Source organism: Roseomonas sp. KE2513, from assembly GCF_016107305.1.
Classification (GTDB): domain Bacteria; phylum Pseudomonadota; class Alphaproteobacteria; order Acetobacterales; family Acetobacteraceae; genus Roseomonas.
In genome coordinates this window covers 1-114474 of sequence record NZ_RCVR01000004.1, presented here as the reverse complement: position 1 = coordinate 114474, position 114474 = coordinate 1, and the positions used below count along the sequence as shown (strand labels likewise).

Sequence of the window (114474 nt, the reverse complement as noted above, 5' to 3'; positions counted from 1 at the left end):
AAGAAGCTGCGCTACGGAGTCGAGTTCATGGCCCCTCTCTACAAGGAGAAGCGAGTTTCGGCCTATCTGCACCATTGCAAGCGGTTGCAGGAGAAGCTGGGCGGGCTGAACGACGCCGTGGTCGCCATCTCCCTGGCCGAGCGGCTCGCGCAGCAGAACCCGGCCCTGGCGCCCGTTGTGATGGCGCTACGCTGCTCGGCCGAAGAGCGTCGGGAAGAGGCCCGCCATGACCTTCGGAAGGGATGGCGCGAATTCCGGGATGCGGAGCTGCCGAGGCCGGTCGGGTAGGCAAGCCCGCGACATGCGGGTCGGCAGGCGGATGTACCAGGCGCGGCTGGTGACACAGGACTGACATTCGAATGACTTCAGCCTGTCGTGGATCAGCGGCTAGAGCGCCGCTCGCCCACGAGAGCACCCGCACCGTCCCATGCCTTCCAAACAGCTACGCAATGTCCTGCTTGTCGTCGTCGATCAGTGGCGCGCGGATTTCGTGCCCGCGCTCGGCGCCGGCTTCCTGAAGACACCGAACCTCAACCGGCTCTGCCGCGAGGGCGTGACCTTCCGCAACCACGTTACGAACACCGTTCCCTGCGGCCCCGCGCGCGCAAGCCTGCTGACCGGCCTGTACCTGATGAACCACCGTGCCGTGCAGAACACGGTGCCGCTCGATGCACGGCACAGCAACCTGGCGAAGGAGCTGCGCCGCATCGGCTATGACCCGGCCCTGATCGGCTATACCACCACCACGCCGGACCCGCGCAGCACAGGGCAGCTCGACCCGCGCTTCACCACGCTCGGCGACCTCATGGACGGCTTCCGCGCCGTCGGCGCCTTCGAGCCGAGCATGGACGGGTATTTTGGTTGGCTGGCGCAGAAGGGCTACGTGCTGCCCGAAAACCGCGAGGACATCTGGCTGCCGGAGGGCGAGGACCATCTCCCCGGTGTCACGGCGCGGCCGAGCCGCATTCCCGCCGACCTCTCGGACACCGCCTATTTCACCGAGCGGGCACTGACCTACCTCAAGGGACGCAACGGCAAGCCCTGGTTCCTGCACCTCGGCTACTACCGCCCGCACCCGCCCTTCATCGCGCCCTCACCCTACCACGCGATGTACCGGCCGGACGACATGCCGCCGCTCCGCCGCGCTGCCACTTGGCGGGAGGAAGCGGCGCAGCACCCTTTGGTGGATTTCTATCTTCGCGGCATCAGCCAAGGCTCCTTCTTCCACGGTGCCGGCGGCGCCGCGACGGAGCTGAACCCTGGGGCCGTCGCTCAGATGCGCGCGACATACAGCGGCATGATCTCGGAAGTGGACGCGGCGCTCGGTCAGGTGATCGCGCATCTCGACAAGACGGGGCAGTGGAAGGACACGCTTGTCATCTTCACTTCCGACCATGGGGAGCAACTCGGCGACCACTACCTGCTCGGTAAGGTCGGGTACCACGATGAAAGCTTCCGCATCCCGCTGGTGATCAAGGATCCCGATGCACCAGGGGCGGCTGGCCGCATCGAGGACGCTTTCACCGAGAGCGTGGATGTGATGCCGACAATCCTCGAATGGCTGGGCGGTGAGGCCCCGCGTGCTTGCGACGGCCATTCGCTGCTGCCGCTCGTCGCTGGCAAGAGGCCCGCGAAATGGCGCCAGCATCTGTTCTACGAGTATGACTTCCGCGACGTTTTCTATTCCCGCCCCGAGGATGATCTCGGCCTCTCGATGGATGATTGCTCCCTCTGTGTCGTGCAGGACAAGCGATGGAAGTACGTCCACTTCGCCGCGCTTCCGCCCCTTCTCTTCGACCTGGAGAAGGACCCGCATTGCTTCACCGACCTAGCCGGCGACCCCGCTCAAGCCGCGGTCGTGCGTGACTACGCGCAGCGCGCGCTGTCACACCGCATGTCCCATGCCGAGCGGACGCTAACCCATTTCCGTGCGACCCCCCAAGGCCTCGAGGAACGCGCATCATGATCGCCTCCCGCCGCAACCTGCTTCTCGGGGCCGCCGCTGCGGCCTCGCTACCGCGCTTCGCCATCGCCCAGGCGGATCAGCGACCCTCCATCTCCATCGCCGTGCAGAAGATCTCCAACAGCAACACGCTTGAGGTGCTGCGCGAGCAATCCAACGTCGGCGAACGGATCTTCTTCTCCTCTTTGTGGGAGCCGCTGATTGGCCGCGACTGGCTGAACGAGCTGAAGACGGTGCCGGCTCTGGCGACGAGTTGGCGCCGGATCTCGGACAATGTCGTGGAGCTGACGCTGCGCGACGGCGTGCGCTTCCACAACGGCGACATCATGACGGCCGAGGACGTGGCATTCTCCTTCGGCCGGGAGCGCATGTTCGGCGATACCCAGCCGACGGCGCAGGGCCGAACCATCTCCATCCGCGGCGACATTATCCCTTCCCCCGCGCAGCGCGAGTTGCCGGCGGAGGTGACGGGCGTCGCCCGGCGCTCCTGGCCCGCGCTGGAGCGGGTGGAGGTGGTGGATGCGCGCACCGTGCGCTTCCACAACGCGACACCCGATGTCACGCTGGAGGGACGACTCTCGCGCTTCGGCAGCGAAGTTATCTCCCGCCGCGCCTATCAGGAGGCCGCGGGCTGGTTCGAATGGGCGCGCAAGCCTGTCCTCACCGGACCCTACAAGGTCGTGGAGTTCCGCCCCGACCACTCCCTGACGCTCGTGGCCCATGACGAGTACTGGGGCGGCCGCCCGCCGCTGCGGCAGATCCGCTTCCTCGAGGTGCCGGAGGTGGCGGCGCGCATCAACATGCTCCGCACGGGGGAGGTGCAGTTCGCCTGCGACATCCCTCCTGACCAGATCGACGGGATCGAGCGCGACCGGGCCTACGAGGTGCAGGGCGGCACCATTCTGAACCACCGGCTCACCTGCTTCGACAAGAACCACCCGCAGCTGCGTGACGCCCGCGTGCGCCGGGCCTTCACCCATGCGATCGACCGCAAGGCGATCGTGGACAGCCTCTGGGGCGGCCGCACGGTCGTGCCGCGAGGGTTGCAGTTCGACTACTACGGCGAGATGCTCGTCTCCGACTGGGAGGTGCCGCGCTATGACCCGGCGGAGGCACGGCGGCTGCTGCGTGAGGCCGGCTACCGCGGCGCGCCGATCCCTTATCGCCTGCTGAACAACTACTACACGAACCAGACGCCCACCGCGCAGGTCCTGGTTGAGATGTGGCGGCAAGTGGGGCTGAACGTCTCCATCGACATGAAGGAGAATTGGTCCCAGATCCTCGAGCGGGGCGACACCCGCGCCGTGCGTGACTGGTCCAATTCAGCGCCCTTCAACGATCCTGTCTCCTCGCTTGTCGCGCAGCACGGGCCGAACGGCCAGCAGCAACAGGTGGGCGAGTACAGCAACGACGAGCTGAACCGCCTCTCGGTCGAGCTGGAAACGGGGACGGACCGTGCGCGCCGCAAGGCCGCCTTCCGACGCATGCTGGAGATCGCCGAGCGCGAGGACCCCGCCTATACCGTGCTGCACCAGAACGCGACCTTCACGGCCAAGCGACGGGACATCAGGTGGCGCGCGGCGCCCGCCTTCGCTATGGACTTCCGCCAGGGCAACTGGGGCGGGTGATGGCACGCCTTTCGCGCCGCGCCGCGCTGGCCTCCGCCGGCGCGTCACTCGTTCTGCCACGCTTTGCCATCGCGCAGGCGGACCAGCGACTGTCCGTCACGGTGGCAGTGCAGAAGATCGCCAACAGCAACACGCTGGAGACCCTGCGCGAGCAGTCGAACGTGGGCACCCGCCACGGCGGCTCCTACGGCGAGGCGCTGATCGAGCAGGACTGGCTCGGCGATCTGCGTCTTCAACCCGGCCTTGCCAGTGCCTGGCGCCGCGTAGACGATGGAACCCTGGAGCTGGAGCTGCGCCCCGGCGTGCGCTTTCACGACGGGCGGGAGATGACCGCGGAGGACGTGGTCTTCTCCTTCGGGCCCGAGCGCATGTGGAGGCCAGATCCCACGGCCGCACGCAACCTCTTCGGCAATGTTCCCGGCCGCACGCAGGGCAAGGCCCCACCGCCAGAGGCAGCGGCCATTGCCCGGCGCACCTATCCTGGCTTCGAGCGGATAGAGGTGGTGGACGCGCGCACCGTGCGCTTCGTCAACAAGGTTGCGGATCCAGCGCTGGAGGGGCGCCTCTCGCGCACGACAGGGATGGTTCTCTCGGGCGCGGGGTTCGAGGCTTCATCCTCCTGGCTCGACTGGGCGCGTCGGCCGGTCGGCACCGGCCCCTACAAGGTCGCTGAGTTCCGGCCGGACCAATCGCTGACGCTGGTGGCGCATGACGACCACTGGCGGGGCCGCCCGCCGCTCCGCGGGATCCGCTTCGTGGAGGTGCCGGAGGTCGCGAGCCGTATCAACATGCTCCTCTCGGGCGAGGCCGACTTCGCCTGCGACATCCCGCCCGACCAGATCGGCGCCTTCGAGCGCTCCGCCCGGCACGAGGTGGTTGGCGGGCCGATCATGAACCACCGTATCACGGTCTTCGACAAGAACCACCCGCAACTCCGCGATGCCCGCGTTCGCCGCGCCTTCACCCACGCGATCGACCGAAAAGCGATCGTGGACGCGCTTTGGGCGGGGCAGGCGGCCGTTCCACGCGGCGAGCAGTTCGACTTCTACGGACCCATGCTGATCGCGGATTGGGAGGCGCCGCGGCATGACCCGGCCGAAGCACGCCGCCTGTTGCGGGAGGCCGGCTACAAGGGCGAGCCGATCCCCTACCGCCTGCTGAACAACTACTACACGGCGCAGGTCCCGACAGCGCAGATCCTCGTGGAGGGCTGGCGCGCGGTGGGGCTGAACGTCGTCATCGAGATGAAGGAGAACTTCCCGCAGGTTCTTTCTAACCAGGGTGGCGGGACAGCCACAGGGCGCGGGGTTCGCGACTGGTCGAATTCGGCAGCCTTTAACGATCCCGTCTCCTCCCTGACCAGCGCGCACGGGCCCGAGGGGCAGCAGTGGCAGATCAACGAGTGGCGGAACGAGGAGTTCGGACGCCTCTCGTCCGTGCTGGAGGGCTCCATGTCGCTGGATGAGCGGCGCCATGCCTTCCGTCGCATGCTCGAGATCATCGAGCGCGAGGATCCCGGCTACACGGTGCTGCACCAGACCTTGAACTTTACCGCCAAGCGGCGCGACCTGCCCTGGAAGCCCGGCGCGTCTTTCTTCATGGACTTCTCTGCTCGGAACTGGGCTGCGTGAGGCCGCCGCTGGTTGAGATCACCGGCCTGACGGCCGCCTTCGACGGGGTACCGGCGCTGCGCGGCGTGGACCTCTCCGTCGGGCGCGGCGAGGCCGTTGCGCTGGTGGGGGAATCGGGCTGCGGGAAGTCCGTGACCTGGCTCGCCGCGCTTGGCCTGCTGCCGGGCAAGGCACGTGTCGGCGGCAGCGTGCGGCTGGATGGCGCGGAGATCCTGCACGCGCCACCGGCTACCCTGGACCGGGTGCGCGGCGGGCGGGTCGCCATGATCTTCCAGGATCCGGCCAGCAGCCTCAACCCCGTCCATCGGCTCGGGCGGCAGATCACCGAGGCGCTGGGCCTGCACCGCGGCATGAGCGGCGCCGCCGCACGGGAGGAGGCGCGGCGCCTGCTGGACCGTGTGGGCATGCCCGATGCGCGGCGGCGGCTCGATGCCTATCCGCACGAGCTCTCGGGCGGGCAAAACCAGCGTGTGATGATCGCCATGGCTCTTGCTGGCTCACCCGAGCTGCTGGTGGCGGATGAGCCTACCACGGCGCTCGATGTCACCATCCAGGCGCAGATCCTGGAGCTGCTGGCGGAAATCCGGCGGGATAGCGGCATGGCCCTCGTTCTCATTTCACACGACCTCGGCGTGGTCGCCGAGACCTGCGAGCGCGTCTGCGTCATGTATGCCGGGCGCATCGTGGAGGAGACGGCCGCATCCGACCTCTTCGCCGCACCGGCGCATCCCTATGCCGCAGGGCTGCTCGCCGCGCTGCCGCCCATCGACGGGCCGCGCCGGCCGCTGGCGGCCATTCCCGGTGGCGTGCCGGAGCCCTGGGCCATGCCGCCGGGCTGCCCCTATGCCCCACGCTGCCCGCGCCATGTGGCTGGCTGCGACGTGGCGGTACCGCGGCTTTCCACCGTAGCGCCCGCGCACAGGGCTGCCTGCATCCGGCCGCTGCCCGAGGGCGCCGCGCGGGAGTTGATGAGCGCATGACCGGGGACGAAACCCTTCTGCACGCGCAGGATCTCGTCCGCCGCTACACGATGCGCCGCGGGATGTTCGGCCGGCCGGTGGAGGTGCGGGCGGTGGACGGCGTCTCCCTTACGCTCCGGCGCGGGCAGACGCTGGGATTGGTAGGCGAATCCGGCTGCGGCAAGTCCACCACCGGCCGCATGGTGTTGGGTCTGGAGGTGCCAGATTCCGGTGGCATCGCCTTCGCCAACGAGCGGATGCCGCCACCCGGCACACCGGAATGGCGCCGTCTGCGGGCGCGCATGGCGATGGTCTACCAGGACCCGCTGGGAGCGCTGGACCGGCGCCTCGATATTGGGACGCAAGTGGCAGAGCCGCTGGAGATCCACGGCATCGGGACGCGGGCCGACCGCCCGGGCCGTGTGGAGGCGCTACTCCGGAGCGTCGGGCTGCGGCCGGACCAGGCCCGCCGCTACCCGCACGAGCTCTCCGGCGGGCAACGGCAGCGCGCCGTCCTCGCCCGTGCCCTCGCTACCTCGCCGGACCTGCTCGTCTGCGACGAGCCGATCAGCGCGCTCGACGTCTCCATCCAGGCGCAAGTGATGAACCTGCTGTCCGAAGTGCAGCAGAGAAGCGGCGTCGCCATGCTCTTCATCAGCCACGACCTGCGCGCGGTGCGGCAGATGAGCCACCGGGTGGCCGTGATGTATCTCGGTCGCGTGGTCGAGGAGGGCGAGCCCGACGAGGTGCTGCACTCGCCGGCGCACCCCTATGCTCAAGCGCTGGTCTCCGCCATTCCCCACCCGGGACGGCGCGGCGGGCGCATAGTGCTGCGGGGCGATCCGCCCAACCCGGTCGCACGGCCCGCGGGCTGCGCCTTCCATCCGCGCTGCCCCGTGGCCGCCTCCGTCTGCGCGCGGGAGGTGCCGGCCCTGAAGCGACGCCCGCTCGACGGACGGCTGGTCGCCTGCCATGTGGCGCAGGGCGAAGCCGCGCCCGGTGCTGGGTTGCCGCAGAATGCGATGGAGGCCGCCTGATGCTCCGCTTCCTCGGCCTGCGCGTTTCCCGCGCGCTGCTGACGATGGTGCTGGTGGTCACCTTCGCCTTCGTCGTGCTTCGGCTCTCCGGCGACCCAGCGCTGCTCATCATGTCGGCCGACGCGCCGCCGGAGGCGATCGCCGCCTTCCGCCAGGCCTGGGGGCTGAACGACCCGATCTGGGAGCAGTATCTCCGCTACTTCTCAGCGATCTTCCGCGGCGATCTCGGCCAGTCCATGCGCGACGGGCGGCCCGCGATCGAGCTGGTGGCGGAGCGCATCCCAGCCACCCTCGCGCTGACGCTGCCGGCGCTGGCGATCAAGCTCGGCCTCGGCATTCCCGCCGGGATCTACGCGGCGCTGCATCGCAACTCCTTCGCGGACCGAGCGGTGATGCTGCTCGCGGTGGCCGGCTTCACCGTGCCCTCCTTCGTGCTGGGCCTTGTGCTGGTGCTCGTCTTCGCGGTGCAACTGGGCTGGCTGCCCTCCGGCGGGCAGGAGAGCTGGCGCCACGCGGTTCTGCCTGTCCTCACCCTCGGGATCGGAGGCGCCGCGGTGCTGGCGCGCTTCACCCGCTCCGCCATGCTGGAGGTATTGGGCCAACCCTATATGCGCACGGCGCTCGCCAAGGGCGTGCCTTGGGCGCGGGCGGTCCGCCGGCACGCACTGCCCAATGCGGCGATCCCGACGGTCACCATCGTCGGCTTCATGGTCGGCAGCCTCCTCGCGGGCGCGGTGGTGGTGGAGAGCGTCTTCTCCTGGCCCGGCGTCGGCCGGCTGCTGGTGGTGGCGGTGGCCAACCGGGACCTGGCGGTGGTGCAGTGCATCCTCCTCCTCGTCGCCGCGACGATGGTAAGCGCGAACCTCGTGGTGGACCTTCTCTACGGCGTGCTCGACCCACGCCTCCGCTCGGCGCCCAGGGGGGCGACCGCCTGATGTCCGACATCCCTCTTTCCGCCATGCCCGCGCCGGCGGTCTCGGCCCCTCCCGCGCGGCGGCAGGCCCGCGTGCCGGTGCTCGTGGTCCTGGCGATCCTGTGGCTGGTGCTGATGCTGGTGGTGGCCTTCGCGGCCGACCTTCTCAGCCCCTTTCCCTACACGGCGCTGGATCTGCGCAACCGCCTCTCGCCGCCGGTGGGCATGGGCGGGGTCTGGCTGCACGCGCTTGGCACGGATGAGCTGGGGCGAGACGTGCTGTCGCGCCTGATCACCTCCATCCGGATGAGCCTGCTGATCGCCTTTGGGGCCACCGCCATCTCCGCGGTGCTCGGCGTGACGCTCGGCTTCCTCGCGGCCCATTTCCGAGGGCTTGTGGAGCAGGCGGTGCTGGCTCTGGTGGACTTCCAGGCCTCCATGCCCTTCCTCATCCTCGCGCTGGCCGTGCTGGCCTTTTTTGGCAACGCGCTGCCGCTGTTCATCTGCCTGCTGGGCCTGAACGGGTGGGAGCGCTACGCCCGCATCGCTCGCGGGCTCGCGGTCAGCGCGGGCTCGCAGGGATATGCGGCGGCCGTGACGGGGCTCGGCGCCTCGCCGTGGCGGGTCTATGGCCGGCACGTTCTGCCGAACATCGCCTCCACCCTCATCGTCTCCATGACACTAGCTTTCCCCGAAATCATCCTGCTGGAGAGCGGCCTCTCCTTCCTAGGGCTCGGCGTGCAGCCGCCGATGACCTCGCTGGGCAACATGGTGGGATACGGGCGGGAATACCTGACCCGCGCGCCCTGGATTCTCTTGGCGCCATCTTCGGTGATCGTAATCACGACGCTTTCGGTCAGCCTCCTGGGCGACTGGCTGCGGGACCGGCTGGACCCGACGCTACGCTGAGCGGGGAGGCGCCGCGCCACGTGGGCGCGGCGCCTCCGCCATCTTAGAGCCGGCCACCGTCCCGCACGATGCTCCCGCGGCCCTCGCCGGCGATGGCGAGGTATTGCCGGTAATTTCCATGGCCGGTCGTCAGTACCCGCGCGGTCCGTGGCGCGGCCCAGAGAGGCTGCCCCGGAAGCGGCGCCACGGGCTCAATACCGAGGAGCGACAGCAGCGTCGGCGCCACGTCCGCCAGTCCGACGGGGGAGGGGTCGTCTCCGGGCGCCATGCCGGCGACGGATAGCGCCATGAGGTTGCCCATCTCCCGCCGGTGCAGGCCGCCGTGCATGCCGCCGCCGCGCGGGAAGTCCTTGCCGACGATTGGGCTATAGCCGGGCAGACCGTAGGGATCGGCCTCGGGTCCGCCGCGCATCCCAACCAGCAAGGGCGCAGCGCGCGGGTGGTCAGCATTCACCAGTGCGAGGTCGAAGGTGCCGGGGAAGGGCCCCTCCAGGCCATTGCCGCCGGCCGCCAGCACCGCGCCGCACCATGGCTGCTCCTGCAGCGCAGCCGCGAGGCGTGCCAGCCGCGCCGTGTCCGGCTCGCGAGGCCAGAGCCAGCACATGGTGCCCGCGGCGACGGAGACATCTCTGCCCGGCCGGTCCAGCACAGCCTCCACGCCCAGGGAGGCGAGCTCGGCGACGAGGTCGAAGCGGTCGGTGGTGCCGACATGCCCGTGGTCGGACATGGCGATGACCGCCAGCCGCTCCGCCTCCGGCAGGCGGGAGGCCGCCTCGAGGACGCTCGCAAAGGCGCGGTCAGCCGCGAGCATGGCTTGGCGGGTCTCGGGTGCGTCCAGGCCGCAGTAGTGGAAGGACCAGTCCGGCTCGGTCAGCCACAGCAGCGCGACATCGGGTTGCAACTCCGGCAGCACCACCTCCGCCATGGCGCGGCCCGCGTACTCCACCAACGGAATCTTGTTCGAGGGGGACGCCGGCGGTGCACCGAGGCGCTTTACCACCCTGTCCCAAGCCTCCGGTGTCTCGACGGCGTCCCTGCCGGAGAGGCTGACGATGAAGGATCCGTTCTCCCGCGCCCGCGGATCGAGGAGGTAAGCGCCGCCGGCCGAGCCGCTGTGGACAAGGGCGAAGCGGCGGCCGGCCGCGGCGAGCGAGTCGGCGAAGCGCGGGGTCGCGATGAAGCCGGGGCCGTGCGTCGTGGTGCCGCGGCGCATATCCTCGGCCGAGGACGTATCGAGGAAGCGCCCCTCCCACGCGGCCGGATCGGGAAAGGCGTTGTTGACGATGCCGGCGACCGCCGGGGGCTGGCCCGTGCCGATGGTCGTCGCGCAAACGCGGGTGAGGGAGGGGAAGACCGAGGAGGACTCGTTGTAGCGCCGCGCGCCCTTCAGGAACTCGGCGAGGACGGGCATGCGCTCTGGCGTCGCCATGTCGGGGCGGAGCCCGTCGAAGAGGACGATGAGGATGCGGCTGGCATTGATGGGCGGCAAAGTATGGCTCCGGTGGGGTGGGTCAGGCGCCGGGATCGTGCTTCGCGCAGAAGGCGTCGGCGCTCATGTGGCGGAAGTCGTGCATCGCCTCGCCGAGCCGCTCGTGCGGCCAGTTCCACCAGGCGATGCGGTGAAGGGCGGCGATGATTTCCGGTGAGAAGCGGTAGCGCAGCACGCGGCCGGGCACGCCCACGACGATGGCGAAGTCCGGCACAGCCTTCGACACCACCGCGCCCGCCCCGATGGCGGCACCCGTGCCGATCGTCACGCCGGGCAGGATGATCGCCCCGTGGCCGATCCAGACGTCGTGCCCGAGCGTCACCCGGTGGGAGCGGCGCCAGTCAAAAAAGGCGGCGTTGTCCTCGCCGAGCCCATAGGCGGAGGAGCGGTAGGTGAAGTGGTTCAGAGCGACCCGCTCCAGCGGGTGGTTGCCGGGATTGATCCGGACCCCGGCCGCGATGGAGCAGAAGCGGCCCATCTCCGTGTAGATGATGTCGCTGTCGCGCGCGACGTAACTGTAGTCCCCGAAGACGCTCTCGGCCACGCGGGTTCCGGCGCCCACCTCGCAGAAGCGGCCGAAGCGGCTGTCCCGGACCTGGGCCGTCTGGTGGACCGAGGGCCGCTCGCCGAGCGACTTGTCGGCAGTGTCCGGGTCCGGAAGCAGCAGCCCGGACGCGATTTGCCCCTCTTCAAGCATCGCCGCTGTCCCTTCCTTACTTGGCGTGGCTGGCCGCTGGTCGCGTTCCGCTAGCGGGATAGTCGAACCGGCCTGAGCGCGGGTCCTCTGCGCGCCGGTCCGGGACCGGCCTGCGTCAGTCCGGTGAAGCTTCGAAGACGACCGAGCGTCCGCGGAACAGCGCCGCCCGCTTGATGGACCACGCCACAGATTTGTCATCGAGAGGTCACCACGGATTCATCCGAATGAGTGGTAAGGAGCGCTCCGGACATGATGACGAAGACCTCCTCCCCCTCCGACTGGCGCACCGTGGAGACCTGCCTGACGGCGGAGATCCGCGACGGGCAGCTGAGCCCGGGCCAGCGACTCCCCCCTGAGCCGGCGCTGATGGCGCGCTTTACCGTTGGCCGGCACAGCGTGCGGCGGGCCGTCGCCGCCCTCCAGGCGCGGGGCCTGGTCCAGACGCTGCAGGGGAGCGGGACCTATGTCCGCCCGGCGGCGGTGCTCGATTATCGCCTGTCGGAGCGCACGCGCTTCTCGCGGAACCTTCTCGACCAGGGGCGCGAGCCCTCCGGCCGGTTCCTGCGCGGGGCCGAGCTGCCTGCTCCACCCGAGGTGGCGGAGGCGCTGGGCCTGACGCCCGGCACGCCCGCTCTCAACATCCTCCGCCTCAGCTTCGCCGATGCCGTACCGGTCAATCTCTCGGACGCCTGGTACCCGGCGCAGCGCTTTCCCGGGATGCTGGAGGCCTGGGAAGCGGGGCAGGGGGCCAGCGACGTTCTCGCCGCTCATGGGGTGGAGGACTACCTCCGGCTGCGAAGCACCATCGTGACGCGGCTTCCCAGCGCCGAGGAGGCCTCCTGGCTGGATCAGCCCGCCGAGCACCCGGTGCTGGTGGTGCGCAAGGTGGATGCCGACCTGCGCGGCGTCCCGATCGCCTGTTCCGAAACCATCTGGGCTGGGGAGCGCGTGCAGCTCCTGGTCGACAACGCCCCCTCGCCGGCAGGCGAGGCTCGCGGGCGCGAGGAGAAGACCGATGTGGATCGCTGACCTGCGGATCGTCCTGACCGACCGCGTGATCCCGCGCGGCGCCGTGCGCGTCGAGGACGGGTGCATCGTCGAGGTGATCGAGGTGCCGAGCTTCGGCAATCGCCCCGGCGCGCTGACCCTCATCCCCGGCATCGTCGACCTGCACGGGGACATGATCGAGAAGGAGGTCGAGCCGCGCCCGGACTGCTCCTTCCCGCTGGAAGTGGCCGTCAGCAACCTCGACTCACGCCTCGCCGCCTCGGGCGTCACCACGGCCTTTGCCGGCGTTTCCTTCGCCGAGGGCAAGCGCGGGCTGCGGAGCGAGGAGACGGCCCGTGCCATGGTTGAGGCGGTCGCGGGGATGCGCAGCCACGCCCGCACCGACCTCCGCGTCCACGCGCGCTTCGAGATTACCAATGCACGCGCAGAACCGGTGCTGCGCGACCTTCTCGCCCGCCGGATGGTGGACATGGTCTCGCTGACCGACCACACGCCGGGCCAGGGGCAGTACCGCGACGTGGAGCAGTACGTCGCCTATTCCGCCCGCGCGCACGGCCATGCGCCTGAGGAAGCGGAGGCCCGCGCCCGCGCCCGAATGGCGGTGCCCCCTGCATGGGAGGTGGCGCGCAGCGTGACAGAGCTGGCCCGCGCCCAGGGCCTGCCGATCGCCTCCCACGACGACGACACGCCGGCCAAGGTCGCGCTGATGCGGGACCTCGGCGCCACCATCTCCGAGTTCCCGGTCACGCTGGAGGCGGCACGGGCCGCGCGCGACGCCGGGATGACCACCCTGATGGGGGCGCCGAACGCGCTGCGCGGGCGCTCCATGACCGGCAACATCACGGCAGCCGCCGTGCTCGACGCCGGGCTGCTGGATGCGCTGGCCGCGGATTACCATCAGGGGGCGATGCTGCCGGCCGCGATCGGCTGGGTGCGGGAAGGGCGGCTGCCGCTGCACGCCGCCATCGCCCTGCTGACCGCCAACCCCGCCCGCGCGGCCGGGCTCGGGGACCGCGGCGTCATCGCGCCGGGACGCCGCGCGGATCTCGTGTTGCTGGATGTCTCCGAAGCGCCGGGCGCCCCGCCGCCGCGGGTTCGCGCGGTCTGGCGCGACGGGCGGATGATCCACTCCGACGGATGGACGGGCATGGTCGATGCCGTGGCGGAGGCCGCATGAGCGCGGAATCGAACGACGAACGTCGCCGCGCGGACGACGAACGTCGCCGCTGGATGGGTATCCTCGCCCGGGCCGGCGCCGCGGGGATCGAGGCGCGGCTGGCGGAGACCGCGCCGCTGCCGCCGCACACCCGGTTGCGGGGGCCTGAGACCGGCCTCGTGATGGTGCGCGGCCGCGCCGGCGGTGACGGCGCACCCTTCAACCTCGGAGAGATGACGGTGACGCGCTGCGCCGTGCGCCTCGAGGACGGCACCGTCGGTCACGCCTATCTCGCTGGCCGCGACCGGCGCGGCGCCGAGCTGGCGGCCGCCATGGATGCGGCCCTGCAGGACCCCGTCCGCCGCGCAGCGCTGCTGGCCGCGGTGGTGGAGCCCTTGGCCGCCGAGCAGGCGGAGGCGCGGACCGCGACGGCCCGCAAGGCCGCCGCCACCCGTGTGCGCTTCCTCGCCATGGAGACGACCCGATGAGCGGCCTGCTGCCCGGCTTTGCGGATCCCGTCGCGGACGCGCAGTCCGCTTTCCGCGCCGTGCTGGAGGCGATGGCCCGGCCCGGCCGGGTGCAGCGCCTGCCCAGCCCGCCGGCCCCGCCCGCGCCGCTCTCCCCAGCTGCGGGTGCCGTCCTACTGGCCCTGGCGGATGCCGAGACACCGCTCTGGCTCGATGCTGGCGCGGAGGCGGCCGAATGGGCCGTGTTCCACGCCGGCTGCCCGCTGGTGGAGGACGCTGGCGCCGCCACCTTCGCTCTCGCCACCGGCACGCCGCCCGCGCTCTCGTCCCTCGACCCAGGCACGGACGAGGAGCCGCAGCGCGCGGCGACGCTTATCCTGCAGGTCGCCTCGCTGGCGGAGGGGCGGGGTTGGCGGCTGACCGGGCCCGGCATCGAGCGCGAGCACCGTCTTCAGGTGGAGGGCGCGCCGAACGGCTTCCTCGCGGCATGGGCGGCGAGCCGCGCGCAATTCCCGCTCGGCGTGGACATCATCCTTTGCGCGGGCGACTGCGTGGCTGCCCTGCCGCGCAGCGTCACGATCCGGGAGGGCTGAGCCGATGTATGTCGCAGTTAAAGGCGGCGAGGCGGCCATCGCCAATGCCCATGCTTGGCTGGCCGAGGAGCGGCGCGGCGACACCGGCGTGCCGGAGGTCGGCACCGACGCGATCCGGGAGCAGCTCACCCTCGGCGTGGACCGCGTGATGGCGGAGGGCTCCTGCTACGACCCCGACCTTGCGGCTCTAGCGATCAAGCAGGCGCGCGGCGACCTAATCGAGGCAATCTTCCTTCTCCGTGCCTATCGCACCACGCTGCCGCGCTTCGGCGCCTCCGCGCCGATCGACACGGGGGCAATGACGGTGCGGCGGCGCGTTTCCGCTACCTACAAGGACCTGCCTGGCGGGCAGGTGCTCGGGCCCACCTTCGATTATACTCACCGCCTGCTTGATTTCGCCCTCGCAGCGGAGGGATTGACGCCGCCGGCGGCGGCCGAGACCGACCCCGGCGAGGACGCGGCTCCGCCGCGCGTCACCGGGCTTCTGGCCGCGGAGGGACTAATGGCCGCGGAGGAACCTTCCGATGCGGAACCGGGCGACCTGACGCGCACGCCCGTCACCTTTCCCGCCGGAAGGCCCCTGCGGTTGCAGAACCTGGCGCGTGGGGACGAGGGCTTCCTTCTCTCTATGGCCTATTCCACCCAGCGCGGCTACGGCAACAACCACCCCTTCGTGGGAGAGCTGCGCCAGGGCGACCTTGCCGTGTGCTTCACGCCGCCGGAACTGGGCTTCGAGATCGAGCTCGGGGATCTCCTTGTCACCGAGTGCCAGATGGTGAACCAGTTCCATGGCTCCCGCAGCGAGCCACCGCAGTTCACCAGGGGCTACGGCCTCGTCTTCGGCCGCACGGAGCGACGTGCCATGGCCATGGCGCTGATGGACCGGGCGCTGCGGGCGGCGGAGCTGGGCGAGGACGTGGAAGCACCAGCACAAGATGAGGAATTCGTCCTTTCGCATTCCGACAACGTGGAGGCGACAGGCTTCCTCGAACACCTGAAGCTGCCGCACTACGTCGATTTCCAAAGCGAGCTGGAGTCCGTTCGCGCCATGCGGACCGCGGTGAAGGCGGAACGGCAGCGCGCGCCCGCGGAGGCTGCCGTGCGGCAATCCGAGACCGAGGGAGCCGGCGGATGAGCGGCTACAACTTCGCCTACCTGGATGAGGCGACGAAACGGATGATCCGCCGCGCGCTGCTGAAGGCGGTGGCGGTGCCAGGGCACCAGGTTCCCTTCGGCTCCCGCGAGATGCCGCTGCCCTATGGCTGGGGGACCGGCGGCATCCAGGTGACGGCAAGCGTGATCGGCGCGGATGACACGCTGAAGGTCATAGACCAGGGCGCCGACGACACCACCAATGCCGTCTCCATCCGCCGCTTCTTCGCGCGCGTGGCGCCGGGGCTGCGCACCACCGAGCGCACGGCGGAGGCAACGGTGATCCAGACCCGCCACCGCATCCCCGAGACGCCGCTCCGGGAGGGGCAGGTGCTCGTCTATCAGGTGCCGCAGCCGGAACCGCTTTTCCGCCTGGAGCCGCGGCGGGCGGAGACACGCCGCCTGCACGCGCTGGCGGATTACGGGCTGATGCAGGTGAAGCTCTACGAGGATATTGCGCGCCATGGGCGCGTCGGCTCCTCCTACGACCACCCCGTCATGGTGAACGGGCGCTACCTCATGTCGCCCTCGCCGATCCCCTCTTTCGACAACCCGAAGATGCACCGCTCCGCCGCGCTCCAGCTCTTCGGCGCGGGGCGGGAGCGGCGCCTTTACGCAGTGCCGCCCTATACGGAGGTACGGAGCCTCGACTTCGAGGACCATCCCTTCGTGCCGCTCCGCGCGAACGGCCGCTGCTCCCTCTGCGGCGCGGGGGACAGCTATCTCGACGAGGTGGTGACGGACGACCGGGGAGGGCGGATCTTCGTCTGCTCCGACACCGATTTCTGCACTCAACGGCAGACCATGCGGGAGGCGGCTGAATGAGCGATGGGCCCATTCTCTCGGCACGTGACGTGTCGATTGCCTTCGGCGCCGTACGGGCGGTGGACGGCGTCTCGCTCGACCTCTGGCCGGGCGAGGTTCTCGCCGTTGTCGGCGAGTCGGGTTCGGGCAAGTCGACGCTTCTGCGGCTGCTCGCCGGCGAGGCCCGGCCCGATGCGGGAACCGTGCTCTACCGCGACCCCTCCGGCGCGACGCTGGACGTGCACGGAATGGGCGAGCCCGCGCGGCGGCGCCTGGCGCGCACCGAATGGGGCTTCGTCCACCAGGACCCGCGCGACGGGCTACGACTGGCCGTTTCGGCCGGGGGAAATGTCGGGGAGCGGCTAATGGCCAGCGGGGCCCGCCACTACGGCGACATCCGTACTGAGGCCGCGCGGTGGCTGGAGCGGGTGGAGATCCCGGCGGCCCGGATCGACGACGCGCCACGGCTCTTCTCCGGCGGCATGCGGCAGCGGCTGCAAATCGCGCGCACCCTCGTCACCCGCCCGCGCCTCGTCTTCATGGACGAGCCCACCGGGGGGCTCGACGTTTCCGTGCAGGCCCGGCTGCTCGACATGATCCGCGCGCTGGTGGCCGATCTTGGGATCGCGGTGATCCTCGTAACCCACGACATCGCGGCCGCCCGGCTACTCGCGCACCGGCTCGTGGTGATGCGCCATGGGCGCGTGGTGGAGGAAGGACTGACCGATCGCGTGTTGGACGACCCGAGGCACCCCTATACGCAGCTCCTCGTCTCCTCGGTGCTCGCGGCATGAGCTGGACGCTGAAAGCCGAGGGGCTAGCCAAGGGCTTCACCCTTCATCTGCAGGGCAGCATCGAGATCCCCGTGCTGCGCGATGCGGCGCTGGAGGTTTCCCCGGGCGAGTGCGTGGCGCTTTCCGGTCCATCGGGCGCGGGCAAGTCCACGCTGATGCGGCTGCTGCAGGGGAACTACGGCGCCGACTCGGGCTGCATCCTGCTCCGGCGGCCGGACGGGAGCGTGGCGGACCTGGCGGGTGCCTCGCCGCGCGAGGTGATCGCGCTCCGGCGGGACACGATCGGCCATGTCTCGCAGTTCCTGCGCGTGATTCCCCGAGTTCCAGCGGTAGAGATCGTGGCGGAGCCGCTGGTCGCGCGCGGCATCTCTCGCGAGGAGGCGCGTGCCCGCGCCTCGGCCCTGCTGCACCGCTTGAACCTGCCGGAGCGGCTGCACGCCCTCCCGCCCGCCACCTTCTCTGGCGGGGAGCAGCAGCGCGTGAACCTCGCTCGGGGCTTCGTGGCGGACTTCCCGCTCATGCTGCTCGACGAGCCCACCGCGAGCCTCGACGCGGCCAACCGTGATGTGGTGATCGCCCTCATCGGCGAGGCAAAGGCGCGGGGAGCGGCCCTCGTCGGCATCTTCCATGACGCGGAGGTGCGCGACCGCGTCGCCGACCGGGTCCTAGAGGTGGCGCCGCTGCGGGAGGCAGCGTGACCGGCGTGCTGGTAGCCGTTGTCGGCCCCTCTGGCGCCGGCAAGGACACGCTGATAGAGGCGGCCCGCGCGGCCCTGGCTAGCGACGAGCGCATCACCTTTATCCGCCGCGCCGTAACCCGCCCTGCCGAAGCCGGCGGGGAGGATCACCTTCCGCTCTCGCGCGAGGCCTTCATCGCCGAGCGTGAGGCCGGCGGCTTCGCGCTTTGGTGGGAGGCGCACGGGCTGTTCTACGGCCTGCCGCGCGCCGCGCTGGAAGGGGCCCTGGCATCGGGACGGGTCGCGGTCGCCAACCTCTCGCGGCGGGTGCTGCGTGAGGCGGCGGCGCGCCACCCGCTGCGGGTGCTGGAGATCACGGCCTCGCCCGCCACCCTGGCGAGCCGCCTTGCCGCCAGAGGCCGGGAAAGCGCGGCCGACGTCGCCCGCCGCCTCTCGCGCCAGGTGCCGCTGCCGCTGGGTCTGCCGGTGGAGACTGTGGTGAACGACGGCAGCGTGCAGGCCGGCGCGGAACAGGTGGTCCGGGTGCTCCGGGGCGGCCGGGCCTAGCCGGCCAGCGCCGCGCGAAGCCGGCCAGAGATCGCGTCGATTACGGCAACGGCGACCAGGATCAGCAGCACGATGAAGGAGACGACGCCCCACTCGAGGGTGCGTATCATCTCGGACAGCATCAGCCCGATTCCGCCGGCGCCGACGATACCGATGATGGTGGAGGAGCGCGTGTTACTTTCGAACATGTAGAGCGCGTGGCCGGCCATCACTGGCAGCACGGCCGGCAGCACGCCGAAGCGGATACCAGCGAGCTTGCCGCCGCCCGTGGAGGTGACACCCTCCACCGCCCGGCGGTCAGCAGCCTCGATCGCTTCGGAGAAGAGCTTACCGAAAGTGCCGATATCGCCTGTGGCGATGGCGAGCACGCCGGCGAAAGGGCCGAGGCCGACGACGCTCACCCAGATCAGTGCCCAGATCAGCGCATCGACGCCGCGGATGCTGTCGAGCGTGCGGCGGGAGAGAAAATGCACCAAGCGCCCGGCAGAGGTGTTGCGGGCCGCGAGGAAACTGAGCGGAAAGGCGATGCCCGCCGCGAGCAGCGTGCCGAGGAAGGCAATGGCCAAGGTTTCCGCAAGGCCGCGGAGGATCAGCAGGGCGCGGGAGGTGGTGCCAGGATCCGGCGGGAGCATCAGCCCTAGGAATTGCAGGAGCTGGCCGAAGCCGCCCGCAATGCGGCCGGGCGAGAACTCCAGCCGCCACAGACCGAACACGAGGAGTCCGAGGGCGGCAGCGATGAGCAGGACCGTCCGGATCCGCGCGCCGGTGATGCGGCGGAAGACGTCCGGGTGGCGGCTGGCAAGGCCTGTGCGGTCGGCAAGCGCGGCCTCGCGCAAGGTGAGGACAGGCGACGCGCTCATGCGCCGCGCTCCATGGACCCGATCAGGCCGTGTCGCAGGCGTTCAGTCCCGAGATCGATGATCATGACCGTCACGATGATGAGCAGGAGGATGGCGGCGACGTCGTTGTAGTAGAACTTGCGGATGGCCTCGATCAGGTCCTGGCCGATGCCGCCCGCGCCGACGAAGCCGAGTACCGAGGCCTGACGCACGTTCACCTCGAAGCGGAGCAGGGCGTAGCTCGCGAAGTTGGGCAGCACCTGGGGCAGCGCGGCGAAGCGCACCGTGGCTGCCCAGGAGGCGCCGGCGGCCGCCGCGCCCTCTACCGGCTTCGGGTCGATGTTCTCCACCACCTCGGAGAAGAGCTTGCCGAGTGCGCCCATGCTGTGGATCGCGATGGCGAGGACGCCCGGCACTGGCCCCAGCCCGAAAGCGATGACGAAGATCAGCGCGAAGACGATATCAGGCACAGTGCGGCAGAACTCGAGCAAGCGCCTGGCTGCCCCGCGGGTCCACGGGTTCGGCACCAAGTTCGCGGCCGCGACGAAGGAGAGGAGGAAGCCGCCGATCGCGCCGAGAGCCGTGCCGACATAAGCGATTAGCAAGGTGTCCGCGAGCAGCAGGCCCCATTTCCTCCACCCCCAGAACCACTCTCCAGGGTCGGTCCATACCCGGCCGCCGCCGCCTTCCAGCCTGGTGATGCGGTCGAAGTAGCCGAAGAAGTCACCGAGATGCCGCCAGAGCCTCGCGGGATCGACCTCGGCGACGTGGCCGGCCAGGAGAGTGAGGGCTGCGATCGTGACCGCAAGGACCAGGGCGCGGCGCCGCGACGCCTGGCCGGCGGAACGGTAGCCGTCCAGCAGCTCGGCAAGGCGTGCGTTGGGAAGGGGGGGAAGGGTGGTGGCCAGGGGACCGGCTTTCTCAAGATGGACCGACCGCCCCGGCCGGATGCCGGGGCGGCGGACCCGGGCTGCTAGCCGCGGCGGCGCAGGTTGTCGACGAAGCGGTTCAGCTCGATGATCGGGTCGTAGGCGGTATTGTCCACGGCCATCAGCGGGCCCTGCTTGCCCTCGTAGATCGCATCGAAGGCCTTCTTGTCGGCGGTCGCCAGCTCCAGCACCGCGGTGCGGATGGCGGACTTGAGGTCATCCGGCAGGGCGTTGAGATAGGCCATCGGCGAGTTCACGATCTGGTCAGACTTGAAGACGATGCGGAAGTCCTCGGCCTTCACCATCCCCTTGCGCGCCATGCGGAGAAGGTTGCTCTCCTGCTCGTCATTCCACCAGTTCGCGCACATATCGACCGTGCCCTGGTTTAGCGCGATCACCGCGTTCTCGTGGCTACCCGTGTAGACGACGCGGCCGAAGAACTGTTCCGGCGTGATGTTCATCTTGTTGAGGGCGAAGCGGGGCACGTTGTTGCCGGAGGTGGAGTTGGGATCCACCAATCCGAGGTTCTTGCCGCGCAGGTCTTCGACACGCTGATAAGGGCTGTCCTTCTTCACGTAGAAGACGGAGTAGTAGCCCTTCGTGCCGTCGAGATTCGTCTCGATGGCGAAGGCCGTGATCTGCGAGCCCGTCATCAGCGCGCGAGCGAAGGAGGAGGGGCCGTATGAGGCGATGTGCACGTTGCCCGAGCGCTGCCCCTCGATCACCGCCGCGTAGTCGTTGGCGATGCGCAGCGTCACCTTCGTGCCGAGGCGCCGCGAGAGGTAGTCGATGAATGGGCCGTAGCGTTCCGTCACGCCTGAAGCGTTCTCGGAGGGGATGATCGCGAAGACGAGCTCTGGGTAGCGCGCCGCCCAGGGCGCGGCGCCCTGCGCCCGCAGGACCGAGGGGGCAGCCAGCAGCGCGGCCGTGGCGCCCAGCAGGGCGCGGCGATGGGTGATCATGATGACCTCTTTCTAATTCGGCGGGCAGAGCGCCCGTCAGGTGTCGGCCAGGAAGGGAACCGCGGAGGGACGGACCGGTGCAGATGGGGTCGCATCCATCACCTCCGCGGCCTCCAGGCCGTAGAGTTTGCGAGCCGCATTCGCGTCGAGCGCATCCGGTGGCCCATCGAAGACCAGACGCCCGGCTGAGAGGCCAACAAGCCGGTCGCAGTAGCGTCGCGCGATATCGAGCGAGTGGAGGTTGCAGAGGACGGTGATGCCGTAGTCGCGGTTGATGCGCGCAAGGGCGTCCATGACCAGCCCCGTATTGCGTGGGTCCAGCGAGGCGATCGGCTCGTCCGCGAGGATAATATCAGGTTCCTGCACCAGGGCGCGTGCGATGGCGACGCGCTGCTGCTGGCCGCCGGAGAGATGCTCCGCCCGCTGCGCCGCGAGCTCGGCGATGTCGAAGCGCTCCAGGGCGGAGAGGGCGATGGCACGGTCCTCGTCGGACCACAGGCGCAGGAGCGAGCGGTGCGCGGGCACCTTGTTCAGCCGCCCGACGAGGACATTGGTGAGCACATCCAGCCGCCCCGAGAGGTTGAAGCCCTGGAAGACCATCGCGCATCGCGCCCGCCAGTTCCGCAACGCCCGCCCGCGCAGCGCCGAGACATCGGCGCCATCCCAGAGGATGCGTCCCGCGCTCGGCTCGGCAAGACGGTTGACCATGCGGAGCAGGGTGGACTTGCCCGCCCCGGAACGGCCGATCACCCCAACGAAGGCGCCGCGCGGCACCTCCAGGCACATGTCGTCCACGGCGACGCGGTCGCCGAAGCGCCGGGTCAGTCCTTCAATTACCAACATGGTGGGCGGCTTAGTGAGGGCGACTGACGCGGCGATGACGGAGCGGTGAAGGAATGATGACAGAGGCTGCCGCGGCGGCGCCGCTCAGGCTGGGCCGGACTCCGGACCCGCGACGACGCCCTCGTCGTGCAGCCGTCCAATTGCGGCGGCGGAGAGGCCGAGCACCTCGGCCAGCACGGCGTCGGTATGCTCCCCGAGCTGCGGCGAGGGGGCAGGGGGTCGGCGTCCCTGCGCGCCCCCAAATCTCAGCGGTGCCGCTGGCGTCAGGACTGTGCCGATCTCTGGCTGCGTTACCTCGGCGAAGAGCGGATTCGCCGCAGAGCAGCGCGGGTCCTCACGCACGAGCTGGCCAAAATCTTGGTACGGACCCCAGAGGACACCGCTGCCGGCGAAGGCCGCGGTGACCTCAGCGAGGCTGCGTGCGGCAAACCAGGGCTCCAGCACGGCGGCAATGGCGTGGCGGGCCCGGAAGCGGCCGCCTTCGTCATCGAGGTCTACATCCATCATCGGCCCGATCATGGCGAGCTTCTCCGCGAGGCATGTCGCCTTGCCGATCGCCCGCCATTGGCGGTTGGAGATGGCGCAGAGAAAGGCGCGGCGCCCGTCCGATGTCTCGAAGTCGCGCCCAAAGGCGCCGTAGAGGTCGTTGCCCATGGGCGGGCGGACGGTGCCGTTGACCTGAACCTCCGCGACCAGGCCAAGGTTGGCGACCGAGGCGAGCATGACATCCGAGAGCGCCAGCGTGATCTCCTGGCCCTTGCCGTCGCGCCGCCGCGCCCTCTCGGCGGCGAGGAGACCGGTGCAGAGATAAAGCCCCGCCGCGATGTCCCATGCCGGGAGAACATGGTTGACCGGCGTTGTGTCTGGCCCGGTGGCGATGGGGAAGCCGCTGGCGCAATTGACGGTGTAATCCACTGCGCCTGTGCCGTCGTGATTGCCGGTCAGGCGCAGCATGATGAGGTCCTGCCGCCTGGCACGGAGCGTCTCGTAGTCCATCCATCCGCTGGCGGGGAGGTTGGTGAGGAGGATGCCGGCATCCTCCCCGGGCGAGGCGATCAGCGCCTGGGCGATCTCCCGACCCTCAGGGCGGTTGAGGGCGATCTGCACCGAGCGCTTCGCCTTGTTCAGGCTCGACCAGTAGAGGCTCGCCCCACTTGGCGCGAGCGGCCAACGGCGGTAGTCGATGTTGCCGCCGATCGGGTCGATGCGGATCACTTCGGCGCCGAGTTGCGCAAGGGTCATCCCGCCCAGGGGCGCGGCGATGAAGGCCGAGACCTCGACCACGCGCAGGCCGGACAGGATGGGCGGGGAATCAGCCATGCGTCGGCCTGCCTCTCACTCGGGGATGGGGCCGTTCCGCTCTTTCAGACAGGGCGCGGCGCCGGAGTTTGGCGCAGCCCCTACTGCGGGGACAACAGGCCGGGCGCAACAAGGGTCCGCGGAAGAATGCGACACATGCGCCCCGCCGGCCCTGACCAACAGATTAACGCTGGGCAAGGACGAACCTGAAAGGCTTGGAAAAGTGATGCGACTAGAGTGATCTTTCGGCCTACGGGATGAAAAAAATCCGTGAGACGGCTCATCGCGCCGGGGCCAGGAGAAAGTCCATGCATCGTGGTCTCAGCGGCCTCATCCACGGCCGTGCTTCTGTTGCGCTGCTTCCCGCCCGCGGCGCTGCCGGTCGCCGCGAGTTCCTTGCCCTGGCCGCAACCCTTGCCGGCCCCTCCGTCGCGCGGGCGCAGGACACTGGGGGATACCCGTCGCGGCCGATCCGGGTGGTTGTCGGCTTCGCGGCGGGCGGGCTGGCCGATATCACCGTGCGCGTCATCGGGGAGGCGCTGTCGCAGCGGCTGGGCCAGCAGGTGGTGATCGACAACCGGCCGGGCGGCGCCGGCACGCCCGCCGCCATGGCCGTGGTTCCGGCCGCGCCGGACGGGCACACGCTGGCTATCCTGAGCACCGGCAACGCCATCAACAGGACCCTCTTCCGCCACCTGCCCTACGATCCCGTCACGGATTTCACACCGGTGTCAGGCCTCGCGAATTTCGACCTGCTGCTGCTCGTCGCCGCAAACTCGCGACTGCGCAGCGTGGCGGACGTGCTCGCCGCCAAGCGGGAAGGCTTGGCCATCGGCACGATCAGCCCCGGCAGCACACAGAACCTCGCGGGGGAATGGCTGCGCGTCGCGGCCGGAATGGACGCGACCATCGTCCCCTATCGCACGACGGCGGACGTGCTGACGGCGGTGCAGCGGGACGACGTGCAGATGGGGTTTGAGACCTACGCCACCGCGCGCAGCCTGCTGGATGGCGGACAGCTTCGCGCCGTCGGCAGCACTGGCTCCAGCCGGTCCAGCCTGCTCCCGGATGTGCCGACCCTACGGGAGAGCGGGCTGGCCGATTACGCCGTGGTAGGCTGGAACGCGCTCTTTGCCCCCGCGCGCACGCCGAAGCCAGTCGTCGAACTGCTGAACCGGCACGTGACGGATGTGCTGCAAACGGGGGAGATCCGGAAGCGCCTGCTCGATCTCGGCATCGAGCCCGCGCCGGGCACGGCGGAAGCCTTGGGCGAGCGGCTTCGCCAGGATGTCTCGACATGGGCGAGCGTGATCGAGAAGGCCAATATTCAGCGGCAGTAGAACCCGCTGCGGAGGAGACACTGGGATGAGCGATCTCTCCTTGCGGCGCCGCGCGCTGCTGGGCGCAACCGGCGCGGCGCTGGTCCGCCCGGCGCTGGCGGCGGGCTACCCGGATCGCGCGATCCGGCTTGTGGTGCCGTTCCCGCCGGGCGGGACGGTGGACGTCACCGCCCGGCCCATCGCCGCTGCCGTCTCCGATCTGCTGGGCCAGCCCATCGTCATCGACAACCAGCCCGGTGCGGGCGGCAATGTCGGCACGCAGCGCGTCGCGCGCGCGGCGGCGGATGGCTATACGCTGCTCTTCACCGCGCCCAACCACACGATCAACCCGGGGCTCATGCCCAATGCGGGCTTCGACGCGCAGAAGGACTTCGCGCCGATCTCCCTTTGCGCGCAGATCCCGGAGATCCTTGTCTGCCATAAGGACGCGCCCTTCCGGACTTTCCAGGAATTCGTCGCCTATGCCCGCGCCCACCCGCGTGAGCTGACCTACTCCTCCGCCGGCATCGGCTCGCACCCGCATGTGACGATGGAGCTGCTGCTGCACCGGCTCGGCCTCGACGTGCTGCATGTGCCCTATCGCGGTGCGGCGCCGGCCTTCACGGACCTGGTGGCCGGGCGCGTGCAGCTGAAGCTCGATTCCTACGCCACTTCCGCCGCGCAGATCGAGGCGGGGGCCATTCGCGTGCTGGCGATCGCGAGCGCGCACCGCTCCCCGGCCGCACCTGACGTGCCGACGATCGCGGAGATGGGCCTACCAGGCTTCGAAGGGATTCTCTGGATGGGCTACCTCGCGCCCGCGGGCACGCCGCCGGACGTGGTGAACCGCGTCGCCAAAGCGGTTCAGGACGCAGTGCGCTCGCCCTCCCTAGCGCGCGTCCTCTCCCAACAAGGTGTCGAGGCCGTGGACAGCACACCCGAGGAATTCGCCGCCCGGATCGCGAGGGAGATCCCCCAATGGCGCGACGTCATCCGCGACGCGAACATCCGACCGGAGTAGAAGAATGAGCCCGCCGCTGACGCCCCCGCCGGACCCGAACCCAAAGACGCCGAAGCTGCGCTGCCCACCCGGCTCCGTGGACTGCCAGATCCATCTCTTCGGACCCGCCAGCAAGTACCCTTTCGACCCCGGGAGCAAATACGTTTCCGAGGACATGCTGCCAGAGGAGTCCATCCGCATCCAGGACATCCTCGGGCTGGACCACGCCGTCATCGTGAGCGGCGGGGGGTACGGGATGGACACGCGTCACCTCTGCGACACACTGCGGCGCTTCCCCGATCGCTTCCGCGGCGTGGCGCTGCTGCCCGCGGAGACAGCGATGGCGGAAATGGAGCGACTGCACGGGCTGGGCGTGCGCGGCACCCGATTCGTCAGTCCGCGCCACGGCACGCACCTGCCGCAGATCTCCGAGCGCGTAGGCGCCATGGCAGCCGAGCTGGGCTGGGTGACCCAGTTCTACCCCGGCCAGGGCGAGTTGGAGAGCTTCGCGGAGCGCCTGCTCGCGCTGCCCGGGCGCATCGTTCTCGACCATTTCGCAGCCATTCCAGCGGCGGGGGGAACCGATCAACCGGCCTTCCGGACCTTGCTGCGGATGCTCGACACCGGACGCGTGTGGGTGCGGATATCCGGCCCGATGCGCTGCACGAAAGAGGACTTTCCCTACCCCTCCGTTACGCCGATTGCGCAGGCGCTGGTGGCCCATGCGCCGGAACGGCTGGTCTGGGGTTCGGACTGGCCGCATGTGAACATGGTGGGCCGCGTCATGCCCAATGACGGTGACCTGCTGGACCTCATGCTCGAATGGGTGCCGGATGAGGCGGTGCGCGACCGCATCCTCTCGGAGCAGGCGCGGGCGCTTTACGACTTTCCTTCGCCGAAGGGGGCTGACCGGCCTCAGTCGCTGAAATAGAGTCGGAGCGGGGTTTCGCCGGCGATCTGCTGGCGGACCCGCTCGTCGGGCACCCATTCGGCGAGGGTGGCGACGGCGTCGGCGTAGGTCACGCGGTCCTCAAAGGCAGCGAAGGGCCAGTCGCTTCCCCAGACGAGGCGCTCGCCGCCGGCGACGCGCAGCAGGGCGGCCGCGTAGTCGCGCGCCGCCTCTGGCGAGGGCATGCGGTAGCCTGCCGAGATCTTCACCCAGGTATTGCCGCGCTCGACCGCTGCGAGCATGGCCTTGAAGCCTGGCGAGTTCACGCCTTCGGCGGGGTCCGGGCGCCCGAAATGGTCGATCACGAGCTTCACGCCTGCCTCCTCCACGCCCTCGATCACCGCGGGCAGGTCGTGGCTCTCGGCGAGGACGTGCACGTGCCAGTCTAGGTCCCGCACGCGGCGGAGCAGGCGGCGGTATTCAGGGGATTTCAGGTCGGGTGGGCTGGCGACGTGCCGGTAGAAGATCCGGATGCCAACGATGCCGTCCTCCTTCATCCTCTCCATGCGGTAGAAATCCGCCTCGGGCGGGAGGATGACGGTGCCGCGCAGGCGCTTGTGCCGGCGCGTCGCGCGGATCGTGTAGTCGTTGTACTCGCCGTACATGCTGGCGGCAGCGATGACGCCGAAGGTGACGCCGTGCGCGTCCATGGTCTCGAGAAAACCCTCCGGCGTGGCGTCGAAGGGCGGCTGGTGCCAGGCACTGGCCACGCGCGGCATGTCCGTCGTGTAGAGATGAAAGTGACAGTCGATGATCGGGTGTGTGGTCATGCGGTCGGGCCTTGCCCCTCCCCAGCTTGCGCCGGCGTCCTGGGCGGCGTGGGAGGAATAGACCAGCACCGCCCGCGCTCAGCAAGGCGGCGGGCTTCCGCAGGAACGGTCCGGTGCGCCTCGCCTGGACCGGAATGGCGGATGGGGTGGGATTCGAACCCACGGTGAGGTTGCCCCCACGGCGGTGTGAAGTGGACTGCCGAGACCCAGCAGGCACTCAACAGCCTCTTCCCGAACCGGACTTGCAAGTTTCCAAGCATCCGGCTCTCCAGTACATCTTCGTTCTCAACGTGCTGCAAGATGCGGGTCAGAGAAATCTGATAAGGATTTCCCGTCATACCGGCCTGCATGGATCTCGTCGTGGCATGCCCCACATACCGGGATTTGTTTCCGGTTTAGGTTGGCCATGACCCGATCAAACCCGTGCAAGGGGTTTACCCCACCTTTCCGGATATGTCGCACGTGGTGCATTTCAACGTTGTTGTCTAAGCCGCAGATGCAGCATTTAGCCCCCAGCTTCGTTCGTGTGCGATAATTCGTCTGAACATTCAGAATGTCCAGAGCGTCGGCTCCCGCGTTAACGAGAAAAGCTGTGGTCTTTGCTTTCCAGTCGGTGGGGTACTTCAGGGCAACATACTTTGCTGTCCCGTCAGCCTGATTCACCGTAATGTTCAGCTTTGCTCCATGCTTGGCGAAAACACGCTTCATCGACATCTGGTGCCTGTGAGCAAGGGTCTTAGCAGCGCTGAACTGGAGAATGTATGCGACCCTCCTCAGCCTCGACCGATTTGCGGCAAAGCTGTAGTAGTTCAGGTAGCCGGTTAGAACGGCGTTGTACTCTTCGATTATACGTGCATCCTCTAGCACCGACATAGCCGGTTTCGAGATTGGCACGCCTTCGGGGGTACAGTAGCCCTTGTCAGCCAGGCGGGTCACAAGGCGAGGTACAGGCGCAAACAGGCGCATCACCCCGTTGGTGGTTCTCTTCGTGACGTGCGAGGTAACGTCTCCCCGTGTCCGGGTGTACGTAATAACCCGCGGTGTAGTTGACCCACACTTAATGCGTGTCCCGAGGAAAAACGCCTCCTCGGTTTTCGCATGCCGTATATGGGTCTTTTCCCGACTGAGGGTCAGCTTGAGATCCGTTGCGAGGAAGGTTTCCACCTCGTCCCGGATACTGTTAGCCAACTCCTTTCGTCCCGCCAACCCGATCAACCAGTCATCTGCGTACCTAACGTATTTGACCCGGATAGCCCGCGAATCATCCTTAAACGTTGGTAGGGTAGTTGAGATTTGCTTCAACCGCCGAATTTCGTCCGCGACCAGCTTCTTCTCTTCGGTATCGGCCTTTACCAGCCTCCTCCGAGCCCGACGCAACGCATTAAAGTTCTCCGCGTATTCAGGGCTATATTCCCGTGCAGCGTTCCTCTCGTATTTCCGACGGAGACCTTCTACATACACATCAAGCTCGTGCATGTATATGTTCGCGAGGATGGGAGAGATAATACTGCCTTGGGGAGTCCCTATGACGCTGTTCACCGGGGTTTTGAATTCAAGGTACCCAGCGGTTAGCGCCTTCCAGATCAGGTTCAGGAACCTTTGATCAGAGATTCTCTTTTGAAGAATCTCGATCAGCCGATGATGGTCGATGTTGTCGAAGCAGCCTTTGATATCTCCTTCGATAAACCATGTGGTCCCGTGCCAGTTTGTATCGATGTGCTTCAGCGCTGAATGAGGACCCATTCCCCTGCGGAATCCAAAGCTCAGGTTGCTGAATGAGCTACCGTGAGGGCTGTCGTAGATGCTTTCCAGAATGATGCGGATCGCTTCTTGAACAACCTTTTCCTTGGGCGGTGCGATCCCAAGAGGACGCTTGCCGCCGTTCGGCTTCGGAATTTGGACACGGCGTGCCCTAGAAAATTGGAACGATTCGTTCCGCATCTCAGAGACGATCTTCTCGATGTTGTGCATCGAGAATCCGTCCAGGGTTTGCTTATCCGCACCAGGGGTCATGTTACCCGGGCTGCTTTTGATCCTCTCGTAAGCCACCACATACAAGCCAGGCTTGAACATGAGGCGATAGAGGTCGTGGTTTACCCAGGCTGAGTTCCCGTTTGCCTTACGAAGTGCCTCAAGTCTTCCAAGGACTTTGTCACCCATCTCGGGTGATCCAAGGTCTTCTTGTGGCGTGTGTACCTGTGTTCCTTCCTGTTCGCCGGGCATTACCCCGGCCACATCCACAGAAGGGACCATGGCAGAGGCCATGGAGGAGGGTGTGGGATTCGAACCCACGGAAGCCTCGCAGCTTCGCCCGATTTCAAGTCGGGAGCAATCGACCACTCTGCCAACCCTCCGTCTCCAGTGGACCAGTAATACGAACACTCCGTCACCAGAAGCCCTCTGGCTTCCTCCGCCTCCTTAGTGAGAGGGCGGTTCTAGGGATTGCTCCCCTTAGGTGATCCCCCTGTTAGCGATGGTACGGTCCCCGGACTTAGGTGCCCAACTCATCCCTCGTATCCTCATTCTGAGGCGCACCCTGCTGAGGTCCTTCGTGATGCTTGAAAACCTCATCACGAACAGGCAGGCGGGGGTGACAGTCGCTTTCCCCCTCAGGTCGGTACTCCCGGTGCAAGAGATTTGGGTTCAAGTAGTGTAACCTTCACCATATCCGAGTTAGCTGACCGACTCGGCAGGGGTTCGCGACTACCCCTCGTCGGCCTTTTCACGCCATGCTGGTGTCCCCTTGGCCTTTCGGCCGTAGGTAAGGCGCTGCTTTAGCTACATAGACCTAGTAGCAGTTACTCTCGTAACCTCCGTTCCATCGCCCTCTCGGGGCGCACTTTCAAGACCGCTGCCATAGACCACTCGGCCACCCATCCGGACAGGCGGGCACAGCGCCTGTGCGGCACCGTGCGTGTTGCGGGTTACACCCGTGGCACTGCCATGGAAACCACCCGCGGTAGGCCCAGGCACCGGAGCGAGCCGTTCCGTCGCTTGAACGGCTGTGAAGTTCGCGCGAGGCGGAGGCTTCCGTTGCCCCGGGCGACTGGAAATGGCACCTCTGCCGGCATGAACCGCCCCGGCCGCCGGTCCGTCCTCACCTTTGCCCTCCTGACGCTGGCAAGACCGGCGCTCGCGCAGACAGAGGGGTTCGACAGCTTCCTCGACGGAGTGCGGGCGGAGGCGCGGCGAGCCGGGATCTCGGCGGCGACCCTTCAGCGGGCGCTCGGCAGCGTCCGCCCGGTCGACCGCGTGATCGAGCTCGATCGGCGCCAGCCCGAGAGCAGCCTCACCTGGGAGGCGTACCGGGACCGCATCGTCAGCCAAGTGCGGATCGACAATGGCCGTCGTGCCTATGCCGACAACCGCGCGCTCCTCGACTCGCTGCAGGCCCGCTTCCGCGTGCCCGGCCGGGTCATTGTAGCCATCTGGGGCATGGAGACGAATTACGGCACGAACACCGGCGGCTTCGGCGTGGTGGAGGCCCTGGCGACTCTCGCCTGGGACGGCCGGAGAGCGGCCTATTTCCGAGGCGAGCTGATTTCGGCGCTCCGCATCATCGAGGCTGGGCATGTCACGCCGGAGCGCATGCGGGGCTCCTGGGCCGGTGCCATGGGGCAGCCGCAATTCATGCCGACCAGCTTCGAGCGCCTGGCGGTAGATGCAGACGGCGACGGGCGGAAGGATATCTGGGACAGCCGGGCGGACGCGCTGGGCTCCATCGCCAATTATCTCGCCCGCTCCGGCTGGCAGGAGGAGGAGCGCTGGGGGCGCGAGGTGCGGCTGCCGGAGGGCTTCGACACCGCCACCGCCACGCGGGAGAACGTCCGTCCGCTGCGGGAATGGGCGCGGCAGGGCCTCGCCTTCACCGACGGCACGGCCCTTCCGGCGAGCGACACAGGCGCGGCGGTACTGATCCCCGGGCTGCCGAACGGCGGCACCCAGGCTTTCCTCGTCCTCGCCAACTTCAATGCCATCCGGCGGTATAACCCCTCCAACTTCTACGCGCTGGCGGTCGGGCTGCTCTCGGACCGAGTGGCGTGAGTCGCGGACTGGCGTGCGGGGTACGGCTTCTCCCGCTCATCCTCCTGGCCGGCTGCTGGAGCGCGGAGGCGCCTACGCCGGCAGGAGAGCCGCGCTACGTGGTCGGAGAGGCGTATCAGCTGCGCGGCCGCTGGTATTACCCTCGCGAGGATTTCGGCCTCGTCGAGGCGGGTCTCGCCTCGGTGGCGGCTGACTCACGGCCGGGGCGCCGGACCGCCGATGGGGAGGTGCACGACCCTGCCGCGCTCATGGCAGCCCATCGCACGCTTCAGCTCCCGGCCGTGGTCGCAGTGACCAATCTCGAGAACGGGCGCACGCTTCAAGTGAGGGTGAACGACCGCGGCCCCGCCGAGCCCGGGCGGGTGGTGGAGCTGTCCCGACGCGCAGGCGAACTCCTCGGCATCGCGCCCGGCCGGCCGGCCCAGGTACGGCTGGCGGTGCAGGGCGATGCCTCGCGCGCGTTGGCCGCGGGGCTGCCGGTGCCGGAGGGGCTGCGCCCACGGATCGAGGCGGCGCCGACCGGGGGCGTGGAGCGTGAGACCCTGGCGCCGCCCCCCGGCGCAAGGCAGGCCGAACGGGTGAGAGAGGGCAGGGAACCCGTTCTGGCAGTGTCCGACACGGGGCTGGGAAGGGCGAGCGCGGCCGCGACGCTGCCGGAGCGGGTGGTTCAGGCCTCTCCGGCGCCTGGGCGTCTCTTCGTTGAGGGAAGCAGCTTCTCCAGCCGGGCCGCGGCGCAGCGGCAGGCCGCGCGCCTCGGCGGCGCGCGCATCGAGGCCACCGGCCCGGCGCGGCAACCGGAGTGGCGCGTGCGCCTCGGCCCCTTTCTCGATTCGGCCGAGGCCGACAGGACGCTCGACGGCGCCCTGCGCGCTGGCGTATCGGAGGCGCGGATCACCGTGGACTAGGGGCCGCTGCCTGTGCCTGGATGGCGGCGGGGATTTGGGGGCGTAGAGATGCCGAAGCGTCGGGACATGATCGGGGCGGTCGCCGCCCTCGGTCTTGCCGGGGGAGTGCTGTCCGAGGAGGCGAGGGCCCAGGCTCGACCGCGGCCGGCCCGAGGGCCCGCGCCCCCGCCGCCAGGCAGCCCGGCGAGCACGCCGCTGGGTCCTGTGGACACCGCCGCGCGGCTCGCGCTGATCATCGACGCCGACACGGGCGCGGTGCTGCTCGAGAAGAACGCGGACGAGCGGATGCCGCCCTCCTCCATGTCGAAGCTGATGACGATCTACGTCGTGTTCGACCTGCTGAAGCAGGGCCGGCTGACCATGGAGCAGGAGCTGCCGGTCAGCGAGCGCGCCTGGCGGATGGGCGGCAGCAAGATGTTCGTCCAGCTCGGCACCAGCGTGAAGGTGCAGGACCTCATCCGCGGCGTCATTATCCAATCCGGCAATGACGCCTGCATCGTGCTCGCCGAAGGGATCGCGGGCAGCGAGACGCAGTTCGCGGAGATGCTGAACGATTACGGCCGCAAGCTCGGCCTGACCGCCAGCACCTTCCGCAACGCGACCGGCTGGCCGGACCCAGAGCACCGGATGACCTGCCGGGACCTCTCGATCCTTGCGCGACGGCTGATCAGCGACTTCCCCGACAATTTCCGCATCTATTCGGAGCGGAGTTTCGTCTGGAACAACATCACCCAGGAGAACCGCAACCCACTCCTCGGCCGTGTTGCCGGGGCGGACGGGCTCAAGACCGGGCACACGGACGAGGCGGGCTATGGCCTGACCGGCACGGCCAAGCGGGGCGACCGGCGGCTGATCCTGGTGGTGAACGGATTGTCGAGCATGGCCGCGCGGCGGGAGGAGACCGAGCGCCTGATGGAATGGGCCTTCCGCGAGTTCGAGAACGTGGCCCTCTTCCGCGCCTCGGACACGATCGAGGAGGCGCCGGTCTATCTCGGGGAGCGGCTGAAGGTGCCGCTGGTGGGCGGGCGCGACGTGGTGCTGACCCTGCCGAAGCAGTGGCGCCGCAGCCTGCAGGTGCGGCTGCGCTATGATAGCCCGGTGCCGGCGCCGATCGCGAAGGGGCAGGAGCTGGGCAAGCTCGAGGTTTCGGGCGCGGGGGTGCCGCCTATGTCCGTGCCGCTGCTGGCCGGAGCGGACGTGTCGAAGCTGGGGCTGATTCCGCGCATCCCGGCGGTGCTGGGGCGGCTCGTCAGTGGCGCCTGAGGGCGGCCGCGGACGCTTCATCACGCTGGAGGGCGGCGAGGGGGCGGGCAAGACGACCCTCTCCCGCGCCCTCTCGGCCCTGTTGGCTGAGGAAGGCGTGCCGGTGCTGCGGACCCGCGAACCCGGCGGCGCGCCCGGGGCGGAGGCTGTCCGCGGGCTGATCCTGGGGCAGGGGCCCTGGGATCCGGTGGCCGAGGCCATGCTGCACTTCGCCGCACGCAGGGAGCACGTGGCGCGCACCATCGAGCCCGCGCTGGACGCCGGGATCTGGGTTGTCTGCGACCGCTTCGCCGACAGCACCCTTGCCTATCAGGGTGCGGGGCAGGGGTTGCCGCGGGAGGTATGGGAGCGGCTCTGCGACCTCGCGCTGGGATCGCTGAGGCCGAACCTGACCCTCGTTCTCGACCTTCCGTCGGAGCGGGGCATGGGCAGAGCTCTCCAGCGCGGGGACGCCAACCGCTACGAGCTGCAGGGCGCGGATTTCCATGCCCGGGTGCGCGCGGCCTTCCTCGCGATCGCGGCGGCGGAGCCGGACCGCTGCGCCGTGCTCGACGCTTCCCGCCCGCCTTCGGAGGTTCTGGACGCGGCCCTCGACCTCGCCCTCGCCGCATGAGCCTGCCCCCCGAACCCCGCGCCAACCCGGCCCTTTACGGTCATGACCAGGCGGCCGCGGCCCTGCGCGACGCCGCGCTCTCCGGCCGGATGCATCACGGTTGGCTGCTGGCCGGGCCCGAGGGGGTCGGCAAGGCGACACTCGGCTGGCGTTACGCGCGGTGGGTGCTGGCGGGGATGCCGGGTGGTGCGGCCGTGGGTGAGGCGCCGCTCTACCGCTCACCCTCCGAGCCGATTTTCTCCCGTGTTGCTGCCGGGGCCCATGCGGACCTGCGGGCGCTGGTGCCCGGCACGGGCGAGAAGGGCAAGAAGGTGATGATTCGGGTGGAGGAGGTGCGCGAGCTGACGCGCTTCCTCGCGATGACGCCGGCCGAGGGCGGCTGGCGTGTGGTGGTTATCGAAACTCTGGAGGCGATGAACGAGGCGGCGCAGAACGCCCTTCTCAAGACGCTCGAGGAACCGCCGCCGCGGGCCGTCCTGGTGCTGACCACCTCCGCCCCCGACCGCTTGCTGCCGACAATCCGCAGCCGTGTGCGGCGCCTGGACCTGTTCCCGCTGGAAGCACCGCTGATGGACGAGGTGCTGGGGCGCTGGCTGCCGGAGATGGGGGAGGGGGACCGCGCGGCCCTGGCCCGGCTCTCTGGCGGCAGCCCGGGGCGTGCCCTGGTGCTGGCAGAGGGGGAGGGGCTCGCCATGGCGCGGGAGGTGGAGGGCTTCCTCGCCCGCCTGCCCCGCCCGGACCCTGCGGAGTTGCACGCGCTGGCCGACCGCTTGGCGGCGAAGCGGGACGGCAGCGCCTTCGTCACCTTCTTCGCCCTGCTGCGCGCCAGCCTGGCCGCGGCGCTGCGCGGCGCTGCGCGAGGGCAGGGGGCGCCGCCCTGGCTGGCGGGCCGCGGCCTTGCCGACTGGGCGGGGCTGTGGGACATGCTCGGCCGGCTGGCCGATGAGACCGAGACGCTTAACCTGGACCGCAAGCAGGCCGTGCTGACGGGTCTCTCGCGGCTCTCGACCTGACGGACCAGCCGCTATCGGCGCGGGGTCTTGGCATGAGTGAAAGCGGCACGGCGGGAACACGGGGACGATTCTTCGTCACCACGCCGATCTACTACCTGAACGGCCAGCCCCATATCGGCCATGCCTACACCTCCATTGCGGCCGACGTGCTGGCGCGGTGGAAGCGGCTCAGCGGGCACGACGTCTTCTTCCTGACTGGCACCGACGAGCACGGGCAGAAGGTGGAGCAGGCGGCGGTCGCGGCCGGGCTCTCGCCGCAGGAGTTCACGGACCAGCTGGCCGGCGATTTCCGTTCCATGGCAGAACGGATCGGCATCTCCTTCGACGACTTCATCCGCACGACCGAGGAGCGGCACAAGCGCTCCTGCGCGGCGCTGTGGGAGAAGCTGGCGGCGGGCGGGCACATCTATCTCGGCCATTACGAGGGCTGGTACGCGGTGCGCGATGAGGCCTTCTACGGCCCCGATGAGATTGAGGAGCGCAACGGGCAGAAGGTGGCTATCGCCTCCGGGGCTCCGGTCGAGTGGACGCGCGAGCCCTCGTACTTCTTCCGTCTCTCCAACTGGACCGACCGGCTGCTCGCCTTCTACGAGGCGAACCCGGACTTCATGGCGCCGGCAAGCACGCGGCGGGAGGTGATGTCCTTCGTGAAGGCCGGGCTGCAGGACCTCTCGATCTCCCGCACCTCGTTCAAATGGGGCGTGCCGGTGCCGGGCGACGGGGCTCATGTGATGTATGTCTGGCTGGACGCGCTGACGAACTACATCACCGCTGCCGGCTATCCCGACACCAGTGCGGACCGCTGGGCCTTCTGGCCGGCCGACGTGCACATGGTCGGCAAGGAGATCACGCGATTCCACTGCGTCTACTGGCCAGCCTTCCTGATGGCTGCCGGGCTGGAACCGCCAAGGCGCGTCTATGCTAATGGCTGGCTGACCATCGAGGGGCAGAAGATGTCGAAGTCCCTCGGCAACGGGCTCGACCCGCTGCTGCTGGCGGAGGAATTCGGGCTCGATCCGCTGCGCTACTACCTCCTGCGGGAGGTTCCCTTCGGCAATGACGGCGACTTTTCGCGCCGGGCCGTGATCGGGCGACTGAACAGCGAGCTGGCGAACGACCTCGGCAACCTCGCCCAGCGCAGCCTCTCTCTGATCCAGCGGAACTGCGAGGGGCGGCTGCCCGCGCTGACGGCACCGACCGAGGCGGACCGGGAGCTGCTCGGCCCGCTGGAGGCGCTGCCGCCTGCGGTGGACGAGGCGATCTCGCGCCAGGCTTTCGGCGAGGCGCTGGAGCGGATCTGGACGGTGGTGCGCCTCGGCAATTCCTGGATCGATGCCCAGAAGCCCTGGGCGCTGAAGAAGACCGATCCCATGCGGATGGAGGCGGTGCTGCGCAGCCTGCATACGCTGCTGCGAGGGCTGGCGACGATCCTGCAGCCCTTCATGCCCGGCACCATGGCGGCGATGCTCGACCAGCTGGCGGTGGGGGAGGGGGCCCGCGGCCTGGCGGACCTAGCGACTCCCATGGCCAATGGCACCCTTCTGCCGCCGCCGGTGCCGCTGTTCCGCAAGATCGACGAGGCCGCCTGATGCTTGTCGATAGCCACTGCCACCTCGACTACTTTGGTGAGGAGGAGATCGAGGCGGTCATTGACCGGGCCCGCTTGGCCGGCGTCAGGCGGATGGTGACGATCGGGGTACGTATGAGCCAGGGCGCCGCGGTGAAGGCCTTGGCGGAGCGTTTCCCGGAGGTCTGGGGTACGGTCGGCGTCCATCCCCAGAACGCGGGTGAGGAGCCGATCCCCACCGTGGAGGAGATTGTCGCCCTGGCGGACCATCCGCGAGTGATCGGGATTGGTGAGTCGGGCCTCGATTATTTCTACGACAAAGCCCCGCGCGAGGTGCAGCAGGAGAGTTTCCGACGCCATATCCGCGCCAGCCAGCGCACGGGCCTGCCGCTCGTGATCCACGCGCGCGATGCCGATGACGACATTGCGGCCATCCTGGCGGAAGAGCGCGCATTGGGCGGTGACTTCCCGGCGCTGCTGCACTGCTTCTCCTCTACCCGTGCTCTGGCAGAGCAGGTCGTTGCGGATGGGGGCTATGTCTCGCTCTCCGGCATCCTGACCTTCCCAAAAAGTGAGGAACTCCGCGCCATCGCGGCGGGTCTGCCAGAGGACCGACTGCTGCTGGAGACGGATAGTCCCTATCTGGCACCCGTGCCGCAGCGTGGAAAACGTAACGAGCCGGCGCTTGTGGCCCACACGGCAGCAATGCTGGCGCGGGTCCGGGGGTGGGAGGTCGCACGCACGGCCGAGTTGACCACGTCTAACTTCATGCGCTTGTTCAGCCGATGCCGATAAGGTTCTGATTTTGAAGATAATACTTCTCGGCTGCGGTGGTTCCGGGGGCGTTCCGCTTCTTGGCGGCGATGATGGCCATGGCGCCTGGGGCGCTTGCGACCCGGCCGAGCCTCGCAACCGGAGGACACGATCGAGCATCGTGATCCAGGCGGCTGATGGTCAAACAATTCTCGTGGACGCCGGACCGGACCTGCGCGCCCAACTGCTTGAACACGGCATCGGGCGGATCGATGCCGTGCTGCTGACCCATGCCCATGCGGACCACGTTATGGGCCTGGACGAGTTGCGGATCATCAACCGGATTATGGGGAAAGCGCTGCCGGTTTACGGCACGGCACAAACCCTGTCCGACGTAACCAGTCGTTTCGAATACGCGTTCCGGCCGCCGACACTTGGCTTCTTCCGACCGGCGCTGGAGGCGGTGATCGTGGAGCCTGGACAGGTCGTCCACCTGGCTGGGCTCGACGTGCGGCTCTTCTCGCAGGACCACAAGGTAATGGAGACGCTCGGCCTGAGGATCGGCAGCTTCGGCTATTCGACGGATGTCGTGGAGATGCCGGATGCGGGCTTCGATGCCCTGGCGGGCGTGCAGGACTGGGTAGTGGGCTGCTTCCAGCGCGCGCCACATCCGGTTCATGCGCATGTGGAGAAAGCGATCGACTGGGCGTGCCGGCTGGGAGCCGCGCGAACGGTGCTGACCCATATGGGCCCGGACCTGGACTGGGCCTGGATGCGTCAGTCGCTGCCCGAGGGCGTGGAGCCCGGATACGACGGCATGGTGCTGGAGAGCCCTCAAGATGGCGCATAATTTTTACATAATTCACATTACGCGGCTTGAGGAAGCGCAGGGATGAGCAGGTCTACCCCCGCTGCCGAGCTGCTGCGCCTACTCGGGATTATGGCGCGGCTGCGGGCACCGGATGGCTGCCCCTGGGACCAAGTGCAGGACTTCGCCTCGATCGCCCCCTACACGGTCGAAGAAGGCCATGAAGTCGCTGACGCCATCGCCCGGAAGGATTGGTCGGGGCTGCAGGACGAGTTGGGCGACCTGCTTCTCCAGGTCGTTTATCACGCCCGGATAGCCGAGGAGGCCGGATGGTTCGCCTTCGCCGACGTGGCGAAATCCATCAACGAGAAGATGATCCGCCGTCATCCTCATGTCTTTGGCGAGGACGCCGCGCGGGACGCTGCCCAGCAAACGGCCGCCTGGGAGGTCCAGAAGGCGGCCGAGCGCGCTGCCCGCGCAGAGACGGGCACGTTGGCGGGCGTTTCGGGCAACCTTCCTTCCCTCACCCGCGCGGCCAAGCTCACGCATCGGGCCGCACGGGTCGGCTTCGATTGGCCGGATGCCGAGCAGGTGCTGGACAAGCTTGAGGAGGAAGCCACGGAGCTTCGGGCCGAGCTGCCCGGCGCCGATCCCGCCCGGCTGGCGGACGAGGTTGGCGACCTTCTCTTCGTGGTCGCCAACCTCGCGCGGAAGCTTGATCTTGATCCCGAGGGGTGCCTGCGCGGCGCGAACGCGAAGTTCGAGCGGCGCTTCGGCGCTATCGAGGACGGACTCTCTCGCCAGGGTCGCACCCCGGCGGAGGCTAGCCTGGAGGAAATGGAGACGCTCTGGGCCGCGGCGAAGGCGGCCGAACGCCGCTAGTCCCCAAGCAACGCGCCCCAGGCCGCGTCCCAGGAGGCTTTGTCTGGCGCGCAGATGAGGCCTCCTGCACGGTCCCGCGCGGGGTCGTAGGCGCTGCCGTCGAAATGCGCGGCGTGGCCCCCGGCCTCCTGGTGGACCAGCCAGCCAGGGGCATGGTCCCAGGGCATGAGGCGGTTATAGAGCGAGACGTGGATGTGGCCCCCGGCGAGGAGGCGGTACTCATGGGCGGCGCAGCCGAGCTGCCAAGTCTTCGCCAGTCGCGGTAGCCGGGCAGCGACATGGCTCTTCAAGGGTTCCGCGAGGTAGCCGTAGGAGACGCAGCCGACCATGGCGCCGACGTCGACCGGGAGCGCCACGCTCAGCGGCGTGCTCCGACTGCCATCGGCCGCAGCGAGCCAGGCCCCCTCCCCGCGCGCAGCCATCAGCGTGTCGTCGCCTGTCGGGTCGTGGATCCAGGCGGCCACCACCTCACCGCGCAGGAAGGCCGCGGCCATGCAGCCGAAGAGCGGCATGCCCGCCGCGAAATTCGCGGTGCCGTCCACGGGATCCACCACGAAGGCGAGTTCCTCCGTCGCGAGGCGGTCGGCGAGAACGGGATCGGCCGAGCAGCCCTCCTCCCCCACCACCAGGCATCCGGGGAAGGCCTGGGTAAGCGCCGCGGCAATCGCTCGCTCCGCCAACTCGTCCGCATCCGTCACCATGTCCAGCGGCCCGGTCTTGGTGCGGATATCGGCGGCGGCGAGTCGGCGGAAGCGCGGCATGATCTCCGCGCGCGCCGCCTCCCGCAGGATGGCATCCACGGCCGCGAGGGCCGCGGCGTCGAGGCCCTTCACGCCGGGCCGCGCTGGGCGAAGCGGGCGAGATCCGTGGGCGAGAGGCGGACGGAAAGGCGGATCGCGTCCTCGCCATCGTTACGCTCAATGACCTCGCCGTGCTGGTACAGCCAAGCGAGACCCGCGCCGTCACCGGGCTCGAGCGTGAAGGCCTCGGTGACGTAGCCGGCCGCCACACGCTCATCCAGCATGGTGCGAAGCGGCTCCAGCCCCTCCCCTGTCAGCGCGGATACAGGAACGGAGGAGGCGGTCGCCGGCGGCGGCTCCTCCAGCAGGTCCGTCTTGTTCAGCACCTCGATGACGCGCGCCTCCCAGTCCTCGTCGAGCGGCGCATCCTCGCCCGAGGCAAGGTCGTTCAGGACGCCGACGACGTCGGCGCGCTGGGCGGCGCTGTCCGGATGGGCGATGTCGCGCACGTGCAGGATGACGTCGGCCGCCGCGACCTCCTCCAGCGTGGCGCGGAAGGCCTCCACCAGCTGCGTCGGCAGCTCGGAGATAAAGCCAACCGTGTCCGAGAGGATGACGGTCCGCCCGGACGGCAGGCGGATCGCGCGCATGGTCGGGTCCAGCGTGGCGAAGAGCTGGTCCTGCGCATAGACGCCGGCGCCAGTGAGGGCGTTGAAGAGCGTGGACTTGCCCGCGTTTGTGTAGCCGACGAGCGCAACGATCGGATAGGGCACCTTGCCGCGCTGCTTGCGGTGCAGGCCGCGGGTGCGGCGCACCTGCTCGAGCTCCTTCTTCAGCTTGACGATGCGCTCGTCGATCAGGCGCCGGTCGATCTCGATCTGCGACTCACCGGGACCGCCTAGAAAGCCGAAGCCACCGCGCTGCCGCTCAAGGTGGGTCCAGGACCGAACGAGACGGGTGCGCTGATACGACAGGTGCGCCAGCTCGACCTGCAGCGAGCCCTCCCGCGTGCGGGCGCGCTCGCCGAAGATCTCGAGGATCAGGCCGGTACGATCGATGACCTTGCAGCCCCAGGCGCGCTCAAGGTTGCGCTGCTGCACGGGGCTGAGTGCAGCGTCCACGACCACCACTTGCACGCCGTGCTCAGCCATGGCGGCACGGGCGGCCTCCACCTGCCCCTCGCCGAGCAGGGTGCTCGGGCGACGAGCGCGGAGGGGAAAGATGCCGGTGTGGACGATGGCCACGCCAATCGAGGCGGCCAGACCGACCGCCTCGGCCAATCGGGCCTCGGCAGCCCGGGTGGCGCCCCTTCCATCAGGGATGCCGTGGGGTCTCTCCCACGGCAGGATGACAGCGGCCGGGGTGGGCCCCGCCGGATCAGTCGTGGCTGCCGACAGGGCTCGGCTCGCGGGGCGTGAGGGTCATGGTGGTCTCGCGGACAGGGGCGCCGCCCTGGGTTGGAGCCTGGGCGCCGGCGGAGGAGGCATCGAAGAGCATAATGGGCGCGCCCGGCATTACCGTGCTGATGGCGTGCTTGTAGACGAGCTGTGTGTGCCCGTCCCGGCGCAGGAGCACCGAGAAGTTGTCAAACCAGGTGATGATCCCCTGGAGCTTCACGCCGTTGACGAGGAAGACCGTGACAGGGGTCTTGCTCTTGCGGACATGGTTCAGGAACACGTCCTGAACGTTTTGGGACTTGTCGGCAGCCATGGGCTGATGTCCTTCTTCTCGTGTTCCGCCCGGCTTTGCCGTGGCGGATGAAGGATGCGGTTCTTCTTCACGGCCCGCACTCGTGCGATCCGCCCATCCCGGGCGCGCATCCTCGCCCTCCGGAAGGCCTGTAACTCAGCCCGCGGGGCGGGTGTTGGCAAGCGCGGATAGCGCAATCGTCATCTGCGCTGCGCTCAGGAAGTGGTGCGTCGGTGCGGAGGCCGCCGGACCCCCGTCATGGGCGGCGTCGCCGAGGAGGACGGGCACGCAGCCGGCCCGCCGCGCGGCCTCCATGTCCAGGGAGTTGTCCCCGACATACCAGACGGTCTCGCCGGCCCGGATACCGCAAGCGGCGCAGGCAAGGCGCATTGGCCTGGGATCGGGCTTGTCCGCCACGCCATCGCCGGCGCCGACCAGCGCCCGGAACAGCGGCGACCAACCGAGGCTCGCGGCTTCGGCGCGCAGCAGCGGGCCGGACTTGTTGGAAAGCACCGCAGTAGGGGCGAGTTCGGCCGCCTGCCGGATCAGGGCCTCCGCGCCGTCCATCGGGCGGAGCACCGAGAGGTGAGTCGCGCGCACCGCCGCGTAGAAGATGTCTCGCGCGTGCTCCCAGCGGTCGCCAAAGAGCGCAGGAAAGCTGTCGCGGAGCGAGTGGCGCACGCGAGCGCGCACCTCCTCCAGCGTCCATTCCGGCAGGCCGGCGTCGCTGAGCGCCGCGTTCAGCCCCGCCTGGATGGCGGGCCAGCCGTCCACCAGGGTGTTGTCCCAGTCCCAGACAATGGCACGAGGGCGGATCATGCGGCGCTGTTGCGGGGGCCGCCCTTCACATGGCGGGCGAAGATGTCGAAGAGGCGGCGGGTCACGGGGCCGGGCACCCCCTCCCCCACCGGGTGCCCGTCCACGGCTAGGACAGGCTTCACGAAAGAAGTAGCGGAGGTGATGAAGGCTTCCCGCGCTTCCGCCAGTTCGTCCAGGGAGAAGGGCCGCTCCTCCGCCTGCAGGCCGTGCGCCTTCATCTCGGCGAGCAGCGCGGCGCGGGTGCATCCGGGAAGGATGGACTCACCGAGCGGAGGAATGCGGATGGTGCCCTCGGCATCCACGATCCAGAAGCTCGTCGCGGCACCCTCGGAGACCATGCAAGTCACAGGGTCGTAGAGGATCGCCTCCCCTGCCCCCGCCTCCCGCGCCGCCTGGCGGGCAAGGACGTTGGGCAGGAGGTTCACGCTCTTGATGTCGCGCCTTGCCCATCGGTGGTCGGGCTGCGTGATGGCCGTCATGCTCCAGCCGTCGAGGCTCGACGGATAGGGCGGGATCCGGCGGACGGTGACCACGAGGCTCACCGGCACCGGCACCTTCGGGAAGGCGTGGTCGCGCCGGGCCACACCGCGGCCAACCTGCATGTAAAGCAAGCCTTCCGTCACCCGGTTGCGGCGCGCGACCTCCGCGAGCACAAGCCGGAGAGAGGCCAGCGGCATCGGCAGGCCGAGCTGGATCTGGCCCACGGAGCGCTCCAGCCGCGCGAGGTGCAGGTCGGCATCCACGAAGCGGCCATCGTAGAGATGGACCACCTCGTAGATGCCGTCGCCGAACTGGTAGCCGCGGTCCTCGATGTTCACGCAGGCGTCGCGCTGCGCGACGTAGCGCCCGTTCACATAGGCAATGCGCGACATAAGGACCGTCCGTTCACGAAGGTAGCTTAAAGGTAGCGACTCATGCGACCGCTTTTATCACGAAACGGACGCCCGGTCCTCCGCCTGCACCCCGAGGAACTTGAGCTTACGATGCAGGGCCGAGCGCTCCATCCCCACAAAATTGGCCGTGCGGCTGATGTTCCCGCCGAAGCGCAGGAGCTGAGCCTCGAGATACTGGCGCTCGAAGAGCTCCCGCGCGTCGCGCAGCGGCAGGGTCATGATCTCGCTGGAGCGATCCAGCTTGAGCATGGCGGGGGCGGAGGAACCCACCTCGGGCGGCAGCATCTCTGGCCGGATTGGGTCAGCCGGGCCGCCCGGGGCCATGATCAGCAGCCAGTCCACGAGGTTCCGGAGCTGGCGCACATTGCCCGGCCAGTCATAAGCCTGCATCGCCGCCATGGCGTCCTCGCTGATCTCGCGCGGGGGAACGCCCGAGTTCTCGGCGGATTTTCCCATGAAGTGGCGGGCCAGCGCGGGCACGTCCTCGCGCCGCTCGCGCAGCGCGGGCATGCGGATGGGCACGACGGCGAGGCGATAGAAAAGGTCCTCACGGAACCGGCCGGCGGCGATCTCGGCAGTCAGGTCGCGGTTGGTGGTCGCGGTCACGCGCACGTCCACCTTCACGCGGGTCGCGCCGCCAATGCGCTCGAAGCCTTGCTCCTGCAGCGCGCGGACGATCTTGCCCTGGGTCTCCAGCGGCATGTCCGCGACCTCGTCGAGCAGGAGCGTGCCGCCATGGGCGCGCTCCAGCACGCCGGGGCGGCGGGGCTGGGTCATCGGGTCCGGTCCGCCCTCCACGCCGAAGAGCTCCTCCTCGAAGCGGGAGGGGTTCAGCGTTGCGCAGTTGAGTGCCACGAAGGGCTCGTCCGCCCGGCGGGAGCGGGCATGGATGGCGCGCGCCGCCACCTCCTTGCCCGAACCGGCCGGGCCGGTGATCAGCACGCGCGATCCGGTGGGCGCCACCTTCTCAATGGCGTTGCGGATCTGGGCGATCAGGGAGGAGGTGCCGACCAGCTCCGTCTCAGAGCCGCCACGCAGCTTCAGCTCGCTGTTCTCGCGCTTGAGGCGGGCAGCCTCCAGCGCGCGGGCGACGATCAGCAACAGCCGGTCCGACTTGAAGGGCTTCTCGATGAAGTCGTAGGCGCCCTGCTGGATCGCCTGCACCGCCGTCTCGATCGTGCCGTGGCCCGAGATCATGACCACGGGCACGCGCGGCTCCTCGCGGTGGATCGCCTCCAGGATGCCAAGGCCGTCCAGCCGGGAATTCTGCAACCAGATGTCGAGGATGACGAGGTTGGGTCGCTTCTGGCGGAAGGCCGCCAGCGCCTGGTCGCTGTTCGCGGCCTGCCGGACCTCGTAGCCCTCGTCGGCGAGGACGCCGTCGATCAGGGCCCGGATATCCGGCTCATCGTCCACGATCAGGATGTCATGCGCCATGGCGCAGCATCTCCGTTCCTCTGTCGTGCAATCCTTCGGGCTCCGCCGTTCCGTTCTGGGGCAAGGTGAGCGTCGCACGGGCGCCGCCGTCCGATCCATCCGCGAGCGTCAGCCCGCCTCCATGGTCCTCCATGATCTTCTTCACGATGGCAAGCCCGAGGCCGGTTCCCTTCACCTTATGGGTTACATACGGTTCCGTGAGCCTGTCCCGCTCGGCGTCGCCGGGCAAGCCGATGCCGTTGTCCTCCACCGCGATATGCACCCAGGCGCCGGCGACGGAGACCTCGACCGTCACTCGGCCGCCCGCCTCGCCCTGCGGGCGCATGGCGATCGCGTCGGCCGCGTTCTGGAGAAGGTTCGTCAGGGCCTGGTTCACCAGACGGCGGTCGCAGCGCACGGCCGGCGCGTCATCCGGCATGACGAGGTCGTAATGGATACCTGGATGCGCGTCCCGCTGGAGGACCAGCGCCTCGCGCACGAGGCGTGCCGGATCCTCGGGGCGCATGACCGGGTGGGGCATCCTTGCGAAGGCCGAGAACTCGTCGACCATGCGGCCGATATCGCCCACCTGTCGAACGATCGTGTCCGTGCAGGCGCGGAACGTGTCGGGATCGTCCGAGATCTGCTTCAGGTAGCGGCGCTTCAACCGCTCGGCCGAGAGCTGGATGGGGGTCAGGGGGTTCTTGATCTCGTGTGCAATGCGCCGGGCGACATCCGCCCAGGCAGCGGTGCGCTGGGCCGAAAGCAGGGCGGTGATGTCGTCGAACGTGAGAACATAGCCCGAAAGCCCGCCCGCGTCGAACTCCGCACCAATGCGCGCGAGCAGTGTGCGGCGGCCGGACGGACCGGGCACGGGAATTTCCTCCGTCCGTGCGCGCTCGGGCGTCGCGGCGGCGGCGGCGAGGAAGGCGCGGAACTCTGGCACCACCTCCTCCAGCTTCTCCCCCACGGCGCCGTCCAGGTCGCGGCCGAGCAGCTCGCTCGCCGGCCGGTTCGGCAGGTTGATCCGCCCGTCGGCGTCGAGGCCGATTACCCCGGCCGAGACGCCTGCGAGGACGCCCTCGGTGAAACGCCGGCGGTCATCGAGCTGGCGATAGGCCTCCAACAGCTCGCTGCGCTGCGCGGCCAGCTGGTTCGTCATTCGGTTAAAGGCCCGGGATAGGCTACCAACCTCGTCATCCGCCCGCCCCTCCTCTACGCGGAAGGAGAGGTCGCCTCCCCTCACCCGTTCCGCAGCGTTGATGAGACGAGAGATGGGACGCGCGATCTGGTTTGCCATGACCAGTCCAATGAGAACCGCTGCGAGCAGTACGAGCAGGGTAGCTATCGCGAAGATAAGCACAAACGTGACCTGCAACCCTGATCGGTTGCGGTCGAGCTGGTCATACTCCTGAAAGGCGAGCTCGGTCCGCTGCATGTGCTCGATGATGGAGGGGTCGAGCGGGCGGTTGATCAGCAGCATCAGCCCGGGATCAATGTCGAGCGCGACGAGCCCCCTCACCCGCCCCTCCTCCCCCTCGGAAGCGAGCACAGCGACGTCGCCCTGGCGGGCGATCTCCATCGCCCAGGCCGGCGGCGGGTCGATGACCAGCGAGCTGCCGAGACCGGCACTGGCGATCACCCGCCCGAGCACCGGCTCGAAGACGATCGCCTCCGTCAGCCCGCGGAGCGCGGTATGGGTGGTCAGCACCCGGCTGAAGCCGATGGTGTTGTCCGGCAGTAGCGGCGCCGCACGGTTGAGGTCCGCCGCCATGGCGAGGGCATCGGCCCGGATGGTGTTGCGGTTCTCGTCCAGATACGCGCGGGAGGCGACGAGGCTGGCCTCCAGCGTGTCCCGCACCTTGTCCCCGAACCAAGCCTGAATGCCCAATTCGAAGAAGAAGGCGGCGAAGACCGCGACGAGCAGCGCAGGGACGACGGCAACAACGCCGAAGAGCATCACCAGCCGCACATGCAGGCGCGAGCCCGCGCTGCCCCGCCGCCGCTCCGCCCAGACGCGCACGAGCCGCCCGGCGAGGCTAGCCATCAGCAGCAGGACGACGGCCGCGTTGAAGAAGACAAGGACGGCCGTCTGGGAGGGGCTCGTCGGCCCGAAGGGGTTTCCTCCCGAGAGCACCGCGAAGGAGGCGACACCGAGCAGCAGCGCGCCCATCGCCAGCGCGAGGGTCATCACGCGGCCCAGAAGCATGTCCGCCAGCCGGCGCGCCAGGCCGACCGGTTGCTCCCGCGGGCGGCTCATGCGCCCGCCACGGAAGCGCCGGTCACGAGAGGCCGCGCACCACCGGCAGTTCCAGTTCCCGGATCTTCTTCCGCAAGGTGTTGCGGTTCAGGCCGAGCATGGCGGCGGCCTTGATCTGGTTGCCGCGGGTATTGGCTAGGGCGAGGCGCAGCAGGGGCCGCTCCACCTCGGCCAACACGCGCTCGTAGAGGTCGCGCACAGGCAGCCCATCCCGCTGGGCGCTCATGAAGGTGGCGAGGTGGCGCTCCACCGCCTGCTCCAGCGTCTCGGCGCTGGCAGGGGCCGGGGGCGCCCCGGGGCCGGGCTCGGCCTCGGCCAGTTCGGCCGCCACCGCGTCCTCGCCGATCACCTCCTGCGGGTAGAGCGCCGCGAGGCGCCGCATCAGGTTCTCGAGCTCGCGCGCGTTGCCAGGCCATGGATGAGACTTCAGCCGCTCCACGGCGTCGTTGTCCAGCGACTTGGCGGGCAATCCCGCCTCCCGCGCACGGTCGAGGAAGTGCCGGGCCAGAAGCGGAATATCCTCGGTCCGCTCCCGCAAGGGCGGTAGCCGGATGGGGACGACGTTGAGGCGGTAGAAAAGGTCCTCTCGGAAGAGGCCTTGGCGGATGGACTGCCGCAGGTCGCGGTGGGTGGCGGCGACGATCCGCACATTCGCCTTGATGGGCGTGCGGCCGCCGACGGTGGTGAACTCCCCCTCCTGCAGCACGCGGAGGAGGCGGGTCTGGGCCTCGGCCGGCATGTCACCGATCTCATCGAGGAAGAGCGTGCCGCCAGCAGCCTGCTCGAAGCGCCCCACGCCGCGGGACATGGCGCCGGTGAAGGCACCCCGCTCGTGCCCGAAGAGCTCCGCCTCGATCAGGTCGCGCGGGATGGCCGCCATGTTCACGGCCACGAAGCTGCCGCTGCGCCGGCGGGAGTAGTCGTGGAGTGCCCGAGCAACCAGCTCCTTGCCAGTGCCGGACTCCCCCGTGATCATCACGGTCAGGTCGGTCGTCGTGAGGCGGGCAACTGTCCGGTAGATCTCCTGCATGGCGGCCGAGCGGCCGACGAGCGGCAGCCGCTCCTCCTCCGCATTCTCCGACTCGGGCTCCTGAGCGGCCGGGGCCGCAAGCGCCCGGCCGACGAGGGACAGGAGGTCCTTCAGGTCGAAAGGCTTGGGCAGGTAGTCGAAGGCGCCGCGCTGCGCCGCCTTCAGCGCGGTCGCAAAGGTGGACTGAGCGCTCATCACCACCACGCGCAGCTCCGGCCGTACGCGGCGGATGCGGGGTACGAGGTCGAGGCCGTTCTCGTCGGGCATTACGACATCGGTGATGACGAGATCGCCCTCCCCGTCCTCGACCCAGCGCCAGAGGGTGGCTGCGGAAGAGGTGGCGCGCACGTTGTAGCCAGCCCGGCCGAGCGCCTGGGCGAGCACGGTGCGGATGGCGCGGTCGTCGTCGGCGATCAGGATGGTGCGTTCGGTCATCTACTTCGCTGGCTTGCTCGGGCGGGCTGTGGTGGCGGTGCTGGCGTTCAGGCAGGCTGTCTCAGCCGCGCGCGGACGGGCGGCGCGCTGCTGGCCGGGGGCATGGCCAGGGACAGGCGGAAGGCGGTGCGACCGGGGCGGCTGTCGCAGGCGATCAGCGCGCCGTGGTCGGCCACGAGCTTGGCGACGAGCGCGAGGCCTAGCCCCTGCCCGCCCCGCTTGGTGGTGACGAAGGGCTCGAAGAGGCTCGCGCGGACCTGCTCGTCGATCCCCGGCCCGTTGTCGCGCACGCTGACCTCCAGCGGCAGGTGGACGCGCTCGAGCGAGCCCGGCACCGCGAGGCGCACGCCGTGGCGATAGGCCGTGGAGAGCACGATCTCGCCCTTCAGCGGGTCCACCGCCTCGGCCGCGTTCTTGATGAGGTTCAGCAGAATCTGAACCAGCTGGTCGCGGTTGCCCCAGACCGGCGGGAGCGAGGGATCGTACTCCTCCACGATGCGGATATGCGAGGCGAAGCCGGTCGAGGCGACGCGGCGCACATGGTCCAGCACCTCGTGGATATTCACAGCCTCCTGGACGATCGGGCGCTCGGAGAACATGTCCATCCGCTCCACGAGGTCGCGGATCCGGTCCACCTCGTCCTGGATAAGGAGGCAGAGCTCCCGATCGCCCTCGGAGGCCGCCTGCTCCAGCAACTGCGCCGCCCCCCGGATGCCGGAGAGCGGGTTCTTCACCTCGTGGGCAAGCATCGCCGCCATGGCGCTGGCCCCGCGCGCGGCGCCCCGGAAGTTGAGCTGGCGGTCGAGCTTCTGGGCGGTGGAGCCGTCCTGAAGGGTCAGCAGCACCGCTCCCGGCATCTCCGGAAGGGTGGCGCCGCGAGCCGAGACGCCATCCCGGTAAAGACGGGGCGATTGCAGGGTGAGATCGTGGTCCGAGACCGGTGCATCCGCCGACCGCACCTGACGTACGAGGGCTGGAAGGCGGGAATCCTCCGGCAGGAGGTCGGTCAGCTGCATCTGGCGCAGGCTGGCGGCCGATATGCCCAGGAAGAGTTCCGCCGCCGGGTTGGCGAAGCGGAATCGCTCCTCCGCATCCAGCAGCACCACCGGGACGGGCAGGGCGGAGAGGAGATGCGTGCTGCTGGGCAGCCCGGCGAGCGGATCGACGAGAGAGGTGTCGGGCATGGCGGCTCCCTAGGCGGCCAGGGCGGCGTTGTCGTCTTGGCCGCGGCCGGCATCGCGGTACATGTCGCGCACGCCCTCCACCCCTGCGTCTAGGAGCGGGCGGTAGAAGCCTTCGATGGCCGCCATCGCCTCCTCGACCGTATCGGCGGCATTGATGCGCACTCGGAACTCCGCGCTGCCCGGAAGGCCGCGCGAGTACCAGGCGACATGCTTGCGGGCGAGCCGCAGGCCGGGGTTGCTGCCGTGGTGCGACAGCATGGCCGCGTAATGGGCAAGCAGCGTGGCGTACTGCTCGGCCAGCGGCGGCACCTCCGGCATGGTGCCGGTAGCGAGGTACTCCGCCACGAGGCCGGGCAGCCAGGGGCGTCCATAGGCGCCGCGGCCGATCATCACGCCGTCCGCCCCCGACTGGCGCAGCGCCTCCTCGGCGTCGAGCGGGCCGAGGATGTCGCCGTTGACGATGACGGGAATGGAGACGGCTGCCTTCACCCGGGCAACGAAGGCCCAGTCCGCCGTGCCCGTGTAAAGCATCTGGCGGGTGCGGCCGTGCACGGTAACCATGCGAATCCCGCATTCCTGCGCGATGCGGGCGAGGTTTGGGGCATTGAGGCTCGAATGGTCCCAGCCCATCCTCATCTTGAGGGTGACGGGCACGGGCACGGCGCGAACCGTCGCCTCCAAGATGCGGGCGGCCTTCACCTCGTCCCGCATGAGGGCGCTGCCGGCCTGCTGGCCGACCGCGACCTTCTTCACCGGGCAGCCGAAGTTGATGTCCACCAGGGCGGCGCCGTGATCCACGGCAAGGCGCGCGGCCTCGGCCATCACCTCTGGATCGCAGCCGGCGAGCTGAACGCTGGCCGGACCGCCGAAGCCATCCATCTCCGCCATTTTCAGGGTTTGGCGATTCTCGCGCACCATGGCCTGGCTCGCGATCATCTCGCTGACCACCATCGGCGTGCCGAGCCCCCGCGCGACCTGCCGGAAAGGAAGGTCCGTTACGCCCGACATCGGCGCGAGGATCACGGGGCGATCGATGTGGACATCGCCTAGGACGATCGGGCGCAGCGGCGGCCTGCCCCCACCTTGGGCAGCCTCAACGTGGGATGAAGGTGTCGGCATGGGCAAGTGCCTATCAAACGGGCACGCGCGCGGTCAAGCGGCAATGCCGTGGCAAGTACCAGGGTGGGCCTGGGCGTGAGCAGCGGCTGCGGCTAGGTTCCGCGCCGCTCGGAAGGGGATGGCCGGATGAAGGTGGCGGCGTTGCTGATGGCGGCGGGGCGCGGGGAACGCCTCGGCGGGGCGGAGCCGAAACAGTTCCTGCCCTTGCTGGGCCGGCCAGTGCTGCGCCACGCGGCCGAGGCGTTGCTGCGCGACGGGCTGGTGGACGCGATCCAGCCCGTCTGCGCCGATGCGGAGCGCGTGCGAGTGAACGCCCTGCTGGAAGGGCTTGCCGCCCTGCCCGCTGTCGCCGGCGGCGCCACACGTCAGGCAAGCGTTCGGGCGGGGCTGGAGGCGCTGGAGGCCCGCGCGCCAACCATCGTGCTCGTCCACGACGCTGCACGGCCCGTGGTGCCGGCCGGCACCGTGGCCGCGCTACTGGCCGCCCTCGCGGAGGCCGAGGGTGCGATCCCCGCCCAGCCGGTGGCCGACACGCTGAAGCTGGCCGAGGGCGAGACCGTGCTGCGCACAATGCCCCGCGACGGGCTGTTCCGGGCGCAGACGCCGCAGGCCTTCCGCTTCCCCCTGCTGCTGGCCCTGCACCGCGCCGCGGAGGAGGGCGCGACTGACGACGCCTTCCTGCTGGAGGCCGCAGGCCACGCGGTGCGGCTGGTGCCGGGCTCAGAGAGCAACGTGAAGATCACCCTGCCGGGTGACCTCGAGAGAGTGGAGGCCACCATGACGAGAGATATGCTGCCGCGAGTCGGCACCGGCTTCGACGTGCACCGGCTGGTGGCGGGCCGCCCCCTCTTCCTCTGCGGGGTGGAAGTGCCGCACAGCATGGGGCTCGACGGCCATTCGGACGCGGACGTCGGCCTGCATGCCCTCTGCGACGCGATCTACGGCGCCCTGGCCGAGGGCGATATCGGCCGCCATTTCCCGCCGAGCGAGGCGCAGTGGAAGAACGCGGACAGCGCCGCCTTTCTTCGCCATGCGGCCGGCCGGATTGCGGCACGCGGGGGCGTGCTGGCCAATGCCGACGTGACCCTCATCTGCGAGCGGCCGAAGATTACCCCCCACGCGCCCGCCATGATCACGCGGGTCGCCTCGCTGCTCGGCGTGGACGAGGGGCGCGTTTCGGTGAAGGCGACGACGACCGAGCGGCTGGGCTTCCCCGGGCGCGAAGAGGGCATCGCCGCGCAGGCGGCTGTCAGCCTGCTGGTGCCGGCGTAGCGGGCTCCGGCAGGTCCCGCATCACGGCGGCGCAGGCGGCCACGACCTCGTCGCGCAGTGGCCCGGGGCGCAGGGTGTCCACCAGGGTCGTGAACCAGTGCTCCGGCGGGTTGCGGCCGGCCGCCCGATGCCAGTCGAGGCCGCGCAGCACCGCCTCCGCCACCGGCGGAAGGCGGGGGGGCATGGTGCGTTCGTCCAGCGTGCCCCAGACGGCCGCCCAGCAGCGGGCGACAGTCCAGGGATTGTAGCCCCCTCCCCCCGTGACGATCAGCCGCGGCGCCTCGTCCCGCAGGGCGCGGACAACGGCCATGTGGCTGTTGTTGGAGAGGGAGAGGCGCGCCAGCGGGTCCTCCTCCAGCGCGTCGGCGCCGCATTGGAGCATGACAGCTTGGGGGCGGAGATGCCGCAGGATCGGCAGGATGGCCGCGTGGAGCACGTGGTCCATCTCCGTGTCGTTGAAGCCGACCGGCACGGGAATGTTGCGCGCATGGCCGCCCGCGCGGTCCTCCAGCCGGCCGGTGAAGGGCCAGCGGCCGCCCTCGTGGATTGACAGGGTGAAGACGCGCGGATCCTCACTGAAGGCGAGTTCCACGCCATCCCCGTGATGCGCGTCGATATCGACGTAAAGAATGCTGGTCAGCCCAAGGTCCAGCCATTCCAATAGGCCGAGCACGGGGTCATTGACGTAGCAGAAGCCGCTGGCGCGGTCGGGCAGCGCGTGGTGGGTACCGGCGCCGGGGACGTGGACGACGCCCCCTCCCCGCGTCAGCCGTGCCGCCAGAATGGCTCCGCCCGCGCTGGTAGCGGGGCGGCGGAAAACCTCCCGGTAGACCGGGTTGCCGTGGGCGCCGATATGGTGCCGCTCCCGGATCGTCGGCGAGACGGACTGGTCCTCCTCCGCCTGGCGGAGGGCTGCGACGTAGTCGAGCGTGTGGTAGCGCGTGAGCTGCTCCACCGTCGCCCGCGGACTGTCGAGGTAGCGCCGCGGATCGATCCAGCCGAGTGCGCGCAACAGGTCCAGTGTCGCCGGGACGCGCGGAATGGCCAGCGGGTGCTTCGGCCCGTAGGTGGAGCCGCGATAGATTTCGGAGCCGATGAGGAGCGGGCGCAGGGCCGTCAGCGCAGCCTCTCCAGGATCGAGACGTAGTTGGCGACAGCGGCCCCGCCCATGTTGAAGACGCCGCCGAGCGTCGCGCCCGGCACCTGCATCCCGCCCGCCTCCCCCGCGAGCTGCATCGCCGCGAGCACGTGCATGGAGACGCCGGTGGCGCCGATCGGATGGCCCTTCGACTTCAGCCCGCCAGAGGGATTCACCGGCAGCCGCCCACCTTTGGCCACCATGCCATCCAGCACGGCGCGGGCGCCCTGCCCCTCAGGCACCAGCCCCATCGCCTCGTAGTCGATCAGCTCGGCAATGGTGAAGCAGTCGTGCACCTCGGCGAAGGAGAGGTCGCCGATGCCGATGCCGGCCGAGTCGTAGGCCCTTCGCCACGCCTCCCGCGCACCCTCGAAGCGCGTGATGTCGCGAGCCGAGATCGGCATCAGATCGTTCACCTGCTCCGCCGCCCGGAAGCGGATCGCCTTGCCCATCGCCGCGGCCGTCGCGGCATCGGTGAGGACAAGGGCGGCCGCGCCGTCCGAGACGAGGCTGCAATCGGTGCGCTTGAGCGGGCCGGCCACCACCGGGTTCCGCTCGCTCTCAGTGCGGCAGAACTCGTAGCCAAGGTCCCGGCGCATCTGGGCGTAAGGATTGTCCACCCCGTTGAGATGGTTCTTCGCGGCGATGGCGGCGAGCGCGTCCGACTGGTCGCCATGGCGCTGGAAATAGGCATCCGCGATCCGGGCGAAGACGCCCGCGAAGCCCGCGGGGATATCGCCTTCCTCCTTTCGGTAGGCACAGCCGAGAAGCACATCCCCCACCTGCGCACCGGGGATGGCCGTCATCTTCTCGACCCCGACGACCAGGGTAAAGCGGCCCCGCCCGGCGCCCAGGAAGTCCATTGCGCCGTGGATCGCGGCGGAACCGGTGGCGCAGGCATTCTCGAGACGGGTGGCGGGCTTGAAGCGGAGCTCCGGTAGGGATTGCAAGACGAGCGAGGAGGGAAAATCCTGCTTCTGGAACCCACCGTTAAAGTGGCCGACATAGACGGCGTCCACTTCGGACGGGTCGATCCCCGCATCCTCGATAGCGGCCCGAGCAACGCGGCCGATCAAGGCCTCGGCGTCTGGCGCATCCTCCAGCTTGCCGAAGGGCGTATGGGACCAGCCGACGATGCAGGGCCCATTGGTCGCCGGTGCGGACATGCCACCCTCCTCTCCCAGTTACGCGGAAAGATAGGGTGGCGCTGGCCAGACGAAAATGGCCCGCGGCGGCCGGAGCAGCCGCGCCCGTATCAACCGCGGAAGAGGCTGAGCAGGCCCTGCGGCGACTGGTTGGCGATACCGAGCGCTTGGGTGCCGAGCTGCTGCCTGATCTTCAGGGCCTCAAGCCGGGCGCTCTCCTTCGCGAGGTCCGCATCGATGAGCGAGCCCAGGCCGGTATCAAGCGCGTCCAGCTTCTCCTTGTTGTAGCTCATCTGGGCGTCGAGGTAGTTCGAGTTCGAGCCGAAGGTGTTCAGCGCGGTGTTCACCGACGTCATCTTCGTCACGAAGTCGCCCCCGGCTGCGAGGGCCGAGGCCGCGGCCTCCGCGGTCGTTGGGGCTTCCTCGACAACCAGCGTCTCGGCGCCCGCCACGGCGGTCAGGGTGAAGAGGGTCGCCTGCTCGTTCCGCGTGGTGGCGATATCGCCGCCGCCGGCGTCGGTCGATGTCGTCAGCAGGGTACGCCCGTTATAGGTGGCATCCGAGATGAAGTTCGAGACCTGGGTGCGCAGGGAGGTATACTGCGACTGGTACTGGGTGCGCTGTGAGTCGGACAGCGTGCCGTCCGCCAGCTTCACGAGCACGCCGCGGATCTGCGACATCGACTCAGAGACCTTGTTCAGGCCCGCGAGGGTGGTGTCCAGGATGCCCTTGACGCTGCCCATCTGCTCATTGGCAGAGGTAAGGCCGGCAATGTCAGCGCGGACCGACTGGGCAACGGCAAAGGCCGCGCCATCGTCCTTCGCATCGGCCACACGGTAGCCGGTGGAGACGCGCTTTTGCGTCGCCGCCAGGGACTCGTTTGTCCGGTTCAGCGATTGGAGCGCGACCTGCGCGCCGATGTTCGTATTGACCGAGTTCGTCGCCATCGGGGTCTTCGCTTCGCGTCGGCAGGTTTCCTGCCCTCCCGACGAGGATGAGCCCTGGGGGTGAAGGAAAGGCTAACGAAGTCCGAGTCCACGCGGCCGATCGGCGACCGACCCGCCGGAATCAGAAGGCCCCGGCGCGAGGGCCGGGGCCTTCCATGATCAAGCCGCGAAGTGGCGATCAGTCGCCCTTGTACTGGACGGCCTGGCGGCCGCGCTGGCCGTCGCGCACGTCCAGCGCCACCTTCTGGCCCTGCTGCACGTCGGTCACGCCGGCGCGCTGGAGGACGGAAGAATGGAGGAACACGTCCTGGCCGCCATCGTCCGGGGTCACGAAGCCGAAGCCGCGCACCTGGTCGAACCACTTGACGGTGCCGTTCACGGCATAGGTCGGGCCACCCTCGTCACGGCCGAAGTCGCGGCGCGGCGGACGGTCACCGAAATCGCGACGTGGGGCGCCGAAGCCACCACCACCGCCGGGGGCACCGAAGCCACCACCGCCACCACCAAAGTCACGGCGCGGCGGACGATCGCCGAAGCCGCCACCGCCGAAGTCGCGGCGCGGCGGACGATCGCCGAAGCCACCACCGCCGAAGTCGCGGCGCGGCGGACGATCGCCGAAGCCACCACCGCCACCACCAAAGTCACGGCGCGGCGGACGATCGCCGAAGCCACCACCACCCGCGGCGCCGCCCGGACCGGGCTTCAGCTCCACGATGCGGGTCACCAGACGGCGGCCCTGACGGTCGGTCCCGATCTCACAGACGAGCTTGTCGCCCGTCTCGGCCGACTGGATGCCGGCCTCAGCCATTGCGGATGCGTGGAAAAAAACGTCCTGCCCATCGGGACCAAGCACAAAGCCGAAGCCCTTGCGGCCGTTGTACCACTTCACCTCGGCCTCGACGGGCCCGGTGCCACCCTGCGATTCATTCTCGGGGAACACTGTATCTCTATTTCCGCAAACCAGTCGGCCCGACGGGATGCAGGACCGGTATCGTCATGCTCGCACGGTCCTGCAAGGAATGCTAGGTGAATCGACGAGGGTCGTAAGCCGCGATGTCAATCGGGGGCTTGGCACCCGCCGCCAGGGCCGCCGCCACCTGCCCGCTCCGTGGTCCGCCGACCAGCCCGACATGGCCGTGCCCGAAGGCGAGGATCACATCCGGCGTGGCGCGTGCATGGCCGAGGCAGGGCAGACCATCGGGCATCGAGGGGCGATGACCCATCCACAGGGAGACGCGATCCTCGGGCAGGTCGGCCGGAAGCGATGGGAAGCACCGCTTCAAATGGTCTCGCAGGATGCCGGCACGCGCCCAGTTCGGCGCCGCTTCCAACCCCGCGATCTCTACCTGCCCGGAGACACGGAGCCCGGCGCGGGTGGCGGTGATCGCCATCTTCCCGTCCGAGGGCATGATGGGGATGCGCGGCCCGGTCTCGGCCCCCCGCACGACGGCGTGGTAGCCCCGCTCCGTCTCCAGCGGCACGCGCGAGCCGGCCTGGGCAGCGAGCGCGCGTGATCGGGCGCCGGCGCAGATGACGGCTCGGTCCGCGACGATCTCCCCCTCCCCCGTGGTCACGGCGTAGAGGCGGCCGCGCTCGATCCGGAAGCCGGTGGCAGTCACCCGCCGAAGCGTCGCCCCCTCGGCCTCGGCCTGCGCCACGAGGGCGGCCACGTAGGCGGCGGGATCGGTGCAGTGCCCGGCTTCCTCGAACAGCGCGCCGAAGCCGTAGCGGCGGTCGAGTTCAGGCTGGAGCTGACGCATCTCCTCCGGCCCGATCTCCTTCCAGTCCAGCCCGACCGCGCGGCGGATGCGCCAGCCGAGCGCCTCGGCTTCGTATTCGGCCCGGGAAGGATAGACATACATGAGGCCATCCCGCCGGATCAGCTCGGACACACCAGCGCGCTCGGCCAAGGAGCGATGGAGGGCCGGCCCATCCCGGAGCAGGGTCCGCAGCGCCTCGGCGGTGCGCAGCACCCGCGCCTCGGTGGCGCCCGAGCGGAGATAGGCGAGGAGCCAGGGCAGGACCCGCGGTAGATAGGACCAGCGGATAGCCAGCGGCCCCAGCGGGTCCATCAGGAAGCCCGGCACCTTCCGCCAGAGCCCCGGCGTCGCCGGCGGGATGACCGACATATGCGAGAGCCAGCAGCCATTCCCGTAGGAAGCGGCCTGTTCCCCGCCGGGCGGACCGGGGTCAAGGATGGTGACGCGCAGCCCACGGTCTAGGGCCGAGAGGGCGGTGCAGGCGCCGACGATGCCGGCGCCGATGACCACCAGGTGGTTCCCCGCTCCGGGGCCGCTGCTCGATCCGGCCCCGGCCGGATCAGCCGGCATCGACGATCGCGCGCTTCGCCATGACGGTGACGAGATGAGCGCGATACTCGGCGCTGCCGTGGATATCACCGTTCAGCCCGTCCGCAGACTGGCGGATATTGGCGACCGCCTCCGGCGACCAGGTGACCGCGAGCGCCGCCTCCATCTCCGCCTGGCGGAACACGCCGGGGCCGGCGCCGTTCACCACCACGCGCACACCGGCCGGGCCGCGCGCGACGAAGACGCCGGTCATGACGTAGCGGGAGGCCGGGTTGCGCATCTTGGCGTAGCCGGCCTTCTCGGGGATCGGGAACTCGACCGCCGTCAGCAGCTCGCCCGGCTCGAGGGCCGTGGTGAACATGCCCTGGAAGTAATCATCGGCCGCGATGCGGCGGCGGTCGGTCACAAAGGTGGCGCCGAGGGCCAGCGCCGCCGAGGGATAGTCGGCCGCCGGGTCGTTGTTCGCGAGGCTGCCGCCGATGGTGCCGCGGTTGCGGACCTGCGTGTCGCCAAGATGGCCAGCCATCCAGGCGAGCGCCGGGATCGCGGCCTTCACCGTCGGGTCGTTCTGGATCTCCTGGTGCCGCGTCATTGCGCCAATGACGATCTGGTCGCCCTCCCGCCGGATGCCGCGCAGCTCGGCGATGCCGGAGAGATCGATGAGGGCCGAGGGCTTGTCGAGCCGGTGCTTCAGCGCCGGTAGCAGCGTCTGGCCACCCGAGATCGGGCGCGCCTCGGGGTCAGCCAGCAGGCCCACGGCCTCGGCGACAGTGGTGGGCTTGTGATAGGCGAAGTCGTACATGGCGATCAGACCTCGGCCGGGGCGAGCGCGTCGCGGCGGCCGTGAATGACCTCCTGCGCCGCGGCGATCGCCTTGACGATGTTGTGGTAACCCGTGCAGCGGCAGAGGTTGCCCTCAAGCCCCTCGCGGATCTCGTGCTCGGTCATCCCGTCGGGGTGCTTCTTCACGAGGTCGATGGCGGACATGACCATGCCCGGCGTGCAGAAGCCGCACTGCAGGGCATGGTACTCGCGGAAGGCCTCCTGCATCGGATGCAGCGTGCCGTCTGGCGCAGCCAGGCCCTCAATGGTCGTGACAGAACTTCCCTCGGCCTGCACGGCCAGCATGGTGCAGGACTTCACACTCTCGCCGTCCACATGCACCACGCAGGCGCCGCACTGGCTCGTGTCGCAGCCGACATGGGTTCCCGTGAGGCGCAGCTTCTCCCGCAGCAACTCGACCAGGAGGGTGCGGCCCTCCACCTCGACGCTGTGGCGCTGGCCGTTCACCGTCAGGCTGACATTCGGCATCTTCGGCTCCCGCTCCGGTCCCCAGGGGGGACGCTATTCCCTTGGAGGGTCGCCCGGCACCCGGGATGCGTCAAGCGAGCCGCCCTCTCTCCGCCGCTAATGAAGGGGCGAGACGTCGCGTGCCAAGGGGTTCTGCTCCTCCGGCAGGTCGTGCAGGTGGCAGGCGGCGGTATGGCCGGCGCTGGTGGGCTTGAGCAGGGGCTCGTCCACCCGGCAGCGGTCGAAGACGTAGGGGCAGCGCGTGTGAAAGCGGCAGCCCGTGGGCGGGTTGATCGGGCTGGGCACATCTCCCTTGAGGATGACGCGGGTCCGCGCCGCTCCGGGCTGGGGCACCGGCACCGCCGAGAGCAGCGCCTGGGTATAGGGGTGCTTGGGCGCCGCGAAGAGCGAGCGGCGCGGCGCCACCTCGACGATCTTGCCGAGATACATGACCGCCACCCGGTGCGTCATGTGCTCGACGATTGCGAGGTCGTGGCTGATGAACAGCAGCGCGAGGCCAAGATCCTTCTGCAGGTCCTGCAGGAGGTTGACGATCTGCGCCTTAACCGAGACGTCGAGGGCTGAAACCGCCTCGTCGCAGATGATGAGGTCGGGCTCCGCGGCCAGCGCGCGGGCGATGCCGATGCGCTGGCGCTGGCCGCCCGAGAACTCGTGCGGCCAGCGGCCAATCGCGTCCCGCGGCAGGCGGACCGTGTCCATCAGGGCCGCGAGGCGACGGTCGAGGTCGGCCTTGTCCTTCGCCAGGCCGAAATTACGGATCGGCTCGGCCAGAATGTCGCGCACGCGCATTCGGGGGTTCAGGCTGGAGAAGGGGTCTTGAAACACCACCTGCACGCGGCGCCGCATAGGGCGGAGCTGCGACTGGCGAAGCGTGTCCACCCGCTGCCCATCGAGCACCACCTGTCCCGAGGTGATGTCGAACAGGCGTAGCACGGCCTTGCCAACCGTAGACTTGCCGCAGCCGGATTCGCCCACGAGCGAGAGCGTCTCTCCCTTGGCGATGTCGAAGGAGACGCCGTCCACGGCATACACATGGCCCGTGACGCCCCCGAGCAGGCCACCACGAAGCGGGAAGTGCTTCTTGAGGTCATCGACGCGCAGCAGCGGCGCGGTGTTGGTAAGGCTGGCGCTCATGCCGCGAGGAGTTCCTTCTCGGCGTAGTGGCAGGCGGCGGTGTGGGCAGGGGCCTTCGGCTCCAGCGCCGGGGCCACGGCGCGGCAGAGCTCGGTGACCTTTGGGCAACGGCCGGCGAAGACGCAGCCGTCGATCCGCTGCTTGAGGCTGGGCACGAGGCCGGGGATCTCGGCCAGGCGCTCGGTCGTGCCGTCCAGTGAGGAGCCGAGCTTCGGCACCGCGCCGAGCAGGCCCTGGGTATAGGGGTGCTTGGGGTTGGCAAAGAGGTCACCGACCGGTGCCTCCTCCACCTTGCGGCCGGCATACATGACGATCACGCGCTCCGCGACCTCCGCCACTACGCCGAGGTCGTGGGTGATGAGGACGATAGCCGCGCCGACCCGGTGCTTCAGGTCGCGCATGAGGTCGAGGATCTGCGCCTGGATCGTCACGTCCAGCGCGGTGGTCGGCTCGTCGGCGATAAGGAGCTGCGGGTTGCAGGCCAGCGCCATGGCGATCATCACGCGCTGGCGCATGCCGCCCGAGAGCTGATGGGGGTACTCCTTCACCCGCCGCTCCGGCGCGGGGATGCCGACGAGGCGCAGCATCTCCACCGCTTTCGCCTCCGCCTGCTGGCGGCCGAGGCCCTGGTGCAGGCGCACCGTCTCGCCGATCTGCCGGCCGACCGTCAGCACCGGGTTGAGAGAGGTCATCGGCTCCTGGAAGATCATGCTGACCTCGTTGCCCCGGATGGCGCGCATCTGGGGCTCGGAGAGCTTCGCTAAGTCCTTGCCCTGGAAAAGGATCTCGCCGGCTATCCTGCCGGGGGGCTCAGGAATGAGCCGCAGGATGGACATGGCAGTGACTGACTTGCCGCAGCCGCTCTCACCCACGATGGCGACCGTCTCACCGGCATTGACGTGAAAGGAGAGGCCGTCCACCGCCCGGTTCACGCCATCGGGCGTGCGGAAGTGGGTCTGGAGGTTGCGGACATCGAGGAGGGGTTTCTCGGCCATGCCTCAGACCTTCTTGGCCATGCGGGGATCGAGCCAGTCGCGCAGCCCGTCGCCGAGGAGGTTCACCGCGAGCACGGTGAGGGAGAGGAAGATTGCGGGAAAGAAGACGATATAGGGCTTCACCTGCCAGAGCGCCCTGCCCTCCGCCATGATGTTCCCCCAAGAGGGGATGATGGGCGGCGTGCCCGCGCCGATGAAGGAAAGGATGCTCTCCGCGATCATGGCGCTGGCGCAGATATAGGTGGCCTGCACAGTCAGCGGCGCGAGGGTATTCGGCAGGATGTGGCGGATGATGATCCGGGGCGTCGAGGTGCCCGAGGCCACCGCCGCGTCCACATAGGGCTGTTCCCGGAGCGAGAGCACCACGCCGCGCACGAGGCGGGAGACGCGCGGCACCTCGGCGATGGTGATGGCGAGGATCACGTTGCCCACGCTGCCGCGGGTGAGCGCCATCAGGGCGATCGCCAGCAGGATGGAGGGAATGGACATCAGCCCGTCCATGATCCGCATGATGATCGCGTCCGCCCACCGGACGAAGCCCGAGACGAGACCGATGGCGAGGCCGATCACCGAGGAGAAGAAGGCGACCGCGAAGCCGACGATCAGCGAGACGCGGGCGCCGTAGAGCACTCGGGAATAGACGTCCCGGCCGAGCATGTCCGTCCCGAACCAGTACATCGCGGAAGGCTCGCGCGTGCGACGGGCGGGGGCGAGGGCCGTGGGGTCCACCGTCCAGAGCAGGGGGGCGAGGATCGCCATCAGCAGGATGAGCAGCATCAGGCCGCCGCCAATGGCGATGGTCGGGTTGCGGCGAAGGAAGCCGAGGAAACCCCGACGCTGCTTCACCGGCGGCAGGATGTCGGGCATCGGCGCCGCGGCCGCGACGTCCTCCGGCCGAAGGGCGCCCTGAGGGATCATGCCCTGAGGGATCATGCCCTGGGGGATCGTGGAGGTGCTCAATAGCGGATCCTCGGATCGAACAGGGTGTAGAGAAGGTCGATGACCAGGTTCACCAGCACATAGGTGAAGGAGAAGAGCAGGATCACGCCCTGGATCACCGGGTAGTCGCGGCGGAGGATCGCGTCCACCGTGAGCCGGCCGAGGCCAGGGATGGCGAAGACACTCTCCGTCACCACAGCGCCGCCGATCAGCAGCGCGACGCCGATGCCGATCACGGTCACGATCGGCACCGCCGCGTTCTTGAGCGCGTGCAGGAAGAGGATGCCCGGCTGCGCGACCCCCTTGGCACGGGCTGTGCGGATATAATCCTGCTGCAGCACCTCGAGCATGGTCGCGCGCGTGATGCGGGCAATGAGGGCGATGTAGACGCCGCCCAGCGCGATGGCCGGCAAGATGAGGTTCTGGAACCAGGGCCAGGCGCCGCGGGAAAGCGGCGTATAGCCCTGCACCGGCAGCCAGTCGAGTTCGAGGGCGAAGACATAGGCAAGGAGATAGCCAACGACGAAAACCGGCACGGAGAAGCCGAGCACGGCGAAGCCCATCACCAGCCGGTCAATGATGGTGCCGTTCTTCCAGGCCGCGATGACGCCCATCGGCACCGCGATGCAGACCGCGAGGATGAGAGTGATGACCATGAGCGAGAGCGTCGGCTCGATCCGCTGCTGGATCATCGTGCTGACCGGCAGGTTGGTGAAGATCGAGGTGCCGAGGTCACCGCGCATGATGTTCCAGGCCCATTCCGCGAAGCGCACGAGATAGGGCCGGTCCAGGCCCAGGCTCGCGCGGATGCGCTCGACATCTGCCGGCGTCGCCTGGTCACCTGCGATCACCGCCGCTGGGTCGCCCGGAGAGATATAGAGAAGACTGAACACGAAGAGAGCCACCACCGCCATGACGGGGATGGTGGCGACAATCCGGCGGAGCGTGTAGGCGAGCATCCGGTCCCTTTCAGCTCTTGGAAACGCCCCAGAAGAAAGGCAGTGGCCCCTTTACCACGCCTGACACATTCCGCCTCCAGGCCTGGTAAGAGAGGAAGAAGCCGGTGGGCGCATAGAGGCCGAAGTCCATCGCCTCCTTGTTCAGGCGGTCCATGGCGATCTTCTCGGCGGGGGTGTCGGGGGCGGCGAACCACGCGTCTCGCGCGGCCTCCACGCTGTCGCTCTTCGGCCAGCCGAACCAGGCTGCGTCACCATTCGCGCGGATGGCGGTATAGGCGGCCGGATTGATGCAATCGGCCCCCGCGTGCCAGGTGTGGAAGATGTGCCACCCGCCCTGGGAGGGTGGTGTCTTGAGCGCGCGGCGGGAGCCGACCGTGCCCCAGTCCGTCGCGACGAAATCGACGTTCATGCCCATCTTCTTCAACAGGTCTGCCGAAACGTCGCCGAAAGCCTTGGTGATCGGCTGGTCCTGGGCGACGACGATGGTGATCGGCTCGCCCTTGTAGCCGGCCTCCGCCAGCATCCGCTTGGCGGCGTCGTAGTCGCGCTTGCCCTTGAGGATCTCGCCGCCGGCTTCGCTGTAGATCGGGGTGCCCGGGGTGAAGAAGCTCGGCAAGGTCTTCCAGAGGTTCCGGTCCTCCCCCACCAGGGCCTGCATGTAGTCCTCCTGGCTCATCGCCTGCAGCACGGCGCGGCGGGCGCGCACGTCGTTGAAGGGCGGATGAAGGTGGTTCATGCGGAAGGAGCCGACGTTGCCCAGCGGGTCCGCAATATCCACGACGATGTTGCGATTGCGCTTGAGCGTCGGCACGAGGTCTGTGATGGGATTCTCCCACCAGTCCACCTCTCCGTTCTGCAGCGCGGCGGAGGCGGTGGCCGGGTCGGGCATGATCACCCACTCAATCCGGTCGATCAGCGCGCGCTTGCCGCCCGCCAGCCAGGAGGCGGGCTCGTCGCGCGGCACGTAGTCGGCGAAGCGCTCGAAGACTGCCTTCGCGCCCGGCACCCACTCGTTCCGCACGAAGCGGTAGGGGCCGGAGCCCACATACTCACCGATCTGCTGGAAGGGGTCGGTCTTCGCGATCCGCTCGGGCATGACGAAGGAGCAGGGCGCGTTGTTCTTCGCCAGCGCCAGCAGCATCTTCGGATAGGGCGCCTTGAGGGACCAGCGGAAGGTCCGGTCGTCCACCGCCACCAACTCGTTCTGGATGGACAGGATCATCTGGCCCATCGGGTCGCGCACGGCCCAGCGCTTGAGGCTGGCCACCGCGTCCTTCGCCAGCACCGGCTCGCCATCGTGGAACTTCAGGCCAGAGCGGAGGCGGAAGGTCCAGGTGAGGCCATCGGACGAGGCCTCCTCGCTTTCGACCATCTGGCGCTGCGGCCGGATCTGCTCGTCCACGCCGTAGAGGGTGTCCCAGACGAGGGCGGCGGCATTGCGGACGACGTATTGGGAACCCCAGATGGGGTCGAAATTTGCGAGATTCGCCTGCGGCACGAAACGCAGCGTCCGGGCATTGGTACCCTGGGAGAGGGCCGGGGCCGACACGCCGGCAACACTTGGCAGCAGCGCGCCGAGCCCAGCCCCAGCCTTGAGTAACAGGCGACGATCCATCAGCGACATCCCTATCCGCGGCCGGCCTTCGCCGTGCCAGAAAGCCCCTTGTCGCGCAGCCTGCCGCAGAACGGCGGGTTGCGCCACCTTATCCCCCTTGGCCATGCACGGGCCATGCCAGGCTCATGCCTTGGCGATGTTCCAGAAGACGGTGGCAGGAGCCTTGAAGGCACCCGTCACATTGCGGCGCCAGACGCTCGGCTGCCAGTAGAAGCCCAGCGGGACGTAGGGGAGCACCTCCATCGCCCGCGCGTTCATGGCCGCGCCGAGGCGCTTGCTCTCGGCCTCGTCCGCCGCGTCTAGCCAGGCGGCGCGCAGTTCCTCGATCCGCTCGTCCTGCGGCCAGCCGAACCAGGCATTCGGCCCGTTCGCCCGCAGGAAGAGGTGGATCGTGGGCACGCCAAGGTCGCTGCCGGAGGAGGTGGTGTGCACCACGCTCCAGCCACCCCGCTCCACCGGCTCCCGGCTGGCCCGGCGCTGAATGACGGTGCCCCAGTCAGCCGAGACGACCTCCACGTTCAGCCCGATCCGCGTCATCAGGTCGGCGGTGACGAGCGAGAGGGCGTTGATCTGCGGGTAATCGCTGGGCGTGATGAGCACCACCTTCTCGCCGGCATAGCCGGAGGCGCGCAGCGCGGCCCGCGCCGCCTCGACGTTGCGGGTCCGCAGAATGGCGCTCCCCTCCTCGCTCGCGAGGCTGGTGCCGCAGGTGAAGACCCCCTCGCAGACGCCCCAGCCCCTCGGATCGTCGCCTGCGACGGCGCGGAGATAGTCCTCCTGGTTCACGGCCATGGCCACCGCGCGGCGCACGGCCAGGTTGTTGAAGGGCGCGTGCAGGTGGTTGAAGCGGAGCACGCCATAGGTGCCCTCCAGCAGCCGCTGCTCAATCACGAGGTCCCGCGAGCGCCGGAGCAGCGGCAGGAGGTCGTGCAGCGGGTATTCCCAATAGTCCTGCTCGCCATTCACCATCGCGGAGGCCGCGGTTGCGGGGTCGCTGATGACCGTCCACTCCACGCGATCGAGCCGCGGCACCCGCCCACCCGCGAGCCCGTCCGGCGCCTCCTGGCGCGGCACGTAGCCGTCGAACTTGGCCCAGACGGCGCGCTGGCCGGGGTTCCACTCGCCAGCCAAGAAGCGGAAGGGCCCGGAGCCGGTGGCATCGCGGATCTGCTGGAAAGGGTCCGTCGCCGCGATCCGCTCCGGCATGATGAAGCAGGGGTTCTGGCTCTTGCCCATGGCCAGCGCGAGGAAGGGAAAGGGCTTCTTCAGCCGGAAGCGGAAACGGCGGTCGTCCAACGCCGAGAGCTCGTCCACCTGCGCGTTGAGCGCCTGGCCGAAGGTGTCCCGCGCCATCCAGCGGCGGATGCTCGACACGCAATCCGCCGCGCGCACGGCCTCGTTGTCGTGGAAGCGAAGGCCGGGGCGGAGGGTGAAGGTCCATTCTCGATTGTCATCCCCGACGACCCAGCCCTCCGCCATCTGCGGCCGCGGCACGTTGTTCGCGTCCACCGCGGTGATCTGGTCATAGACGAGATAGGCGTGGTTGCGCGTAACCACGGCCGTCGTCCAAACTGGGTCCAGGCTGGTGAGGTTCGCCTGGGGCACGACGCGCAGTGTGCGCGCGCCCTGCCCTTGCGCGAGGGCGGGCCCGGCGAGCGGGAGCGCGGCGGCCGCCGCCACTCCCTTGAGGGTATCGCGGCGGCGGATCATCGGGCTGCCCTCCTCAGGCGCGCTTGAGGTTCCAGAAGATCGCGAAGCCCGGCACGCGGTCCCTGAGGTCGCGGCGGATTGCAGTCAGCGACTTGTAGGAACCCACGGGGATGTAGGGCAGCTCATCGAGGGCCACCCGCTGCATCTCGCGCGCGATGCGCTTCGACTCCTCGGCGTCGGGCGCGAGGAACCACTCGTCGCGCAATGTCTCCAGCCGCGGCATGTCCGGCCAGCCCGGCCAGGCGCTGGTGCCGTTCCCGCGCAGCGGGAAATGCGCGGAGGGGTCCACGAAGTCGAAAGAGGAGAAGGAGGTGAGGATCATGCTCCACCCGCCCCTCTCCAGCGGCTCGCGGCTCGTGCGGCGCTGCACGGTGGTTCCCCAGTCCGTCAGCACGATGTCCGCGTTGAAGCCGAGCCGGCGGACGAGGTCGGCGCAGACCTGCGTCATGGCGGCGGGGGCGAGGATGTCCGTGGGGCCGACGAGCCGCATGGGCTGATTCGTGTAGCCGGCTTCCCGCAGCAGCGCCTTCGCCCGGTCGAGGCTGCGCGGGCCGGTCAGCGCCTCCATGCCGACGTCGTTCGCCAGCGGCGTGCCCGGCGTGAAAACGCCCGCCGGCTCCCAGAGGCCGGGCTCCGTGCCGACGATCGCCTGCATGAAGTCCGCCTGGTCGATTGCCGGCAGCAGCGCCTGACGCATGCGCTTGTCGTTGAAGGGCGGGTGCAGATGATTGAAGCGAAGGATGCCAGTGAGCGGCAGCGGGTCGATCGCCTCCACCGCGAGGGAACGGTTGCGGCGGATGAGCGTCTGGAGTTCCGGTGGCGGCTGCTCGAACCAGTCGATCTCGCCGTTCTGCAGGGCGGCGGCGGCCGTGGAGGCATCGGTGATGATATGCCACTCGACCCGGTCGAAATGGACGGATTTCGGGCCCGCCGTCAGGCTCGGGGTGCCAACGGGGGTCGGGCTGTAGCTGGGGTTCCGCTCGTAGACCACGAGGCTGCCCGAGTTGAACTCGTCCGCCTTGAAGCGGAAGGGACCACTGCCGACGGTCTCGCGGATCTGCTGGAAGGCGTCGGTTCGGGCGATCCGTTCCGGCATGATGAAGGCCGGGCTGTTGCTGACCTGGGCTAGGGCGGAGAAGAGGAAAGGGAAGGATCGCTTCAGTCGGAATTCCAGCCGCCGGTCATCGAGGGCGGAGAGCCCATCCACGAATTCCGCGAGCTTCTGGCCGGAGGGAGAGCGCTTCATCCAGCGGTTGAGGCTGGCGACCGCATCCGCCGCCCGCACCGGCTCGCCATCATGGAAGCGCGGGCCCTGGCGGAGGGTAATGGTGACGCGGCGGCCGTCATCCTCGACCGTGTGGCCCTCGGCCAGCTGCGGCTGGGGCCGGAACCCGGCATCCATGCCGTAGAGATTGTCGTAGACCATGTACCCGTGGTTGCGGGTGATGTTCGCCGTGGTCCAGATCGGGTCCAGGCTCGTGAGGTTAGCCTGGGGCACCATCTTCAGCACACGCGCGCTGGCCGGCTGCGCCAGCGCGGGCATGGCCGGCGCCAGGACATTCGGTGCCAGGGCGGCCGTGCCGGCTTCCAACAGGTGGCGGCGACTGATCATGCGTGCCCTTTCATGCCGAGAGCCGCATGACAGCAGGGGCGGGGACGCCAAGGCAAGCGCCCCGCCACCCCGTTCAGCTCTTCTGGACACTCCAGAACATCGGGAAGCCCTTCGGCACGCCCGAGATGTTGCGGCGATAGGCGGTGGCCTGGAAGTACTGGCCGAGCGGCAGGTAGGGCACCTCGCGGAACGCCTCCGCCTGCACCTCGCGCGCCACCTTCTTCTGCGCGTCAAGGTCGGGCGCATCGAGCCAGGTGTTCCGCAGATCCTCCATCTTCGGCATGGTCGGCCAGCCGAACCAGGCGCTCTGGCCGGTGCCGCGCAGGGCCTGGCTGACGCCGGGATTGAAGATGTCGAGCCCGGCGAAGAAGGTGAAGAACATGCTCCAGCCGCCCCGCTCCGGCGCCTCGCGCGAGGCGCGGCGCTGCACGACGCTGCCCCAGTCAGTGGAGATGAACTCGACGTTCATGCCACACTTGGTGAGCATGTCGTTGCCGACCTGCGCAAGCGCGTTCAGCGAGGGGAAGTCGGAGGCGGCGATCAGCACCACCTTCTCCCCCTTGTAGCCGGCGGCGGCAAGATCGCGCTTCACCTTCTCATAGTCCCGCGGCGTGCTCAGCGCCTCGAGCCCGGCGTCGCTTGCCATGGGCGTGCCCGGCGGGAAGAAGCCAATGCCGTCCTTCCAGAGCGAGCGGTCAGTGCCGATTACCGCCGTCATATAGTCGCCCTGCACCACCGCCCCGAGCAGGGCGCGGCGGATCGCCGGGTTGTCGAAAGGCGGGTGCAGGTGGTTGAAGCGGGCCAGCGCGCAGAGCCCGGTCGGGTCTGGGATCTCCATCACCACGTTGCGGTTGCGGCGGAGGGTGGGCTGGAGGTCGGCCGTCGGTTGCTCCCACCAGTCCATCTCGCCGTTGGTCAGCGCGTTGGCCGCCGTGGAGGCGTCGGGGATGACCGTCCACTCCACGCGGTCGAGGTTCACGCGCTTGGGGCCGGCGGTCCAGCTCGGCGTGCCCTCGGCGCGCGGCACGTAGTCGGCGAACCGCTCATAGACCACCTTCGCGCCCGCAACGCGCTCGTTGGCCACGTAGCGGAAGGGGCCGCTCCCGATCATTTCGCGCACGGCGGTGTTCGGATCGGTCTGCGCGATGCGCTCCGGCATCATGAAGCACACGGGCGTGCTCGGCTTGCCCAGCGCCGAGAAGAGCAGCGGGAAGGGCTGCTTCAACCGGATCAGGATCGTCCGATCGTCCGGCGCCTCCATGGCGTCGGTGCGGGCGAGCAGCACCTGGCCGAGAGCGTCGCGCGCGGCCCAGCGGCGAATCGAGGCTACGCAGTCGCGCGCCCGTACCGGTTCGCCATCGTGGAACTTCATGCCCGGCCGGAGACGGATCGTGACCCGCCGGCCCTCGTCCTCGACCGTGTGGCCCTCGGCCATCTGCGGCTGCGGCTCGAAGTCCTCGTCAAAGCCGTAGAGCGTATCCCAGACGAGGTAGCCGTGGTGGCGCGTGACATAGGCCGTAGTGATGATCGGATCGAGCACGGTCAGGTCGGACTGCGGAATGAAACGCAGCACGCGCGAACCCGCCGCTTGGGCCAAAGCGGGACGGGAGAGGGCAAAGGGGGATGCGCCGGAAGGCGAGCCGCCGAGGGCTCCGCCCAGCGCCAGGCCGGCGGTGCCGGCAATGAATTGGCGACGATCCGTTGCCATCTGCAGCGTCGTTCCTTTCGCGGGTTTGGCGGGAGGGGAGCCCAGCCACGACCTGGGCGCAAGTCCCCTGCCCACCTCCTGGGGGTATTCTATGCTTCACGCAGGCGGCCGCAGCCGCTAGAGGCGGGCCAATGCAACTCGCCAGGCCCTGGGACCAGCTGCTGCACCCGTCCCACCACGCGCTCGCGACCGAGTTCATCCGCTTCGGCGTGGTGGGCACGGTCGGCTTCGTCGTGGACACGGCCGTGCTATACGCTGCCCTGGCGGCTGGCGCCGGGCTCTACTGGGGCCGGGTTCTCTCCTATGTCGCGGCAGCCACCGGCAATTGGGCACTCAACCGCGCCTGGACCTTCCGCTCGGCCGGGCGGGAAGGGGCGGGCCGGCAATGGGTCATGTTCCTGCTGGTGAACCTGGTGGGCTTCGCGGTGAACTACAGCACCTACGCGCTGCTGGTGGCGAACCTGCCCGTCGTCGCGGCCCATCCGATCCTCGGGGTCGCGGCCGGCTCCGTCGCGGGGCTGGCCGGCAATTTCCTGCTCTCCCGCCGCTTCGTGTTCCGCACGCCATGAGCGCGCCCCGCATCGCCGTCCTCGTTCCGTGCCATAACGAGGAAGTGGCCATCGGCGCCGTGGTCGCCGGCTTTCGCGCCGCCCTGCCGGGGGCGACCGTCTATGTTTACGACAACAACTCGACCGACCGTACCCTGGAGGCCGCCGCCGCCGCCGGGGCCGTGGTTCGGCGCGAGAGGCAGCAGGGCAAGGGCAACGTCGTCCGCCGGATGTTCGCGGATGTGGAGGCCGACGCCTATATCCTGGTGGACGGGGACGGCACTTACGAGCCCGCCGACGCCCCCGCCATGCTCGCCGCCCTTTTCGGGGAGGGGCTGGACATGGTCACGGGGGTGCGCGTGACCGAGGCGGTGGCCGCCTACCGCCGCGGCCACCGGTTGGGCAACCGCGTCCTGACCGGCGTTGTGCGCCACGTCTTCGGCAACCGGGTGACCGACATGCTGTCGGGTTACCGCTGCTTCTCCCGCCGCTTCGTGAAGTCCTTCCCCGCTCTTGCCCACGGCTTCGAGACGGAGACGGAATTCACCGTGCACGCGCTGGAGCTCCGGCTCCCAGTCGGCGAGCTTCAAACCTCCTATCGCGAGCGTCCGGCGGGATCCGCCTCGAAGCTGCGCACTTATTCCGACGGTTACCGAATCCTCCGGATGATCCTCGCCCTTGTGCAACGAGAGCGGCCGCGCTTCTTCTTCGGCGCTGCCTCGGTAGTGCTGGCGCTGCTCTCGCTCGGCCTCTTCCTGCCCGTCCTCGAGACCTTCCTGGAAACTGGCCTCGTGCCACGGATGCCGACCTTCGTGGCTTCCGCTTTCATCATGCTTCTGGCCATATTGTCGGCGGCTTGCGGGCTGATCCTCGACACAGTGACGCGGGGCAGGATCGAGGCGAAGCGGATCGCCTATCTGGCGCAGGAAAGTCCGTTACGGCATGAAACCGGTTCGTTTCGGAATCGTTCAGTTATCGCAAATTAAGGCTTTTGGCTCACACCTTCGTGTGCCGCCATGGTATCCGGGTGATGGCGGCGCCGAACCGCGCTCGCGGTAGAGCCGTTTACGGAGAGACGACACATGGCCCTTCCAGCCCCGCGGGCTGATGCACTGGCCCGTGCATTGGCGACTTGCCGCTCCCAATTCGTCACGGTCGGCATGTTCAGTCTCGTCGTGAACCTGCTGCAGCTCACCGTGTCGCTCTACATGATGCAGGTCTTCGACCGCGTGCTGGCCACCCGGAGCATCGACACACTGCTCTGGCTTACCCTGGTCGCCATCTCGGCAATCGGGCTCCTGGCCCTGCTGGAGGGCACGCGCTCCCAGATCATGCAGCGCATCGCGCTCTGGACCGAGAGCCGCGTCGCGCCCGAGGGCTTCGCCCGGGCGCTGGAGGCGACGCTCCGCAACCGGCCCTATCGGATGGAGGCGCTGCGCGACCTCGGCACCTGCCGGGCCTGGCTTTCGGGCCCGGGGGCGCTGACCCTCTACGACGTGCCCTGGGTGCCGATCTACCTGGGTGTGATCTTCGTGCTGAACCCGCTGCTCGGCTGGATCGCGACCGGCGGCGCCGCCATCCTCTTCGCGCTCGCCCTGGTAACGGAACTGGCCACCGCGGCGCCGCTACGGCAGGCGAACACCGCCGCCATGGTCTCCCAGCGCCGGGCCGACGCCATCGCCCGCAACGCCGAGGCGGCGGATGCCATGGGCATGGTCCCGGCCCTGCTCCGCCTCTGGCGGGAGGGGGTGGCCCAGTCGCTCCCCTTCCAGCAAGCAGCGGCAAACCGGGCGGCGCTGCTCTCCTCTTTCACCAAGTTCGTGCGCCTGGCAGTCCAGATTGCCATCCTCGGCGTCGGCGCCTGGCTGACGCTGCGCCAGCAGATGACCTCGGGCGCGGCCATCGCCGGTTCGATCATCATGGGCCGGGCCCTCGCGCCCGTGGAGCAGCTCATCGGCGGCTGGAAGGGCCTCGTGCAGGCCCGCCAGGCGGTCCGCCGGCTGCGCACCTTCCTCGCGATGCCCCGGCTGCGGCCGGAGGCAGAGCCCCTGCCCGCCCCGACCGGCCGCCTGACCGCCGAGCGCCTCACCTGGGCGCCGCCGGGCCAGGCGACCCCCTTCATCAAGGGCGTGACCTTCAGCCTCGAGCCCGGCGAGAGCCTCGGCATCATCGGCCCCTCGGGCTCCGGCAAGACCACGCTGCTGCGCCTGCTGGCCGGCACGCTGGCCCCGCTGGCCGGGCACTCCCGCCTGGATGGCGCCGACCTCGCCACCTGGCCGCGCGAGGATCTCGGCCGCCATATCGGCTACCTGCCCCAGGACGTGGAGCTGTTCGAGGGCACGGTGTTCCGCAACATCGCCCGCCTGCAGCCCGATGCCCCGCCAGAGGCGGTGCACCGCGCCGCCCGCCTCGCCGGCTGCCACGAGGCGATCCTTCGCCTGCCGCAGGGCTACGAGACGGAGATCGGCGAGACCGCCCTCTCCGGCGGCCAGCGACAGATGGTCGGGCTCGCCCGCGCGCTCTACGGCGATCCCCGCCTCGTCATCCTCGACGAGCCTGACAGCAGCCTCGACGGCGATGCCGAGGCGCGGCTGCTCGAGGGCCTCGCCGGCCTCAAGGCGATCGGTGCCACGGTCGTCCTCGTTAGCCACCGCCCATCCCTCGTGCAGGGCGTCGATAAGGTCCTCGTCATGCGGGACGGCGCGGCCGAGCTCTTCGGCCCGCGCGCCGAGGTGATGAGCCGCCTGGGCGTCCGCGCCGTGCCCAAGACGCGCACCCCCACCCGCCTTCCGGGAGAAGCCGCATGAGCCTCGCGACCATCGACCCGGCGGGCGTCCCCGCCACGATCCCCGCGCCCTATGCGGCCCCGCGGCCGCCGCTGGTGCTGGACATGCCGCGGCCGCAGACCCGCGGGCCCGTGGTGCTCGGGCTGCTGGCGCTGCTCGCCTTTGGCGGCGGGCTGACGGCCTTCTCGGTCCTCGTGCCGCTGAGCGAGGCGGCCATTGCCCCCGGCACGATCAAGGCCGAGGGCAGCCGCCGCAGCATCGCCCATCTGGAGGGCGGGATCGTGCGCGAGATCCTCGTCCACGACGGCGACACGGTGCGCGCCGGCCAGACGCTGCTGCGCCTGGACGACATCCAGGCGGCCACGAACCGCGAGGCGCTGCGCGCCCAGCGCTGGGCCCTGCTGGCCCAGGACAGCCGGATCGCGGCCGAGATCGCCGGCGCCGCGGCCGTCGCCTTCCCGCCCGAGCTGCTGCAGGCCAACGAGCAGCGCGCCCAGGAGGCAATGGACGGCCAGCGCATCCTCTTTGCCACCCGTCAGGCGAGCCTGCGCAGCCAGGTGCAGGTGCTGGAGCAGCGGATCCTGCAGTTCCAGTCCGCCGGCGTCTCGGCGGAGGCGCAGATCTCGAGCCAGCGGCGCCAGCTCGTCCTCCTTCAGCGGGAGGAGGCGGACGTGCAGAACCTCGTTCGCCAGGGCCTGGAACGCATCCCGCGCCTGCTCGGCCTACAGCGCCAGATCGCCTCAGGCGAGGGCGCGATCGCCGACCTCGTCTCGCAGCTCGACCGCTTCAAGGCCCAGGTCTCGGAAGCCCAGGCGCAGATCCGCCAGATCCTCGACCAGCGCCTGCAGGAGGTCTCGACCGATGGCCGCGACGTGCGGGCCCGCCTGAACGACGCCGAGGAGAAGCTGCGCGCGGCCGACGACGTCTCCTCCCGCCGGGAGATCGTCGCTCCCGAGGACGGGACGGTGCTGAACGCCAAGTTCTTCAACCCCGGCGCCGTGGTCCGCCCCGGCGAGCCGGTGATGGAGCTGGTGCCCGCCCGCGACCGGCTGGTCGCCGAAGTGAAGGTGGCGCCCACCGACATCGACATGGTCCATGGCGGCCTGCAGGCCGAGGTGCGCCTGCCCGCCTTCAAGCAGCGCCTCGTCCCCTTCCTGAACGGTGAGGTGACGGTGGTCGCGGGCGACGTAACCGTCGAGGACCGCACCATGCAGGAGTACTACAAGGTGCGCATCTCGATCGACGACGACCAGCTCGCCCGGCTGGACGGCGTGGTGCTCCGCGCGGGCATGCCGGTGGAGGCGCAGATCCAGGTCGGGCAGCGCTCCTTCCTGCGCTATATGATCCAGCCCGTTCTCGACAGCTTCCACCGCGCCTTCCGCGAGCAGTAGGACCACGATGGCCGAGCTACCGACCCTTTTCGCCGACGGCGTGCTGGAGGCCACGGTGCGCCACGGCGTGGCCCGCCTGAAGCTCGCCATCCAGGACGGCAATGGGAAGCCCTCCACCACGGGGCTGCTGGTCGTGCCGCTTGCCCAGCTGCCGGCCTTCGCGGGGTCGATCTCGCGGCTGCTGCGGGAGGTGGAGGCGAAGGCCCGCGACGTGCAGGCTGCCGAGCCGCCCGCCCCGGCGGCGGAGCCCGAGGCGCCGGCAGCCTTCCGGTTCGGGGGCTGATGGGCGCGAAGCTCGGCTGGGCGGGGCTCCTCCTCGCCCTGCTGGTGCCGCGCCTGCCTGCGGCACAGCCGGCCGCGGCCTGGGGGGCGGTGCAGGCGCCGGCACCCGGGCCGGTGCGGATCGTGGGCAGCACCGGGCTGGGCTGCATCCAGGGCGCCGAGGCCCTGCCGCCGGAGGGGCCCGGCTATCAGGCCGTGCGGCTTTCCCGGAACCGCAACTGGGGGCATCCGGCAACCATCCGCGCGGTGCAGACCCTCGCCGCGGGGGCGAGACGGTCGGGACTGCCGGATCTCTGGATCGGCGACATCGGTCAGCCCCGCGGAGGCCCCCTCACCTATGGCCATGCCAGTCATCAGGCGGGGCTCGACGTGGACGTTTGGCTGGATCTCTCGCCCAAGCCCCGCGTGCCCGCCGCCGCGCGGGAGAGCATCCCCGAGACGTCGCTCGTCCTGCCCGACCAGTCGACGGTGGACCCGCGGCTCTTCACCGAGGCGCATGCACAGCTTATCCGTATGGCTGCGGAACTGCCCGGGATCGACCGGGTGCTGGTGAACCACGGCATCAAGCGCAGCCTCTGTGCCGCCCATGGCGGCGCGCCCTGGCTGCGCTTGGTCCGACCGTGGCGCGGTCATGACAGCCACATGCATATCCGCCTGCGCTGCCCGCCGGGCTCGCCGGAATGCACGGACCTGCCGCCGCCGCCCGCCGGTGACGGCTGCGACGCAACCCTTGCCTGGTGGCTGACGCCCGAGGCATGGCAGCCCTTACGCGGGGGCGGCGGCGCCCCGCCGCGGATGCCAGCAGCCTGCTCCGGGATCCTCTCTGCACGTTGATCCGGGCGCGGAGACGTCTATCCCCAGGCGCGGAAAGCGTCGGCCACCCGCCGCATCCCCTCGGGCGCAACGAGGATGACGTCGAAGCGCATGCCGGCCGCGCCGTAGCCTGGGTTCTCCGCGAGCCATGCCTCCGCCGCAGCCATCAGCCGCCCCTGCTGCCGCGGGGAGACCGAGGCCGCCGCGTCCGCGAGTCTCGGCCGCGCCTTCACCTCGACAAAGGCGAGCAGCCCCTCCCGCTCGGCGATCAGGTCCAACTCGCCCAGGCCGGTGCGGACGCGCCGGGCCAGCACGGTCCAGCCGCGCGCCCGTAGTTCAGCGGCGGCCCGCTCCTCGGCGTCGAGGCCGAGGCGCTCCGCGGCGCGCTTAGCCGCCTCCTTGGCTTGAGGGTCCATGCTGCCAGGATAGAACGGAAGAACCCGGAGTCGGCCATGCGCCACGTCATCGCCGTCCTCCTGCTGCTGGCGGCGCCCGCCCTTGCCCAGGCGCCCGAGCCGGCGTCCGCACGGGCGCGCCACCGGATGGTCGCGGCGGCCCATCCGCTGGCCGCGCAGGCGGGGCTGGACGTGTTGCGCCGCGGCGGCGCGGCCGTGGACGCGGCGGTCGCCGTCCAGGCCGTACTCACCCTCGTGGAGCCGCAGTCGAGCGGGATCGGCGGCGGCGCGCTGCTGCTGAACTGGGACGCCGCGGCGCGCGCCACCACCGCCTTCGACGGCCGGGAGGCGGCACCGGCGGGGGCGCGGCCGGATCTCTTCCTCCGGCCGGACGGCTCTCCCCTTCCTTTCTATGACGCCGTCCTCTCGGGCCGCAGCGTGGGCGTGCCCGGCGCGGTCGCGATGCTCGAGATGGCGCATCGCCGACACGGGAAGCTGCCCTGGGCCGATCTCTGGGCACGCGCCATCACCCTGGCGGAGGAGGGTTTCCCCGTCTCCGAACGGCTGGCCGAGGCAGTGGCCGAGGATGCGCCGCGTCTGGCGCGGCATCCCTCCACCCGGGACTACTTCCTTCATGGCGGCGATCGCCCGCTGGAGGCGGGGGAGCGGCTGCGGAACCCGGCCCTGGCAGAGACCTTCCGGAATATCGCGCGCGACGGCTCGGCGGCGCTGCTGCGCGGCGCGACCGCCGGCGCCATCGCGGGCGCTGTCCGTGGCCATGGCGAGGGCGGGCTGATGACCGTGGACGACCTCGCGGCCTATGCGGCGAAGGAGCGCGAACCGGTTTGCTATCCCTACCGCACTTTCCGCATCTGCGGCTTCCCCCCGCCTTCCTCCGGGGGGATCGCGGTCGGCCAGATTCTCGGCGTGCTCGAGCACTTCGACCTGCCGCGCCTCGACCCGCGCGGGGCAGAGGCAGCGCATCTCATCGCCGAGGCCGGGCGGCTCGCCTTTGCCGACCGGGCGCAGTACCTCGCCGACGCGGACTTCGTGCCGGTCCCGTTGCGCGGCCTGCTCGACCCCGCCTACCTCACCTTCCGCGCGCAGATGGTCTCGCCGGACCGCGCCATCGCCGAGCCGCGCCCGGGCAATCCCCGCTGGCGCGAGGGCGCGCTGCACGCCCCCATGCCGGAGGCGGTGGAGCACGGCACCAGCCATGTTTCCATCGTGGACGCGGCGGGGAACGCGGTTTCCATGACGACGACAGTGGAGGACGCCTTCGGGGCGCGGCTCATGGTCGGCGGCTTCATCCTGAACAACGAGCTGACCGATTTCTCCTTCCGGCCGGACCTGGACGGGCGGCCCGTTGCCAACCGTGTGCAGCCGGGCAAGCGTCCTCGCTCCTCCATGTCGCCGAGCCTCGTCTTCGATGCCGAGGGGCGGCTCACAGCGGTGGTCGGCTCGCCCGGTGGCGGGCGGATCATCGGCTATGTCGCGCAGGCGCTTGTCGGCCTCCTCGACTGGAACCTGCCACCCCAGGAGGCCGTGTCCCTGCCGCATGTCGGCACGCTCGGCGGCGCGGTGGAGCTGGAGGAGGGAACGCCGGCGGCTGCCCTCGCCCCTGCTCTCGCCGCGCGCGGCCAACGGGTGGATGTGCGACCGATGCCCTCCGGCCTTCAAGCGATCCGCGTGACACCGCAGGGGCTGCTGGGCGGCGCCGACCCGCGGCGGGAAGGCATCGCGCTGGGAGACTAGGCCACCCCAACCAGCGCTGCCGTCGTGCGCTATCCGGCTGAAACGGAGACATGCCATGCGCCGCCCTGCCCTCGCCCTCCTCGCCGTCCTCGGCCTCGCCGGCCCCGCCCTCGCGGCCGACGATACCGCGCAGATCGGCTACGTGAACACGGCGCTGACAAATCTCGGGCTGACGCGTAGCCACCGAATCGTCATCGAGCGCTTCGACGACCCGGAGGTACGCAACGTCTCCTGCTATCTCAGCCAGGCGCGGACGGGCGGCATTTCCGGCATGGTGGGCGTGGCGGAGGACCCCGCGCGCTTCGCCATCTCCTGCACCGCGACCGGCCCGGTGGAGATCGCAGCCGGCGCCGCGCGGGGCGAGCGCGGCGAAATCGTGCACGAGAACTCCACGAGCCTCTTCTTCAAGGAGACGCGGGTGCACCGCTTCATCGACACCCAGCGCAACGCGGTGGTCTACATGGCCTGGTCCACGAAGCTGGTGGAGGGATCGCCCTTCAGCGCTGTTGCGGTGGTGCCGGTGGCCGTGACGCCCGTCGCGCCCAGCCTGGCGCGGTAGCCGGCCTCAGCGGAAGAGGCGGCGGGCAGCCAGGAGAAGGAGGCCGCCTGCCAGCGCCACGGCCGCGGAAACCCCGCAGACCGCGGCCAGCCCATCCTTGGCAAGATGCGCGGCAAGCGGCGGCGCGAGGCTCGCGCCGAGAAAGAGGGTGAAGGTGTAGACGGCGACAGCGAAGCCTCGCCGCGCGGGCGCGGATCGGCCCGAGACGGTCGCGATGATGCCTGTGACGCCGATTCCCACCCCGGACGGCGCCATTGTGCCGCCGAGGGCAATCGCCCAGCCCGATCCGAGAAGCACGAGCGCCATCCCGGCCGCGACGAGCAGGAAGCCGGTGATCGCCGTGCCCGGCGCCCCGATCCGCCGTGCGAGCGGCACCGCGAGGAAGCCCGCCGCCAGCCCCGGTACCAAGAGCACCCGGAGCGGCCCCGCGCCGAGCGGGATCGCGGGGCCTAGGACCTGCACCCCCGCCTGGAAGGCGACGAACGCGAACATGAGCATCGGCGCGGCGACCCAGCAGGCGACGATGATCGGATCCCGCGCAGGGGAGGGTGCGCGCCCGCCGGTAACCGCTGCCTGGGGCCGGAGTGCCGCGCGGCCGAGCGTGAGGGCCAGCAGCGCCGCGGCGAGGAGCATCAGCGGCGCCGTCCATAGGAAGATCGGGGGCAACCCGTACCCCGCGACTCCCGCCACCGCGAGCTGGGCGATGGGCGCCGAGCCGAGGAAGGAGAAAGCCATGGCTGCGATGCCCAGCGGACGCCGGTCCTCCGGCAGGGTCTCCATGACGAGCGAGACGGCGGCGGGCGGAAGGGTGGCGGCAGCGATCCCCTGCAGCGCACGGGCGGCGAGCAGGGCCGTGAAGCTACCAACCGTGCCCGCCAGCACCGTCGCAGCCGAGAGCAGCACGAGGCCCGCGAGGATCACCCTTCCCCGCCCCAGGCGGTCGGACAGAGGTCCGCAAACGAGGAAGCTGAAGGCATAGGCCACGCCGAAGGCGCTGCCGGCGAGGGCCGCCGTCGGCGCGTCCAGCCCGTAATGCGCCTCGATCCAGGGCGTGAGCGGAATGGTGATGTAGAGCTGCCCCACGACGAGCAACCCACAAGCCATCATAACGGCAATGAAGGCAGCCTGCCGGGCGGGGGATGCGGCGGGCGCGCTCAGGCCGCAGCCCGTCCCTCGAACCCGTCCCGTCCCTCCTCTACGGCGTGGCAGGCGACCAGCGTCTCGGGGGTGCCGCGCGCCGCGATCAGGGCGGGGCGCTCGGCTCGGCAGCGGCCGTTGGCGAGCGGGCAGCGCGGGTTGAAGGTGCAGCCCGATGGCGGGTCGATGGGGCTGGGCACCTCGCCCGCCACGGGCTGGCGCTCACGCCCGGCCATGTCGAGGTCCGGGATCGCCTCCATCAGGGCGCGGGTATAGGGGTGCCGCGGAACGGTGAAGAGGGTCTCGGCCGGCGCCGCCTCGACAATGCGGCCAAGATACATCACCCCGACCCGGTCGCTGACCTGCCGCACCACCGCAAGGTTGTGGCTAATAAAGAGGTAGGTGAGACCCAGATCCCGCTGCAGCCCCTTCATCAGGTTCAGGATCTGCGCCTGGACGGAGACGTCGAGCGCCGAGGTCGGCTCGTCGCAGACGAGGAAGTCGGGGTTGGAGGAGAGCGCGCGAGCGATCGAGATGCGTTGGCGCTGCCCGCCCGAAAACTCATGGGGGTAACGTCCACCATCGGCGGGCGACAGGCCCACCTGCCGCAGCAGGGCCCCCGCCTTCTCCCGCAGCGCCGCGGCGCCCTCCGCGATGCCGAAGGCGCGCAGCGGCTCGGCCACGATGTCGGAGACGCGCCAGCGCGGGTTGAGGCTGGCATAGGGGTCCTGGAAGATCATCCCCATGCGCCGGCGCTGGGCCACGGATTTCCGCGCCTCCGCCAGCTCCTGCCCCTCAAAGAGGGCCGCGCCGCCGCTCGGCGGGTAGAGACCGACCGCGAGGCGCGCGACCGTGGACTTGCCGCAGCCGCTCTCTCCCACGAGGGAGAAGGTGGTGCCGCGCGGAATGGCGAAGGAGACGCCGTCCACCGCCCGCAGCGTCCGCCGCCCCTCGCGCGAGAGGAGGCGCTGGAGCGCGGGCTTGGAGACGTCGAAGTGGCGGCTGAGGTCGCGCGCCTCGAAGATCGGCACTTCCAATGCCTTAGCCTCAGACATGGGCGCGCTCCCGCGGGGCGTGGCTGTCAAAGAGCCAGCAGGCGGCGCGGGTCTCCACCGCCGGCAGGAGCTCCGGCCGCTCCACCCGGCAGCGATCGAAGACATGGGGGCAACGCGGGTTGTACGCGCAGCCCTGGGGAATGGCGTTCAGGCGCGGCATGGCGCCGTCGATTTGCGGCAGCCGGTCCACGCGGTGCGAGAGCGGCGGGATGGATGCCATGAGACCCGCCGAATAGGGGTGGGCGGCGGCCTTAACCACCGACTTCACCGGGCCGATCTCGGCGACTCGGCCGGCATACATCACCGCCACGCGGTCTGCCGTCTCGGCGATCACGCCCATGTCGTGGGTAATGAGCATGACGGAGGTGCCCTTTTCGCGCGTCAGCCGCCGGAGCAGGGCGATGACCTGCGCCTGCACGGAGACATCGAGGGCCGTGGTCGGCTCGTCCGCCACCACCAGCTCCGGCTCGGCGCAGAGGGCGAGGGCAATGACCACGCGCTGGCGCATCCCGCCCGAGAACTGGTGTGGATAGGCCATGACCCGGTCCGCGGCGGCGGGGATGCCCACCGCCTCCAGCCAACCGACCGCGCGACGCCGGGCATCGGCCGCGTCGATGTCGAGATGCGTGCGCATCGTCTCCGTCAGCTGGTCGCCCACGGTGTAGAGGGGGTTCAGGGTGGTCAGCGGGTCCTGGAAGATCGCGCCGATCCGCTTTCCCCGGATGCGCTGCATCTGCCGGCGGGAGAGGTTGTCGATCCGCTGGCCGCCGAGGGTGATGCTGCCGCCCGCGATCCGCCCCGGGGGTTCGAGCAGGCCGATGATCGCAGCGCCCGTCATCGACTTACCGGCACCGGACTCGCCGACCATTCCGAGCACCTCGCCCGGCGCGATGTCGAGGGAGACCTTGTCGAGCGCGCGCAGCGTTCCGCGACGGCCGGGGAACTCGACGACGAGGTCGCGGACCTCAAGCAGGGGGGCGGCCATCAGCGCAGCCTCGGGTTCAGCGCGTCGCGCAGCCAGTCGCCCAGCAGGTTCACGGAGAGCACCATCGCGATCAGCGCGACGCCCGGGAAGACGGTGATCCACCACTCGCCGCTGAAGAGAAAGTCGTTGCCGACACGGATGAGCGTGCCGAGGCTCGGCTGCGTCTGAGGCAGGCCGACGCCGAGGAAGGAGAGCGTCGCCTCCGAGATAATGGCAAGGCCGAGATTCAGCGTCGCCAGCACCAGCAGCGGACCGAGCACGTTGGGCAGCACATGGGTCAGCATGATGCGCGCCGGCCCGATGCCGATGACGCGGGCGGCGAGGACATATTCCTTGTTCCTCTCCACCATGGCCGAGCCGCGGACGGTGCGGGCGAAGCGCGGCCAGTCGGAGATGCCGATGGCGAAGATGACGACATAGACGGCGATTTGGTCATGCAGGTCACGCGGCAGGGCGGCGCGGGCGACCCCGTCCACCAACAGCGCGATGAGGATGTTCGGGAAGGTGAGCTGCACGTCGGCGATCCGCATCAGCACGGCGTCGATCGTGCCACCGGCATAGCCCGCTAGCAGCCCGAGCAGCACGCCGAGCAGGAGCGAGAAGGCAGTCGCCGAGACCCCGACGAAGAGCGACATGCGCGCGCCGTACATGATGGCCGAGAGCACATCCCGCCCCTGGTCATCGGTCCCGATGGGATGGGCGAGCGACCCCTCCGGCATGAAGGCCGGGGGGTTGAAGGCGTCCATCAGGTCGAGGCTGGCGAGGTCGAAGGGGTTATAGGGCGCGAGCACCGGCGCCGCGACGGCCCCCACGATGCAGATCAGCGCGACGATGGCCGAGAGGACGGCGGTGGGCGACCGCCGGAAAGAGTAGGCGAGGTCGCTGTCCCAGGCGCGGGCGATGGCGCTCATCTCAGTGCCCTCGCCCGGCACGAAGCCTCGGGTCCACGGCGTAATAGAGGAGGTCCACGACGAGGTTGATGGTCACGAAAACAGCCGAGATGAGGAGGAGATAAGCCGCCATCACGGGGATATCGGCCGAGGAGACGGACTGGATGAACAGCAGCCCCATCCCTGGCCACTGGAACACCGTCTCCGTCACGATGGAGAAGGCGATGATGGAGCCGAGCTGGAGACCAACGATGGTGATGACCGGAACGAGCGTGTTCCGAAGCGCATGGCCGAAGTTGATGCTCCGGTCCCGGAGCCCCCGCGCGCGGGCGAACTTCACGTAATCCGAGCGCATCACCTCCAGCATCTCGGACCGCACGAGGCGGAGAATGAGGGTGAGCTGGAAGAGGCCGAGGGTGATGGAGGGCAGGATCAGCGCCTTCAGGCCGGAGAGGGTGAGGAAGCCCGTGCTCCACCAGCCGAGCTGCACCGTGTCCCCCCGCCCGAAGCTCGGCAGCCAGCCCAGCCAGACGGAGAAGACGAGGATCAGCAGGCTGCCGATGAGGAAGGTGGGCAGCGACACGCCGACGAGGCTGAAGGTGAGCAAGGCCCGGCTGAGCGGGGAGCGCGGGCGCAGGCCCGTATAGACCCCGGCCGGAAGCCCGACCGCCAGCGCGACCACCGAGGCGCAGAATGCGAGTTCCAGCGTGGCCGGCGCGCGCTCCGCGAAGAGGGCCGAAACCGGGCGCGAGAGGCGGTAGGAGAGGCCGAACTCCCCGTGCAGGGCATTGCCGATGAAGCGCAGGAACTGGATCGGCACGGGCTGGTCGAGGCCTAGCGCCGTAACGAGCGCGTCGCGCTGGGCGACGGAGAACTCCTGCCCAAGCATGGTCGCGATCGGGTCGCCCACGAAGGTGAAGAGGGTGAAGGCGATGAGGGCGACGGCAAGCATCACCGGCAGCGCCTGGAGGATGCGGGACAGGACGAAGGCTGGCACCGGCTGCGCCTAGCCCAGCGGCGCCGGGCAGTCCACCCGGTAGAACCGGCCGGTTCGGATGATCACGCGAAGCCGTCCATGATTTGATCCTCTGATACCGCCCGGACCCGAAGCAAACCGCACACCAACTTCGGTCCTCAGAGGATCAGCGAGCTGCTGCGCGGCTCCCTCTCCGAGGTCCAGTCGCGGATGATCGTGTAGGCGACGGCTAGCAGGACGGGCCCGAGGAAGAGGCCGAGGAAGCCGAAGGCGAAGGCGCCCCCGAGCGCGCCGAGCAGGGTGAGCAGCAGCGGAAGGTCCGCCCCGCGCGAGATGAGCCAGGGCCGGATGAAGTTGTCCACCGAAGAGATGCCGAAGGCGCCGTAGAGGCCCATGAAGATCCCCCAGCCCGTGCTGCCATTGACGAAGAGCCAGATGGTGGCGGGGATCCATACCACCGGCGCCCCAATTGGCAGAATGGAGATCACCCCGGCCAAGAGGCCGAGCAACGCCGGGTGAGGCACCCCCGCGAGCCAGAGGCCCAGAGCCGTCATCACGCCCTGCACCACCGCGGTGCCGAGAAGGCCGTAGACCACCCCGCGCGTGACCGCCCCGGTGAGCTCCACGAGGCGCCGGCCGCGCTGGTCCGCGATTCGCTCGGCCGCGCGGTTGAGCGCCTGAGCCAGGTAGGGGCCATCCCGGTAGAAGAAGAAGGAGAGGAGGATCGCGATCAGCAGCTCCGCCACCCCGGAGACGAGGGCGAGGAACAGGCTGAGCGCCATCTGCGCGGCATCGCCCGCATAGGGCTTGAGCATGCCAAACAGGTTGCCCACCCCGAGGTCCAGCTCCCCGAAGCGCTCCTCTAGAAAGCCGCCGACGATGGGCAGGCGCCCCGTGGCCGCGAGGAGAGAGGGCAGGCCATCCGTGAGGAAGTCCTGGACCGAACCACGCAGCCGCTCGATCTCTGCCCGGCTGGTAGGGGCCGCGATGGCGAGCGGTAGGCCAATCACCAGCATCATCGCCGTCACCATCGCCGCCGCCGCCCAGCTCGGGCGCAGGTTGGCCCGGTCCGTGAGGAAGCGGTAGGCCGGCCAAGTCGTGAAGGAGAGGATCGCCGCCCAGACAAGAGCCGAGGCGAAGGGCTTCAGCACGAGAAAGCAGCCCGCCAGCAGGGCGATCAGGGCCGTAAGGCCGATGATGCGAATCAGGAACTCCCGATTATCCGTCACAATCAGCTCCTGAAGGGCCATAATGGGCCCGAACCTTATGGACCGGCTGCCCGCACGCACCAAACAGGTGGTGCCGAGGGGCGGAATGACCGTTCCGGCCTTGGGGCTCAAGGAAATTTGCGCTAGCCCAGGATGGAGCGACCTGTCGGATCGGAGTGCTTGCAAATGAGAGTTGGGTTCATCGGACTGGGCATCATGGGCCGCCCCATGGCGCTGAACCTCGCCAAGGCCGGGCACGAACTCGTTGTCCCGGAGCGAGCGAGCCTGACCGACGACCTCCGCTCGACCGCGACCGTCCTCCCCTCCCCCGCCGAGGTGGCCTCGGCCGCGGAGGTGGTGATCCTGATGGTGCCGGATACCCCCGACGTTGAGGCGGTGCTCTTCGGCGAGGGCGGCGTGGCGGCCGCGCTGAAGCCGGGCACGCTGCTCATTGATATGTCCTCGATCAGCCCGACGGCCACGAAGGACTTCGCAGCCCGGGTGAATGCCAGGGGCTGCGACTACCTGGATGCCCCGGTCTCCGGCGGCGAGGTAGGTGCCCGCAACGCGGCGCTGACCATCATGATCGGTGGTCCCAAGGCGGCGTTCGACCGCGCCCTGCCGCTCTTCCAAGCGATGGGCAAGAACATCACCCTCGTCGGCGAGGAGAACGGCGCCGGGCAGACGACCAAGGTCGCCAACCAGATCATCGTCGCCCTCAACATCGCCGCCGTTTCCGAAGCCCTTGTCTTCGCCAGCAAGGCCGGCGCCGATCCGGCGCGTGTGCGGGAAGCGCTGATGGGCGGCTTCGCCTCCTCGCGCATCCTCGAAGTGCATGCGGAGAGGATGATCAAGCGGACCTTCGATCCCGGCTTCCGGATCGCCCTGCACCAGAAGGACCTCAACCTCGCGCTGCAGGCGGCGCGGGAACTCGAGGTTGCCCTGCCCGCTACCGCCAATGCGCAGCAGCTCTTCTCAGCGGTCGCGGCGGCCGGTGGCGCTGGGCAGGATCACTCAGCGTTGGTGCGGGCGCTGGAAAAACTCGCATCGCACGAGATTGGCTGATCCATGGTTCCGGACGCGTGTATGCCGTTGCACAAAGGCGTGAGAACGCGCATTTTGCGGCAACAATCCAGGGCCATGAGATGACGCCGATGCGAACGGGCCGAGTTGGCAATGCCGTGCCGAACGAGGAACGTGCGATGCGCTTCGCCGACATCGGCCAGCAGCTGAGGGCGTACCGCCTGGAATCAGGGCTGCGGGCCGAAGAGATCGCGGCGCGGCTCGGTGTGTCGCGCGCCGCGCTCTACCGGTATGAAAAGGGCGAGGTGATCAAGCTGGACACGATCCGGCGCCTCGCGGAACTGCTCAAGATCTCGCCGCTCTCCCTTCTCGGGATCGGGGTGGAATACTTCTCCCGCCCGCTGGCCCTGCAGGAGCGGCTGCGGCAGGTGGAGGAGGACGCGGAGCAGATCCTCCAGCTCGGCGGCGCGCTCTGCACCCTCGTCACCTCGGAGGGCTACGACTCGGCCTTGGCCGAGGGGATGGCCGACGCAGCCAACGCGGCTCCGGAGCGGCTGGCCTTCCACGCGGCGGCCGAGCAGGCGCTTGGGCTCCTGGTCGCGCGCAAGCGTGCCTATCAGCAGCGCCGGCCCTCAATCATTGCGATGATAAGCGAGGCCGCGCTGCGCGACCTGCTGATGGATGGTATCGCCCCGGGACTGCGGGTGTCGGAGGCCGTTCGCCACAATCTCATCCTCGCGGCCCGGGCGGAGGCGGAGAACCTCGCCGGGCTGATGGAAAGCGTGCCCATGGGGCTGCAGATCGGCCTGCTGACCGATTCGGCGCCAGCCGCCAATTTCATCGTGCTGCGGGCGCGGGAGCGAGCCCATCTCTGTGCCAACCCCTTCGGGCCGGACAGCCAGCCGTTGAACGCCATCGGCGTCGGCACCGTGACCGCGGCCGACGAGGCGGTGAGCATCCACCAGCGCGTGGCTGAGAACGCCTGGCGGGAGGCGCGCAAGGGCGCCGAGGCCGCGGGCCGGGTCAGGCTGCTCCTGGCGGAGATGCGGCTGCACTAGCGGCCTCCGGGCCGATCGCCAGCGTGGCCTCAAGGATCTCCGGATCCTCGGTGCCATGGGTTTCGAAGCCGATGGCGCGCACGAAGCGGAGCATGCCGGTGTTCTCCGCGAGAACCTGGCCGGCGATGTGCTGCAAGCCGCGTCCGCGCGCCCATTCCACCAGCCGGCCGATCAGGTGCCGCGCCAGGCCGCCGCGCTTCCAGCCCGCGTCGACAAGGATCGCGAACTCCCCCCCGCCCTGGCCATCCACGACGAGACGTGAGGTGCCGGCGAAGCGATCGCCGTCGAGGGCAGCGAAGGCGATTTCGCGGTCGTAGTCGATCTGCGTCAGGCGGGCGATCTGCGCGGCCGGAAGCTCTCGCAGGCGGTTGAAGAAGCGGTAGCGCAGGTCCTCGGCCGGTACGCGGCGCACGAAGGCCGCAAGTTCCTCCGCGTCCTCGGGCCGGATGGGGCGGACAAGGACGTGCCGGCCGTCGCGCAAGGTGAAGGGCCGGGCGAGTTCTGCCGGATAGGGCGGGATGGCGAGGAAGCCCCTCTCCCCTGCCGGCCGCAGGGTCAGGTCGGCGTCGAGCGCCACCACGCCCTCGGGCGCCGCGCGGAGGGGGTTGATGCGGGCGGCGGCCACCTCGGGAAAGTCCACCGCCAGCTGGGAGAGGCTCACTAGCGCCTCGGCCAGTGCCTCCTTCGAGACCGGCGGGTGGTCGCGCCAGCCCTCCAGCAGGCGCGCGACGCGGGTCCGGCGGATCATCCCGAGTGCAAGCGCCCGGTTCAGCGGCGGCAGGTCGAAGCTCTCGTCCGCCTCAATCTCCGCCGCCGTGCCGCCGCGGCCGAAGCCGATCCAGGGGCCGAACATGGCGTCGTCCTCCAGGCGGAGGCGCAGTTCGCGGCCCCGCCCGTGCATCGCCTGCACCATCCAGCCGCGCAGCACGGCGTCCGGCCGGTCCGCGGCGGCGCGGGCCGCGATGCCCTCCGCCGCGGCACGAAAGGCATCGGCGTCGCGTAGATCCAGGGCGACGCCGCCGATCTCCGTCTTGGCCGGCAGGTCGGCGCTCAGCACCTTCAGCACGGCGGGCCAGCCGAGGGCGGCGGCGGCGGAAACCGCTTCCTCCACCGTGGCGGCGGCGCGGTGCGGCACCGTGGGGATGCCGTAGGCATCAAGCACCGAGAGCGCCTCCGCCTCGTCCAGTCTCAGCCGGCCGGAGGCGCGGACGGCAGCGAAGATGGCGGCGACGCGCGCGCGGTCCGGCGCCACCTCCAGAACGGCGGAAGGCGGCAGCTCGGCGGCGGCCAGCCGGTTCCGCCGGTCCTGCGCGAGGTGAAGGGCGCCCTGCACCGCCGCCTCAGGGGTGGCGAAGACCGCGACGGCGCGCTCGGCGAGGGAGCGGCGCTGCTCTCCGGCCGTCGCCTGGCCGATCCAGGCGGTAAGGACGGGCGCGGCCCGCTGCCCGCGCCCGGAGGTCGCCGCGGCGGCGGCGATGCCCTCGGCGGCAATGGCAGGATCCTCCTCCGGCGCCGGGGAATGGATCGCGACGACCGAATCCACCTCCAGCAGGGCACCGAGAAGACTGGCCGCCTCGCCCAGGCGGTGTCCCTGCCCCAGCGGCAGCGCGAGGGGATTATCGCCCGTCCAGCCACCCGGAAGCGCGAGGTCGAGCATCTGCATGGCCCCAGGCGGGATGCCAGCCAGGCGCCCGCCCCCGCGGATCACCGCATCAGCAGCCATCTGCGCGGGTCCGAGGCCATTGGAGACAATGGCGATCCGGTCGCCCCGCGCGCCTTCCGGGCCTGGGCGCGGCGAGGGCTTTACCCGGCCTAGTGTCTCGGCGGCGGAGAGAAGGCTTTCCAGTCCTTCCACCCGCAGCACGCCGGCGCGGCGCAGTGCGGCCTGCATCACGGCATCCGCCCCCTCCCGCCCGGCGAAGCCCGGCCGCTGCGCGACCACCGGGCGGGTGCGCGCGGCCGCGCGGGCGGAGGAGATGAAGCGCCGCCGGTCCTTGATGCGGCGGAGGTCAAGCAGGATCGTCCCGGTGCCAGCGTCGCGCGCCAGCCAGTCGAGACCGCCGGCAAAGCCGTAATCGGCGTTCGTTCCGATGCCAGCGATCAGAGTGAAGCCCACCGCTTCTCCTTCCGCCCAGTCGATCACCGCGCGTGCGAGGGCGGAGGACTGGCAGAGCAGCGCGAGCCGCCCCGGCCGCGGCGCCACCTGGGAGAGCGAGGCGTTCAGCCCGACCGGCGGGATGCAGAGACCAAAGGAGCGCTCCCCCAGCGCCCGGATACCGGTGCGCGCGCAGATGGCGGCGAGCCCCGGGGCAGGGCCAAGCACCACGGCGGCGAAGCAGCCGGCGCCGACGAGGTCGATCATGGCCGGCTCCACCGCTTCAGGCGCGAGGGAGAGCACGGCGAGGTCGGGAGGCGCCGCGAGGTCGGCCAGGCTCGCCACTGAGGCGATGCCCGGCCATTCCGCCCCGACCGCGTGGAGCGCACCCCGGAAGCGCCCGGCGGCGATGTTGCGGGCCAGGATGCCGGAGGCCGGAATGACCGGGTCCGCCATCAGCGCGACCCGGCGCGGGGAGAAGAGGCAGGTGTCGCGGAAGCCCTTGGCCAGCCCGTGGCCCGAGAGCGAGACCGGGAGCGCCACGCCAGCCCCCTATTCCGCCGAGAGTGCCCGCCGCGCGGCCTCGGCGAGGAAGCCGCTCGCGGTGGGGAGCACGCGGTCCTCGAAATCGTAGTTCGGGTGGTGTAGTTCCCGCCCACCCTCGGCGGGACCGTTGCCGATCCAGACGAAGGCGCCGGGCACCTCGCGCAGGAACTCGGAGAAGTCTTCGCCGGTCATGGCGGCCGGCAGGTCGCGGCGGACGGCTGTGACGGCGCCGGCCGCGGCGGCGGCCAGGTCGCGCTCGGCAGGGTGGTTCGCGGTGACCTCGACGCCGCTGAGCACCTCGGCCCTGGCCTTCACTTGGAAGGTCTCGGAGACGCCGCGGGCCACCCGCTCCAGGCCTTCCCGGATCATCTCGCCGGTCTCGTCCCGCAGGAAGCGCATCGAGCCGCGGATGGCGACGCCGGCCGCGATCTGGTTCCAGGCCTCCCCGCCCTCGATCTTCGTCAGGCTCACCACCGCGGAGTCGAGCGGGTCGAGGTTGCGGGAGACGATCGACTGGCAGGCGACGATCGCATGCCCGGCCGCGACGATGGGATCATGCGTCAGGTGCGGCAGGGCGGCGTGGCCGGCATGGCCCTCGATCATGATCTGGAAGCGCCGGCCCGCGGCCATGACCGGCCCCTCGTGCACGGCGACCGTGCCGACATCCAGGCCGGGCCAGTTGTGCCAGCCGAAGATGCGATCCATCGGGAAGCGGCGGAACAGCCCGTCCTCGATCATGGCGCGGGCGCCGCCGCCGCCCTCCTCGGCCGGCTGGAAGACGAGGCGGACGGTGCCGGACCAGCTCTTGTCCTGCAGCAGCAGCGCGGCGGCGCCGAGCAGCGCGGTGGTGTGGCCGTCGTGCCCGCAGGCATGCATCACGCCCGGCACGGTGCTGCGGTAAGGGAGGGTCGTGCTCGCCTCCTGGATCGGCAACGCGTCCATGTCAGCCCGAAGACCTACGCTGCGGTTGCCGCCGCCGCGCCGGATGGTCGCGACCACTCCGTGGCCGCCGATCCCGGTTTCGATCTCTTCCACTCCAAGCTCACGCAAACGTTGTGCGACGAATGCCGCAGTCGGGCCTTCTTCGTGTGTCACGCCCGGGTTCGCGTGTAGGTGGCGACGCCACTGCGTTAGGGTCTCGATCAGCTGTGCATCCATGGGAAAGGAGTTAGCCCTTCCGTTGCCGTCGCTCCACCCTGGACTTGCGCTCGTTCCCCTTCTGCTGATCGGCGTCGCCTCTGCGCAGGCGCCCGACCGCGGCACGTCCGCCGATGCGCCGGCCGCGGCGGCGGAGGCTCAGCCCGACGCGACGGATGGGCCCGTGCGGAGCTATGAGGTCACCTTCACGCCCACCGGCAACGGCGAGCTGGACAGTGCGATGGAGGGCGTCTCCGCCCTCCGCCGGCTGCGGGAGAGCGTGCCGACGAGTGCCGAGGGGCTGGTCGCCCGCGCGCTTCAGGACCTCGGCCAGCTTCGCAATGCGCTGCGCTCCGAGGGATATTACGGCGGCACGCCGAGCATCACCCTGGCCGGCGAGCCCCCGGACGCGCCGAACCTCGCCGCTCGGCTGGCGGCGCGCGGGCCGGATCCGGTGCCGGTGGTGGTGGGGGCCCAGACCGGCCCGCAGTACCGCGTGTCCACCGCAACGCTCCGTCCCTACGTGCCCGACACGGATATCGCCGAGGCCGGCGAGGTGGCGGGCCTCGGCCCCGGCGATCCCGCGCGGGCGGCGGCGGTGAACGCCGCGCAGGAAACGCTGCTGCAGCGGCTGCGCGAGGCCGGGCATCCCTTTGCCAGCGTGCCTGGCCGCGACATTACCGTCGATCACGATACGAAGACGATGGAGATCGTCTACCGCGTGCAGCCCGGCCCCCGGGCGCGCTTCGCCCAGCCGGTGGTGGAGGGTTCGGAGAACGTCGACCCGGTTGTGCTGCGCCGGGCCACCGGGGTTCTGACGGACGAATCCTACGACCCGCGCGAGCTGGACCGTGTGCGGCGGGACGTGCTGGCGCTCGGCGTCTTCGGGACGGTGCGGGCCCGCACGGGGGAGCGGCTAGACCCGGATGGGCGGCTGCCCGTGACCTTCCTCGTCGCGGAGCGGCCCTTCCGCGCGGTCGGGATCACCGCCGGCTACGAGACGCGCTACGGACCGACCGTGCGCGCCTATTGGGAGCACCGGAACATCTTCGGCGGCGCGGAGCGGCTGCGGGTCGAGGGCGAGATCTCCCGCACGGCCCAGCCCGGGGTTAGCGGCACGGGGGCACGCCTTTCGGCCAACCTTCGCCAGCCCTGGTTCGCCGGGCTCAACGCCACGGCGGTGACGGATGTCGCGCTGCTGCGGGAGCGGCTGCTCGCCTATGACCGGGACGCGGTGACCGCTGGCTTCTCGCTTGAGCGAAGGATCGACCCGCGACTGACCGCCACCATCGGCGTCGCCGGCGATATCGGCCGGACGACGGAGGTGGACCGCTCGATCAGCTATCGCCTCGTCTCGCTGCCGCTGGGGATGCGCTACGACGGCACGGACAGCCTGCTGGACCCGACGCGGGGCTACCGGGCGAGCCTCGTCGTGGCCCCTACCCTCTCCTTCGCGGAGACGACCTCCACCTTCGTGCGGGTGCGTGGGACGGGCAGCGCCTATTTCGATCTCACGGGCGACAAGGGCAGCGTGCTCGCGCTGCGGGCAGGCTTCGGCACCCTGGCCGGGGCGGATGCCCTGGAGGTGCCGCCGCATCTGCGCTTCTACGCGGGCGGCGGCGGCTCGGTGCGCGGCTACGATTTCCAGACCATCGGGCCGCGGCGGGCGAACAACACGCCGCGCGGCGGCCTCTCGCTGGCTGAGGGAAGCGTTGAACTGCGCCAGCGCATCAGCGGACCGTATGGCGTCGCTGTCTTCCTCGACGCAGGCACGGTCGGAGAAGGCGCGGGGCTGGATTTCGGCGCGTTGCGCCTCGGCGGCGGCGTCGGCTTCCGCTACGCGACGCCGATCGGGCCGATCAGGGCCGATGTCGCCCTGCCCTTCTCCAAGCTGCCAGGAAATTCCGGTTACGGGCTCTACGTGGGCGTCGGACAGGCCTTCTGATGCGCCGGTTTGGGCGGATCCTCCTGTCGATCCTGGGCGTGCTGCTGATCCTGCCGGTGCTGCTGGCGGCGGTGGTCTGGGGCGGGCTGAACGTGAAGCCTGGGCAGGAAGCGCTGGCGCGGCTCGCCATGCACTACGTGCCGGGACTGGTCATCGAGGACCTGCACGGCGGCCTGCCGGCCTCGCCGCGCATCGGGCGGGTGGTCCTGTCCGACGCACAGGGGCCTTACCTCGTGGTAGAGGACGTGGCGCTCGACCTCGATCTGCTGCGATTGGCCTCGCGCGAGTTCCGGGTGCGGAACATCAGCGCCGGGCGGATCCTGTTCAGCCGTTTGCCCGTGCCAGACCCCGCCGCGCCGCCCCAGGCGGCGACCGAGCCGGGTCCGCTGCTGCCGCAGCTTCCCTCCCTGCCCGTGGGGGTAACGGTGGAGCGGATTGCCCTACCCCGGATCGAGCTGGGCGAGGCCGTGGCCGGCATTCCCGCGACCTTGTCGCTCGAGGGCAACGGGCGGCTGGGCGCGGAGGGCGCCTTCCTCGCGGCCAAGGGGCGGCGCCTGGATGCGCCGGGGTCGTTGGACCTCGACTTGGCCCTGGCACCCGGCGACCGCCTGCGGACGAACATCGCCTATGACGAGGCGGCCGGGGGGCTGATGGCCAGCCTTCTGGGCAAGCCGGATCAGGCGACTCACCTGCGCGTCGCGCTCGACGGACCGGCCACGGGCGCCAGCTTCACCGTCTCGGCCGATCTGGGGGAGACCGCGAAGCTGGACGGGCGCGGCACCGTGAGCCTGCCGGCCGCGGGTGGGGTGGGGCTCGAGGCCTCGGGTACGGCGGCGCTGGGCGGCTTCCTGCCGCCGCCAGTTGCCGACCTCCGTTTCGCGCTTCGTACCTCGCCGGCGGAGGGTGGGGCCACGCGGATCGAGAGCGCGCGGGTGGAGACCGGGCCGGCCACCGTCGAGGCGCGCGGCGTGGTGGGCAGCGCGCTGGACCTTCGCTTCGATGCGCGGGTGAACGACGCTTCCACGCTTGGCGGGCTGGTGCCATCGACGGTGGGCTGGGGTGGGATCACGCTCCAGGGCGCCGTGACCGGCACGAACGCCGCTCCGGAACTGCGTGTGGAGGCGACGATTGCCGATCCTCGGTTGCCCGGACCCGCGCCAGGGCTGCTCGGCCCCTCTCCCACTATCCGGCTGAGCGCGAACCGACAGACGCTGCATGAACTGGCCGTCAACGGGCGTGCGGTGACTCTGCGGGCCGCGGGGAACTACGGCGAGACGCTGGATCTGACGCTCAACGCGGCACTCGCGGCAGAGGACATCCCGGACGTGCCGGTGCGCGGACGGCTGAGCGCCCGCGCGCGCGTGACCGGTCCGGTGGCCGACCCGGCCGTGGTGCTGACCGCCGAATCCCCCTCCCTCTCGGCCTATGGGCGCGAGCTGGAGGCGCTCAGGCTGGAAGCTAGCCTGCCCCGCGCGACCGTACCGGCCGGAAGCCTGAACCTCGCCGCCCGTCTCCAAGGCCTGCCCCTCTCGGCCGAGGCGCGGGCGGCGCAGGAAGGCGACGTCATCCGTGCCGAGGCGCTCCGCGTCTCTCTCGGCCCCGCGCGGCTTGAGGGAAGCGGCACCTTCGACACGAAAAGCAGCCTCGCCACCGCTAGGCTGCTGCTTGAAGCCGCGGACCTGACGCCGCTCTCCTCCATTGCGGGCACGCCGCTCGGCGGTGGGCTGCGGCTCTCGGCCAAGCTGGATCCGAGGGAAGCGGAGGGCGCGCCGCGGCAGGGGATCGAGGCGGATCTTCGCGCGAATAACCTGCGGGCGGGTGGCGCCCAGGTGAACGGCACCGTGGAGGCCCGCGGCACCGACGCCGCGCTCGACGTGCAGGGCGACCTTCGCGCCTTCGACGCCCGTGCGACGCTCCGCGCGCGGCTCGGGCTCGACAAGCCGGAGAAGCGGGTGGAGGTGGCCGCGCTCGAGGTCCAACGGCAGGCACTGGGGGTGCGGCTCGCCTCTCCCGCCACGATCCTCATCGCGCCGGGCGGTGCCGTCTCCACGCCGGGGGTCTCGCTGCAGGCGCGGCCGGGCGGCACGGTCCGCGTCGCGGGGCGGTGGGGTCCGGACACGGCGGACCTTCGGGCGACCGTCGCCAGCCTGCCGCTGTCGCTCGCGAATATCTTCGCGCCCGACCCGCCGCTCGCGGGCACGCTCAACGCCGATGTGCGGATCTCAGGACAGGTGTCGAGGCCGGGCATCGACGGGGAACTTCGCGGCACGGGGCTGAAGGTCGGTGCTCCCTGGGCGCGGACCCTGCCCGAGGGCACGCTTCAGGCAACCGCCCGCATGCGGGGCGATGCGCTGGAGGCGCGGGCTGAGCTGCGGGTTGGCGCGGCGCTGCGGCTGAACCTCGATGCCCGGCTGCCGAGCGACTTCGCGGGGCCGCTCAGCGCAAGCCTCAGGGGCACGACCGATATCGGCGTCTTGGCCGCACCCTTCCTCCTCGGCGGGGCGAATCGGGTCGCGGGGACCGTCGCGATCGATGCGCAGGCCGCCGGCACCGTTGCTGAGCCGCGCCTCTCGGGTACCGCGCGGCTCTCCGGTGGGTTGTTCCGGAACCTCGAATACGGCGTCGCCCTGCGGAATATCGCCGGCACGGTGCGGGGCGACATGGACCGGATCGTTGTGGAGACCATAACCGCCCGGGCGGGGCCGGGCACCCTCACCGCGCGGGGCGAGCTGCGGCCCTTCGCCGAGGGGCAGCCAATCGACCTCACCGTCTCGGGGCAGGACCTGCAGCCTGTTTCCAGCGATCTCCTTCGCGGCGCTTTCGACACGGATCTGCGGCTGACCGGTTCGGTCGGCGACGGAATGCGGCTGGCAGGGCGTATTGGCACACGGACGCTCACCATCGGCGTGCCGGAGGGGCTGCCGGGCGGCGTGCCGGATATCGGTCCGGTGCGCGAAATTGGGCGCGGCGCGCCGCCTCCGCCGCCAGGCACCGCGGCGGCCCGCCAGGCAGCGGGGCGGGGGGCGGCAGCGCCGACCGCCGCGGCGCCGCTCGCACTCGATATCACCTTCGATGCGCCCCGGCAGGTCTACCTCCGCGGGCGCGGGCTCGACGTGGAGCTGGGCGGCAATATCCGCATCGCCGGAACCATCTCGGACCCGCAGGCGAACGGGGAGCTGCGGCTGCGCCGGGGCAACCTGACCGTCCTCGACCGGCGGCTCAACTTCGAGCGCGGGCTGCTGCGTTTCCAGGGCGACATTGCCTCGCCGGATATCGACCTCCTCGCGACCTCCCGGGCGGGGACATTCACGATCAACGTGGCAGTGACCGGCACGCCGCGGGCGCCGAAGATCGAGTTCACCTCCTCCCCCGAGCTGCCGCAGGACGAGGTGCTGGCGCGGCTGATCTTCAACCGTTCCGCCGACAAGCTCTCGCCCTTCCAGATTGCTCAGCTGGCGCGCGTTCTCTCCGGGGCACTCGCGGGCGGGAAGGAGGATCCGGTGACGGGGGTACTGGGCCGGGTGAGCCGCACCCTCGGCCTTGACCGCCTGGGCATCGGGAGCGGCGCGAACGGTGCGCCGGGAGTCGAGGCCGGCGGCTATCTCGGCCAGGGCATCTACCTCAACGTCGAGCCCGGTACGACCACCGGCTCGCCCCGCGTCGGAGTGCAGATCGAGTTGACACCGCGCCTGAAGCTGGAGAGCGGGGCGGGAGCCGATAGCCAGGGGGCAGGCCTCTCCTACGAGTATGAGTACTGATTAAGACTGGCGCCTGTAGCTCCCCGAGAGAGTTCTGCTCTCTCCGGATCTCCCGGCCAGCGCGCAGCGTTGGTTCCGCCGCCGGCTATTCCGCCGCGCCGGCGCAGCGAGTAGAGTCCGGACCATCCTGGCTGGTGATGCCGTGCGGTGCCGCCGGGTTTCGACAAGATGGAGAGGGAGGGGCACCCATGCGCGCCTTCGATGGTCAGTTCAGTGACAACAAGCCTATCCGCAGGAGCATGGAGGAGAAGCGCCGGCTTCTCGCCGAGCTCGAGCAGACTCTGGCGGGCATGAAGCCGCATACGTCGCCCACGCTGCGCGACAGCATCAAGGGGCGGATCATGGAGTTGCGCGCAGATATCGGCGCCGGGAAGCGCTGAGGCGCGACGCGCCCGCAGACCACGGCCGCCGAGCTTGGGCGGCCGTGGCGCGGGGATCAGCCCGCGAGTTCCGCCAGCAGGCGGGCGTGGCTGCGGGCCCCATGCATGAGGCAGGCCCAGTCAAACTTCTCGTTCGGGCTGTGTACCTGATCGTCGTCGAGCCCGAAGCCCATCAGCACGCTGTCCAGCCCGAGAATGCGGCGGAAGCTCTCCACCACCGGGATCGAGCCGCCGGAGCCGATCAGCACCGCTTCCCGCCCGTATTCGGCCGCCAGCGCACGACGGGCGGCGGCGACCTCGTCGCTGTCCTCCGGCACCACGACCGGCGGGGCTGAGCTGAAGCGCTGGATCTCGGCGCGCGCGTCGGCCGGAAGGCGAGCTTTCACGAAGGCCTCGAGCGCATCGAGCACGGCGTTTGGGTCTTGGTCGCCGACAAGGCGGAAGGACACCTTGGCATGGGCCTCGGCCGCGATGACGGTCTTCGCCCCCGGCCCGGCATATCCGCCCCAGATGCCGTTCACGTCGCAGGTCGGGCGCGCCCACTGCCGGACAAGCGGCTTCAGCCCCTGCTCGCCCGCCGGTACGGAGAGGCCAATATCGCCGAGGAAGCGCGCCTCGTCGAATCCGAGCGAATCCCAGGCGGCCAGCAGGTTGCCGCCGACCTCCGGCACCTCGTCGTAGAAGCCCGGCAACGTGACACGGCCCTTTTCGTCGTGAAGGTCCGCAATGATTCGGCAGAGAAGGTTCAGCGGGTTCAGCGCCATGCCGCCGTAGAGGCCGGAATGCAGGTCGCGCGAGGCCGCGAAGAGGTCGATCTGCGCGTAGGCCATGCCGCGGAGGCGCGCAGAAATGGCGGGCGTGCGCGGGTCCCACATGTTGGTGTCGCTGACGACAACGGCGCGGGCTTGGCGAAGCTCGGAGGCGTGGACCTCAAGGAAGGCGTCGAGGCTCGGGCTGCCGATCTCCTCCTCGCCCTCAACCAGGACACGGATCGGCGCGGGCGGCGCGCCGGCTACCTCGTGCCAGGCGCGCATCGCGGCGAGCCAGGTCATCACCTGCCCCTTATCGTCCACGGCGCCCCGCGCAACGGTCACGGGGCCGTTTCGCCCCTCCGCCATCGTCGGCTCGAAGGGCGGTGAGCGCCAGAGCTCGAAGGGCTCCGCGGGCTGCACGTCGTAGTGGCCGTAGTAGAGCAACGGCACCGCGTCGCCGCCACGGCCCGGATGATGGGCGACCACCGCGGGGTGGCCGGCCGTCTCGCGGATCTCTGCAGTGAAGCCGATGCTTTCCAACTCGCGCACCAGCCACTCGGCGGCGCGGCGGCAGTCCGTGGCGTGATCGGGCTGGGCGCTGACGCTGGGGATGCGCAGGAAGTCGAAGTAGCGCGTGCGGATCTCCTCCTCCGCGGCGTCGAGCCGGGCAAGGACGGCTTCGAGCGCGGCCATCAGGCGTCGTCCCCCGTGTCCGGCGTGAGGCCCGCCGCCTTGATGCCTGCCACCGCCGCCAGTTCATCCTTGTCCGACAGGTCGCCAGAGACGCCGACGGCGCCGAGGATCGCGCCCCCGCTATCGCGCACGAGGACGCCGCCCGGCACGGGCACGGCCGCGCCGCTCGCGAGGTCGGAAAAGGCGTTCATGAAGCCCGGCATGCCCTGGGAGCGCCGCGCCAGCTCGCGCCCACCGAAGCCGAGGCCCATGGCGCCGAAGGCCTTGCCGTGAGCGATTGCCGGGCGAAGGAGGCTGCAGCCGTCCTCCTTCAGCAGGGCCTTCATCTGCCCGGCGGCGTCGAGCACGACGACGGTAAGGGGCGCGAGGTTGAGACGCCGCCCCTCCTCGAGAGCCACGGCAGCGATCTTCTGCGCCTGGTAGAGGGTAATGCCGTGCTGGAAGCCGGTCGGGGGATTGGGCATGAGGCGGCCGTTCCGTCGAGGGTTAGGCCGATGGTTCTATGCCCCCTGCCGCCGGTGGCAAGCCTCCCCGCCTCCGGACGGGACAGCAAAGGAGCGGGGCGGCAGGTCCGGCGCCCCGCCCGCGTCTCAGCCGAAGATGAAGTCGGTCGAGGTGAGGCTGGCCAGCGAGACGTTGAGCAGCGTGACCGAATCCGTCGGCGAAACGGTAATCACCACGTTGGCTCCGACCTGCTGGCTGGCCGCGAGGACAGCCGCGAAGTTGGCGAAGGTGCCCGCCTGGAACTGGATGAAGTCGTCGTTCCCAACGGCCTGGCCGAAGTCAGCGATCGTGTCCGCGCCCAGACCCGGGCCGAAGACGAAGATATCGTTCCCCGGCCCACCGTAGAGCAGGTCATTCCCGGTGCCGCCGACGATCGCGTCATTGCCCTCGCCGCCGAAGACCGTGTCGCTGCCATCGCCCCCGAAGAGGGTGTCGTTGCCGGCCTCGCCGAACATGATGTCATTGCCGGCATCGCCGCGGGCATCGTCATTGCCGGCGCCGCCCACGAGAGTGTCGTCGCCGCTGCCCGCGAGAAGCACGTCATTCCCGTTATCGCCGCGGAGATGGTCGTTGCCATCCTCTCCGTAGAGGGTGTCGTCGTCGTCGCCACCGAAGATGAGGTCGTTGCCCGTGCCGCCCACCAGCGTGTCGATGCCAGCATCGCCCGTCATGACGTCGTCGCCCTCGTCGCCGCGGAGATGGTCCGCCCCGGCGCCGCCGTAGAGCACGTCGTTGCCGATGCCGCCGAAGAGAAGGTCGTTTCCGTCCTCGCCGATCAGAATGTCGTTGTCCGCATCGCCCGTGATCACGTCGTTGCCGGCACCGCCGTAGATCAGGTCCAGCCCGCCCTGGCCGTAGAGCGTATCGTTGCCATCCTCCCCGAAGAGAAGGTCGTTGCCGTCCTCGCCCACGATGATGTCGGCGTCGGCCCCGCCGGCGATGGTGTCGTTGCCGGTCCCGCCATAGATGAGGTCGTTGCCAGCCTCGCCGTAGAGGGTGTCGTTCCCGTCCTCGCCGAAGATAAGCTCGTCGCCGGTGCCGCCTACCACGGTGTCGTCGCCCACACCCGCGGCCACCGTGTCGTTGCCGTCACCGCCGTAGATCGCGTCGTTGGCATCAAGGCCGTAAAGAACGTCGTTGCCCGCCAACCCGAAGATGCTGTCGGCGTCCAGGCCTCCAACGAGCGTGTCGTCCCCGGGAGTGCCGTTGTAAACTGCCATGTTCTGGCCCTCTGTCACTGCGGCGGGTACGATCCCCGTTTCCGCTGTTTCGCAATCTGGTCGCATTGACCATGAGATCGGCCGGAGAGTGCTGGCGCCTTCCATCACACCGGTGCGCCAACTCATCCGAAGACGCCATTTCCTCCCGCCCACGCCCCTGAGGGCGTGGGCAGACAGGCCTCAGGCGAAGAGGAAGTCGCTCGCGCTTAGCGAAGCCAGCGAGACGTTCGTCAACGTCACGGAATCCACCACAGAGATATGGATCACCACATTGGCACCGACCTGCTGGCTGGCAGCGAGGACCGCCCCAAAGCTTCCAAGGGTTCCAGGCTGGAACTGGATCACATCGCGGTTGCCTGGCACCTGACCAAAATCAGCAATCGTGTCGGCGCCGGTGTTAGGACCGAAGACGAACCGATCGTTACCGGCCTCGCCGAAGAGAACGTCGTTCCCTGTATCGCCAAGGAGCACATCGTCGCCGGCGCCGCCCGCGAGAGTGTCGTTGCCTGCACCGGCGATGAGAAGATCGTTCCCGTTATCGCCGCGGAGCTGGTCGTTGCCATCCTCTCCGTAGAGGGTGTCGTCGTCGTCGCCACCGAAGATGAGGTCGTTGCCCGTGCCGCCCACCAGCGTGTCGATGCCAGCATCGCCCGTCATGACGTCGTCGCCCTCGTCGCCGCGGAGATGGTCCGCCCCGGCGCCGCCGTAGAGCACGTCGTTGCCGATGCCGCCGAAGAGAAGGTCGTTTCCGTCCTCGCCGATCAGAATGTCGTTGTCCGCATCGCCCGTGATCACGTCGTTGCCGGCACCGCCGTAGATCAGGTCCAGCCCGCCCTGGCCGTAGAGCGTATCGTTGCCATCCTCCCCGAAGAGAAGGTCGTTGCCGTCCTCGCCCACGATGATGTCGGCGTCGGCCCCGCCGGCGATGGTGTCGTTGCCGGTCCCGCCATAGATGAGGTCGTTGCCAGCCTCGCCGTAGAGGGTGTCGTTCCCGTCCTCGCCGAAGATAAGCTCGTCGCCGGTGCCGCCTACCACGGTGTCGTCGCCCACACCCGCGGCCACCGTGTCGTTGCCGTCACCGCCGTAGACAAGGTCGTTGCCGCCCAGTCCGTAGACGAGGTCGTTGCCTCCCTCCGCCATCAGGATGTTGGAGAGGTCATTTCCCAGCATGAGGTCGGCGAAGACTGAGCCGCGCGCGTGCGCGATATTGATCAGGGTGTCCTGACCGTTCAACCAGCCATCATCGAGGGTCAACCCGAGGTCGATGCGCACGGTAACTGCGGCAAGGCTGTCGAGGTAATCGGCGAAGATGAGCGTTCCAGCTGTCGGCGCACGGAGGATGTCGTTCCCGCCCTCACCCCGGATGAAGGAATAGCCGCCAGAGACAGCGCCCGTGATCGTATCTGCGAACTGAGTGCCCCAGGCGTTCTCGATCGACTGGAGCGTGTCCGTGCCGCCCCAGGCGTTGGTCGCGATCCCATTCACCCCGTCACCGAGGTCGATGATCGCGCCCATATCGGGCGCCTGCGCGCTATATGAGCCCGCACGGTAGGTGTCGGCACCTCCGCGTCCGTTGATCAGGTTGTTGCCTGGGCCGCCGGAAAGAAGGTCATCCGTGGGCGTCCCGAGGATCGTGTCGCCACCCGCGCCGCCAATGGCGCCAGTCATGTTGTAGAGAAAGTCTGCGCCGGCCACCTTGGCCAGGCTTCCGGCATAGCCGCTGCCATAGACTGTGGTGCCGAGGTCGATCGTGACCGCCTCGGTGCCCGTGAAGGCGATCGTATTCTGTCCGCCGCGGCCGTCCACCGAATGCTGGCCGAGGCTGCCGACGCGGAAAATATCGTCGAAGTCGCTGCCGTTCAGCGTGTCATTGAAGTTGGAGCCCGCGACGTTTCGTACGAGAACGAGCCTGTCAGTGCCACCCTGCCCGTCAATGGCCGTCTGAGCCTGCAGGTCCACCGTCACGGCCGAGGTCGCGCTGCCGTAGTCAACCCGGTTGAAGATGCTGTTGAAGCCGTTGATGGTGTCGTTCCCGGCGCCACCGCGGAAGACCACGTCGTAGTAGCTGTAGGCGGCGTTCGTGCCGATCATCGCATCGTCGCCGGCCGTGCCGATCACCTGGTTCACGCTGGTGAGCACGTCCTGTTCGCCGCCGGGCTTGATGGCGACGAGGTTGGCCCCGCCGTAGAGACCTGCGACGAGACTCGTCACGTACGCAGTCACGTTCGTCAGGCCGGCATAGGAGACCGTGTTGAAGCCGCCGCGGCCATCGTACTGGTCGATGCCGGTGGTCGCGTCGAAGTAGTCGTTCCCCACGCTTCCCACGATCACGTCGCTGTAATTGGAGCCCTGGACGCGGCGCACGTCGATCAGCATATCGTTCCCAACCCCACCGCCACTGGCCGTGCCGGCGGTAAGGTCGATCGTCATGCCGGAATTGGCGTCGGAATAGCTGACGAGGTTGAGATGGTTATTCTGGCCGTTAATCGTGTCATTCCCGCCGCCGCCGGAGAGCACGAAGGCATAGGCGAGGCCGCTTGTCCGATCCGTCGTACCGCTCAGCACGTCGTCGAGGCTGCTGCCGTAAACGCGGTGGATCCCGCTGAAATTGTCGATCCCGCCAACAGACTTTGTTACTGCGCCCGAATAGGCAGTGACGGAAGCCCCGAGCTGAACCGCGTAGGCCTGCTGCCGGTAATCGAGCTCGTTGTAACCGCCGCCGCCGGCGATCGTGTCGTTGCCGAGGGAGCCGAAGAAGGTGTCGTCCGCAATCGTCCCGGTGAGCGGGTCGTTACCGTTCGTACCGTTGTAGACGGCCATGCTTTGGGTTCTCTATCGATGCGGTGGGAGCAGCCCCTTCCGAGGCTCGCATACTGCAACGAACGAACGCTCGTTGCGAGCCAGCAAAGGCACGGGCGATCTTCACGCTTGCGTAAGAGTTGCGAACTCGAAGCGATTCTCGATTTTGTTTCTTTGGTGAAACATTTTTCTCTCAGCCGGGTAGCCGTGGAAGATTAACTTTCAGATACTTTACCTTCATAAGTTCTGATGTCGACACTTTCTTCCGAATGCTGCGGTAGTGGATGTCATCACGCAGAAGTTTTTCGATCACGGATCTATGCGGGTGACTTGGAGGCCGAAGCGCTGAACATTCGGCGCGTGAGATCGAGACACCGACCGGCATCGCCGCCTCCGCTCGCCGGCTCCCGGTCGGCCACACCCCCGGCGCCCCATGTGCGGGCACGTCGTGCGCTGGCGCGGGAACCATCCGGCAACGGTCGCTAACGCCGCCCGATGGCCCAGATCTTCCCGGCTTACGCGAACACCGTCGCCCGCGCGGCTATCCTCGGCGCGGCCGCCCTCGGCTGCCTCGGCCTCGGACTGCTCATCGCGCTTCCCGCCACCTCTCACGTCACCCGGCAGGACATCATCGTCGAGCAGCCGGTCCAGTTCAGCCATGAGCACCATGCCGGCGGACTCGGCATCGATTGCAGATACTGCCACACCTCCGTTGAGCAATCCCGCTTCGCCGGGATCCCGCCGACGCACACCTGCATGACATGCCATTCGCAGCTCTGGACGAACGCCGAGATCCTCGCTCCGGTGCGCCACTCCCTGGCCGAGGGCGTGCCGCTGCGCTGGCAACGCGTCCATGTGCTGCCCGATTACGTCTATTTCGACCACAGCGTGCATGTGACGAACGGGGTAGGCTGTTCCTCCTGCCACGGCGCGATCAACCGCATGCCACAGGTCCGGCAGGTGGCGCCGCTGACGATGGGCTGGTGCCTCAACTGCCATCGTGATCCCACGCCCAATCTCCGGCCCGAGTCGGAGATCTTCAACATGGATTGGGAGCCGCCGCCGGATCAGGCAGAGCGCGGGCCGAAGCTGCTGGAGCACTACGGCATCCGCTCAGCACATTTGACCGACTGCTCGAGGTGCCACCGATGAGCGCGCCGCCGCTCTCCCGCCGGCAGGCAGCGCTGGCGCTGATTGCCTCCGCCGTCAGCCTGGCCTCCTGCGACAGGCCGGACGAAGAGATCATTCCTTATGTCGAGCAGCCCGAGAACGTCGTGCCGGGCGTGCCGCTCCGCTTCGCGACGGCCCTGCCGCTCGATGGATATGCCCGCGGCGTGCTGGCCACGGTCTTCGAAGGGCGGCCGGTAAAGCTGGAAGGCAACTCCGCGCAGCCGGCCAGCCTGGGCGCCACCGATGTGTTCCTGGAGGCGGAGATCCTCTCCCTCTACGACCCCGACCGCTCGCGCGCGGTGCGGGAGGGAACACGGATCGCCTCCTGGGAGCGCTTCCTCTCAGCCTTCCTGCCGGCGGTGCGGCGCGCCGAGTCGCGCGGCGGCGAGGGGCTCGCGATCCTCACCGGAAACGTAACCTCCCCGACTCTGCTGCGGCTGATCGGCGAGTTGCGCGGGCGCTTTCCCGCTCTGCGCTGGCACGGACACGAGGCGGTGGGCGAGGCTAATGCGCGCGCCGGCGCTGTGTTGGCCTTCGGGCGGCCGCTCTCCCCGCTGCCGCGGCTCGACCGTGCAGCGGTGGTACTCGCGCTGGATGCGGACCCGCTCGGCCCAGGGCCGGACGCGATCCGCCACGGGCGGGAATTTGCGGAGCGGCGCAGCGCCCGGCGGGACGGCCGCGGATTTTCGCGCCTATACGCTGTTGAGCCGGCGATGAGCGTGACGGGGGCGAAGGCCGACCACCGGCTCGCGCTCGGCCCCGAGGCGCTCCGGGACTTCGCCGCCGCGATCGCCAACCGGCTCGGTGCCTCGCTCGACGCTCCCGCGCTGACACCCGCCGCGGCACACTTCCTCGATGCGGCATTGGCCGACCTCCAGGCGCATCCCGGCGAGGCTCTGGTCATGACCGGTGAGTGGCAGCCGCCCGAGGTCCACGCCCTCGTGCACTGGATCAACGAGCGGCTGCGGTCGCCTGTGGAGTTCGTAGAGCCCTTCGTCCCCGACGCACCTCTCCCGCTCGCGGCATTGGCCGAGGATCTGCGTGGCGGGCGGGTAGAGACGCTGCTCGTGCTCGGGGCGAACCCCGCCTATGACGCACCGGGGGATCTCGGCTTCGCGGCGGCGCTGCGTGACTCGCGTGCACTGACCGTTCATCTCGGCTCCTGGCGTGATGAGACGGGGGCGCTCTGCCGCTGGCACCTGCCCGAGAGCCACCCGCTGGAGGAATGGGGCGACCTGCGGGCGCGGGATGGCACCGTCTCTCTCTGCCAGCCGCTGATCCGGCCGCTCTACTCGACCCGCTCGGCTGCCTGGCTGCTGGGGCTGCTGATGGGACGCCTGGACGACACCGCCCACGGTGCGGTGCGCGCCACCTGGACAGCGCGACAAGAGGGTGACTTCGAGTCCTGGTGGCGCCGCAGCCTGCATGACGGGGTCGTGGCGGGGAGCGCCGCGCCCCCTGTCGTGCCACCCCCTGCCCGGCTGCCGGCCCTACCTGCCCGCCCGGCGATCGGCGGCCTGACGCTCCTCTTCCGCCCGGACCCGACTGTCTGGGATGGGCGGTTTGGCAACAACGCCTGGCTGCAGGAATGCCCGAAGCCCCTCACGCGCCTCGTCTGGGGCAATGCGGCGCTCATGGCGCCGGAGGACGCCGCCGAGCGCCGGATCGCGGACGGAGAGATGATCCGCCTGGAACTGGGCGACCGCAGCCTGGAACTGCCCGTGCTGCTGCGCCCTGGCACCGCGCGCGGGGTGATGGTCGTGACACTCGGCCTCGGGCGGCGGGCAGCGGGTGCGATCGGCGATGGCGTGGGCGCCGACGCCTACCCGCTCCGCCGGTCGGAAAGCCCCTGGGCCGTTCCCGGCCTCGTGGCCGGGAGCCTCGGCCGGAAAGCGGGGCTACTGCGGGAGCAGCCGGATCAGAAGCTGCAGGGCGAGGCGACGGAGCTCTTCCAAACCCTCACGCTCGATGCCTTCAACGGCAGGTGCGACGCCCCGCCGCCCCCGCCCGCGCGCCCGCCCAGCTTCAACCCCGACGCGGCGAGCGACACTTATGCCTGGGGCATGGTGATCGACACAACGCTCTGCATCGGCTGCAACGCCTGCGTCATCGCCTGCCAGTCCGAGAACAACGTGCCCGTGGTCGGCCCCGAGCAGGTGGCGGGCGGGCGGGACATGCACTGGCTGAGGATCGACACCTACGACCTCGGCACCCCCGAGGCGCCCAGCCCCGGCTTCCAGCCCGTCCCCTGCATGCATTGCGAGCACGCGCCCTGTGAGCCCGTCTGCCCTGTCGAGGCTTCGGTGCACGACGCGGAGGGGCTGAACGTGCAGGTCTACAATCGCTGCATCGGCACGCGCTTCTGCCAGGCCAACTGCCCCTACAAGGTGCGTCGCTTCAACTGGTACGGCTACGCGGACGGGCAGGAATACGCGAATCAGGGCGCGCCGGTGCTGGCTGCGCAGCGCAACCCGGAGGTGACGGTCCGGGCACGCGGCGTGATGGAGAAATGCACTTATTGCACCCAGCGCATCAGCGCCGCCCGCCGCGCCGCCGAGAAGGAGGGGCGCGAGATTCGGGAGGGTGAGGTCGTCACCGCCTGCCAGGCCGCCTGCCCCTCGCGCGCGATCGTCTTCGGTGACCTGAAGCGGCCGGATTCGGGCGTCTCGCAGCTCCGGCAGGAGCCGCAGCACTACGCCCTGCTCGGCCAGCTCGGCACGCGGCCGCGCACGACCTATCTGGCGGAGGTGTCCAACCCCAACCCCGCGCTCGACGAGGGCGGCGCGTGAGCGGAGCGAAGGAAGGCCTGCTGCCGGAGGGTGCCAGCTACGGCAACCTCGTGGGCACCGTCGCGGACCCGCTGATGCGGCGTCGGATGGGGCGCTGGTACTGGGGGAGCCTCGCCCTTGCCCTGCTGATGAGCCTCGTCCTCGCGGGCAGCCTTGCCTGGCTGTTCATCGGGGGCATCGGCATCTTCGGCAACAACACGACCATCGTCTGGGGCTTTCCCATCGCGAACTACGTCTGGTGGGTGGGCATTGGGAATGCGGGGACGCTCATCTCCTCGATGCTGCTGCTGACGCGCCAGCCCTGGCGGGCCGCGATCAACCGCTTCGCGGAGGCGATGACGCTCTTCGCCGTCTCCATCGCGGGGATCTTCCCGATCATCCATCTCGGGCGGCCCTATCTCTCCTACTGGCTCGCGCCCTATCCGAACACGATGCAGCTCTGGCCCCAGTGGCGCTCCGCGCTGGTCTGGGACTTCGCGGCGATTGTCACCTACCTGCTTTTTTCCGTCATGTTCTTCTACATCGGCCTCATCCCGGATCTCGCGACGCTGCGGGATCGCGCGCAGTCGCGCACGGGGCAGGTGCTCTACGGCATTTTCGCCCTCGGCTGGCGCGGCTCCGCCCGCCACTGGGCGCGGCACGATGCGGTCTATCGTGCCATGGCCGCGATGGCCGTGCCGCTCGTCGTTTCCGTGCACAGCGTGGTGGGGCTGGATTTTGCGGCGGGGCTCATGCCCGGCTGGCAGGAGACGATCTTCCCGCCCTATTTCGTCGTTGGTGCCCTTTTCTCGGGCTTCGCGATGGTGGTGGTGCTCGCGGCACTCATGCGCTGGGGCTTCGGGCTGCAATCCCTGCTGACGATGCGGCACTTCGAGGCCATGGCAAAGATCATTCTCGCCGCCTCGGTGATCATGGGCATCTCCTACGCGACCGAGTGGCTAATGTCCTGGTATGGCGGGGAGCGGGCGGAGCGCAGCTTCCTCCACCACCAGCTCGCCGGCAGCGACGCGCTGCTCTACTGGGGCATGATCGCCTTCAACGTGGCGGTGCCGCAGGTGCTCTGGTTGCCTGCGGCGCGGCGCAGCCTGCCCGTGCTGATCGGGGTCAGCCTGCTGATCAACCTGGGCATGTGGCTGGAGCGAATCCTCATCATCTGGGACACGCTCTCGCACGGCTACCTGCCGAGCATGTGGCGGCCCTGGCACACGAGCCTCTGGGACTGGACGATCCTCGCGGGCTCGCTCGGCTTTTACGCGCTGCTTTTCCTCGTCTTCGCGCGGGTGCTGCCGGTGGTCTCGATGCACGACATGGGCAAGCTCCTGCACGAGCGGGAGGACGCGGGGTGACGGCGCCGCTGATCCTGGCGGAGTTCCGCGACCCGAACACCCTCATCGCCGCGGCCCGGCGCGCGCGGGAGGCAGGGCTGCGGGAGCTGGACGCCCACACGCCTTTCGCCGTGGACGGCCTGCCGGAGGCGCTGGGCCTGCGCGGCAGCCGGCTGCGGCTGGTCATGCTGCTTGCCGGGCTTGGCGCCGCGGCCTTCACCTACGCGCTCTGCTGGTACAGCGCGGTGGTGGACTATCCCTTCAACACGGGCGGCCGGCCGCTGCACACCTGGCAGGTCTTCCTCGTGCTGAGCTTCGAGGCCGGAATCCTGGCCGCCGCACTCGCCGGCTTCATCGGCTTTTTCGTGGCCAACGGGCTGCCCCGACTGCACGACCGTGTCTTCGCCGCGCCCGACTTCGAGCGCGCCAGCCAGGACCGCTTCTTTCTCTCCGTCGCCGACCCGGGGGCGGACGAGGCGCGGCTGGCGGCGCTGCTCGATGGGCTCGGGCCCGTTTCTGTCCGGGCTGTCGTGCCTTGAGGGCCACGCCGCTTGTCCTGACCGCCCTGCTCCTCGCCGGGTGCCGGCTGGACATGGTCCAGCAACGGCGCCTCGGCACCTATGCACCCACTAACGCCTGGCAGGGCGGCAGCACGGCCCGGCCGCTGCCTGAGGGCGTCGTGGCCCGCGGCGACCTTGCACGCGACGCGGCGGCGGCCGACCCGCCGCCCGTCACCCCGGCCCTGCTGGCACGAGGGGAGGAGCGCTACGGGATCAACTGCCTGCCCTGCCACGGGGCGGTGGGAGATGGGGACGGCATGATCGTCCGCCGCGGCTTCCCGGCCCCACCCTCCTACCACACACGGCGCCTGCGGGCGGTGCCGGCGCGCTACCTCTTCGACGTCATCACCAACGGATACGGCGTGATGTACTCCTATGCCGCGCGCGTCTCGCCTGAGGACCGCTGGGCAATCGTTGCCTATCTTCGGGTCCTCCAGCTCTCGCGCCACGCCGAGGTGGCGGCGCTGCCAGGCGTGGCGGAGCACCTGCCGTGAGTGGGGTGTTCACACTGGGCTGGCTGCGCGAGCAGGCGCGGGCGGCCGCGCTGCTCGGCCTAGCGGCCGGGGCGGTGCTGCTTCTCTGGGCGCTGGTGCTGCCTGCCGGCGCGCCGGCCGCAGGCTGGCTGGTCGGCATCTCCTTCTGGATCTCGCTGGCACTCGGCGCCCTGGCGCTCATCGCCATCCAGGCGCTCACCGGCGGAGCCTGGGGGCGGACCCTGCTGCCGGCGCTGTTGCCGGCGGCGCTGAGCCTGCCGGCCTTCCTCATCCTCGTGCTGCCGCTCTTCCTGGCGCTGCCGGTTCTGTATCCCTGGGCGTCAGATTCGGGGGCGGCGGTGCATGCGGACGTGGCGCGGATCTATCTCAACCCCCATGGCTTCGTGCTGCGGACGGTGCTGGCGCTCGGCGGGTGGTCGTTAATCGCGTTGCTGCTAGCCATCCTGCCGGAGGGAGGGCTACGTTCCGTCGTGGCGGCAGGCGGGCTCGTCTTCCACTTGGCGGCAACCACCCTTCTTTCGCTGGACTGGCTGCTCTCGCTCGATCCGCGTTTCCAGTCCACGGCCTTCGGCATGGCCGCGCTCGCGACACAGCTTCTCCTCGCCCTCGCCTGGGCCGCGACACTTCGCCCGGAACCCGCGGGAGAGGAGACGGGGCGCGCGGGGGATCTCGCGGCCATGCTGCTCGCGGCGGCGCTCGGCGTGCTCTATCTCGGCTTCTCGCAATACCTCGTCGCTTGGTACGGCGACCTGCCGCCGAAGGCCGAGTGGTTCCTCATGCGCGGAGGCCTGGGTTGGACGCTGCTGGAAGCCGCTTCCGTCACCCTCTCCGGCCTTCTGCCCATCGGCGCACTCCTCGTTGCTCATCTGCGGCGGCGGCCAGCGGCTCTGGCTCGCCTGGGCCCATGCATTCTGCTGGGGATCGTGGCGCATCTGGCCTGGATCGTGGCCCCGCCCTTCGGGGCGGAGGCGCTGCTCGCCGCGCTGCTTGGGGTGCTGGCCGTCGGTGGTCTCTGGGCAGCCCTGGCCTACGGGCCGATCGGCGCACGTCTCGCGCCGCGCGGGGAGGCCGCCCGTGGAGCCTGAGGCGAAGCTCCTAGATCGGCGTGAGCCGACGACCATCGCTGCCTGGATCGCCGCGTTGGTTGGGCTCGGCACGGGCGTCTTCCTCGCGGTCGCGCTGGGTGTGCTCTACCTTTTCTATCGCCCCGACGCCGCCCTGGTGGCCCCCCCTACCCCCGCGCGCTTTCCGGAGCCGCGCATCCAGAGCGATCCGGCCGGCGACCTCGCTGACCTGCAGGCCGAGCAGCGCAGGCAGCGGGAGGGATATGGCTGGTTGGACCGGGAGCACGGACTGGCGCGCATCCCCGTTGCTCGCGCAATGGAGGCCATCGCGGCGCGCGGCGATGCCGCCTACGCGCCGCTGGAGGAGCCGGAGCCGGGTATTCCCCTACCTGTCCGGACGGAAGCGGCGCGTCGCGTGGAGGCGGGGCGGTGAGACGTCTTTTCCTCCTGCTGGCCGTCCTGCCGATGCTGTGCGGAACGGCGCGCGCCGCCCTGACGCAGGCGGAGCTGGCGCGCGTCGAGTTGGCGCCGCCGCCAGGGGCAGCCCTGCCGGGAGACCTGCCGCTGGTGGACGACGGCGGGCGGGCGGTGACCACGGCGGGCCTGCGGAGCGGGCGGCCTGCAGTGTTGGTGCTGGCGGATTTCACCTGCACGACGCTCTGCGGCACGGCGCTCGGCATGGCCGCTGGCGCGCTCGAGGCCAGCGGGCTCCGGCCCGGGCAGGACTACGACTTCCTGGTTCTGGGCCTCGACCCACGGGACGGCCCGGCCGAGGCGGCCACGCTGAAGGCGGCTCAGCTCGGCCGCTCGTCACTTGCGGCGAATGCGAAGTTTCTCACGGGCGAGGCACGCGCGCTCTCGGCGGCCCAGTCGGCCCTCGGCTACCGCGCCGTCTTTGATGAGGAGGCCGACGAGTTCGCCCATCCGCTGGGAGCCCTGGTCCTGACCCCCGGCGGTGCCGTCTCAGCCGTGCTGGGCGGTCTGGCGCTCTCACCGGAGGAATTGCGCTTGGCGGTCGCGGAGGCCTCCGGTGGTCGCGTCGGTCGGCTGATCGAAGGGCTGCGGCTGCTTTGTTACGGGCTCGACCCAGCACACGGGGTCTACAACGCCCTCGTCAAGCGGGCCCTTGCCGTCGGGACGGCCGCGACCCTCTTCGCGCTCGGTGGGTTCATCCTCCTGCTCAACAGGAGGAGGCGCCGGGCGTGATGGACATCCAGCTCTGGCCCGTCGCGGCTTCGGACGTGGCGACGCGCGTGGACGCGATCGTCCTCGTCCTGCTCCTCATCACCGGCGCCATTATGACGTTAGTCCTGGTGCTGCTGCTCACCTTTGCCATCCGCTATCGCCGCGGCTCCGGGGCGCGACGAGGGGAGCTGCCCGAGTTGGTGAAGAAGGAGGTGGAGATCGGCTGGACGGCCGCGACTCTCTTCCTTGCGCTCTTCATCTTCGCCTGGGCGGCCGCGACCACCCTGGGGGACGCGCGCCCGGTGGGAGACGCGCTGGAGATCCATGTCGCGGCCAAGCAGTGGATGTGGAAAACCCAGCACCCGAACGGCGCGCGCGAAATCGACGCGCTGCACCTGCCGCGCGGCACGCCCACGCGGCTGCTGATGACCTCGCAGGACGTGATCCATTCCTTCTTCGTGCCGGCCTTCCGCATCAAGCAGGACGTGCTGCCAGGCCGGCTGACGGAGCTTCGCTTCACGCCGACACAGACGGGAGAGTTTCCCCTCTATTGCACCGAGTACTGCGGCACGCTGCACGCGCGCATGGGCGGCACGGTGACGGTGATGGAGCCCGAGGATTACGGCCGCTGGCTCTCCGCCCAGCCACAGGGCGACGATATCGGGCACGAGGGCGCGGCACTCTTCGTTTCGCTGGGCTGCTCCGGCTGCCATGCCGGGCGGGGCCCGGTACGCGCGCCGGGCTTGGCGGGCATCTGGGGGCGCGACGTGCAGCTCGCGGACGGACGCGTCCGGCGCGTGGACGAGAGCTACCTTCGCGACTCCATCCTCCAGCCTCGGCGGGACATTGTCGCGGGCTACGAGCCGCAGATGCCCTCCTTCAGCGGCATCGTCGGCGAGGAGGAGCTGCTGCGTTTGGTCGCTTACATACGTTCCCTGCCGGGAGGCCAGCCTTGAGCGACATCGCGGCCGAAGGGCCGATTCCCGGCGATGCCCAGCCCCACCAGGGGCTTCGCGGCGGACCGAGCTACTTGACAGCCGAGCACGGTCTGGCCGCCTGGTTCCTCACGACCGACCACAAGCGCATCGCGCTTCTCTATGCAGCGGCGCTGACCGTCTTCTTCTTCATTGGCGGCGCGGGCGCCGTCGCGATCCGGATGGAGCTGTTCACGCCCCAGGCCGACCTTCTCTCGGCCGACGGCTACAATCGCATGTTCACCCTGCACGGCACGGTGATGGTGTGGTTCTTCCTCGTGCCCTCCATCCCCAACACCTTCGGCAACTTCCTCCTGCCGCTGATGATTGGGGCGCGCGACCTCGCCTTTCCGCGGCTGAACCTCTTCAGCTGGTACCTCTTCGTCGGCGCCGGAGCGCTTCTGGTCTACGCGCTGGTGGCGGGAGGGGTGGACACGGGCTGGACTTTCTATACGCCCTTTTCGACCGCCTATTCGCAGAGCTACGTCATGGCGGCGGCACTGGCAGTTGTGCTGGTCGGCTTCTCCTCGATCGCGACGGGCGTGAACTTCATCGCGACGGTGCACATGCTGCGCGCGCCGGGAATGACCTGGTTCCGGCTGCCGCTGCTCGTCTGGGCGCTCTACGGCACGAGCCTCGTGATCGTGCTGGCCACCCCGGTGCTGACGCTCGTGCTGCTGCTCATTGTAGCGGAGCGCGCCTTCGGCCTACCGATCTTCGACCCGGCCTATGGCGGCGACCCGCTGCTCTTCCAGCACCTCTTCTGGTTTTACAGCCACCCGGCCGTCTACATCATGATCCTTCCCGCCTTTGGGGTGGTCAGCGAGTTGGTGACGTGTTTCTCGAGGCGGCAGGTCTTCGGCTACACCTTCATGGTCTATGCGATCCTCTGGATCGCCGTGGTCGGCTTCCTCGTCTGGGGGCACCACATGTTCGTCTCGGGTCAATCGCTCTTCGCGAACATCGTCTTTTCGTTCCTCAGCTTCATTATCGCGGTACCCTCGGCTATCAAGGTCTTCAATTGGACCTTCACGCTCTACCGCGGGCAGATCACCTTCGACGCGCCGATGCTCTACGCGCTCGGCTTCATCGGCCTGTTCACGCTGGGTGGGCTGACGGGCCTATTCCTGGCATCCGTGCCGATCGACGTGCATGTGACCGACACCTACTTCGTGGTGGCGCATTTCCACTTCATCATGGTCGGCGGCACGGTCAGCGCCTTCTACGGCGGGCTGCACTTCTGGTGGCCGAAGATCACGGGACGGATGTACCCGGATGTCTGGGCCCGCTTCGCCGCCGTGCTGATGTTCTTCGGTTTCTGCTTTACCTTCTTCCCGCAGTTCATCATGGGCTTCCTGGGCATGCCGCGGCGCTACCAGGTCTATCCGCCGGAGTTCCAGATCTGGCACGTGCTCTCCTCCTCCGGCGCGGTCCTGCTGGCCGGTGCCTACCTCCTGCCCATGGGCTATCTCGCGTGGTCGCTGATCTGGGGAGAGCGCGCTGAGGAGGACCCCTGGAAGGCCACTGGGCTCGAATGGCGCACGAGTTCCCCTCCGCCGCGCGACAACTTCCGGACCATGCCGGCCGTCGACACCGGCCCTTATCTCTACCACCCGGACGAGGAGGGCCCGCGCCACGATAGGCCGCAGGCCCACCAGAATCAGGGACGCGAGACTTGAGCGACGGGCAGGAGGCGCTTCGGGAACCCTGGGACTCTCTCCGCCGGCAGCGGGAGGCGGCCTCCTTCGGCACCTGGCTGTTCCTTGGCAGCGAGGCCCTGCTATTCGGCGGATTGATGATGGCCTTCACGGTAAACCGCGTGCTGCACGGGGACGCCTTTGCTGCCGCGGGTCACGAGACGAACGTCGTCTACGGCACCGTGAACACGCTGGTACTGCTGAGCAGCAGCCTTACGATGGCAATCGGGGCAGAAGCCGCGCGCGCGGAACTGAGGAAGCCCACGCTGATCGGTCTGTCGCTCACCATTCTCTTCGCGCTCACCTTCTTAGTTATTAAGGGTTTCGAGTGGCGTGATGACTTCCGCGAGGGTCTCTTTCCGGGCCCGGGCTTTAAGCTACAGGAGCCGGCAACGGAAATTTTCTTCGCCTTCTACTGGGTGATGACCGGACTTCATGGGCTGCACGTTACCGCCGGGATCGCCGTGATCACGTGGTTCACTTGGCAGGCTTGGAACGGGAAGCGCGCGCTGCGCAGCCCGGCCTTTGAGGCGGCGGCGCTCTACTGGCATCTCGTCGATATCGTTTGGGTGTTTCTTTACCCGCTGCTCTATCTCGGAGGACGCGCATGAGCGGGCTGGGCGAAGATCTTCCCCGCACGACGGCGAATATCCTGAGGCGGAGCCTGCCCGTTTGGGCTGTGCTGGTGACGCTTGTCGCGGCCACCCTTGTGCTTGCCTACCTCCCGCTCGGGCGCTGGAACACGCCGGTCAGCCTGGGGATCGGGGCAGCGAAGGCTGTGATCATCACTGTCTTCTTTATGAACCTTCGACGACCCGACCCATTGCTTCGCCTCGCGGGCGCGGCGTCACTCCTCTGGATCGCTTTTATGTTCACGCTGACCTTTGCTGACCTGCTGACACGCGCGCCGGTGACACAGGCGGGCACCGTAACTCCGCGCGTGGAG

103 protein-coding genes and 1 tRNA gene (1 of these 104 only partly in view) are annotated in these 114474 nt (G+C 69.4%); 56 read left to right on the top strand and 48 right to left on the bottom strand.

Features of this window, described 5'->3' with window-relative positions; genetic code table 11:
- The 8 genes from D9599_RS05675 to D9599_RS05640 all read left to right on the top strand — a co-directional run.
- Positions 1-288, top strand: partial view of a CHAD domain-containing protein gene (locus D9599_RS05675; protein WP_309228552.1) — the 3' portion only. 1176 nt of this gene lie to the left of the window's left edge; the window shows 288 of its 1464 coding nt (coding positions 1177-1464); its start codon lies beyond the left edge, outside the window; it ends in the stop codon at positions 286-288.
- A 139-nt stretch (positions 289-427) separates the two neighbouring features.
- Positions 428-1966 carry a phosphoric/sulfuric ester hydrolase PehA gene (gene pehA / locus D9599_RS05670; RefSeq protein ID WP_198380255.1) on the top strand — a complete coding sequence of 513 codons (1539 nt, stop codon included), beginning with the start codon at positions 428-430 and terminating at the stop codon, positions 1964-1966.
- Positions 1963-3591, top strand: coding sequence for an ABC transporter substrate-binding protein (locus tag D9599_RS05665; protein ID WP_198380254.1), 1629 nt, complete (start codon positions 1963-1965; stop codon positions 3589-3591). The genes pehA and D9599_RS05665 overlap by 4 nt, the downstream gene beginning before the upstream one ends.
- Positions 3591-5222 (top strand): ABC transporter substrate-binding protein, encoded by a 1632-nt coding sequence (locus tag D9599_RS05660; RefSeq protein WP_198380253.1) that lies wholly within the window; start codon positions 3591-3593, stop codon positions 5220-5222. The genes D9599_RS05665 and D9599_RS05660 overlap by 1 nt, the downstream gene beginning before the upstream one ends.
- Positions 5219-6202, top strand: a complete 984-nt coding sequence (locus D9599_RS05655) for an ABC transporter ATP-binding protein (protein ID WP_198380252.1) — start codon at positions 5219-5221, stop codon at positions 6200-6202. The genes D9599_RS05660 and D9599_RS05655 overlap by 4 nt, the downstream gene beginning before the upstream one ends.
- Positions 6199-7218 (top strand): ABC transporter ATP-binding protein, encoded by a 1020-nt coding sequence (locus D9599_RS05650; protein ID WP_232480178.1) that lies wholly within the window; start codon positions 6199-6201, stop codon positions 7216-7218. The genes D9599_RS05655 and D9599_RS05650 overlap by 4 nt, the downstream gene beginning before the upstream one ends.
- Complete coding sequence (locus D9599_RS05645) at positions 7218-8153, top strand: ABC transporter permease (RefSeq protein WP_198380251.1); 936 nt, start codon at positions 7218-7220, stop codon at positions 8151-8153. Before D9599_RS05650 ends, D9599_RS05645 begins: the two co-directional genes overlap by 1 nt.
- Positions 8153-9040: an ABC transporter permease gene (locus D9599_RS05640; protein ID WP_198380250.1), complete on the top strand. Its 888-nt coding sequence runs from the start codon at positions 8153-8155 to the stop codon at positions 9038-9040. Before D9599_RS05645 ends, D9599_RS05640 begins: the two co-directional genes overlap by 1 nt.
- A 43-nt stretch (positions 9041-9083) precedes the next feature.
- Here the strand turns inward: D9599_RS05640 and D9599_RS05635 are convergent, their stop codons facing one another.
- The gene (locus tag D9599_RS05635; RefSeq protein ID WP_198380249.1) at positions 9084-10529 is read right to left on the bottom strand and encodes an alkaline phosphatase family protein; all 1446 of its coding nucleotides are present in this window, start codon (positions 10527-10529) and stop codon (positions 9084-9086) included.
- A 22-nt stretch (positions 10530-10551) separates the two neighbouring features.
- Positions 10552-11226, bottom strand: a complete 675-nt coding sequence (locus D9599_RS05630; protein ID WP_198380248.1) for a chloramphenicol acetyltransferase — start codon at positions 11224-11226, stop codon at positions 10552-10554.
- 249 nt (positions 11227-11475) lie between these two features.
- On the opposite strand from D9599_RS05630, the gene phnF reads away from it, so the two are divergent.
- The 9 genes from phnF to phnN are packed head-to-tail and all read left to right on the top strand — an operon-like array spanning position 11476 to position 18443.
- A complete protein-coding gene (gene phnF, locus D9599_RS05625; RefSeq protein ID WP_198380247.1) occupies positions 11476-12255 on the top strand; it encodes a phosphonate metabolism transcriptional regulator PhnF in 780 nt (259 codons plus the stop codon).
- Positions 12242-13411 (top strand): alpha-D-ribose 1-methylphosphonate 5-triphosphate diphosphatase, encoded by a 1170-nt coding sequence (locus D9599_RS05620; RefSeq protein ID WP_198380246.1) that lies wholly within the window; start codon positions 12242-12244, stop codon positions 13409-13411. The genes phnF and D9599_RS05620 overlap by 14 nt, the downstream gene beginning before the upstream one ends.
- A complete protein-coding gene (gene phnG / locus D9599_RS05615) occupies positions 13408-13878 on the top strand; it encodes a phosphonate C-P lyase system protein PhnG (protein WP_232480177.1) in 471 nt (156 codons plus the stop codon). The genes D9599_RS05620 and phnG overlap by 4 nt, the downstream gene beginning before the upstream one ends.
- Positions 13875-14450, top strand: a complete 576-nt coding sequence (gene phnH / locus D9599_RS05610; RefSeq protein WP_198380245.1) for a phosphonate C-P lyase system protein PhnH — start codon at positions 13875-13877, stop codon at positions 14448-14450. Before phnG ends, phnH begins: the two co-directional genes overlap by 4 nt.
- Before the next feature lie 4 nt (positions 14451-14454).
- Positions 14455-15585 (top strand): carbon-phosphorus lyase complex subunit PhnI, encoded by a 1131-nt coding sequence (locus D9599_RS05605; protein WP_198380244.1) that lies wholly within the window; start codon positions 14455-14457, stop codon positions 15583-15585.
- Positions 15582-16427, top strand: a complete 846-nt coding sequence (locus tag D9599_RS05600; protein ID WP_198380243.1) for an alpha-D-ribose 1-methylphosphonate 5-phosphate C-P-lyase PhnJ — start codon at positions 15582-15584, stop codon at positions 16425-16427. The genes D9599_RS05605 and D9599_RS05600 overlap by 4 nt, the downstream gene beginning before the upstream one ends.
- The gene (gene phnK, locus D9599_RS05595; RefSeq protein WP_198380242.1) at positions 16424-17200 is read left to right on the top strand and encodes a phosphonate C-P lyase system protein PhnK; all 777 of its coding nucleotides are present in this window, start codon (positions 16424-16426) and stop codon (positions 17198-17200) included. The genes D9599_RS05600 and phnK overlap by 4 nt, the downstream gene beginning before the upstream one ends.
- Positions 17197-17898, top strand: coding sequence for a phosphonate C-P lyase system protein PhnL (gene phnL / locus D9599_RS05590; protein WP_198380241.1), 702 nt, complete (start codon positions 17197-17199; stop codon positions 17896-17898). Before phnK ends, phnL begins: the two co-directional genes overlap by 4 nt.
- Positions 17895-18443: a phosphonate metabolism protein/1,5-bisphosphokinase (PRPP-forming) PhnN gene (phnN, locus tag D9599_RS05585; RefSeq protein ID WP_198380240.1), complete on the top strand. Its 549-nt coding sequence runs from the start codon at positions 17895-17897 to the stop codon at positions 18441-18443. The genes phnL and phnN overlap by 4 nt, the downstream gene beginning before the upstream one ends.
- Here phnN and phnE (D9599_RS05580) read toward each other — a convergent pair.
- Together phnE (D9599_RS05580) and phnE (D9599_RS05575) are read right to left on the bottom strand one after the other, a co-directional pair.
- Positions 18440-19303: a phosphonate ABC transporter, permease protein PhnE gene (gene phnE, locus D9599_RS05580; RefSeq protein ID WP_198380239.1), complete on the bottom strand. Its 864-nt coding sequence runs from the start codon at positions 19301-19303 to the stop codon at positions 18440-18442. The two genes, phnN and phnE (D9599_RS05580), sit on opposite strands and share 4 nt — an antisense overlap.
- Positions 19300-20061: a phosphonate ABC transporter, permease protein PhnE gene (phnE, locus tag D9599_RS05575; protein ID WP_232480213.1), complete on the bottom strand. Its 762-nt coding sequence runs from the start codon at positions 20059-20061 to the stop codon at positions 19300-19302. Before phnE (D9599_RS05575) ends, phnE (D9599_RS05580) begins: the two co-directional genes overlap by 4 nt.
- On the opposite strand from phnE (D9599_RS05575), the gene D9599_RS31180 reads away from it, so the two are divergent.
- A complete protein-coding gene (locus D9599_RS31180) occupies positions 20014-20259 on the top strand; it encodes a hypothetical protein (RefSeq protein ID WP_232480176.1) in 246 nt (81 codons plus the stop codon). The two genes, phnE (D9599_RS05575) and D9599_RS31180, sit on opposite strands and share 48 nt — an antisense overlap.
- Here D9599_RS31180 and phnD read toward each other — a convergent pair.
- From phnD to D9599_RS05560, 3 genes are all read right to left on the bottom strand, one after another.
- Positions 20256-21173, bottom strand: a complete 918-nt coding sequence (gene phnD / locus D9599_RS05570) for a phosphonate ABC transporter substrate-binding protein (RefSeq protein WP_232480175.1) — start codon at positions 21171-21173, stop codon at positions 20256-20258. The genes D9599_RS31180 and phnD overlap by 4 nt on opposite strands.
- A 36-nt stretch (positions 21174-21209) precedes the next feature.
- Positions 21210-22016, bottom strand: a complete 807-nt coding sequence (gene phnC, locus D9599_RS05565; RefSeq protein ID WP_198380238.1) for a phosphonate ABC transporter ATP-binding protein — start codon at positions 22014-22016, stop codon at positions 21210-21212.
- A gap of 84 nt (positions 22017-22100) precedes the next feature.
- Entirely contained in the window at positions 22101-23336 is a 1236-nt protein-coding gene (locus D9599_RS05560) for a CoA transferase (protein WP_198380237.1), read from the bottom strand.
- Between the two features lie 287 nt (positions 23337-23623).
- On the opposite strand from D9599_RS05560, the gene D9599_RS05555 reads away from it, so the two are divergent.
- Genes D9599_RS05555 through D9599_RS05545 form a run of 3 tightly spaced genes read left to right on the top strand, consistent with a single transcriptional unit; the run spans position 23624 to position 26565 of the window.
- Entirely contained in the window at positions 23624-24655 is a 1032-nt protein-coding gene (locus D9599_RS05555; RefSeq protein WP_198380236.1) for a tripartite tricarboxylate transporter substrate binding protein, read from the top strand.
- A gap of 25 nt (positions 24656-24680) precedes the next feature.
- Entirely contained in the window at positions 24681-25655 is a 975-nt protein-coding gene (locus D9599_RS05550; protein WP_198380235.1) for a tripartite tricarboxylate transporter substrate binding protein, read from the top strand.
- A 4-nt stretch (positions 25656-25659) separates the two neighbouring features.
- A complete protein-coding gene (locus D9599_RS05545) occupies positions 25660-26565 on the top strand; it encodes an amidohydrolase (protein ID WP_198380234.1) in 906 nt (301 codons plus the stop codon).
- Here D9599_RS05545 and D9599_RS05540 read toward each other — a convergent pair.
- The 3 genes from D9599_RS05540 to D9599_RS05530 form a co-directional block, all read right to left on the bottom strand.
- Positions 26550-27353: an amidohydrolase gene (locus D9599_RS05540; RefSeq protein WP_198380233.1), complete on the bottom strand. Its 804-nt coding sequence runs from the start codon at positions 27351-27353 to the stop codon at positions 26550-26552. The genes D9599_RS05545 and D9599_RS05540 overlap by 16 nt on opposite strands.
- Before the next feature lie 285 nt (positions 27354-27638).
- Positions 27639-29606, bottom strand: a complete 1968-nt coding sequence (locus tag D9599_RS05535) for a reverse transcriptase domain-containing protein (RefSeq protein ID WP_232480174.1) — start codon at positions 29604-29606, stop codon at positions 27639-27641.
- Positions 29607-29617: 11 nt separating this feature from the next.
- Positions 29618-29707: transfer RNA gene (locus D9599_RS05530), tRNA-Ser, on the bottom strand.
- Positions 29708-30422: 715 nt separating this feature from the next.
- Here D9599_RS05530 and D9599_RS05525 point away from each other — a divergent pair.
- The 9 genes from D9599_RS05525 to mazG all read left to right on the top strand — a co-directional run bounded on the left by D9599_RS05525 (position 30423) and on the right by mazG (position 39201).
- Positions 30423-31397 (top strand): lytic transglycosylase domain-containing protein, encoded by a 975-nt coding sequence (locus D9599_RS05525; protein ID WP_198380231.1) that lies wholly within the window; start codon positions 30423-30425, stop codon positions 31395-31397.
- A 98-nt stretch (positions 31398-31495) separates the two neighbouring features.
- Complete coding sequence (locus D9599_RS05520) at positions 31496-32302, top strand: RlpA-like double-psi beta-barrel domain-containing protein (RefSeq protein WP_309228550.1); 807 nt, start codon at positions 31496-31498, stop codon at positions 32300-32302.
- A 48-nt stretch (positions 32303-32350) separates the two neighbouring features.
- The gene (locus D9599_RS05515) at positions 32351-33565 is read left to right on the top strand and encodes a D-alanyl-D-alanine carboxypeptidase family protein (RefSeq protein ID WP_198380229.1); all 1215 of its coding nucleotides are present in this window, start codon (positions 32351-32353) and stop codon (positions 33563-33565) included.
- Positions 33555-34178 carry a dTMP kinase gene (gene tmk, locus D9599_RS05510; protein ID WP_198380228.1) on the top strand — a complete coding sequence of 208 codons (624 nt, stop codon included), beginning with the start codon at positions 33555-33557 and terminating at the stop codon, positions 34176-34178. Before D9599_RS05515 ends, tmk begins: the two co-directional genes overlap by 11 nt.
- Entirely contained in the window at positions 34175-35191 is a 1017-nt protein-coding gene (locus D9599_RS05505; protein WP_198380227.1) for a DNA polymerase III subunit delta', read from the top strand. Before tmk ends, D9599_RS05505 begins: the two co-directional genes overlap by 4 nt.
- Positions 35192-35223: 32 nt before the next feature.
- Positions 35224-36780, top strand: coding sequence for a methionine--tRNA ligase (gene metG, locus D9599_RS05500; RefSeq protein WP_198380226.1), 1557 nt, complete (start codon positions 35224-35226; stop codon positions 36778-36780).
- A complete protein-coding gene (locus D9599_RS05495; protein ID WP_198380225.1) occupies positions 36780-37553 on the top strand; it encodes a TatD family hydrolase in 774 nt (257 codons plus the stop codon). The genes metG and D9599_RS05495 overlap by 1 nt, the downstream gene beginning before the upstream one ends.
- A 10-nt stretch (positions 37554-37563) precedes the next feature.
- Positions 37564-38361, top strand: coding sequence for an MBL fold metallo-hydrolase (locus tag D9599_RS05490; protein WP_198380224.1), 798 nt, complete (start codon positions 37564-37566; stop codon positions 38359-38361).
- A 42-nt stretch (positions 38362-38403) separates the two neighbouring features.
- On the top strand, positions 38404-39201 hold the full coding sequence (gene mazG / locus D9599_RS05485; protein ID WP_198380223.1) for a nucleoside triphosphate pyrophosphohydrolase: 798 nt from the start codon (positions 38404-38406) through the stop codon (positions 39199-39201).
- On the opposite strand, the gene D9599_RS05480 is transcribed toward mazG, so the two are convergent.
- The 10 genes from D9599_RS05480 to dusB all read right to left on the bottom strand — a co-directional run bounded on the left by D9599_RS05480 (position 39198) and on the right by dusB (position 50786).
- Positions 39198-40034 carry an inositol monophosphatase family protein gene (locus D9599_RS05480; RefSeq protein ID WP_309228549.1) on the bottom strand — a complete coding sequence of 279 codons (837 nt, stop codon included), beginning with the start codon at positions 40032-40034 and terminating at the stop codon, positions 39198-39200. The two genes, mazG and D9599_RS05480, sit on opposite strands and share 4 nt — an antisense overlap.
- Positions 40031-41338, bottom strand: coding sequence for a GTPase HflX (gene hflX, locus D9599_RS05475; protein WP_198380402.1), 1308 nt, complete (start codon positions 41336-41338; stop codon positions 40031-40033). Before hflX ends, D9599_RS05480 begins: the two co-directional genes overlap by 4 nt.
- Entirely contained in the window at positions 41319-41651 is a 333-nt protein-coding gene (hfq, locus tag D9599_RS05470) for an RNA chaperone Hfq (RefSeq protein WP_043835875.1), read from the bottom strand. The genes hflX and hfq overlap by 20 nt, the downstream gene beginning before the upstream one ends.
- A 135-nt stretch (positions 41652-41786) precedes the next feature.
- Entirely contained in the window at positions 41787-42449 is a 663-nt protein-coding gene (locus D9599_RS05465; RefSeq protein ID WP_198380222.1) for an HAD family hydrolase, read from the bottom strand.
- Positions 42446-43321 (bottom strand): D-amino-acid transaminase, encoded by an 876-nt coding sequence (locus D9599_RS05460; RefSeq protein ID WP_198380221.1) that lies wholly within the window; start codon positions 43319-43321, stop codon positions 42446-42448. Before D9599_RS05460 ends, D9599_RS05465 begins: the two co-directional genes overlap by 4 nt.
- A gap of 57 nt (positions 43322-43378) precedes the next feature.
- On the bottom strand, positions 43379-44779 hold the full coding sequence (locus D9599_RS05455) for a sigma-54 dependent transcriptional regulator (protein ID WP_198380220.1): 1401 nt from the start codon (positions 44777-44779) through the stop codon (positions 43379-43381).
- Positions 44769-47018: a PAS domain-containing sensor histidine kinase gene (locus D9599_RS05450; RefSeq protein ID WP_198380219.1), complete on the bottom strand. Its 2250-nt coding sequence runs from the start codon at positions 47016-47018 to the stop codon at positions 44769-44771. Before D9599_RS05450 ends, D9599_RS05455 begins: the two co-directional genes overlap by 11 nt.
- Positions 47019-47040: 22 nt before the next feature.
- Positions 47041-48483 (bottom strand): nitrogen regulation protein NR(I), encoded by a 1443-nt coding sequence (gene ntrC, locus D9599_RS05445; RefSeq protein WP_198380218.1) that lies wholly within the window; start codon positions 48481-48483, stop codon positions 47041-47043.
- A gap of 47 nt (positions 48484-48530) precedes the next feature.
- Positions 48531-49667, bottom strand: a complete 1137-nt coding sequence (locus D9599_RS05440) for a nitrogen regulation protein NR(II) (protein ID WP_198380217.1) — start codon at positions 49665-49667, stop codon at positions 48531-48533.
- A 9-nt stretch (positions 49668-49676) separates the two neighbouring features.
- Positions 49677-50786 carry a tRNA dihydrouridine synthase DusB gene (gene dusB, locus D9599_RS05435; RefSeq protein WP_198380216.1) on the bottom strand — a complete coding sequence of 370 codons (1110 nt, stop codon included), beginning with the start codon at positions 50784-50786 and terminating at the stop codon, positions 49677-49679.
- Between the two features lie 126 nt (positions 50787-50912).
- Between dusB and D9599_RS05430 the strand changes: the two genes are divergently transcribed.
- Complete coding sequence (locus tag D9599_RS05430) at positions 50913-52058, top strand: bifunctional 2-C-methyl-D-erythritol 4-phosphate cytidylyltransferase/2-C-methyl-D-erythritol 2,4-cyclodiphosphate synthase (RefSeq protein ID WP_198380215.1); 1146 nt, start codon at positions 50913-50915, stop codon at positions 52056-52058.
- Here D9599_RS05430 and D9599_RS05425 read toward each other — a convergent pair.
- The 15 genes from D9599_RS05425 to D9599_RS05355 form a co-directional block, all read right to left on the bottom strand.
- On the bottom strand, positions 52036-53169 hold the full coding sequence (locus D9599_RS05425; RefSeq protein ID WP_198380401.1) for an acetoin utilization protein AcuC: 1134 nt from the start codon (positions 53167-53169) through the stop codon (positions 52036-52038). The genes D9599_RS05430 and D9599_RS05425 overlap by 23 nt on opposite strands.
- Positions 53170-53174: 5 nt before the next feature.
- Positions 53175-54362 (bottom strand): acetyl-CoA acetyltransferase, encoded by a 1188-nt coding sequence (locus D9599_RS05420; protein ID WP_198380214.1) that lies wholly within the window; start codon positions 54360-54362, stop codon positions 53175-53177.
- A gap of 89 nt (positions 54363-54451) precedes the next feature.
- Positions 54452-55288 carry a flagellin gene (locus tag D9599_RS05415; RefSeq protein WP_198380213.1) on the bottom strand — a complete coding sequence of 279 codons (837 nt, stop codon included), beginning with the start codon at positions 55286-55288 and terminating at the stop codon, positions 54452-54454.
- Between the two features lie 178 nt (positions 55289-55466).
- Positions 55467-56228, bottom strand: a complete 762-nt coding sequence (locus D9599_RS05410; protein ID WP_309228548.1) for a cold shock domain-containing protein — start codon at positions 56226-56228, stop codon at positions 55467-55469.
- An 82-nt stretch (positions 56229-56310) separates the two neighbouring features.
- Positions 56311-57558: an FAD-binding oxidoreductase gene (locus D9599_RS05405; RefSeq protein ID WP_309228547.1), complete on the bottom strand. Its 1248-nt coding sequence runs from the start codon at positions 57556-57558 to the stop codon at positions 56311-56313.
- Positions 57559-57607: 49 nt separating this feature from the next.
- Positions 57608-58399 carry a xanthine dehydrogenase family protein subunit M gene (locus D9599_RS05400; protein WP_198380211.1) on the bottom strand — a complete coding sequence of 264 codons (792 nt, stop codon included), beginning with the start codon at positions 58397-58399 and terminating at the stop codon, positions 57608-57610.
- Positions 58400-58404: 5 nt separating this feature from the next.
- Positions 58405-58908, bottom strand: a complete 504-nt coding sequence (locus D9599_RS05395; protein ID WP_043835905.1) for a (2Fe-2S)-binding protein — start codon at positions 58906-58908, stop codon at positions 58405-58407.
- A gap of 96 nt (positions 58909-59004) precedes the next feature.
- Entirely contained in the window at positions 59005-60042 is a 1038-nt protein-coding gene (locus tag D9599_RS05390; protein WP_198380210.1) for an ABC transporter ATP-binding protein, read from the bottom strand.
- Positions 60039-61037, bottom strand: coding sequence for an ABC transporter ATP-binding protein (locus D9599_RS05385; protein ID WP_198380209.1), 999 nt, complete (start codon positions 61035-61037; stop codon positions 60039-60041). Before D9599_RS05385 ends, D9599_RS05390 begins: the two co-directional genes overlap by 4 nt.
- Positions 61038-61040: 3 nt before the next feature.
- A complete protein-coding gene (locus tag D9599_RS05380) occupies positions 61041-61904 on the bottom strand; it encodes an ABC transporter permease (protein WP_375373040.1) in 864 nt (287 codons plus the stop codon).
- A gap of 89 nt (positions 61905-61993) precedes the next feature.
- On the bottom strand, positions 61994-62935 hold the full coding sequence (locus D9599_RS05375; RefSeq protein ID WP_198380208.1) for an ABC transporter permease: 942 nt from the start codon (positions 62933-62935) through the stop codon (positions 61994-61996).
- Positions 62936-62945: 10 nt separating this feature from the next.
- Complete coding sequence (locus D9599_RS05370) at positions 62946-64550, bottom strand: ABC transporter substrate-binding protein (protein WP_198380207.1); 1605 nt, start codon at positions 64548-64550, stop codon at positions 62946-62948.
- Positions 64551-64673: 123 nt separating this feature from the next.
- Positions 64674-66260, bottom strand: a complete 1587-nt coding sequence (locus tag D9599_RS05365; RefSeq protein ID WP_198380206.1) for an ABC transporter substrate-binding protein — start codon at positions 66258-66260, stop codon at positions 64674-64676.
- A gap of 13 nt (positions 66261-66273) precedes the next feature.
- Positions 66274-67869 carry an ABC transporter substrate-binding protein gene (locus tag D9599_RS05360; RefSeq protein WP_375373039.1) on the bottom strand — a complete coding sequence of 532 codons (1596 nt, stop codon included), beginning with the start codon at positions 67867-67869 and terminating at the stop codon, positions 66274-66276.
- A gap of 76 nt (positions 67870-67945) precedes the next feature.
- Positions 67946-69580, bottom strand: coding sequence for an ABC transporter substrate-binding protein (locus tag D9599_RS05355; RefSeq protein WP_198380204.1), 1635 nt, complete (start codon positions 69578-69580; stop codon positions 67946-67948).
- Between the two features lie 131 nt (positions 69581-69711).
- Here D9599_RS05355 and D9599_RS05350 point away from each other — a divergent pair, with 131 nt between their 5' ends.
- The 6 genes from D9599_RS05350 (at position 69712) to mepA (ending at position 75421) form a co-directional block, all read left to right on the top strand.
- Positions 69712-70149 (top strand): GtrA family protein, encoded by a 438-nt coding sequence (locus D9599_RS05350; RefSeq protein WP_198380203.1) that lies wholly within the window; start codon positions 69712-69714, stop codon positions 70147-70149.
- Positions 70146-71114, top strand: coding sequence for a glycosyltransferase (locus D9599_RS05345; RefSeq protein ID WP_198380202.1), 969 nt, complete (start codon positions 70146-70148; stop codon positions 71112-71114). Before D9599_RS05350 ends, D9599_RS05345 begins: the two co-directional genes overlap by 4 nt.
- Positions 71115-71210: 96 nt before the next feature.
- Positions 71211-72935, top strand: coding sequence for a type I secretion system permease/ATPase (locus D9599_RS05340; RefSeq protein WP_198380201.1), 1725 nt, complete (start codon positions 71211-71213; stop codon positions 72933-72935).
- Positions 72932-74305 (top strand): HlyD family type I secretion periplasmic adaptor subunit, encoded by a 1374-nt coding sequence (locus tag D9599_RS05335; protein ID WP_198380200.1) that lies wholly within the window; start codon positions 72932-72934, stop codon positions 74303-74305. Before D9599_RS05340 ends, D9599_RS05335 begins: the two co-directional genes overlap by 4 nt.
- A gap of 7 nt (positions 74306-74312) precedes the next feature.
- Positions 74313-74588 carry a hypothetical protein gene (locus D9599_RS05330; protein WP_198380199.1) on the top strand — a complete coding sequence of 92 codons (276 nt, stop codon included), beginning with the start codon at positions 74313-74315 and terminating at the stop codon, positions 74586-74588.
- Positions 74588-75421 (top strand): penicillin-insensitive murein endopeptidase, encoded by an 834-nt coding sequence (gene mepA / locus D9599_RS05325; protein ID WP_198380198.1) that lies wholly within the window; start codon positions 74588-74590, stop codon positions 75419-75421. Before D9599_RS05330 ends, mepA begins: the two co-directional genes overlap by 1 nt.
- A 17-nt stretch (positions 75422-75438) precedes the next feature.
- On the opposite strand, the gene D9599_RS05320 is transcribed toward mepA, so the two are convergent.
- Positions 75439-75816: a YraN family protein gene (locus D9599_RS05320; RefSeq protein ID WP_198380197.1), complete on the bottom strand. Its 378-nt coding sequence runs from the start codon at positions 75814-75816 to the stop codon at positions 75439-75441.
- 36 nt (positions 75817-75852) lie between these two features.
- Between D9599_RS05320 and ggt the strand changes: the two genes are divergently transcribed.
- Together ggt and D9599_RS05310 are read left to right on the top strand one after the other, a co-directional pair.
- Positions 75853-77550, top strand: coding sequence for a gamma-glutamyltransferase (ggt, locus tag D9599_RS05315; protein ID WP_198380196.1), 1698 nt, complete (start codon positions 75853-75855; stop codon positions 77548-77550).
- Positions 77551-77605: 55 nt separating this feature from the next.
- Positions 77606-78109: a CreA family protein gene (locus D9599_RS05310; RefSeq protein WP_198380195.1), complete on the top strand. Its 504-nt coding sequence runs from the start codon at positions 77606-77608 to the stop codon at positions 78107-78109.
- 6 nt (positions 78110-78115) lie between these two features.
- Here the strand turns inward: D9599_RS05310 and D9599_RS05305 are convergent, their stop codons facing one another.
- The 6 genes from D9599_RS05305 to D9599_RS05280 form a co-directional block, all read right to left on the bottom strand.
- The gene (locus D9599_RS05305) at positions 78116-79201 is read right to left on the bottom strand and encodes an MFS transporter (RefSeq protein WP_198380194.1); all 1086 of its coding nucleotides are present in this window, start codon (positions 79199-79201) and stop codon (positions 78116-78118) included.
- Between the two features lie 62 nt (positions 79202-79263).
- Positions 79264-80301 (bottom strand): ABC transporter ATP-binding protein, encoded by a 1038-nt coding sequence (locus D9599_RS05300; protein ID WP_198380193.1) that lies wholly within the window; start codon positions 80299-80301, stop codon positions 79264-79266.
- Complete coding sequence (locus tag D9599_RS05295) at positions 80294-81286, bottom strand: ABC transporter ATP-binding protein (RefSeq protein WP_198380192.1); 993 nt, start codon at positions 81284-81286, stop codon at positions 80294-80296. The genes D9599_RS05300 and D9599_RS05295 overlap by 8 nt, the downstream gene beginning before the upstream one ends.
- Positions 81286-82197 carry an ABC transporter permease gene (locus D9599_RS05290; protein ID WP_198380191.1) on the bottom strand — a complete coding sequence of 304 codons (912 nt, stop codon included), beginning with the start codon at positions 82195-82197 and terminating at the stop codon, positions 81286-81288. Before D9599_RS05290 ends, D9599_RS05295 begins: the two co-directional genes overlap by 1 nt.
- 1 nt (position 82198) lies before the next feature.
- On the bottom strand, positions 82199-83173 hold the full coding sequence (locus tag D9599_RS05285; protein ID WP_198380190.1) for an ABC transporter permease: 975 nt from the start codon (positions 83171-83173) through the stop codon (positions 82199-82201).
- Between the two features lie 137 nt (positions 83174-83310).
- The gene (locus D9599_RS05280) at positions 83311-84381 is read right to left on the bottom strand and encodes an AI-2E family transporter (RefSeq protein WP_309228546.1); all 1071 of its coding nucleotides are present in this window, start codon (positions 84379-84381) and stop codon (positions 83311-83313) included.
- Between the two features lie 132 nt (positions 84382-84513).
- Between D9599_RS05280 and D9599_RS05275 the strand changes: the two genes are divergently transcribed.
- Both D9599_RS05275 and D9599_RS05270 read left to right on the top strand, forming a co-directional pair.
- The gene (locus tag D9599_RS05275; protein WP_375373035.1) at positions 84514-85425 is read left to right on the top strand and encodes a 2-hydroxy-3-oxopropionate reductase; all 912 of its coding nucleotides are present in this window, start codon (positions 84514-84516) and stop codon (positions 85423-85425) included.
- A 137-nt stretch (positions 85426-85562) separates the two neighbouring features.
- Positions 85563-86441, top strand: coding sequence for a helix-turn-helix domain-containing protein (locus tag D9599_RS05270; protein WP_198380398.1), 879 nt, complete (start codon positions 85563-85565; stop codon positions 86439-86441).
- Here D9599_RS05270 and D9599_RS05265 read toward each other — a convergent pair.
- Complete coding sequence (locus D9599_RS05265) at positions 86407-89079, bottom strand: GNAT family N-acetyltransferase (RefSeq protein WP_309228545.1); 2673 nt, start codon at positions 89077-89079, stop codon at positions 86407-86409. The genes D9599_RS05270 and D9599_RS05265 overlap by 35 nt on opposite strands.
- Positions 89080-89088: 9 nt before the next feature.
- Entirely contained in the window at positions 89089-90240 is a 1152-nt protein-coding gene (locus tag D9599_RS05260) for an amidohydrolase (protein ID WP_198380187.1), read from the bottom strand.
- 22 nt (positions 90241-90262) lie between these two features.
- Between D9599_RS05260 and D9599_RS05255 the strand changes: the two genes are divergently transcribed.
- From D9599_RS05255 to D9599_RS05245, 3 genes are all read left to right on the top strand, one after another.
- Positions 90263-92164, top strand: a complete 1902-nt coding sequence (locus tag D9599_RS05255) for an autotransporter assembly complex family protein (RefSeq protein ID WP_198380186.1) — start codon at positions 90263-90265, stop codon at positions 92162-92164.
- Positions 92164-95922: a translocation/assembly module TamB domain-containing protein gene (locus D9599_RS05250; RefSeq protein ID WP_198380185.1), complete on the top strand. Its 3759-nt coding sequence runs from the start codon at positions 92164-92166 to the stop codon at positions 95920-95922. The genes D9599_RS05255 and D9599_RS05250 overlap by 1 nt, the downstream gene beginning before the upstream one ends.
- 188 nt (positions 95923-96110) lie before the next feature.
- Positions 96111-96302: a hypothetical protein gene (locus tag D9599_RS05245; RefSeq protein ID WP_198380184.1), complete on the top strand. Its 192-nt coding sequence runs from the start codon at positions 96111-96113 to the stop codon at positions 96300-96302.
- A 56-nt stretch (positions 96303-96358) separates the two neighbouring features.
- Here the strand turns inward: D9599_RS05245 and D9599_RS05240 are convergent, their stop codons facing one another.
- The 4 genes from D9599_RS05240 to D9599_RS05225 all read right to left on the bottom strand — a co-directional run bounded on the left by D9599_RS05240 (position 96359) and on the right by D9599_RS05225 (position 102291).
- Positions 96359-97747, bottom strand: a complete 1389-nt coding sequence (locus D9599_RS05240) for a M20/M25/M40 family metallo-hydrolase (protein WP_198380183.1) — start codon at positions 97745-97747, stop codon at positions 96359-96361.
- Entirely contained in the window at positions 97747-98211 is a 465-nt protein-coding gene (locus D9599_RS05235; RefSeq protein ID WP_198380182.1) for a heme-binding protein, read from the bottom strand. The genes D9599_RS05240 and D9599_RS05235 overlap by 1 nt, the downstream gene beginning before the upstream one ends.
- Before the next feature lie 126 nt (positions 98212-98337).
- Positions 98338-99471: a calcium-binding protein gene (locus tag D9599_RS05230; protein ID WP_198380181.1), complete on the bottom strand. Its 1134-nt coding sequence runs from the start codon at positions 99469-99471 to the stop codon at positions 98338-98340.
- 180 nt (positions 99472-99651) lie between these two features.
- The gene (locus tag D9599_RS05225) at positions 99652-102291 is read right to left on the bottom strand and encodes a calcium-binding protein (RefSeq protein WP_198380180.1); all 2640 of its coding nucleotides are present in this window, start codon (positions 102289-102291) and stop codon (positions 99652-99654) included.
- 474 nt (positions 102292-102765) lie between these two features.
- On the opposite strand from D9599_RS05225, the gene D9599_RS05220 reads away from it, so the two are divergent.
- From D9599_RS05220 to D9599_RS05165, 12 genes are all read left to right on the top strand, one after another.
- On the top strand, positions 102766-103422 hold the full coding sequence (locus D9599_RS05220) for a cytochrome c3 family protein (RefSeq protein WP_198380179.1): 657 nt from the start codon (positions 102766-102768) through the stop codon (positions 103420-103422).
- Entirely contained in the window at positions 103419-106229 is a 2811-nt protein-coding gene (locus tag D9599_RS05215; protein WP_198380178.1) for a 4Fe-4S dicluster domain-containing protein, read from the top strand. The genes D9599_RS05220 and D9599_RS05215 overlap by 4 nt, the downstream gene beginning before the upstream one ends.
- Positions 106226-107575, top strand: coding sequence for an NrfD/PsrC family molybdoenzyme membrane anchor subunit (gene nrfD, locus D9599_RS05210; RefSeq protein WP_198380177.1), 1350 nt, complete (start codon positions 106226-106228; stop codon positions 107573-107575). The genes D9599_RS05215 and nrfD overlap by 4 nt, the downstream gene beginning before the upstream one ends.
- On the top strand, positions 107572-108093 hold the full coding sequence (locus D9599_RS05205; RefSeq protein ID WP_198380176.1) for a DUF3341 domain-containing protein: 522 nt from the start codon (positions 107572-107574) through the stop codon (positions 108091-108093). The genes nrfD and D9599_RS05205 overlap by 4 nt, the downstream gene beginning before the upstream one ends.
- Positions 108090-108608: a cytochrome c gene (locus tag D9599_RS05200; RefSeq protein WP_232480173.1), complete on the top strand. Its 519-nt coding sequence runs from the start codon at positions 108090-108092 to the stop codon at positions 108606-108608. The genes D9599_RS05205 and D9599_RS05200 overlap by 4 nt, the downstream gene beginning before the upstream one ends.
- Positions 108605-109693, top strand: coding sequence for a hypothetical protein (locus tag D9599_RS05195; protein WP_198380175.1), 1089 nt, complete (start codon positions 108605-108607; stop codon positions 109691-109693). The genes D9599_RS05200 and D9599_RS05195 overlap by 4 nt, the downstream gene beginning before the upstream one ends.
- Complete coding sequence (locus D9599_RS05190; protein WP_198380174.1) at positions 109683-110105, top strand: hypothetical protein; 423 nt, start codon at positions 109683-109685, stop codon at positions 110103-110105. Before D9599_RS05195 ends, D9599_RS05190 begins: the two co-directional genes overlap by 11 nt.
- Complete coding sequence (locus D9599_RS05185) at positions 110102-110878, top strand: hypothetical protein (RefSeq protein ID WP_198380173.1); 777 nt, start codon at positions 110102-110104, stop codon at positions 110876-110878. Before D9599_RS05190 ends, D9599_RS05185 begins: the two co-directional genes overlap by 4 nt.
- On the top strand, positions 110878-111813 hold the full coding sequence (gene coxB / locus D9599_RS05180) for a cytochrome c oxidase subunit II (RefSeq protein ID WP_232480201.1): 936 nt from the start codon (positions 110878-110880) through the stop codon (positions 111811-111813). Before D9599_RS05185 ends, coxB begins: the two co-directional genes overlap by 1 nt.
- Before the next feature lie 23 nt (positions 111814-111836).
- Positions 111837-113510 (top strand): cbb3-type cytochrome c oxidase subunit I, encoded by a 1674-nt coding sequence (locus tag D9599_RS05175; RefSeq protein ID WP_309228558.1) that lies wholly within the window; start codon positions 111837-111839, stop codon positions 113508-113510.
- Entirely contained in the window at positions 113507-114139 is a 633-nt protein-coding gene (locus D9599_RS05170; RefSeq protein ID WP_198380170.1) for a cytochrome c oxidase subunit 3 family protein, read from the top strand. Before D9599_RS05175 ends, D9599_RS05170 begins: the two co-directional genes overlap by 4 nt.
- Positions 114136-114474 (top strand): cytochrome C oxidase subunit IV family protein (locus D9599_RS05165; protein ID WP_198380169.1); only part of this gene is annotated, 339 nt, incomplete at its 3' end. The genes D9599_RS05170 and D9599_RS05165, both read left to right, overlap by 4 nt.

Coding starts and splice junctions, on each gene's coding strand:
- pehA (WP_198380255.1), top strand. CDS start 428: ATGCCTTCCAAACAGCTACGCAATGTCCTGCTTGTCGTCGTCGATCAG.
- D9599_RS05665 (WP_198380254.1), top strand. CDS start 1,963: ATGATCGCCTCCCGCCGCAACCTGCTTCTCGGGGCCGCCGCTGCGGCC.
- D9599_RS05660 (WP_198380253.1), top strand. CDS start 3,591: ATGGCACGCCTTTCGCGCCGCGCCGCGCTGGCCTCCGCCGGCGCGTCA.
- D9599_RS05650 (WP_232480178.1), top strand. CDS start 6,199: ATGACCGGGGACGAAACCCTTCTGCACGCGCAGGATCTCGTCCGCCGC.
- D9599_RS05645 (WP_198380251.1), top strand. CDS start 7,218: ATGCTCCGCTTCCTCGGCCTGCGCGTTTCCCGCGCGCTGCTGACGATG.
- D9599_RS05640 (WP_198380250.1), top strand. CDS start 8,153: ATGTCCGACATCCCTCTTTCCGCCATGCCCGCGCCGGCGGTCTCGGCC.
- D9599_RS05630 (WP_198380248.1), bottom strand. CDS start 11,226: ATGCTTGAAGAGGGGCAAATCGCGTCCGGGCTGCTGCTTCCGGACCCG.
- phnF (WP_198380247.1), top strand. CDS start 11,476: ATGATGACGAAGACCTCCTCCCCCTCCGACTGGCGCACCGTGGAGACC.
- D9599_RS05620 (WP_198380246.1), top strand. CDS start 12,242: ATGTGGATCGCTGACCTGCGGATCGTCCTGACCGACCGCGTGATCCCG.
- phnG (WP_232480177.1), top strand. CDS start 13,408: ATGAGCGCGGAATCGAACGACGAACGTCGCCGCGCGGACGACGAACGT.
- phnH (WP_198380245.1), top strand. CDS start 13,875: ATGAGCGGCCTGCTGCCCGGCTTTGCGGATCCCGTCGCGGACGCGCAG.
- D9599_RS05605 (WP_198380244.1), top strand. CDS start 14,455: ATGTATGTCGCAGTTAAAGGCGGCGAGGCGGCCATCGCCAATGCCCAT.
- D9599_RS05600 (WP_198380243.1), top strand. CDS start 15,582: ATGAGCGGCTACAACTTCGCCTACCTGGATGAGGCGACGAAACGGATG.
- phnK (WP_198380242.1), top strand. CDS start 16,424: ATGAGCGATGGGCCCATTCTCTCGGCACGTGACGTGTCGATTGCCTTC.
- phnL (WP_198380241.1), top strand. CDS start 17,197: ATGAGCTGGACGCTGAAAGCCGAGGGGCTAGCCAAGGGCTTCACCCTT.
- phnE (WP_198380239.1), bottom strand. CDS start 19,303: ATGAGCGCGTCGCCTGTCCTCACCTTGCGCGAGGCCGCGCTTGCCGAC.
- D9599_RS31180 (WP_232480176.1), top strand. CDS start 20,014: ATGCCGCCAGAGCCTCGCGGGATCGACCTCGGCGACGTGGCCGGCCAG.
- phnD (WP_232480175.1), bottom strand. CDS start 21,173: ATGATCACCCATCGCCGCGCCCTGCTGGGCGCCACGGCCGCGCTGCTG.
- phnC (WP_198380238.1), bottom strand. CDS start 22,016: ATGTTGGTAATTGAAGGACTGACCCGGCGCTTCGGCGACCGCGTCGCC.
- D9599_RS05560 (WP_198380237.1), bottom strand. CDS start 23,336: ATGGCTGATTCCCCGCCCATCCTGTCCGGCCTGCGCGTGGTCGAGGTC.
- D9599_RS05555 (WP_198380236.1), top strand. CDS start 23,624: ATGCATCGTGGTCTCAGCGGCCTCATCCACGGCCGTGCTTCTGTTGCG.
- D9599_RS05550 (WP_198380235.1), top strand. CDS start 24,681: ATGAGCGATCTCTCCTTGCGGCGCCGCGCGCTGCTGGGCGCAACCGGC.
- D9599_RS05545 (WP_198380234.1), top strand. CDS start 25,660: ATGAGCCCGCCGCTGACGCCCCCGCCGGACCCGAACCCAAAGACGCCG.
- D9599_RS05540 (WP_198380233.1), bottom strand. CDS start 27,353: ATGACCACACACCCGATCATCGACTGTCACTTTCATCTCTACACGACG.
- D9599_RS05535 (WP_232480174.1), bottom strand. CDS start 29,606: ATGGTCCCTTCTGTGGATGTGGCCGGGGTAATGCCCGGCGAACAGGAA.
- D9599_RS05525 (WP_198380231.1), top strand. CDS start 30,423: ATGAACCGCCCCGGCCGCCGGTCCGTCCTCACCTTTGCCCTCCTGACG.
- D9599_RS05515 (WP_198380229.1), top strand. CDS start 32,351: ATGCCGAAGCGTCGGGACATGATCGGGGCGGTCGCCGCCCTCGGTCTT.
- D9599_RS05505 (WP_198380227.1), top strand. CDS start 34,175: ATGAGCCTGCCCCCCGAACCCCGCGCCAACCCGGCCCTTTACGGTCAT.
- metG (WP_198380226.1), top strand. CDS start 35,224: ATGAGTGAAAGCGGCACGGCGGGAACACGGGGACGATTCTTCGTCACC.
- D9599_RS05495 (WP_198380225.1), top strand. CDS start 36,780: ATGCTTGTCGATAGCCACTGCCACCTCGACTACTTTGGTGAGGAGGAG.
- mazG (WP_198380223.1), top strand. CDS start 38,404: ATGAGCAGGTCTACCCCCGCTGCCGAGCTGCTGCGCCTACTCGGGATT.
- hfq (WP_043835875.1), bottom strand. CDS start 41,651: ATGGCTGCCGACAAGTCCCAAAACGTTCAGGACGTGTTCCTGAACCAT.
- D9599_RS05465 (WP_198380222.1), bottom strand. CDS start 42,449: ATGATCCGCCCTCGTGCCATTGTCTGGGACTGGGACAACACCCTGGTG.
- D9599_RS05460 (WP_198380221.1), bottom strand. CDS start 43,321: ATGTCGCGCATTGCCTATGTGAACGGGCGCTACGTCGCGCAGCGCGAC.
- D9599_RS05455 (WP_198380220.1), bottom strand. CDS start 44,779: ATGGCGCATGACATCCTGATCGTGGACGATGAGCCGGATATCCGGGCC.
- D9599_RS05450 (WP_198380219.1), bottom strand. CDS start 47,018: ATGAGCCGCCCGCGGGAGCAACCGGTCGGCCTGGCGCGCCGGCTGGCG.
- ntrC (WP_198380218.1), bottom strand. CDS start 48,483: ATGACCGAACGCACCATCCTGATCGCCGACGACGACCGCGCCATCCGC.
- D9599_RS05440 (WP_198380217.1), bottom strand. CDS start 49,667: ATGCCCGACACCTCTCTCGTCGATCCGCTCGCCGGGCTGCCCAGCAGC.
- dusB (WP_198380216.1), bottom strand. CDS start 50,786: ATGCCGACACCTTCATCCCACGTTGAGGCTGCCCAAGGTGGGGGCAGG.
- D9599_RS05430 (WP_198380215.1), top strand. CDS start 50,913: ATGAAGGTGGCGGCGTTGCTGATGGCGGCGGGGCGCGGGGAACGCCTC.
- D9599_RS05420 (WP_198380214.1), bottom strand. CDS start 54,362: ATGTCCGCACCGGCGACCAATGGGCCCTGCATCGTCGGCTGGTCCCAT.
- D9599_RS05415 (WP_198380213.1), bottom strand. CDS start 55,288: ATGGCGACGAACTCGGTCAATACGAACATCGGCGCGCAGGTCGCGCTC.
- D9599_RS05400 (WP_198380211.1), bottom strand. CDS start 58,399: ATGTACGACTTCGCCTATCACAAGCCCACCACTGTCGCCGAGGCCGTG.
- D9599_RS05395 (WP_043835905.1), bottom strand. CDS start 58,908: ATGCCGAATGTCAGCCTGACGGTGAACGGCCAGCGCCACAGCGTCGAG.
- D9599_RS05390 (WP_198380210.1), bottom strand. CDS start 60,042: ATGAGCGCCAGCCTTACCAACACCGCGCCGCTGCTGCGCGTCGATGAC.
- D9599_RS05385 (WP_198380209.1), bottom strand. CDS start 61,037: ATGGCCGAGAAACCCCTCCTCGATGTCCGCAACCTCCAGACCCACTTC.
- D9599_RS05380 (WP_375373040.1), bottom strand. CDS start 61,904: ATGCCCGACATCCTGCCGCCGGTGAAGCAGCGTCGGGGTTTCCTCGGC.
- D9599_RS05375 (WP_198380208.1), bottom strand. CDS start 62,935: ATGCTCGCCTACACGCTCCGCCGGATTGTCGCCACCATCCCCGTCATG.
- D9599_RS05370 (WP_198380207.1), bottom strand. CDS start 64,550: ATGGATCGTCGCCTGTTACTCAAGGCTGGGGCTGGGCTCGGCGCGCTG.
- D9599_RS05365 (WP_198380206.1), bottom strand. CDS start 66,260: ATGATCCGCCGCCGCGATACCCTCAAGGGAGTGGCGGCGGCCGCCGCG.
- D9599_RS05355 (WP_198380204.1), bottom strand. CDS start 69,580: ATGGCAACGGATCGTCGCCAATTCATTGCCGGCACCGCCGGCCTGGCG.
- D9599_RS05350 (WP_198380203.1), top strand. CDS start 69,712: ATGCAACTCGCCAGGCCCTGGGACCAGCTGCTGCACCCGTCCCACCAC.
- D9599_RS05345 (WP_198380202.1), top strand. CDS start 70,146: ATGAGCGCGCCCCGCATCGCCGTCCTCGTTCCGTGCCATAACGAGGAA.
- D9599_RS05340 (WP_198380201.1), top strand. CDS start 71,211: ATGGCCCTTCCAGCCCCGCGGGCTGATGCACTGGCCCGTGCATTGGCG.
- D9599_RS05335 (WP_198380200.1), top strand. CDS start 72,932: ATGAGCCTCGCGACCATCGACCCGGCGGGCGTCCCCGCCACGATCCCC.
- D9599_RS05330 (WP_198380199.1), top strand. CDS start 74,313: ATGGCCGAGCTACCGACCCTTTTCGCCGACGGCGTGCTGGAGGCCACG.
- mepA (WP_198380198.1), top strand. CDS start 74,588: ATGGGCGCGAAGCTCGGCTGGGCGGGGCTCCTCCTCGCCCTGCTGGTG.
- D9599_RS05320 (WP_198380197.1), bottom strand. CDS start 75,816: ATGGACCCTCAAGCCAAGGAGGCGGCTAAGCGCGCCGCGGAGCGCCTC.
- ggt (WP_198380196.1), top strand. CDS start 75,853: ATGCGCCACGTCATCGCCGTCCTCCTGCTGCTGGCGGCGCCCGCCCTT.
- D9599_RS05310 (WP_198380195.1), top strand. CDS start 77,606: ATGCGCCGCCCTGCCCTCGCCCTCCTCGCCGTCCTCGGCCTCGCCGGC.
- D9599_RS05300 (WP_198380193.1), bottom strand. CDS start 80,301: ATGTCTGAGGCTAAGGCATTGGAAGTGCCGATCTTCGAGGCGCGCGAC.
- D9599_RS05295 (WP_198380192.1), bottom strand. CDS start 81,286: ATGGCCGCCCCCCTGCTTGAGGTCCGCGACCTCGTCGTCGAGTTCCCC.
- D9599_RS05290 (WP_198380191.1), bottom strand. CDS start 82,197: ATGAGCGCCATCGCCCGCGCCTGGGACAGCGACCTCGCCTACTCTTTC.
- D9599_RS05275 (WP_375373035.1), top strand. CDS start 84,514: ATGGAGCGACCTGTCGGATCGGAGTGCTTGCAAATGAGAGTTGGGTTC.
- D9599_RS05270 (WP_198380398.1), top strand. CDS start 85,563: ATGCGCTTCGCCGACATCGGCCAGCAGCTGAGGGCGTACCGCCTGGAA.
- D9599_RS05260 (WP_198380187.1), bottom strand. CDS start 90,240: ATGGATGCACAGCTGATCGAGACCCTAACGCAGTGGCGTCGCCACCTA.
- D9599_RS05250 (WP_198380185.1), top strand. CDS start 92,164: ATGCGCCGGTTTGGGCGGATCCTCCTGTCGATCCTGGGCGTGCTGCTG.
- D9599_RS05245 (WP_198380184.1), top strand. CDS start 96,111: ATGCGCGCCTTCGATGGTCAGTTCAGTGACAACAAGCCTATCCGCAGG.
- D9599_RS05240 (WP_198380183.1), bottom strand. CDS start 97,747: ATGGCCGCGCTCGAAGCCGTCCTTGCCCGGCTCGACGCCGCGGAGGAG.
- D9599_RS05235 (WP_198380182.1), bottom strand. CDS start 98,211: ATGCCCAATCCCCCGACCGGCTTCCAGCACGGCATTACCCTCTACCAG.
- D9599_RS05230 (WP_198380181.1), bottom strand. CDS start 99,471: ATGGCAGTTTACAACGGCACTCCCGGGGACGACACGCTCGTTGGAGGC.
- D9599_RS05225 (WP_198380180.1), bottom strand. CDS start 102,291: ATGGCCGTCTACAACGGTACGAACGGTAACGACCCGCTCACCGGGACG.
- D9599_RS05220 (WP_198380179.1), top strand. CDS start 102,766: ATGGCCCAGATCTTCCCGGCTTACGCGAACACCGTCGCCCGCGCGGCT.
- D9599_RS05215 (WP_198380178.1), top strand. CDS start 103,419: ATGAGCGCGCCGCCGCTCTCCCGCCGGCAGGCAGCGCTGGCGCTGATT.
- coxB (WP_232480201.1), top strand. CDS start 110,878: ATGGACATCCAGCTCTGGCCCGTCGCGGCTTCGGACGTGGCGACGCGC.